The organism is Streptomyces sp. NPDC012888, from assembly GCF_042900645.1.
In the GTDB taxonomy this organism is placed as follows: Bacteria; Actinomycetota; Actinomycetes; order Streptomycetales; family Streptomycetaceae; genus Streptomyces.
Genome location: NZ_JBIBBM010000003.1, coordinates 75,323 through 184,192, shown reverse-complemented (window position 1 = coordinate 184,192; position 108,870 = coordinate 75,323). Strand labels below are relative to the sequence as shown.

The 108,870-nt window shown below is 73.4% G+C and carries 113 protein-coding genes, 6 tRNA genes and 1 riboswitch (1 of these 120 running past the window's edge); of the genes, 48 read left to right on the top strand and 71 right to left on the bottom strand.

The window, feature by feature from the left end:
• From ACFY61_RS05775 to glmS, 3 genes are all read left to right on the top strand, one after another.
• Window positions 1-180: the final stretch of a DUF4429 domain-containing protein gene (locus ACFY61_RS05775; protein WP_389467410.1), read on the top strand. It extends 717 nt beyond the left edge of the window; the window shows 180 of its 897 coding nt (coding positions 718-897); its start codon lies beyond the left edge, outside the window; it ends in the stop codon at window positions 178-180.
• A gap of 201 nt (window positions 181-381) precedes the next feature.
• Window positions 382-657, top strand: a complete 276-nt coding sequence (locus ACFY61_RS05770; RefSeq protein WP_389467407.1) for a hypothetical protein — start codon at window positions 382-384, stop codon at window positions 655-657.
• 47 nt (window positions 658-704) lie between these two features.
• Complete coding sequence (gene glmS / locus ACFY61_RS05765) at window positions 705-2,522, top strand: glutamine--fructose-6-phosphate transaminase (isomerizing) (protein ID WP_389467404.1); 1,818 nt, start codon at window positions 705-707, stop codon at window positions 2,520-2,522.
• A 105-nt stretch (window positions 2,523-2,627) separates the two neighbouring features.
• On the opposite strand, the gene ACFY61_RS05760 is transcribed toward glmS, so the two are convergent.
• Window positions 2,628-3,194 carry a GPR1/FUN34/YaaH family transporter gene (locus ACFY61_RS05760; protein ID WP_389467402.1) on the bottom strand — a complete coding sequence of 189 codons (567 nt, stop codon included), beginning with the start codon at window positions 3,192-3,194 and terminating at the stop codon, window positions 2,628-2,630.
• Window positions 3,195-3,303: 109 nt separating this feature from the next.
• A complete protein-coding gene (locus ACFY61_RS05755; RefSeq protein WP_389467399.1) occupies window positions 3,304-3,837 on the bottom strand; it encodes a universal stress protein in 534 nt (177 codons plus the stop codon).
• A gap of 309 nt (window positions 3,838-4,146) precedes the next feature.
• Here ACFY61_RS05755 and ACFY61_RS05750 point away from each other — a divergent pair, with 309 nt between their 5' ends.
• From ACFY61_RS05750 to ACFY61_RS05735, 4 genes are all read left to right on the top strand, one after another.
• Complete coding sequence (locus ACFY61_RS05750; RefSeq protein ID WP_389467398.1) at window positions 4,147-4,500, top strand: hypothetical protein; 354 nt, start codon at window positions 4,147-4,149, stop codon at window positions 4,498-4,500.
• A 374-nt stretch (window positions 4,501-4,874) separates the two neighbouring features.
• Window positions 4,875-6,044, top strand: a complete 1,170-nt coding sequence (locus tag ACFY61_RS05745; RefSeq protein WP_389467395.1) for a helix-turn-helix domain-containing protein — start codon at window positions 4,875-4,877, stop codon at window positions 6,042-6,044.
• Window positions 6,045-6,174: 130 nt separating this feature from the next.
• The gene (gene orn / locus ACFY61_RS05740; RefSeq protein WP_389467394.1) at window positions 6,175-6,777 is read left to right on the top strand and encodes an oligoribonuclease; all 603 of its coding nucleotides are present in this window, start codon (window positions 6,175-6,177) and stop codon (window positions 6,775-6,777) included.
• 95 nt (window positions 6,778-6,872) lie between these two features.
• Window positions 6,873-6,945: transfer RNA gene (locus ACFY61_RS05735), tRNA-His, on the top strand.
• Window positions 6,946-6,993: 48 nt separating this feature from the next.
• On the opposite strand, the gene ACFY61_RS05730 is transcribed toward ACFY61_RS05735, so the two are convergent.
• On the bottom strand, window positions 6,994-8,004 hold the full coding sequence (locus tag ACFY61_RS05730; protein WP_389467392.1) for a LacI family DNA-binding transcriptional regulator: 1,011 nt from the start codon (window positions 8,002-8,004) through the stop codon (window positions 6,994-6,996).
• A gap of 151 nt (window positions 8,005-8,155) precedes the next feature.
• Here ACFY61_RS05730 and ACFY61_RS05725 point away from each other — a divergent pair, with 151 nt between their 5' ends.
• Entirely contained in the window at window positions 8,156-9,391 is a 1,236-nt protein-coding gene (locus tag ACFY61_RS05725) for an MFS transporter (RefSeq protein WP_389467390.1), read from the top strand.
• Window positions 9,392-9,816: 425 nt separating this feature from the next.
• Complete coding sequence (locus ACFY61_RS05720) at window positions 9,817-10,122, top strand: hypothetical protein (RefSeq protein ID WP_389467388.1); 306 nt, start codon at window positions 9,817-9,819, stop codon at window positions 10,120-10,122.
• Between the two features lie 18 nt (window positions 10,123-10,140).
• Here ACFY61_RS05720 and ACFY61_RS05715 read toward each other — a convergent pair whose 3' ends face one another.
• Both ACFY61_RS05715 and ACFY61_RS05710 read right to left on the bottom strand, forming a co-directional pair.
• Window positions 10,141-11,559 carry a sensor histidine kinase gene (locus ACFY61_RS05715; protein ID WP_389467385.1) on the bottom strand — a complete coding sequence of 473 codons (1,419 nt, stop codon included), beginning with the start codon at window positions 11,557-11,559 and terminating at the stop codon, window positions 10,141-10,143.
• Window positions 11,556-12,245 carry a response regulator transcription factor gene (locus tag ACFY61_RS05710; protein ID WP_389467383.1) on the bottom strand — a complete coding sequence of 230 codons (690 nt, stop codon included), beginning with the start codon at window positions 12,243-12,245 and terminating at the stop codon, window positions 11,556-11,558. Before ACFY61_RS05710 ends, ACFY61_RS05715 begins: the two co-directional genes overlap by 4 nt.
• A 78-nt stretch (window positions 12,246-12,323) precedes the next feature.
• On the opposite strand from ACFY61_RS05710, the gene ACFY61_RS05705 reads away from it, so the two are divergent.
• The 3 genes from ACFY61_RS05705 (at window position 12,324) to ACFY61_RS05695 (ending at window position 13,384) form a co-directional block, all read left to right on the top strand.
• Window positions 12,324-12,866 carry a hypothetical protein gene (locus ACFY61_RS05705; protein ID WP_389467381.1) on the top strand — a complete coding sequence of 181 codons (543 nt, stop codon included), beginning with the start codon at window positions 12,324-12,326 and terminating at the stop codon, window positions 12,864-12,866.
• 96 nt (window positions 12,867-12,962) lie between these two features.
• The gene (locus ACFY61_RS05700; RefSeq protein WP_389468157.1) at window positions 12,963-13,238 is read left to right on the top strand and encodes a type II toxin-antitoxin system Phd/YefM family antitoxin; all 276 of its coding nucleotides are present in this window, start codon (window positions 12,963-12,965) and stop codon (window positions 13,236-13,238) included.
• On the top strand, window positions 13,235-13,384 hold the full coding sequence (locus ACFY61_RS05695) for a type II toxin-antitoxin system YoeB family toxin (protein WP_389467379.1): 150 nt from the start codon (window positions 13,235-13,237) through the stop codon (window positions 13,382-13,384). The genes ACFY61_RS05700 and ACFY61_RS05695 overlap by 4 nt, the downstream gene beginning before the upstream one ends.
• A 43-nt stretch (window positions 13,385-13,427) precedes the next feature.
• Here the strand turns inward: ACFY61_RS05695 and ACFY61_RS05690 are convergent, their stop codons facing one another.
• Both ACFY61_RS05690 and ACFY61_RS05685 read right to left on the bottom strand, forming a co-directional pair.
• Complete coding sequence (locus tag ACFY61_RS05690) at window positions 13,428-14,294, bottom strand: spermidine synthase (RefSeq protein WP_389467376.1); 867 nt, start codon at window positions 14,292-14,294, stop codon at window positions 13,428-13,430.
• Window positions 14,295-14,312: 18 nt separating this feature from the next.
• A complete protein-coding gene (locus tag ACFY61_RS05685) occupies window positions 14,313-14,741 on the bottom strand; it encodes a hypothetical protein (protein ID WP_389467375.1) in 429 nt (142 codons plus the stop codon).
• 249 nt (window positions 14,742-14,990) lie between these two features.
• Between ACFY61_RS05685 and ACFY61_RS05680 the strand changes: the two genes are divergently transcribed.
• The gene (locus tag ACFY61_RS05680) at window positions 14,991-16,268 is read left to right on the top strand and encodes a tetratricopeptide repeat protein (RefSeq protein WP_389467372.1); all 1,278 of its coding nucleotides are present in this window, start codon (window positions 14,991-14,993) and stop codon (window positions 16,266-16,268) included.
• Between the two features lie 413 nt (window positions 16,269-16,681).
• Here ACFY61_RS05680 and ACFY61_RS05675 read toward each other — a convergent pair whose 3' ends face one another.
• Window positions 16,682-17,278 (bottom strand): histidine phosphatase family protein, encoded by a 597-nt coding sequence (locus tag ACFY61_RS05675; RefSeq protein ID WP_389467369.1) that lies wholly within the window; start codon window positions 17,276-17,278, stop codon window positions 16,682-16,684.
• 139 nt (window positions 17,279-17,417) lie between these two features.
• Here ACFY61_RS05675 and ACFY61_RS05670 point away from each other — a divergent pair, with 139 nt between their 5' ends.
• Genes ACFY61_RS05670 through ACFY61_RS05660 form a run of 3 tightly spaced genes read left to right on the top strand, consistent with a single transcriptional unit; the run spans window position 17,418 to window position 21,522 of the window.
• Window positions 17,418-18,581 (top strand): hypothetical protein, encoded by a 1,164-nt coding sequence (locus ACFY61_RS05670; protein ID WP_389468155.1) that lies wholly within the window; start codon window positions 17,418-17,420, stop codon window positions 18,579-18,581.
• Window positions 18,581-20,179 (top strand): hypothetical protein, encoded by a 1,599-nt coding sequence (locus tag ACFY61_RS05665; protein WP_389467367.1) that lies wholly within the window; start codon window positions 18,581-18,583, stop codon window positions 20,177-20,179. Before ACFY61_RS05670 ends, ACFY61_RS05665 begins: the two co-directional genes overlap by 1 nt.
• Window positions 20,176-21,522: an AAA domain-containing protein gene (locus ACFY61_RS05660; protein WP_389467365.1), complete on the top strand. Its 1,347-nt coding sequence runs from the start codon at window positions 20,176-20,178 to the stop codon at window positions 21,520-21,522. The genes ACFY61_RS05665 and ACFY61_RS05660 overlap by 4 nt, the downstream gene beginning before the upstream one ends.
• Window positions 21,523-21,540: 18 nt before the next feature.
• On the opposite strand, the gene ACFY61_RS05655 is transcribed toward ACFY61_RS05660, so the two are convergent.
• Complete coding sequence (locus ACFY61_RS05655; RefSeq protein WP_389467364.1) at window positions 21,541-22,083, bottom strand: MarR family winged helix-turn-helix transcriptional regulator; 543 nt, start codon at window positions 22,081-22,083, stop codon at window positions 21,541-21,543.
• A gap of 133 nt (window positions 22,084-22,216) precedes the next feature.
• On the opposite strand from ACFY61_RS05655, the gene ACFY61_RS05650 reads away from it, so the two are divergent.
• The 4 genes from ACFY61_RS05650 (at window position 22,217) to ACFY61_RS05635 (ending at window position 24,014) form a co-directional block, all read left to right on the top strand.
• Entirely contained in the window at window positions 22,217-22,777 is a 561-nt protein-coding gene (locus ACFY61_RS05650; RefSeq protein WP_389467361.1) for an NADPH-dependent FMN reductase, read from the top strand.
• Window positions 22,778-22,890: 113 nt separating this feature from the next.
• A complete protein-coding gene (locus tag ACFY61_RS05645; protein ID WP_389467358.1) occupies window positions 22,891-23,232 on the top strand; it encodes a hypothetical protein in 342 nt (113 codons plus the stop codon).
• Between the two features lie 112 nt (window positions 23,233-23,344).
• Entirely contained in the window at window positions 23,345-23,950 is a 606-nt protein-coding gene (locus ACFY61_RS05640; RefSeq protein WP_389467356.1) for a bifunctional DNA primase/polymerase, read from the top strand.
• Window positions 23,941-24,014: transfer RNA gene (locus tag ACFY61_RS05635), tRNA-Lys, on the top strand. The genes ACFY61_RS05640 and ACFY61_RS05635 overlap by 10 nt, the downstream gene beginning before the upstream one ends.
• A gap of 70 nt (window positions 24,015-24,084) precedes the next feature.
• Here ACFY61_RS05635 and ACFY61_RS05630 read toward each other — a convergent pair.
• Window positions 24,085-25,278, bottom strand: coding sequence for a M6 family metalloprotease domain-containing protein (locus ACFY61_RS05630; protein WP_389467353.1), 1,194 nt, complete (start codon window positions 25,276-25,278; stop codon window positions 24,085-24,087).
• 375 nt (window positions 25,279-25,653) lie between these two features.
• Between ACFY61_RS05630 and ACFY61_RS05625 the strand changes: the two genes are divergently transcribed.
• Window positions 25,654-27,441, top strand: coding sequence for a putative bifunctional diguanylate cyclase/phosphodiesterase (locus ACFY61_RS05625; protein ID WP_389467350.1), 1,788 nt, complete (start codon window positions 25,654-25,656; stop codon window positions 27,439-27,441).
• 111 nt (window positions 27,442-27,552) lie between these two features.
• On the opposite strand, the gene ACFY61_RS05620 is transcribed toward ACFY61_RS05625, so the two are convergent.
• Window positions 27,553-28,131, bottom strand: a complete 579-nt coding sequence (locus ACFY61_RS05620; protein WP_389467348.1) for an HD family hydrolase — start codon at window positions 28,129-28,131, stop codon at window positions 27,553-27,555.
• 12 nt (window positions 28,132-28,143) lie between these two features.
• Window positions 28,144-29,262, bottom strand: a complete 1,119-nt coding sequence (locus ACFY61_RS05615) for a helix-turn-helix domain-containing protein (protein WP_389467346.1) — start codon at window positions 29,260-29,262, stop codon at window positions 28,144-28,146.
• Window positions 29,263-29,433: 171 nt separating this feature from the next.
• Between ACFY61_RS05615 and ACFY61_RS05610 the strand changes: the two genes are divergently transcribed.
• Window positions 29,434-29,826, top strand: coding sequence for a DUF6415 family natural product biosynthesis protein (locus ACFY61_RS05610; protein WP_389467344.1), 393 nt, complete (start codon window positions 29,434-29,436; stop codon window positions 29,824-29,826).
• Window positions 29,827-29,910: 84 nt separating this feature from the next.
• Here the strand turns inward: ACFY61_RS05610 and ACFY61_RS05605 are convergent, their stop codons facing one another.
• Window positions 29,911-31,602 carry a glycosyl hydrolase family 18 protein gene (locus ACFY61_RS05605; RefSeq protein ID WP_389467342.1) on the bottom strand — a complete coding sequence of 564 codons (1,692 nt, stop codon included), beginning with the start codon at window positions 31,600-31,602 and terminating at the stop codon, window positions 29,911-29,913.
• A 254-nt stretch (window positions 31,603-31,856) separates the two neighbouring features.
• The gene (locus ACFY61_RS05600; protein ID WP_389467340.1) at window positions 31,857-32,945 is read right to left on the bottom strand and encodes an LLM class flavin-dependent oxidoreductase; all 1,089 of its coding nucleotides are present in this window, start codon (window positions 32,943-32,945) and stop codon (window positions 31,857-31,859) included.
• A gap of 229 nt (window positions 32,946-33,174) precedes the next feature.
• Between ACFY61_RS05600 and ACFY61_RS05595 the strand changes: the two genes are divergently transcribed.
• Both ACFY61_RS05595 and ACFY61_RS05590 read left to right on the top strand, forming a co-directional pair.
• Window positions 33,175-33,933 (top strand): IclR family transcriptional regulator, encoded by a 759-nt coding sequence (locus ACFY61_RS05595; protein WP_389467339.1) that lies wholly within the window; start codon window positions 33,175-33,177, stop codon window positions 33,931-33,933.
• A gap of 75 nt (window positions 33,934-34,008) precedes the next feature.
• Window positions 34,009-34,082 (top strand) — tRNA-Lys (locus ACFY61_RS05590).
• A gap of 24 nt (window positions 34,083-34,106) precedes the next feature.
• Here ACFY61_RS05590 and ACFY61_RS05585 read toward each other — a convergent pair.
• Window positions 34,107-35,246 carry an AI-2E family transporter gene (locus ACFY61_RS05585; RefSeq protein ID WP_389467336.1) on the bottom strand — a complete coding sequence of 380 codons (1,140 nt, stop codon included), beginning with the start codon at window positions 35,244-35,246 and terminating at the stop codon, window positions 34,107-34,109.
• A 131-nt stretch (window positions 35,247-35,377) separates the two neighbouring features.
• Between ACFY61_RS05585 and ACFY61_RS05580 the strand changes: the two genes are divergently transcribed.
• Window positions 35,378-36,256, top strand: a complete 879-nt coding sequence (locus ACFY61_RS05580) for a DMT family transporter (RefSeq protein WP_389467333.1) — start codon at window positions 35,378-35,380, stop codon at window positions 36,254-36,256.
• A 24-nt stretch (window positions 36,257-36,280) separates the two neighbouring features.
• On the opposite strand, the gene ACFY61_RS05575 is transcribed toward ACFY61_RS05580, so the two are convergent.
• From ACFY61_RS05575 to ACFY61_RS05560, 4 genes are all read right to left on the bottom strand, one after another.
• The gene (locus ACFY61_RS05575) at window positions 36,281-38,011 is read right to left on the bottom strand and encodes an AMP-binding protein (protein WP_389467331.1); all 1,731 of its coding nucleotides are present in this window, start codon (window positions 38,009-38,011) and stop codon (window positions 36,281-36,283) included.
• Window positions 38,012-38,035: 24 nt separating this feature from the next.
• Window positions 38,036-38,674, bottom strand: coding sequence for a lytic polysaccharide monooxygenase (locus ACFY61_RS05570; protein WP_389467328.1), 639 nt, complete (start codon window positions 38,672-38,674; stop codon window positions 38,036-38,038).
• 226 nt (window positions 38,675-38,900) lie between these two features.
• Window positions 38,901-40,985, bottom strand: coding sequence for an SPFH domain-containing protein (locus tag ACFY61_RS05565; RefSeq protein ID WP_389467326.1), 2,085 nt, complete (start codon window positions 40,983-40,985; stop codon window positions 38,901-38,903).
• Complete coding sequence (locus ACFY61_RS05560; RefSeq protein WP_389467324.1) at window positions 40,982-42,490, bottom strand: peptidoglycan-binding protein; 1,509 nt, start codon at window positions 42,488-42,490, stop codon at window positions 40,982-40,984. The genes ACFY61_RS05565 and ACFY61_RS05560 overlap by 4 nt, the downstream gene beginning before the upstream one ends.
• Window positions 42,491-42,656: 166 nt before the next feature.
• Between ACFY61_RS05560 and ACFY61_RS05555 the strand changes: the two genes are divergently transcribed.
• A tRNA-Lys gene (locus ACFY61_RS05555) sits at window positions 42,657-42,730 on the top strand.
• Between the two features lie 49 nt (window positions 42,731-42,779).
• On the opposite strand, the gene ACFY61_RS05550 is transcribed toward ACFY61_RS05555, so the two are convergent.
• The 13 genes from ACFY61_RS05550 to ACFY61_RS05490 form a co-directional block, all read right to left on the bottom strand.
• Entirely contained in the window at window positions 42,780-43,448 is a 669-nt protein-coding gene (locus ACFY61_RS05550; RefSeq protein ID WP_389467321.1) for a class F sortase, read from the bottom strand.
• A gap of 22 nt (window positions 43,449-43,470) precedes the next feature.
• Window positions 43,471-44,100 (bottom strand): hypothetical protein, encoded by a 630-nt coding sequence (locus tag ACFY61_RS05545; protein WP_389467319.1) that lies wholly within the window; start codon window positions 44,098-44,100, stop codon window positions 43,471-43,473.
• A gap of 86 nt (window positions 44,101-44,186) precedes the next feature.
• On the bottom strand, window positions 44,187-44,966 hold the full coding sequence (locus tag ACFY61_RS05540) for an HAD-IIA family hydrolase (RefSeq protein ID WP_389467317.1): 780 nt from the start codon (window positions 44,964-44,966) through the stop codon (window positions 44,187-44,189).
• Window positions 44,967-45,092: 126 nt separating this feature from the next.
• Entirely contained in the window at window positions 45,093-46,556 is a 1,464-nt protein-coding gene (locus tag ACFY61_RS05535; protein ID WP_389468152.1) for an alkaline phosphatase family protein, read from the bottom strand.
• 193 nt (window positions 46,557-46,749) lie between these two features.
• Complete coding sequence (locus tag ACFY61_RS05530; RefSeq protein WP_389467314.1) at window positions 46,750-47,820, bottom strand: 2-aminoethylphosphonate ABC transporter substrate-binding protein; 1,071 nt, start codon at window positions 47,818-47,820, stop codon at window positions 46,750-46,752.
• A gap of 29 nt (window positions 47,821-47,849) precedes the next feature.
• The gene (locus ACFY61_RS05525) at window positions 47,850-48,647 is read right to left on the bottom strand and encodes an ABC transporter permease (RefSeq protein WP_389467311.1); all 798 of its coding nucleotides are present in this window, start codon (window positions 48,645-48,647) and stop codon (window positions 47,850-47,852) included.
• Complete coding sequence (locus ACFY61_RS05520) at window positions 48,634-49,569, bottom strand: 2-aminoethylphosphonate ABC transporter permease subunit (RefSeq protein WP_389468150.1); 936 nt, start codon at window positions 49,567-49,569, stop codon at window positions 48,634-48,636. The genes ACFY61_RS05525 and ACFY61_RS05520 overlap by 14 nt, the downstream gene beginning before the upstream one ends.
• Before the next feature lie 82 nt (window positions 49,570-49,651).
• Window positions 49,652-50,734 (bottom strand): ABC transporter ATP-binding protein, encoded by a 1,083-nt coding sequence (locus tag ACFY61_RS05515; RefSeq protein ID WP_389467308.1) that lies wholly within the window; start codon window positions 50,732-50,734, stop codon window positions 49,652-49,654.
• Window positions 50,731-51,426, bottom strand: a complete 696-nt coding sequence (locus ACFY61_RS05510) for a phosphonatase-like hydrolase (protein WP_389467306.1) — start codon at window positions 51,424-51,426, stop codon at window positions 50,731-50,733. Before ACFY61_RS05510 ends, ACFY61_RS05515 begins: the two co-directional genes overlap by 4 nt.
• 5 nt (window positions 51,427-51,431) lie before the next feature.
• The gene (locus ACFY61_RS05505; RefSeq protein WP_389467303.1) at window positions 51,432-52,553 is read right to left on the bottom strand and encodes a TIGR03364 family FAD-dependent oxidoreductase; all 1,122 of its coding nucleotides are present in this window, start codon (window positions 52,551-52,553) and stop codon (window positions 51,432-51,434) included.
• 160 nt (window positions 52,554-52,713) lie between these two features.
• Entirely contained in the window at window positions 52,714-53,439 is a 726-nt protein-coding gene (locus ACFY61_RS05500; protein ID WP_389467300.1) for a GntR family transcriptional regulator, read from the bottom strand.
• Between the two features lie 172 nt (window positions 53,440-53,611).
• Complete coding sequence (locus ACFY61_RS05495) at window positions 53,612-54,610, bottom strand: hypothetical protein (protein WP_389467298.1); 999 nt, start codon at window positions 54,608-54,610, stop codon at window positions 53,612-53,614.
• 556 nt (window positions 54,611-55,166) lie between these two features.
• Entirely contained in the window at window positions 55,167-56,282 is a 1,116-nt protein-coding gene (locus tag ACFY61_RS05490; protein WP_389467295.1) for an ROK family protein, read from the bottom strand.
• 56 nt (window positions 56,283-56,338) lie between these two features.
• Between ACFY61_RS05490 and ACFY61_RS05485 the strand changes: the two genes are divergently transcribed.
• Window positions 56,339-57,433 (top strand): Gfo/Idh/MocA family oxidoreductase, encoded by a 1,095-nt coding sequence (locus tag ACFY61_RS05485; protein ID WP_389467293.1) that lies wholly within the window; start codon window positions 56,339-56,341, stop codon window positions 57,431-57,433.
• Between the two features lie 59 nt (window positions 57,434-57,492).
• On the opposite strand, the gene ACFY61_RS05480 is transcribed toward ACFY61_RS05485, so the two are convergent.
• The 4 genes from ACFY61_RS05480 to ACFY61_RS05465 all read right to left on the bottom strand — a co-directional run bounded on the left by ACFY61_RS05480 (window position 57,493) and on the right by ACFY61_RS05465 (window position 60,647).
• Window positions 57,493-58,350: a fumarylacetoacetate hydrolase family protein gene (locus tag ACFY61_RS05480; RefSeq protein ID WP_389467290.1), complete on the bottom strand. Its 858-nt coding sequence runs from the start codon at window positions 58,348-58,350 to the stop codon at window positions 57,493-57,495.
• Window positions 58,351-58,472: 122 nt separating this feature from the next.
• Window positions 58,473-59,231, bottom strand: coding sequence for a YidC/Oxa1 family membrane protein insertase (locus ACFY61_RS05475; RefSeq protein ID WP_389467288.1), 759 nt, complete (start codon window positions 59,229-59,231; stop codon window positions 58,473-58,475).
• Between the two features lie 155 nt (window positions 59,232-59,386).
• Window positions 59,387-59,734, bottom strand: coding sequence for a DUF6412 domain-containing protein (locus ACFY61_RS05470; protein WP_389467285.1), 348 nt, complete (start codon window positions 59,732-59,734; stop codon window positions 59,387-59,389).
• 100 nt (window positions 59,735-59,834) lie between these two features.
• The gene (locus ACFY61_RS05465; protein ID WP_389467283.1) at window positions 59,835-60,647 is read right to left on the bottom strand and encodes a class E sortase; all 813 of its coding nucleotides are present in this window, start codon (window positions 60,645-60,647) and stop codon (window positions 59,835-59,837) included.
• A 56-nt stretch (window positions 60,648-60,703) separates the two neighbouring features.
• Here ACFY61_RS05465 and ACFY61_RS05460 point away from each other — a divergent pair, with 56 nt between their 5' ends.
• Window positions 60,704-61,702: an SEC-C metal-binding domain-containing protein gene (locus ACFY61_RS05460; protein ID WP_389467280.1), complete on the top strand. Its 999-nt coding sequence runs from the start codon at window positions 60,704-60,706 to the stop codon at window positions 61,700-61,702.
• A gap of 62 nt (window positions 61,703-61,764) precedes the next feature.
• On the opposite strand, the gene ACFY61_RS05455 is transcribed toward ACFY61_RS05460, so the two are convergent.
• Both ACFY61_RS05455 and ACFY61_RS05450 read right to left on the bottom strand, forming a co-directional pair.
• Complete coding sequence (locus tag ACFY61_RS05455) at window positions 61,765-62,757, bottom strand: hypothetical protein (protein WP_389467278.1); 993 nt, start codon at window positions 62,755-62,757, stop codon at window positions 61,765-61,767.
• Between the two features lie 34 nt (window positions 62,758-62,791).
• On the bottom strand, window positions 62,792-63,337 hold the full coding sequence (locus tag ACFY61_RS05450) for a GNAT family N-acetyltransferase (RefSeq protein WP_389467276.1): 546 nt from the start codon (window positions 63,335-63,337) through the stop codon (window positions 62,792-62,794).
• A 149-nt stretch (window positions 63,338-63,486) separates the two neighbouring features.
• Between ACFY61_RS05450 and ACFY61_RS05445 the strand changes: the two genes are divergently transcribed.
• The 3 genes from ACFY61_RS05445 (at window position 63,487) to ACFY61_RS05435 (ending at window position 64,299) form a co-directional block, all read left to right on the top strand.
• Window positions 63,487-63,663 (top strand): hypothetical protein, encoded by a 177-nt coding sequence (locus tag ACFY61_RS05445; protein ID WP_389467274.1) that lies wholly within the window; start codon window positions 63,487-63,489, stop codon window positions 63,661-63,663.
• A 24-nt stretch (window positions 63,664-63,687) separates the two neighbouring features.
• Window positions 63,688-63,984 (top strand): hypothetical protein, encoded by a 297-nt coding sequence (locus ACFY61_RS05440; RefSeq protein WP_389468147.1) that lies wholly within the window; start codon window positions 63,688-63,690, stop codon window positions 63,982-63,984.
• 102 nt (window positions 63,985-64,086) lie between these two features.
• Window positions 64,087-64,299 (top strand): hypothetical protein, encoded by a 213-nt coding sequence (locus tag ACFY61_RS05435; protein ID WP_389467272.1) that lies wholly within the window; start codon window positions 64,087-64,089, stop codon window positions 64,297-64,299.
• Between the two features lie 24 nt (window positions 64,300-64,323).
• Here ACFY61_RS05435 and ACFY61_RS05430 read toward each other — a convergent pair whose 3' ends face one another.
• The 5 genes from ACFY61_RS05430 to ACFY61_RS05410 form a co-directional block, all read right to left on the bottom strand.
• Window positions 64,324-65,715, bottom strand: a complete 1,392-nt coding sequence (locus ACFY61_RS05430; RefSeq protein WP_389467270.1) for a DUF445 domain-containing protein — start codon at window positions 65,713-65,715, stop codon at window positions 64,324-64,326.
• Window positions 65,716-65,814: 99 nt separating this feature from the next.
• On the bottom strand, window positions 65,815-66,495 hold the full coding sequence (locus ACFY61_RS05425; protein ID WP_389467268.1) for a DUF1707 domain-containing protein: 681 nt from the start codon (window positions 66,493-66,495) through the stop codon (window positions 65,815-65,817).
• A 27-nt stretch (window positions 66,496-66,522) separates the two neighbouring features.
• The gene (locus ACFY61_RS05420) at window positions 66,523-67,488 is read right to left on the bottom strand and encodes an ATP-binding cassette domain-containing protein (protein WP_389467267.1); all 966 of its coding nucleotides are present in this window, start codon (window positions 67,486-67,488) and stop codon (window positions 66,523-66,525) included.
• A gap of 7 nt (window positions 67,489-67,495) precedes the next feature.
• Window positions 67,496-68,365, bottom strand: coding sequence for an ABC transporter permease (locus tag ACFY61_RS05415; protein WP_389467263.1), 870 nt, complete (start codon window positions 68,363-68,365; stop codon window positions 67,496-67,498).
• Window positions 68,358-69,161, bottom strand: coding sequence for an ABC transporter permease (locus tag ACFY61_RS05410; protein ID WP_389467261.1), 804 nt, complete (start codon window positions 69,159-69,161; stop codon window positions 68,358-68,360). Before ACFY61_RS05410 ends, ACFY61_RS05415 begins: the two co-directional genes overlap by 8 nt.
• A 176-nt stretch (window positions 69,162-69,337) precedes the next feature.
• Between ACFY61_RS05410 and ACFY61_RS05405 the strand changes: the two genes are divergently transcribed.
• Complete coding sequence (locus tag ACFY61_RS05405) at window positions 69,338-71,761, top strand: transglycosylase domain-containing protein (RefSeq protein WP_389467259.1); 2,424 nt, start codon at window positions 69,338-69,340, stop codon at window positions 71,759-71,761.
• Between the two features lie 20 nt (window positions 71,762-71,781).
• On the opposite strand, the gene ACFY61_RS05400 is transcribed toward ACFY61_RS05405, so the two are convergent.
• The 3 genes from ACFY61_RS05400 to ACFY61_RS05390 form a co-directional block, all read right to left on the bottom strand.
• Window positions 71,782-72,102 carry a multidrug efflux SMR transporter gene (locus ACFY61_RS05400; protein ID WP_125652875.1) on the bottom strand — a complete coding sequence of 107 codons (321 nt, stop codon included), beginning with the start codon at window positions 72,100-72,102 and terminating at the stop codon, window positions 71,782-71,784.
• 30 nt (window positions 72,103-72,132) lie between these two features.
• A riboswitch (guanidine-III (ykkC-III) riboswitch) is annotated at window positions 72,133-72,194 on the bottom strand.
• A 61-nt stretch (window positions 72,195-72,255) separates the two neighbouring features.
• The gene (locus ACFY61_RS05395; RefSeq protein ID WP_389467256.1) at window positions 72,256-72,597 is read right to left on the bottom strand and encodes a GroES family chaperonin; all 342 of its coding nucleotides are present in this window, start codon (window positions 72,595-72,597) and stop codon (window positions 72,256-72,258) included.
• Between the two features lie 23 nt (window positions 72,598-72,620).
• A complete protein-coding gene (locus tag ACFY61_RS05390) occupies window positions 72,621-72,971 on the bottom strand; it encodes a DUF3618 domain-containing protein (protein WP_389467253.1) in 351 nt (116 codons plus the stop codon).
• Window positions 72,972-73,042: 71 nt separating this feature from the next.
• On the opposite strand from ACFY61_RS05390, the gene bcp reads away from it, so the two are divergent.
• Window positions 73,043-73,510, top strand: a complete 468-nt coding sequence (bcp, locus tag ACFY61_RS05385; RefSeq protein WP_389467251.1) for a thioredoxin-dependent thiol peroxidase — start codon at window positions 73,043-73,045, stop codon at window positions 73,508-73,510.
• Between the two features lie 148 nt (window positions 73,511-73,658).
• Window positions 73,659-73,743, top strand: a tRNA-Leu gene (locus ACFY61_RS05380).
• 50 nt (window positions 73,744-73,793) lie between these two features.
• Here ACFY61_RS05380 and rdgB read toward each other — a convergent pair.
• The 4 genes from rdgB to ACFY61_RS05360 form a co-directional block, all read right to left on the bottom strand.
• Window positions 73,794-74,396 carry an RdgB/HAM1 family non-canonical purine NTP pyrophosphatase gene (gene rdgB, locus ACFY61_RS05375; protein ID WP_389467249.1) on the bottom strand — a complete coding sequence of 201 codons (603 nt, stop codon included), beginning with the start codon at window positions 74,394-74,396 and terminating at the stop codon, window positions 73,794-73,796.
• A gap of 8 nt (window positions 74,397-74,404) precedes the next feature.
• Entirely contained in the window at window positions 74,405-74,791 is a 387-nt protein-coding gene (locus ACFY61_RS05370; RefSeq protein WP_389467246.1) for a hypothetical protein, read from the bottom strand.
• Window positions 74,792-74,943: 152 nt separating this feature from the next.
• A complete protein-coding gene (gene rph / locus ACFY61_RS05365) occupies window positions 74,944-75,690 on the bottom strand; it encodes a ribonuclease PH (protein ID WP_389467244.1) in 747 nt (248 codons plus the stop codon).
• A gap of 96 nt (window positions 75,691-75,786) precedes the next feature.
• A complete protein-coding gene (locus ACFY61_RS05360; RefSeq protein WP_389468145.1) occupies window positions 75,787-76,056 on the bottom strand; it encodes a glucose PTS transporter subunit EIIB in 270 nt (89 codons plus the stop codon).
• Window positions 76,057-76,239: 183 nt separating this feature from the next.
• Here ACFY61_RS05360 and ACFY61_RS05355 point away from each other — a divergent pair, with 183 nt between their 5' ends.
• Both ACFY61_RS05355 and ACFY61_RS05350 read left to right on the top strand, forming a co-directional pair.
• The gene (locus ACFY61_RS05355) at window positions 76,240-77,541 is read left to right on the top strand and encodes a PTS transporter subunit EIIC (RefSeq protein WP_389467241.1); all 1,302 of its coding nucleotides are present in this window, start codon (window positions 76,240-76,242) and stop codon (window positions 77,539-77,541) included.
• 252 nt (window positions 77,542-77,793) lie between these two features.
• A complete protein-coding gene (locus ACFY61_RS05350) occupies window positions 77,794-79,068 on the top strand; it encodes a PTS transporter subunit EIIC (protein ID WP_389467238.1) in 1,275 nt (424 codons plus the stop codon).
• Between the two features lie 104 nt (window positions 79,069-79,172).
• Here ACFY61_RS05350 and ACFY61_RS05345 read toward each other — a convergent pair whose 3' ends face one another.
• Window positions 79,173-79,925: an MBL fold metallo-hydrolase gene (locus tag ACFY61_RS05345; protein ID WP_389467235.1), complete on the bottom strand. Its 753-nt coding sequence runs from the start codon at window positions 79,923-79,925 to the stop codon at window positions 79,173-79,175.
• Window positions 79,926-80,130: 205 nt separating this feature from the next.
• Between ACFY61_RS05345 and ACFY61_RS05340 the strand changes: the two genes are divergently transcribed.
• Window positions 80,131-80,544: a hypothetical protein gene (locus ACFY61_RS05340; protein WP_389467232.1), complete on the top strand. Its 414-nt coding sequence runs from the start codon at window positions 80,131-80,133 to the stop codon at window positions 80,542-80,544.
• On the top strand, window positions 80,541-80,897 hold the full coding sequence (locus ACFY61_RS05335) for a DUF488 domain-containing protein (RefSeq protein ID WP_389467229.1): 357 nt from the start codon (window positions 80,541-80,543) through the stop codon (window positions 80,895-80,897). The genes ACFY61_RS05340 and ACFY61_RS05335 overlap by 4 nt, the downstream gene beginning before the upstream one ends.
• Window positions 80,898-80,965: 68 nt before the next feature.
• Here ACFY61_RS05335 and ACFY61_RS05330 read toward each other — a convergent pair whose 3' ends face one another.
• The 8 genes from ACFY61_RS05330 to clpS all read right to left on the bottom strand — a co-directional run bounded on the left by ACFY61_RS05330 (window position 80,966) and on the right by clpS (window position 86,368).
• Complete coding sequence (locus tag ACFY61_RS05330; RefSeq protein ID WP_389467227.1) at window positions 80,966-81,409, bottom strand: hypothetical protein; 444 nt, start codon at window positions 81,407-81,409, stop codon at window positions 80,966-80,968.
• 198 nt (window positions 81,410-81,607) lie between these two features.
• A complete protein-coding gene (locus ACFY61_RS05325; RefSeq protein WP_389467224.1) occupies window positions 81,608-82,558 on the bottom strand; it encodes a PLP-dependent cysteine synthase family protein in 951 nt (316 codons plus the stop codon).
• On the bottom strand, window positions 82,558-82,836 hold the full coding sequence (locus ACFY61_RS05320) for a MoaD/ThiS family protein (protein ID WP_389467222.1): 279 nt from the start codon (window positions 82,834-82,836) through the stop codon (window positions 82,558-82,560). Before ACFY61_RS05320 ends, ACFY61_RS05325 begins: the two co-directional genes overlap by 1 nt.
• A gap of 85 nt (window positions 82,837-82,921) precedes the next feature.
• Window positions 82,922-83,032 (bottom strand): putative leader peptide, encoded by a 111-nt coding sequence (locus tag ACFY61_RS05315; RefSeq protein ID WP_389467219.1) that lies wholly within the window; start codon window positions 83,030-83,032, stop codon window positions 82,922-82,924.
• Between the two features lie 88 nt (window positions 83,033-83,120).
• A complete protein-coding gene (locus ACFY61_RS05310) occupies window positions 83,121-83,543 on the bottom strand; it encodes a Mov34/MPN/PAD-1 family protein (protein ID WP_389467216.1) in 423 nt (140 codons plus the stop codon).
• Between the two features lie 81 nt (window positions 83,544-83,624).
• Complete coding sequence (locus tag ACFY61_RS05305; RefSeq protein WP_389467213.1) at window positions 83,625-85,073, bottom strand: amino acid permease; 1,449 nt, start codon at window positions 85,071-85,073, stop codon at window positions 83,625-83,627.
• A gap of 369 nt (window positions 85,074-85,442) precedes the next feature.
• The gene (locus tag ACFY61_RS05300; protein WP_389467210.1) at window positions 85,443-86,054 is read right to left on the bottom strand and encodes a DUF2017 domain-containing protein; all 612 of its coding nucleotides are present in this window, start codon (window positions 86,052-86,054) and stop codon (window positions 85,443-85,445) included.
• Window positions 86,054-86,368, bottom strand: coding sequence for an ATP-dependent Clp protease adapter ClpS (gene clpS / locus ACFY61_RS05295; RefSeq protein ID WP_389467207.1), 315 nt, complete (start codon window positions 86,366-86,368; stop codon window positions 86,054-86,056). The genes ACFY61_RS05300 and clpS overlap by 1 nt, the downstream gene beginning before the upstream one ends.
• A gap of 100 nt (window positions 86,369-86,468) precedes the next feature.
• Between clpS and ACFY61_RS05290 the strand changes: the two genes are divergently transcribed.
• Window positions 86,469-87,797, top strand: coding sequence for a nicotinate phosphoribosyltransferase (locus ACFY61_RS05290; RefSeq protein WP_389467205.1), 1,329 nt, complete (start codon window positions 86,469-86,471; stop codon window positions 87,795-87,797).
• Window positions 87,798-87,978: 181 nt separating this feature from the next.
• Window positions 87,979-88,593 (top strand): isochorismatase family protein, encoded by a 615-nt coding sequence (locus ACFY61_RS05285; RefSeq protein ID WP_389467202.1) that lies wholly within the window; start codon window positions 87,979-87,981, stop codon window positions 88,591-88,593.
• On the opposite strand, the gene ACFY61_RS05280 is transcribed toward ACFY61_RS05285, so the two are convergent.
• On the bottom strand, window positions 88,590-88,895 hold the full coding sequence (locus tag ACFY61_RS05280; protein WP_389467200.1) for a hypothetical protein: 306 nt from the start codon (window positions 88,893-88,895) through the stop codon (window positions 88,590-88,592). The two genes, ACFY61_RS05285 and ACFY61_RS05280, sit on opposite strands and share 4 nt — an antisense overlap.
• Before the next feature lie 122 nt (window positions 88,896-89,017).
• Complete coding sequence (locus ACFY61_RS05275) at window positions 89,018-91,369, bottom strand: immune inhibitor A domain-containing protein (protein ID WP_389468143.1); 2,352 nt, start codon at window positions 91,367-91,369, stop codon at window positions 89,018-89,020.
• Window positions 91,370-91,754: 385 nt separating this feature from the next.
• Between ACFY61_RS05275 and ACFY61_RS05270 the strand changes: the two genes are divergently transcribed.
• Window positions 91,755-92,057, top strand: coding sequence for a hypothetical protein (locus ACFY61_RS05270; RefSeq protein WP_389467198.1), 303 nt, complete (start codon window positions 91,755-91,757; stop codon window positions 92,055-92,057).
• Window positions 92,058-92,064: 7 nt separating this feature from the next.
• On the opposite strand, the gene ACFY61_RS05265 is transcribed toward ACFY61_RS05270, so the two are convergent.
• Together ACFY61_RS05265 and ACFY61_RS05260 are read right to left on the bottom strand one after the other, a co-directional pair.
• Entirely contained in the window at window positions 92,065-92,802 is a 738-nt protein-coding gene (locus ACFY61_RS05265) for an RDD family protein (RefSeq protein WP_389467195.1), read from the bottom strand.
• Between the two features lie 68 nt (window positions 92,803-92,870).
• Entirely contained in the window at window positions 92,871-94,508 is a 1,638-nt protein-coding gene (locus ACFY61_RS05260) for an RDD family protein (protein ID WP_389467192.1), read from the bottom strand.
• Between the two features lie 269 nt (window positions 94,509-94,777).
• On the opposite strand from ACFY61_RS05260, the gene ACFY61_RS05255 reads away from it, so the two are divergent.
• Window positions 94,778-95,257 carry an SsgA family sporulation/cell division regulator gene (locus ACFY61_RS05255; protein ID WP_389467190.1) on the top strand — a complete coding sequence of 160 codons (480 nt, stop codon included), beginning with the start codon at window positions 94,778-94,780 and terminating at the stop codon, window positions 95,255-95,257.
• Window positions 95,258-95,284: 27 nt separating this feature from the next.
• Here the strand turns inward: ACFY61_RS05255 and ACFY61_RS05250 are convergent, their stop codons facing one another.
• Window positions 95,285-96,649: an FAD-binding oxidoreductase gene (locus ACFY61_RS05250; RefSeq protein ID WP_389467188.1), complete on the bottom strand. Its 1,365-nt coding sequence runs from the start codon at window positions 96,647-96,649 to the stop codon at window positions 95,285-95,287.
• A gap of 96 nt (window positions 96,650-96,745) precedes the next feature.
• Between ACFY61_RS05250 and ACFY61_RS05245 the strand changes: the two genes are divergently transcribed.
• The gene (locus ACFY61_RS05245; protein ID WP_389467185.1) at window positions 96,746-98,212 is read left to right on the top strand and encodes a tetratricopeptide repeat protein; all 1,467 of its coding nucleotides are present in this window, start codon (window positions 96,746-96,748) and stop codon (window positions 98,210-98,212) included.
• 385 nt (window positions 98,213-98,597) lie between these two features.
• Here ACFY61_RS05245 and hppD read toward each other — a convergent pair whose 3' ends face one another.
• Window positions 98,598-99,743, bottom strand: coding sequence for a 4-hydroxyphenylpyruvate dioxygenase (gene hppD, locus ACFY61_RS05240; protein ID WP_389467182.1), 1,146 nt, complete (start codon window positions 99,741-99,743; stop codon window positions 98,598-98,600).
• 122 nt (window positions 99,744-99,865) lie between these two features.
• On the opposite strand from hppD, the gene ACFY61_RS05235 reads away from it, so the two are divergent.
• From ACFY61_RS05235 to ACFY61_RS05220, 4 genes are all read left to right on the top strand, one after another.
• Window positions 99,866-100,336, top strand: coding sequence for an Lrp/AsnC family transcriptional regulator (locus ACFY61_RS05235; RefSeq protein WP_389468141.1), 471 nt, complete (start codon window positions 99,866-99,868; stop codon window positions 100,334-100,336).
• A 70-nt stretch (window positions 100,337-100,406) separates the two neighbouring features.
• Complete coding sequence (locus ACFY61_RS05230) at window positions 100,407-101,045, top strand: ArsR/SmtB family transcription factor (RefSeq protein ID WP_389467179.1); 639 nt, start codon at window positions 100,407-100,409, stop codon at window positions 101,043-101,045.
• Window positions 101,046-101,101: 56 nt separating this feature from the next.
• Window positions 101,102-101,299, top strand: coding sequence for a hypothetical protein (locus tag ACFY61_RS05225; protein WP_389467177.1), 198 nt, complete (start codon window positions 101,102-101,104; stop codon window positions 101,297-101,299).
• Window positions 101,296-102,612 (top strand): MFS transporter, encoded by a 1,317-nt coding sequence (locus tag ACFY61_RS05220; RefSeq protein ID WP_389467174.1) that lies wholly within the window; start codon window positions 101,296-101,298, stop codon window positions 102,610-102,612. Before ACFY61_RS05225 ends, ACFY61_RS05220 begins: the two co-directional genes overlap by 4 nt.
• Here ACFY61_RS05220 and ACFY61_RS05215 read toward each other — a convergent pair.
• From ACFY61_RS05215 to ACFY61_RS05190, 6 genes are all read right to left on the bottom strand, one after another.
• Window positions 102,542-103,324 carry a S16 family serine protease gene (locus tag ACFY61_RS05215; protein ID WP_389468140.1) on the bottom strand — a complete coding sequence of 261 codons (783 nt, stop codon included), beginning with the start codon at window positions 103,322-103,324 and terminating at the stop codon, window positions 102,542-102,544. The genes ACFY61_RS05220 and ACFY61_RS05215 overlap by 71 nt on opposite strands.
• Window positions 103,325-103,429: 105 nt before the next feature.
• Entirely contained in the window at window positions 103,430-104,071 is a 642-nt protein-coding gene (locus ACFY61_RS05210) for a helix-turn-helix domain-containing protein (protein WP_352194304.1), read from the bottom strand.
• A 396-nt stretch (window positions 104,072-104,467) separates the two neighbouring features.
• The gene (locus ACFY61_RS05205; RefSeq protein ID WP_389467171.1) at window positions 104,468-106,255 is read right to left on the bottom strand and encodes a DEAD/DEAH box helicase; all 1,788 of its coding nucleotides are present in this window, start codon (window positions 106,253-106,255) and stop codon (window positions 104,468-104,470) included.
• 142 nt (window positions 106,256-106,397) lie between these two features.
• A complete protein-coding gene (locus tag ACFY61_RS05200) occupies window positions 106,398-106,769 on the bottom strand; it encodes a type II toxin-antitoxin system death-on-curing family toxin (protein WP_389467169.1) in 372 nt (123 codons plus the stop codon).
• On the bottom strand, window positions 106,766-106,963 hold the full coding sequence (locus tag ACFY61_RS05195) for an Arc family DNA-binding protein (RefSeq protein ID WP_389467167.1): 198 nt from the start codon (window positions 106,961-106,963) through the stop codon (window positions 106,766-106,768). The genes ACFY61_RS05200 and ACFY61_RS05195 overlap by 4 nt, the downstream gene beginning before the upstream one ends.
• 32 nt (window positions 106,964-106,995) lie before the next feature.
• On the bottom strand, window positions 106,996-108,492 hold the full coding sequence (locus ACFY61_RS05190) for an MFS transporter (RefSeq protein WP_389467165.1): 1,497 nt from the start codon (window positions 108,490-108,492) through the stop codon (window positions 106,996-106,998).
• A 180-nt stretch (window positions 108,493-108,672) separates the two neighbouring features.
• On the opposite strand from ACFY61_RS05190, the gene ACFY61_RS05185 reads away from it, so the two are divergent.
• Window positions 108,673-108,747 (top strand) — tRNA-Cys (locus tag ACFY61_RS05185).
• The last annotated feature ends 123 nt before the right edge of the window (window positions 108,748-108,870 follow it).

The window sequence follows — 108,870 nt, the reverse complement described above, 5'->3', positions numbered from 1 at the left end:
GAGGAGCCCGCCACGCCCGCGCCTGCGCCCGCCCCCGCGCTCCCCGCCGCGGCCGGAACGGCCGAGGACCACGACGCGCTGCTGCGGCGGCTCCGCGAGCTCGGGGAGCTGCACCAGGCCGGGGTGCTCACGGCCGAGGAGTTCACGGCGGCGAAGGCGGCGGTGCTCAGCCGGTTCTGAAGCGGCCGGCGGCTGAAGCCGCCGGTTCCGCGCCCCCGGTTCGCGCCCCGGGTTTCGCGCCGCCGATTCCGGCCACCGGACGGACACTCCGACGGCCGCCCTGGGCCGGAATGCACCATTCCTTGGTCTGGACCATAGAGATCCTGCCCGAAATCGGGCAGGATCTTTGCGTTCCGCGCCTTGAGACGTCAATATCTACGGGTGCTCGACCGCCGCCCGTCACACGACGACCTCGTCGACCACCTGGTGCGCAGCACCGCGCTCCAGCGCGGCGAGGCCGCCCGGGTGGTGCTCGACGTGCTGGCGTACTTCAACGAGACGACCGAGGAATTCGTCCGCCGCCGCCACCGCGAGCTCCAGGCGGCCGGGGCGGTCAACTCGGAGATCTTCGAGCGCATCGCGGCCGAACTGCCGCACCGCGCCGTGGCGCCCCCGGAGCTCTCGCTCCGGCAGCTGCGCCGCATCGTCTACGGCTGAGACCCGGCCGGGCACGACCCACACAACCTCAGGAGGGGCATAACCACATGTGCGGAATCGTCGGATACATCGGCAAGCGTGACGCCACCCCGCTGCTGCTGGAAGGCCTGCAGCGCCTGGAGTACCGGGGTTACGACTCCGCCGGCCTGGTCGTCAACTCGCCGAAGTCCGGCGCGCTGAAGATGGTCAAGGCCAAGGGCCGGGTCCGTGACCTGGAGGCCCGCGTCCCCAAGCGCTTCGCCGGCACCACCGGTATCGCCCACACCCGCTGGGCCACCCACGGCGCCCCGAGCGACGTCAACTCGCACCCGCACCTGGACCCCGAGAACAAGGTCGCCGTCGTCCACAACGGCATCGTCGACAACGCCGCCGAGCTCCGCGCCAAGCTGGAGGCCGACGGGGTCGTCTTCGCCTCCGAGACCGACACGGAGGTCATCACCCACCTGATCGCCCGCTCCCAGGCCGACACCCTGGAGGAGAAGGTCCGCGAGGCGGTCAAGGCGATCGAGGGCACCTACGGCATCGCCGTGATGCACGCCGACTTCTCCGACCGCATCGTCGTCGCCCGCAACGGCTCCCCGGTGATCCTCGGCATCGGCGAGAAGGAGATGCTCGTCGCCTCCGACGTCGCCGCCCTGATCGCGCACACCCGCCAGGTCGTCACCCTCGACGACGGCGAGATGGCCACCCTGAAGGCCGACGACTTCCGCACGTTCACCACCAGCGGCACCTCCACCAACGCCACCCCGGAGACCGTGGAGTGGGAGGCCGCCTCGTTCGACATGGGCGGTCACGACACCTACATGCACAAGGAGATCTCCGAGCAGCCCGACGCGGTCGACCGCGTGCTGCGCGGCCGGATCGACGACCGCTTCTCCACCGTCCACCTCGGCGGCCTGAACCTGGACCCGCGCGAGGCCCGCGCGATCCGCCGGGTCAAGATCCTGGGCTGCGGCACCTCCTACCACGCCGGTCTGATCGGCGCCTCCCTCATCGAGGGCATGGCGCGCATCCCGGCCGACGCCGAGCCGGCGTCGGAGTTCCGCTACCGCAACCCGGTGGTCGACCCGGACACCCTCTACATCGCGGTCTCCCAGTCCGGTGAGACGTACGACGTGCTGGCCGCCGTGCAGGAGCTCAAGCGCAAGGGCGCCCGCGTCCTCGGCGTGGTCAACGTCGTCGGCTCGGCCATCGCCCGCGAGGCGGACGGCGGCGTGTACGTGCACGCCGGCCCGGAGGTCTGCGTCGTCTCCACCAAGTGCTTCACCAACACGGTCGTGGCCTTCGCGCTGCTCGCCGTGCACCTGGGCCGGATCCGCGACCTGTCCGTCACCGACGGCAAGCGGATCATCGAGGGCCTGCGCAAGCTGCCCGCGCAGATCAGCGAGGTCCTGGAGCAGGAGGACGAGATCAAGCGGCTGGCGGCGGAGTACGCCGACGCCAAGTCGATGATGTTCATCGGACGGGTGCGGGGCTACCCGGTGGCCCTGGAGGCCTCCCTCAAGCTCAAGGAGATCTCCTACATCCACGCCGAGGCGTACCCGGCCTCCGAGCTCAAGCACGGCCCGCTCGCCCTGATCGAGCCGGAGCTGCCGACCGTCGCGATCGTCCCGGACGACGACCTTCTGGAGAAGAACCGCGCGGCGCTGGAGGAGATCAAGGCGCGCAGCGGCCGGATCCTCGCGGTCGCCCACCGGGAGCAGGAGAAGGCGGACCACACGATCGTGGTCCCGAAGAACGAGGACGAGCTGGACCCGATCCTGATGGGCATCCCGCTCCAGCTGTTCGCGTACCACACCGCCCTGGCCATGGGCCGGGACATCGACAAGCCGCGCAACCTGGCGAAGTCCGTCACGGTCGAGTAGCCGGACCGGAGCCCCGCACGGCGGACGGCCCCCCGCGCGCACCGCGCGGGGGGCCGTCGCCGTTCCGGACCCGCTTCCGCCTCCGGCCGGCGCCGGAGGCCGCCGTCACCCCGTGGCCACCGCGCCGCGGCGGGCGCGGCCGACCGCCATGGGCCACTTGGCGAGCGCGGCCGTCGCGCCGTACCAGGCCAGGAGACCGGCCACGGCGGCCACCCAGCCGCCGGCCTTGGCCAGGCCCCCGCTGTCGGCGAACGCGCCCACGGCCAGGAGCAGCAGGGACAGGGTGAGCAGGGCGTACACGCCCTGGCCGAACACGCCGCCGGCCGCGGCGACGGTGAGGGTCAGCGCGAGCAGGGCGAAGAGGACCAGAAACGTTCCGGCTGCCTCTGCGGAGGCACTCGCACCGGCTCCCTTGGCCCAGGTGAACCAGAAGACGCCGAGACCCGCGAACGCGGTGCCGTTGAACCCGTTGCCGCCGCGGTACTCCATGAGTCCGAGGAGGAAGAGGGCGGCGCCGCCGACGTACGTGGCGAGGAGGACGGAGTCGGCCGCGGAGACACCGTCGATGATGCCGGTGTGGCCGAGGCCGAAGGCGAGAAGGGTGAGACCCAGGGCCAGGTGCCCCAGGGTCGAAGTGGTGGCCGAGCTTCCCGCGGCGACGTCTTTGTCCACGGCGGGCTCCCTTCTGATCTGCAGTTTTGTGCTGTCACCCAGCGAGTTTTATGTACCCCTCACATCGGTTCACAACCGCACAATAGGCAGACGATGCGTCACTTCCCGATTACGGAATGACAACGACGGGCCGCTGTGCCCGCTTCGCCAGCCGGCCGGCCACCGAGCCGAAGATCCGGCCCACGAACCCCTGGGTGGAGCCGACCACGATGGCGTCGGCCGAGTACTCGCGGCCGACCTCCTCCAGCTCGTGGCAGATGTCCCCGCCCCGCTCGACCAGGATCCACGGCACCTCGGCCAGGTAGTCGGCGCAGGCCAGCTCCAGGCCCAGCACCTCGGTGCGGTGGTCCGGCACGTCGACGAAGACCGGCGGCTCGCAGCCGGCCCAGACGGTCGTCGGCAGCCGGTTGGCGACATGGACGATGATCAGACCGGAGCCGGAGCGGCGGGCCATCCCGATCGCGTACGCGAGCGCGCGCTCGCTGGAGGTCGAGCCGTCGAAGCCCACCACGACTCCGTGCCGGAAGGCCGGATCGCACGGGTGGGGGCGGGGGTCCTCGGCGGGCCGCAGGTCGGGCGACGCCGCATCGGCTACCCGCTTGCGCTTGCGGTCCGATGGATCGGGGAATTCGTGACCGGCCATGGATGTCTCGGCGTTGGGGTCCTCGGAGATCAACGGGCAGAGTGGCGACGCAGGGTGACGGGACTCACGTCCGGGAAGCATCTTCCCAAGCCCTTACCCCCCAGGGTACGGCGACACTCCTGTCCTGCACAGGGCTTGCCGCCCTTGGAGAGCGTCCCAGGGAGCATGCCGGAGCGGGGGCCGCTTGGCAATGGCGAATGCCCCCTACAGCCAGTGACGAGCCACCCGTGCGCGCAGTGACCGAGCCGCCGGGCAGGGCGTTGGACAGGAGTCCGACCCGTCCAGGAAGACCCCGCAGGGAGTACCACCGTGTCAGGCCGCCCGGTTCACCCCGTCCAGTCCGACCGGCCGCACCGGCCCGCGCGCGAGGACCCCGCGGGGGACGTGGTGCGGTGGGCCGCCTTCAGCTGTCTGCTCGTCCCGGTGGTCCTCGTCGTCTACGGGACCTCCTTCGGCGGGGCGGCGGTCGCCACCCTGGGACTGGTCGCGGTGACCACCGCCTGCCGGGTGATGCTCCGGTACGCGGAGAAGACGGAACGGACCGCCGCCCGGGTGCTCGCGGAGTCCCCCGCTCCGTCCGCGCACCGCGGGCGGCACTCCCGTACGGGGTCCGGGGCGCACCGCGGGTGTCACGGCGCGGGCGGCGCCTCCCCCCAGGACTGACCGGTTCGCACACCCGCGCCCGCACGTTTTCAGCCAACTTCGCATCTGCGTGCAACCCTTGCCGGAATGTTCCCCCAACCCGCCCACCATCAGGGACGACTGTGTGCGGGACGGTCGGGGACCCTACCGGTACTGGCCACACGGCGGCGGGCCGCTTCCCCGCCAGGTCGCGGAGTGGAACGCTTCCTGATCGAATGCTTTTCGCCAAGTTGCCAAGTCGACATAGCGCTGCGTGCTGAACTTGTCACGCCGACACCACGCGACGCAGTAGATTCGATCATGTATTTACGGCGGGGGACACGTGCAAGGCCGAGGGGAAACGTGCAGGTGCGACCAGACCAAGGAGTCGCGACACCCAAGGGGGGCTTAGCGCCATGAGCCAGGACTCCACCGCCGTCGTCACGGACGCCGGCCGGAAGCTCGCGGGGCGCCGCCGCAGGGAAATCGTCGCGGTGCTGCTCTTCAGCGGCGGACCGATTTTCGAGAGTTCCATTCCACTCTCCGTGTTCGGCATCGACCGGCAGGACGCGGGAGTGCCACGCTACCGACTGCTCGTGTGCGCCGGGGAGGACGGTCCGCTGCGGACCACCGGCGGACTCGAACTGACCGCCCCGTACGGGCTGGAGGCGATCGCCCGCGCGGGCACCGTCGTCGTCCCGGCATGGCGGTCCATCACATCACCGCCGCCTCCGGAAGCGCTCGACGCCCTGCGTCAGGCGCACGAGGAGGGGGCCCGGATCGTAGGGCTGTGCACGGGGGCGTTCGTCCTCGCCGCCGCGGGCCTGCTGGACGGCCGCCCGGCGACGACGCACTGGATGTACGCGCCGACGCTCGCCAAGCGGTACCCGTCCGTCCACGTCGACCCGCGCGAGCTGTTCGTCGACGACGGCGACGTCCTGACGTCGGCCGGCACCGCGGCCGGAATCGACCTGTGCCTGCACATCGTGCGCACCGACCACGGCAGCGAGGCGGCCGGGGCCCTGGCCCGCAGGCTCGTCGTGCCGCCGCGCCGCACCGGCGGCCAGGAGCGCTACCTCGACCGGTCCCTGCCGGAGGAGATCGGCGCGGACCCGCTGGCCGAGGTCGTCGCCTGGGCACTGGAGCACCTCCACGAGCAGTTCGACGTGGAGACGCTCGCCGCCCGGGCGTACATGAGCCGGCGCACGTTCGACCGCCGGTTCCGGTCGCTGACCGGCAGCGCCCCGCTCCAGTGGCTGATCACCCAACGGGTGCTCCAGGCACAGCGGCTGCTGGAGACCTCCGACTACTCCGTCGACGAGGTCGCCGGCCGCTGCGGGTTCCGGTCCCCGGTGGCACTGCGCGGGCACTTCCGGCGGCAGCTGGGTTCCTCCCCGGCCGCCTACCGCTCCGCCTACCGGGCGCGCCGCCCGCAGGCCGAGGTGCCGGTCGCACAGCTCCAGGACGGTCCGGTGCCGCACCAGCGCACCCCGCAGCCCCAGCGGGCCGCGGCCGCGCTGGCCGCGACCGGGCCGACGGTGACCGAGCTGTACGCCCCGGGCCGGGCGCTGCGCGAGCACGCGTAGCACCGGCGGGGCGACCCCGCGCGAACGGCCCCCCGGGGTCCGGCCCACGGCCGGACCCCGGGGGGCCGCCGCGCGTACCGGCCGTACCGCCCCGGCCGGATCCGGGCACGCAGCGCCTAAGGTGGTACGCATGAACGATCGCATGGTGTGGATCGACTGCGAGATGACCGGGCTCTCGCTGACGGACGACGCACTTATCGAGGTGGCCGCGCTGGTCACCGACTCGGAGCTCAACGTGCTCGGCGAAGGCGTGGACATCGTGATCCGCCCGCCGGACGCCGCCCTGGAGACCATGCCCGACGTGGTGCGCGAGATGCACACCGCCTCCGGCCTGCTCGACGAGCTGGCCGGGGGGACCACCCTCGCCGCCGCCGAGGAACAGATCCTCGCGTACGTGCGGGAGCACGTGAAGGAGCCCGGAAAGGCCCCGCTCTGCGGGAACTCCGTGGGCACCGACCGCGGGTTCCTGCTCCGCGACATGTCGACCCTCGAGGCCTACCTGCACTACCGGATCGTGGACGTGTCCTCGATCAAGGAGCTGGCGCGCCGCTGGTACCCGCGGGCCTACTTCAACAGCCCGCCCAAGAACGGCAACCACCGGGCGCTGGCGGACATCAAGGAGTCCATCGCGGAGCTCCGCTACTACCGCGAGGCGCTGTTCGTGCCGCAGCCCGGCCCGGACTCGGACGCCGCCCGGGCCATCGCCGCGAAGTACGTCCTTCCCGCCGAGTAGGGCCACCGGAGACGGGCCGGGGAAAACGTGGGCGCGAGCACCCCCGAAAACCCTGTACCCTTTTCTTCGGCCGGTCGGAATCCCGACCGGACATGGTGGGTGTAGCTCAGTTGGTAGAGCACCTGGTTGTGGTCCAGGTGGCCGCGGGTTCGAGTCCCGTCACTCACCCTGAACCGAGGGCCCGGTCCGCGAAAGCGGACCGGGCCCTCGGGCGTTTCACGAGGAGCCCCGGACCACCAGCTCGGCCGGCAGCCGCACGTCGACGGGCTCCCGCTCCCCGGCGATCCGGTCCAGCAGCGCCCGCGCCATCTCCCCGCCCAGCGCCCGCAGCGGCGGCCGGACGGTGGTCAGCGGCGGGTCCAGGTGCCGGGCGAACGCCGAGTCGCCGAAACCGACCAGCGCCACGTCCCCGGGGATCCGGCGGCCCCGGGCGAGCAGCTCCCGGCGGGCGCCGGCGGCCATCAGGTCGGACGCCGCGAAGACCGCGTCGAGGCCCGGCCGGCGGTCCAGCAGCTCCGCCACGGCCCGGCGGCCGCCCTCCTCGGTGAACTCCCCGCCGGCCACCAGCCCCTCGTCCGGGATCCGCCCCGCCCCGGCCAGGGCCTGCCGGTAGCCCTCGAGCCGGGACCGGGCGGCGGGCACGTCCAGGGGGCCGGCGACCGCGGCTATCGCCGTACGCCCCCGGGCCAGCAGGTGCCGTACGGCGGCCCGGGCTCCCCCTGCGTGGTCGGCGTCCACACCGGCCGCGGCTCCGCCCGCGGGCCGCGGCCCGCCCACCACCAGCGGCGTGCCGCGCTCCGCCAGCAGCGCGGGCAGCGGATCACCGGGCGGTACGGAGGGCAGCAGCACCCCGTCGACCCGGTACGCGGCGAGCCGGTCGGCGAGCCGGCGGCGGTCCCCGCCGGCCGGGGTCAGCAGCAGCTGCATGTCCGCCTCGGCGAGAACCGCGCCCACGCCCCGGACCAGCTCCGCGAAGCCCGGGTCGTCGCCCTCGGGCCCCGGCAGGACCAGCGCGACGGCGTCGGCCCGGTTCCCGGCCAGCGCCCGGGCGGCCCGGTCCGGCACGTAACCCAGCTCGGCCACGGCCGCCTCCACGGCCGCCCGCGTGTGCTCGCTGACCTTCGCCGACCCGTTCACCACCCGGGAGACGGTGCCCCGCCCGACCCCGGCCCGCCGCGCGACCTCTTCGAGGGTGGGCCGTCCCCCGCCGCGTATCCGCCCGCTCATGGCTGCCTCCCGCTTCCGGGAGGAACATACCCGTCCCCCTGCTCCCCGACAGGGTCCTGACAAGTCGGCCGGGGAGCGGTTAGCGTCCTCCCCACGGGCAATCCAGCGCGCCGGAGAAACGGGAGGGTCGGCGTGCGGATGGAGGCTGTCCGTGTCCTCACCCACCACCCACCCCGGCGGGGCCGCCGGTTTCCGCGGGGTCTTCGCCCTGGGCGGCGCCGCGCTCCCCGTGTACTCCTTCCTCGCCCGGCTGCCCGCCGCGCTGTGCCCCACCGGCACCCTGGTACTGATCAACGCGCGCGAGGGCATCGGCAGGGCCGGGGCGGTCGCCGCCGCGCTGTGGCTGGGCCAGGCCCTGGGCGGGCCGGTCATCGGCCGCCTCGCCGACCGGCGCGGCCACCGGCCCGTTCTGCTCGCCGCGTGCACCGCGAACGCGCTGGTACTGCCGGCCCTGGTCGCGGCCGTCCTGGCCGGGCTGGGCCTGCCGGTCCTGGTGGCGCTCGCCGCGGCCGCCGGGCTGACCGTGCCGCAGATCGGGCCCCTGTCTCGCACCCGCTGGGCCGGACTCGCCCGCGGCAACCCCCGCCTGACGGGCTCCGCGCTGTCGTTCGACACCACCCTCGACGAGGTCGGCTTCGTCGTCGGCCCGGCGCTGGCGGGAATCCTCGCGGCCGCCGTGCACCCCGCCTCGGCCCTGCTGCTCGCGGCCGCGCTGATCCTGCTGGCCGGCACGCTGTTCGCCGTCCACCCCACCGCTCCGGGGCCCGCCGCGGGCCCCGCCACCCCGGCCCGTACCCGGCTGTGGTCGCCCGGCCTGGTCCTGCTCCTCACGATGGCCCTGCTCCAGGGTGCGGCCTGGGGCGCGGCCAACACCGGGGTCAACGCGCTCGCGGCCGCCCTGGGGAGCCCGGGCACGGCCGGGGTGGTGTGGGCCGCGATGGCGGTGACCAGCTCCGCCGCGGGTTTCGTCACCGTCGCCCGGCCCGGCCGCGGCGACCTGACGACCCGGCTCCGGTGGACCGTCGTCGCCCAGGCCCTGCTCACGCTGCCGCTGCTCGCCGTGACGGGTCCGGCCGGGGCGGCGCTGGCCGTGGCCGGGATCGGGCTGGCCGTGGCCCCGCACCTCATCGCACTGTTCGGGCTGGTGGAGCGGGTCGCGCCGGCGCAGCGGCTGGGTGAGGCCATGACGGTACTGGGCAGCGGCCTCATCACCGGCCAGGCCCTCGCGGCGGCCCTCGCCGGCCCGCTGGCCGCCGTGCACGACCACCGGGCGGCGTTCGCCGTCGCCTGCACGGCCATGACCGCCTCGGCGGCCCTTGCGCTGACCCGGGCGAACCGCGCCCGGCCGCCACTCGGGCTGGAGGCGCGACCCGGCTCCGCCACGTGACCCCGGGCCCCGGCCTGGCCCGCTCAAACGCCGCTCGGGCTGGAAGCGCGGGCCGGGACCGGCACAGGGGCTGGAGTGCGGGTCGGCAGTGTGGCACGGCTGGGGGTGGGGGTGGAGGGTCGGGGTGTGCGGGACGTAAAGCGTGATTTGTGGCGCTGCCGCCGACCCGCTGACCAGTCCCTCGCACAGCGCCGTAAATCATGCAGTCCCGCACACCCCTACCCGGAACCCCCGCCCCCAGCCGCACCCCCGCCCCGCCGTACGGATGGCGCTGCCGCCGACCCGCTGACCACTCCCTCGCGCCGCGCCGTGAACGAACCCCTGCTGCGCCGTACGGGTGGCGCGGCCGCCGACCCGGCGTGCGGCGCCTTGCCGGGCCGGGGGACCTCCCGGACGGTGTGTGTGACGCTCGGAAGGAGTCACACATGCGAGTCATGATCCGCGGTCACGTGGACACCTCGGCCGGCAACGAAGCACTCAAGAACGGCCGGCTCCCCGCCGTGATGAACGACCTCATGGAGAAGGTGAAGCCGGAGGCCGCCTACTTCGGCCTCGCCGAAGGGGTCCGGTCCTTCTTCATCGTCTGCGACCTGACCGACAGCTCCGCCCTGCCCGCCCTGCTGGAGCCGCTGTTCTTCGAGCTCCACGCGGAGGTCGAGGTACAGCCGGTGATGAACCCCGAGGACCTCAGGAAGGGTCTCGCAGCCATGGAGCACACCCCGAAGGGCTGATCCTCCGGCCGGACCACCTCACCTGCGGCGCCTCCGCCGCCCGGAACGCCCGCCCCCGCCCTGGCCGCGGGCGCGGCCGTCCAGCCCGATCCACACCCGGACCTCGGTGCCGCCCAGCACCGACCGCCCCAGCCGGACGTCCCCGCCGGTGGATTCCGCGACCCGCCGGACGATGTCCAGGCCCAGGCCGGTGGAGCCGTCCCGGGCGCCGTCGTTGCCGCGCCGCATCGCCGCCTCCGGGTCGGCGATGCCCGGCCCGGCGTCCGACACGAGCACGATCACCGCGTCGCCCGCGTCGTGCACGTCCACCGCGAACGGGGTGCCCTCCGGGGTGTGCCGGAACACGTTGCCCAGCATCGCGTCGAGCGCGGCCGCCAGCTCCGGGCGCGCCACCGGGATCCGTACCGTCCGGTCCACCCCGGCGGTCCGCACCTCGCGGCCCTCGTCCTCGGCCAGCGCCGACCAGAAGGCCATCCGCTCCCGGATCACCTCGGAGGCGTCGCAGCCGGCCACGGCGGCCGCGGCGGCCGCGGGCCGCTGCTCCCGCGCGGTCCGGATGATCGTGTCGACCTCGCGTTCCAGCTGCTCGACCGCCGCCCTGGTCTGCTCGGCGGCCGGGCCGTCGCCGAGGGAGGCGGCGTTGAGCCGGAGCACGGTCAGCGGGGTGCGCAGCCGGTGCGACAGGTCCGCGGCCAGCTCCCGCTCGTTGGTGAGGAGTTCGACGACCTGGTCCGCCATCGAGTTGAACGCGACCGCCGCCGAGTGGAGTTCCCTCGGTCCCTCCTCCGGGACGCGGGCGCCCAGCTTGCCCTCGCCGAGTTGCTGGGCGGCGTGCGCGAGCCGTCTGGCGGGGCCGATCATGCGGGCGCCGAGCCGGTCCGCGACCGCCACCGAGCCGATGACGAGGGCCAGTCCGACGCCCGCCAGGACCAGCCAGGCGGTGGCGACGCCGTTGCTGACCTCGCTCTCCGGTACGAGGACCTCCACCACCGCGATGTCCCCGGAGCCGAGGGCGGTGGGCTGCAGCAGTGCCGAGCCGCCGTCCGCCGCCGGGGCCGTACGGGCGGCCCCTTCCGCGCGGGTGAGCTCCACGGCCCGCTCCCCCGCCCAGCCCCGCCCCCCGCCGGCCGCGCCCCCGGTCGCGCCACCGGCCGCTCCACCGGCAGCCACGGTCTCGGCCGGCGCCCCGCCGACCGCCGGGAGGTGCACCGCCATCCGCCCGGCCGCACCCATGTCGGTGCTCTCCAGTGCCCGGCGCAGCTGCTGGGTGTCGGTGGTGATGGACAGGGTGGGGCCGATGGTCGCGGCCTGCCGCTCGGCGTTGGAGAAGGCCCGGTCGCGGGCCATCTCCTGCACGACCAGCCCCAGCGGTACGGCGAAGGCGACGACGACCATGGTGGTCACCGCGAGGCACACCTTGACCAGGGCGAGTCTCACGCCGGCGGCTCCAGCTTCACCCCTACGCCCCGGATGGTGTGCAGGTAGCGGGGGTTGGCGGCGGTCTCGCCCAGTTTCCGGCGCAGCCAGGACAGGTGGACGTCGATGGTCTGGTCGTCGCCGTACGACTGCTGCCAGACCTCGGCGAGCAGCTCGCGGCGGGCCACCACGACACCGGGGCGGCCGGCGAGGAAGGCCAGCAGGTCGAACTCGCGGCGGGTCAGGTCCAGGGCCGTGCCGTCGAGTTCGGCCTGGCGGCGCAGCGGGTCGATGGACAGTCCGCCGACGCTCAGCACCCGCGAGGGGGGTTCGGCGCCGGCGGCGGACCGGGCGCGCCGGAGTACGGCGGCCATCCGGGCGGAGAGGTGCTCCACGGAGAAGGGCTTCGTGAGGTAGTCGTCGGCGCCGTCGTTGAGCAGCCGGACGATCTCGGCCTCGTCGTCCCGGGCGGTGGCGATGATCACCGGTACGTCGGTGATGCCGCGGAGCATCTTCAGCGCCTCGGAGCCGTCGAGGTCGGGCAGGCCGAGGTCGAGGATCACCAGGTCGAAGCGGAAGTGGGCGACCTCGCGCAGGGCCTCCAGCGCCGTGCCGACGCTGCGCACGGTGTGCGAGGCCTCGGTGAGGTGCCGGATCAGGGCGGAACGCACGAACTGGTCGTCCTCGACCACGAGCACACTTGCCATGGCCCGCACCGTACGCCATTCGGGGGATGCCGCGGGGTGGCGGCCGGGTGGTGGTACGGGTGGTGCAGTATGTGCCCGATGCGAAGAGGACTCGTCCAGGCCCTGGCCTGGACCCTGGCGACCGGGGCCGCGGTGACCCTGTCGTGGTGGGGTGTGCACACGGTCATGTCGGGTACGGCCTACGACCGCCCCCGCGCCGTCCCGCTGGCCGTCCCCCCTGTGTCCTCCTCCACCTCGGGCGCGGAGGTGCCGCCCCCGGCCCCGGCCCCCGCCTCCGAGCCGCCCGCGGCGACCCCTTCCCCGCCCGCGTCCTCGTCCCCCTCCGCCGCTCCGAAGCCGCCGCGGAAGTCCGCGCCGCCGTCGTCCCGTCCGCCGCAGCTCCAGGGGGGCGGGACGACGGGTGAGGTCCGGGGCCGTACGGTCTCCGGCGGCCGGGTGGTCTTCGACCTGGGCACGTCCTCGGCGGAACTGGTCTCGGCGACGCCGGCGCCGGGCTGGCAGATGCAGGTGTGGAAGCAGCCGAAATGGATCCGGGTGACGTTCACCCGCGACGGCCGCGAGTCCTCGGTCTTCTGCGTCTGGAACGACCACCCGCCGATGATCCAGGTGGACGAGAGGTAAGTCACGACGAGAGGTGAAGTCGTACGACTCGTACGACTCGCACGACTCGCACCGTACGGCTACCAGGGCGCTCCAGGGCGAGTGAGAGGTCAGGTCATGGCGATCTCGGCGAACGAAGCACGCCAGCGGTTCTACCCGCTGATCCGCAAGGTCAACGAGGACCATCAGCCCATCGAGGTCACCTCACGCGACCACGGGGACATCGTGATGATGTCTGCCGCCGACTTCAGGTCGTGGCAGGAAACGGTCTACCTGCTCCGCTCGCCGCGCAACGCCCAGACCCTCATGGAGGCGGTCGCGCGCGACAAGGCCGCAGAGCCCGCCGTCACCAAGACCGTGGCGGAATTGGACTCCCTGGCGGGCGACGAGTGAGGAGCGTTCACTTCGGTCCGGCCGCGTGGGAGGACTTCCTGTTCTGGCTGAGCGCGGACCGCAGGGCGGCTCGCCGGATGGCGCGGCTCATCGAAGAGATCCAGCGGACGCCCTTCAAGATCGTCAAGGCCCGCTACCACTACTGAACCCAAGCGGAAACCCCCGACCGGGGGCTTCGCCGCGCACGGGTCAGCGGAAGGCGGACGGCGGCGGGGCCGGGGACGGGGTCGCCGTGGTGTCGGTGACGGGCGTGGCGCCGCCGGCGAAGTCGGCCAGGGCGCGGCCGTGTTCCACACGGCCGGGGTGCGGGTCGCCCGCCACGCGGCGGGTGAACTCGGCGATGGGCAGTTCCCGGTCGGCGGCCACCAGCACCGCGTTGCCGAAACGTTTCCCCCGCCAGACCACCGGGTCCGCGGCCATCGCCAGCTCCCCGAAGCGGGAGGCCGCGGTGGCGATCTGCCCCCGCAGGTGCGCGAGCGGCGGGCCGTCGGCCAGGTTCGCCACGTACCACCCGGTGGGCGACAGCGCCCGCCGTACGTCGTCCAGGAACTCGGCGCTGGTCAGGTGGGCCGGGGTGCGGGCGCCGCCGAAAACGTCCGCGATCACCAGGTCCGCCCAGCCCTCCGGGACCTTGGCCAGCCCGGCCCGCGCGTCCAGCGCCCGGACCCGGATCCGGGCCTGCGGGTCCAGCGGGAGGTGCTCCCGTACGAAGGCCACCAGCCCGGCGTCGATCTCGACGACCTGCTGGGCGGAGCGGGGACGGGTCGCGGCGGTGTACCGGGCGAGGGTGAAGGCGCCGCCGCCCAGGTGCAGCACGTTCAGCGGCTGCCTGGCCGGGGCCGCCAGGTCCAGGAGGTGGCCGATCCGCCGCTGGTAGGAGAAGTCGAGGTGGGTCGGGTCGTCCAGGTCCACATGGGACTGGGGGGCGCCGTCGATCAGCAGGGTCCAGGCGCGGGAACGCTCGCGGTCCGGGGCCAGCTCGGCCGTGCCACCGTCCACCCGTCCGCTGACGGCCTCCTCGGCCTCCCGTCCGCTTCGCCGCCTGCTCTTCGCCACTCCGCCATTATCCCCGGCTCAGCGGCAGTTGTCGGCGGCCTCGATCAGCCGGGCGGCCTCGCCCAGAGCGGCCCGCAGGACGGCGGGGTCGGTCACCGGGCCCACGCCCTCGGGCGGCAGCAGCCAGCCGGTTCCCGCGCCCCCCGTGGTGGGCGCCCCGCCGGTCACCACCCCGGCCGGCCCTCCGGGCACCTCGAACCGCATGCCGCGGCCGCTGGTCTGGGTGCACGCGCTTCCCGGCACGTCCCAGGCATCGGCGGTACCGGGCGGGACGAGGAAGCCGAGGGTGTCCCCGGAGCCGTCGTGGAGCACCGGGCCCATACCACCCGCCGGGGCGGCGGCGCGACGGATGATGTCGACGGCCTCCAGCCCCTGGCGGGCGGGGACGGTCACGAGATCGGGGGCGGAACCCGCCTCGGGCGCGGAGCCCCTCGCACTGCTCTCCATGCCGGCCTCCAACAAGGGAACCCCTCCTCCGCTGGTCCTTGACCACTCCTCAGGGGTCAACGCGCCAGGACGTCAACGGTGGCGGCGGGATACCGCCGCAAAGGATGGCAGTTCATGGCGGATCGCGGGTGAGATATCCGGTTTGTAGCCAAACAGGGGGTACGACCCTCCGGGCTGGCGGTACGTTCATGCGCGCCGGGCGCCCCCGCCGCCCACCGGCAGCGGCACTGCTTGCGAGAGGCCACGTCGATGACGGCGTCCCCCACCTCCCTCACCCCGAACACCTCCTTCCGGCGGCTGCGCGGGCAGCGCTCCGCGGCGGAGTTCGCGGCGCTGGTGCGCCGCGCGGCCCGGGAAATCGGAGAAACGGTTTCCTGCGACGCCCGCTACATCGGCCGCGTCGAGTCCGGGGAGATCCGCTGCCCCAACTACGCGTACGAGCGGGTCTTCCTCCACATGTTCCCCGGGCACACCCTGGCCGACCTGGGGTTCTCCCCCCGCGAGGCGGTACGCGGCCGTGACCGCGACCGGGGCCGGGACCGGCGGGCGTTCATGGCGGGCGGCTCGGCGACGGTGGCCGCCGCCACGCTCAACCTGGGGCTGCTCGGCGACGGTCGCCGCGTGCCGGCCGGGCGGCCCGGCGCGGCGGAGGCCGCCGCCGTCGAGGACGCCGTACGCCGGATCCGGCTGCTGGACGACCGGCACGGCGCCGACGGGCTGTACCGGCGGGCCACCGAACCGCTGCGCACCGCGTACGCCCTGCTCGACGCGGGCGCCACCCGGCAGTCCACCGAGGACCGGCTGCACAAGGGGGCCGGCGAACTGGCCCTCTCGGTGGGCTGGCTGGCCCACGACTCGGCCCGCTTCGACGACGCCCGCTCGCACTACGCGGAGGCACTGGCCACCGCCCGGGTGTCGGGGGACGCCGGGCTGGAGGCCCATGCCTTCGCCAACACCGCGTTCCTGGCCCGGGACGCGGGCCGGCCCCGCGAGGCGGTCCGCGCCGCCCAGGCCGGGCTGCGGGCCGCCCGCTCCACCGGCTCGGCACGGCTGATGTCGCTGCTGCACCTGCGGGAGGCCAACGGCTGGGCGGGGCTGGCCGACCGGAAGGCGTGCGAGGAGGCGCTGGGGCGGGCGCACACCGAGTTCGCGAAGGGGCCTTCGGCCGAGGACCCGGAGTGGATGTCCTTCTTCGGCGAGGCCGAACTGGAATCGCTGGAGTCGCGCTGCTGGTCGGCGCTGGGCGACCACGGCCGGGCGGCCAGGCACGCCCGCCGGGCCGCCGACCTCCAGGACCCGCACTTCGCGCGGAACGTGGCGCTCTACACCGCCGAGCTGGCCGGCGACCTGGCGCGTGCGGGGGCCCCGGACGAGGCCGCGTGGGCGGCCGGGCGGGTCCTGGACCACCTCGGGGAGGTGCGGTCGGCCCGGATCCGGACGATGCTGCAGGGCACGTCGGCGGCACTGGTTCCGCACCAGCGGTCGCCGCGGGTCACCGCGTTCCTCCACCGCCACGCCCGCACCTGACCCCGGGCTCCGCCCCGGGGCGGCCGGAGCCCGGGGGCACCCGCGGCAGCCGCCCGCCCTCCAAGCCCGAGCGGCGATTGAGCGGGCCCGGCCCGGGCTCCGGACAGCCGTCGCAGCCGGGCCACACCATCAGCCCGAGCGGCGATTGAGCGGGCCCCGGCGGAGCCACAGCCGCGCAGCCAACGCTCCGCCCCACCACACGGGGCTCCGCCCCATACCCCGCTCCTCAAACGCCGGAGGGGCTGCATTGCCCCACCGGCACCGGCCCGCAGGGCCAAACCCCGCCGGACGACACCGAGCCCGAGCGGCGATTGAGCGGGCCCCGGCGGAGCCACAGCCGCGCAGCCGGCGATCGTCCGAGCATCGGCGGAGCCGGGCCGCGCGGCCGGCGCATGGGGCGTCGCCGGGCGGGGTCAGGCGTCGAGGTGGCCCGTGTCGTTCCAGCGTTCCAGCGCCGGCGCGCCGTACGCCCAGCCCAGGACCGACAGCGAGGTCGGGTCGAGGCGGATGCGCGCGCCGAAGGAGGCGTCCAGGCCCAGCCAGCGCGCGGCCAGCGTGCGCAGGATGTGGCCGTGCGCGAAGACCAGTACGTCGCGCTCGGCGGAACGCGCCCAGGCCACCACCTCGTCCGCGCGGGCGGAGACGTCGGCGACGGACTCACCGCCCGGGACGCCGTCGCGCCAGATCAGCCAGCCGGGCCGGACCGCCTGGATCTCGGCCGGGGTCATGCCCTCGTAGTCGCCGTAGTCCCACTCCATCAGCGTGTCCCACGGCTCGGCCCGGGCGCCGAAACCGGCCAGGTCGCAGCTCTCGGCGGCCCGCAGAAGCGGGCTGGTGCGCACCTCGACGCCGGGCAGCCCGCCCCAAGCGCCCGCGGCGAGGCGCTCGCCGAGGAGCTTCGCGCCGCGCCGGCCCTCCTCCAGGAGGGGGACGTCCGTGCGGCCCGTGTGCTTTCCGGACAGGGACCAGGACGTCTGCCCGTGACGGGCCAGGAGGATGCGCGGGGCCATGTTCTGTTTCTCCCGGTCGGTTTTTCCGCAGATGCGCTCGTCCGTCCATCATCCATCACCGGAACCGCCCCGATTGTCAGTGCCGGATGGGACACTTCCGCGGGTGAGCTCCTTCCCGACCGGCGGCCCGCCCCAGCCGATGCCCCTGCGGCAGCGGCTCGCCGACCTGCGCGGCCCGGCCGTGCCGCCCCGCCCGCTCGACGCCCGCGCCCTGGCGGCGCTCGCCGCCAACCCCGGTTGCGGCAGACGTGCCCTGCTGGACGGCGCCGGGGTGGACAAGACGGCGCTGGCCGGGGCCCTCGGTTCGCCGGCGGGCTTCGGCCAGTCGCAGTTCGCGATCGCCCGCGGCAACTCCTTCGAGGCGCGGGTCAAGGCGGACGGCGGGGCGGAGCTGCTGCGGCTGGTGCACGAGCGGCTGGGTGCGGGCGGTGAGCCGCCGGGCGGCCGGGCGCGGGTGCCGGACCTGGCCGCGGCGGGCCCCGAGGGCCGGGCCGGGCGTACGGCGCTGGCGTTGCGGGAGGCCACCGCGGCCGCCCGCGAGGAGGGCGCCTGGAGTTTCCTGGACCACCCGATGCTGGTGCTGGAGGTGGCCGGCACCCCGGCCTACCTGGAGCCGGACGCCGTCGTCGTGCATCCGGACGGCCGCTGGACGGTGGTCGAGATCAAGTCCTTCCCGATGATCGACGGTTCGGCGGACGCGCCCAAGGTCGGGGCCGCGGCCCGGCAGGCCGCGGTGTACCTGCTGGCGCTGGAGCGGACCGCGGCGCGGCTGGAAGGGGCCGAGGCCGGGCACACGGCGCTGCTGGTGTGCCCCGAGAACTTCTCGAACCTGCCGACCGCCGCCGTGCTGGACCTGCGCAAGCAGCGGGCGGTGACCCGGCGTCAGCTGGACCGGCTGACCCGGGTCGAGGAGCTCGCGGCGGCGCTGCCGGCGGGGCTGAGCTTCGACGTGTCGCGTCCGGCCGAGGAGCTGGCGGAGGCGGTGGCCTCGGTGGCCGCCTCGTACGCGCCGGACTGCCTGGCCGCCTGCGAGCTGGCGTTCCACTGCCGGGACCGGGCCAGGGAGGCCGGTTCGGTGACGGTGCTGGGCCGCTCGGTGCGCGGGGAGCTGGGCGTGCTGACCACGGTGGAGGAGGCGCTGGACGCGGCCGCGGGCCGGGGTGAGGGCCCGGATGACGGGCCGAGCCCCGAGCGGGCGGCCCTGCGGCTCGCGGCCCGGTTGCGGGCCGAGGCGCTGGACGCCGCGGGAGACGGCGGCCGCCGTCTGGCGGGGCTGCCGTGTCCGCGGCCGGAGGTTCCCTGATGTCCCTGCTGAGCACGCTGGCCCGGCTGGAGGCGGTACGGGCGGGCCGGGCGCGGCCGCTGGCCACCGTGCGGCACCGGCACATCGGCGAAACGCCGATGGTGTTCGTGCCGCTGACCACCGCCGGTGAGGCGGGTGCGCCGTTGGGCGCGATGGTGGGGACCGACCGGGATCGGCCGCGGGTCCTGGTGGTTCCGCAGCCCCGTGACCGTGACCTGCGGTGGGAGTTCCTGGCCGGGCTGGCCGAGTGCGTGATGCCGTACGTGGACGGCTTCGCGGACGTGGTGGAGCCGGCCGAGCGGACCGAGACCGATCCGGAGACGGGCCGGCGGGTCAAGGTGGAGGCCGAGCTGTGCGTGGACGCGCCGCAGATCGTGGTGCCGAGCCGGGCGGGCGTGGAGTACGTCCGCCTGCTGGGGCGTTCGATGCGGTTCCGGCGTACGGCGGAGCAGGATCCGGAGGCGGCGTATCCGGTGCCGGCCCGGGTGCCGCTGCTGGGGCGCTGGTTCACGCACCTGGCCGAGCGGGCGCGGGTGCCCGGGTCATCGATGCTGCTGGCGGCGACGGACCTGCTGGCCGAGCACTGGGCGACGGGGCAGAGCAGCCTGGAGGACCAGCACCTGGGTGCGCTGCTGGGGTGGATCGATCCTCCGGAGGGCCTGTCGGGGGCGGAGTGCGCGCGGCGGGCGGAGCTGGGCCGGGACGAGCGGGGGCTGCTGCTGGTGCCGCCGGCCGGGCCGGCGACCGATCCGGCTTTCGACAACCGGGTGCTGGCGCCGGCGATGGCGCGGTACGACGCGGCCCGGGCGGCCGGCGGGCCGCGCGGCGGGGAGGCCGCCGGTGCGGCCGAGGAGGAGGTTCGGCGGCTGGTCGCGGAGCAGATGTACCCGACGTGGTGGTCGGTGTGGCGGTCGCTGGACCTGCTGCGCGGGCTGGAGCCGGGCGAGCGCACGGTGGAGCGGTGGGCGCGTGACCGCTGGTCGTTCACCGGGCACCGGGACCGGGTGCGGGCGGGTGAGCCGCCGCAGCCGCGCCGGGACGACGCGGTGACGGCCGCTCAGAAGCTGGCGACGCGGGAGACGGAGCAGGCGCGGCTGGACGCGCAGCGGGCTCTGGACGATCCGCTGGTGATGGCGGAGCGGCGGATGGCCGGGGAGGCGTTCGCGGGGGAGGTCACCGAGGTGGTGATGGAGTGGACGGAGTCGAAGCGGCCGAGTCCGCGCCCGCTGGTGACGGTGTGGACGGAGGACCTGCCTCGGCTGCCGGAGGGCGGCGGGCGGGTGTGGCGCTCGCTGGACGGGCGCCCGCAGGCCGCCGAGCTGGTGGGCGGCCCGTCCCCGGTGGCGGGCGGGGGCGCGCCGGGCGGCGCGTACGTGGTGCTGCGGCTGCTGGACAAGATGGGACGGGGCCGTGATCCGGAGCCGGGGTCGGTGCCCGAGAAGGGCGACCGGCTGTGCTGGACCCTGTTCGAGCACGAGGTGCGGGGCGGGCCGAAGCTGCCGGACCCGGAGCAGACCCCGTGGACGCACGGGGGTCCGCCGGGTGCGCGAACGGGCTCCCCGGCGCCCGACGCCGTGACCGACGAGGACGTGCTGTGAACCCGGGGTCGCGGGCCGCCTTCGATCCGGGGGCGGCTGCCGCCCGGGCCACCGGGGCGATCCTGCACGACACGCTGCACGGCCCGGGCCGTGGTGTGGTGGTGGACTCGCCGCCGGGTGCGGGGAAGTCGACGCTGGTGGTGCGGGCGGCCCGGGAGCTGGCAGCGGCCGGGCGCCGGCTGATGATCGTCGCGCAGACCAACGCGCAGGTGGACGACCTGGTGCTGCGGCTGGCGGAGAAGGATCCGGAGCTGCGGGTGGGGCGTCTGCACAGCAGTGACGGGGACGCCTACGACCCGGCGCTGCGCGACCTCGGGTCGGTGGTGCTGTCGGCGAAGCCGGGCGATCTGGCCGAGCTGCCGGTGGTGATCTCGACGGCGGCGAAGTGGGCCTTCGTGCGGGGTGCGGAGCCCTGGGAGCACGCGATCGTGGACGAGGCGTACCAGATGCGTTCGGACGCGCTGCTGGCGGTGGCCGGGCTGTTCGAGCGGGCGCTGTTCGTGGGTGACCCGGGGCAGCTGGACCCGTTCAGCGTGGTGGGGGCGGAGCAGTGGGCGGGGTTGTCGTACGACCCTTCGGCGTCGGCGGTGGCCACGCTGCTGGCGCACAATCCGGAGCTGCCGCAGCACCGGCTGCCGGTGTCCTGGCGGCTGCCCGCGTCGGCGGCGCCGCTGGTGTCCGAGGCGTTCTACCCGTACTCGCCGTTCCGCAGCGGTACCGGGGCGGGTGAGCGGCGGATGGGGTTCGGGGCGGCTTCGGACGGGTCGGGGCCGGACCGGGTGCTGGACGAGGCCGCGGAGTCGGGCTGGGGTCTGCTGGAGCTGCCGGCCCGGCACACGCCGCGGACCGATCCGGAGGCGGTGCGGGCGGTGGCGTTGGTGGTGCGGCGGGCCCTTGACCGGGGGGCGTTCGCCTCGGACGAGCAGTCGCCGGAGCCGCGGCCGCTGACCGCCGACCGGATCGCGGTGGGCACGGCGCACCGGGACCAGGCGGCGGCGGTGCGTTCGGCGCTGGCGGCGCTGGGGGTGGCGGGCGTCACCGTGGACACGGCGAACCGGCTCCAGGGGCGGGAGTACGACCTGACGGTGGTGCTGCATCCGCTGTCGGGCCGGCCGGACGCGACCGCGTTCCACCTGGAGACGGGGCGGCTGTGCGTGCTGGCGTCGCGGCACCGGCACGCGTGCGTGGTGGTGGCGCGGGCCGGTATTCCGGAGCTGCTGGACGACCATCCGTCGACGGAGCCGGTGCAGCTGGGGGTGGCGGTGCGCTTCCCGGACGGGTGGGAGGCCAACCACACGGTGCTCCAGCACCTTTCGGAGCACCGGGTGCCGTGGCGTCCCTGAGTGCCGGGCGGTGACGGCTCAGGTCTTCGCCGGCGGGTCCTGGGAGGTGTGGGACAGCAGGGTGCGGCCGATGCCGGCGAGGGCTTCGAGCTGTTCGGGGCTGAGGACGTCGACGAGGTGGCGGCGGACCGACTCGACGTGCAGCGGGGCGGCCCCGAGGATGGCGGCCGTGCCGGCTTCGGTGAGGACGACCTCGGCGCCGCGGGCGTCCTCCGCGACGTCCTCGCGGCGGACCAGCCCCCGGTGTTCCATGCGGGTGAGCTGGTGGGAGAGGCGGCTGCGGGACCAGAGCATCCGTTCGGCGAGGCCGCTGATCCGGCGGCGGCCGCCGGGGCTCTCGCTGAGCATGGACAGCACGTCGTAGTCGGCTTCGGAGAGGTTGCTGTCCTGGCCGAGGTCGCGGTTGATCCGGGCGTTGACCACGGGGAACATCCACCGCCAGGCGCGCCAGGCGCGCTGTTCGGGCTCGGTGAGCCAGCGCGGCGGCTGCTGCCGGCCCGGTGTCCGGCGGGGGCGTGCTGGCCCCTCGGGGTCCCCGGGGGTGTCGGGGGCGTCGGTCATGGGCCCACTCTAACCAGGTAGGTGATATGTCATCCGGATGGTTGACACGTCATCAGCACACGGGTATTGATGACATGTCAACTATCTGTACGACCTCGATCTTCGACCTCGTCGACGCACCCGAGAGGGCTCCATGCCGCGCCTGCACGTCATCTCCACCAGCACCCGCCCCGTCTCGAACGGCCGCCCGCTCGCCGCCTGGATCGGCGAGGTCGCCGCGCAGCACGGCGGCTTCAGCGTCAACCCGGTGGACCTCGCCGAGATCGCCCTGCCGCTGCTGGACGAGCCGGAGCAGCCGTACGCCCGCCGCTACGCGCACCAGCACACCAAGGACTGGAGCGCGCTGATCGAGGCCTCGGACGCGGTGCTGTTCGTGCTGCCGATGTACAACCACAGCTTCTCGGCGCCGCTGAAGAACGCGATCGACTTCCTCTACCACGAGTGGAAGGACAAGCCGGTCGGCCTGGTCAGCTACAGCGCGGGACCCACCGGCGGCGCCCCGGCCGCCGAGGCGATCAGGGTCGTCCTGGGCCGCCTGGGCACCCGCCTCGCCGCAACCGACGTCGCGGTCCCGGGCATCGCGGACCTGGTGGGCCCCGAGGGCTTCAACGCCCCCGAGGGCCTGGCCGAGCGCATCACCACGGTCCTCGACGAGCTCGCCAAGCTGGCGACGGAGGGTCCCGCCGCGGAGTGACGCCCGCCCGCCCCGGGCCCTCCCGGGGCGGTCTTGCGCTGCGTTGGACAATGGAGGGTGGTCCCGGGAACCCGCTCCGGGGCCCGACGGACGGCGAGCGCAGGAGGACACGCATGGCAGAGCCCGAGCGGACCGAGCGGAGGCTTCGGCCCGCCCCGCTGCTCTTCGAGCCCTCGGAGGCTGCCGCGGACCCGGAGCACTTCTTCGACCTGGAGTCCATCGAGGACCCCCGCGAGCTGCTGGTCCGGGCGACGGAGCTCACGCTGGCGTTCCGCGCCGCGCAGGACCGGGCGATGGAGTTCCAGGCCGTCGCCGCGGCGCAGCTGGCCGATCCGCGCCGCTTCGACCGCCTCTCGCCGGCCGCGATCGCCGCCCAGGCGGAATGGACCGAGGACTACGCGCACCGGATGATCGAGTTCGGTGAGGACCTCCTCCGGGGCACCCGGGAGGCGTAGGCGGACCGCACCGGCGGCATATGCGCGGCGCAAGATACTCCATTCCCGATTCCGACGTGCGGTTTTCGGTAACTCCGTGAAATCGGTCACGTACGGGGGGTAGACCTGGGGCATGACGACGCTCACCCCGGACACCGACTCCCCCGTCCTCGACCGGACGCGGGGCGCCTCCGCCGCCCACGTCACCCCCGAGGGGGCCGCCTGGCTGGTCTCCGCCTCCGCCCACCCGCAGAGCACCCTCGCGGTGTGGCGGGCCCGGCCGGGCTCGCCCGCCGTGCTGCCCTGCGGGACCGCGTTCGACGTCGTCAACGTGCCGGTGGTGTTCGGCCGCCGGGTGCTCGACCTGCTGTGGCACGAGGGGCCCGGCTCCGGCCCGGTGGCCGTGCACCGGGGGCGGATGCTGCTGTTCGCCGCCCCGGGCACCGCCCACCGGCTGCCCTCGCTGCTGCACTGGGAGGAGTGGGCGGACGCCGTGCCGGCCCCGCTGTGCCACGGGCCGGGGGACGCGGTGACCGTGCCCGCGCTGGAGCCGGCGCCCGGGCCGTCCCGCTGGCTGGTGGCCCCGGACAGCCGGTCCCCGTGGCTGCCCGGGCCCGACGCGCTGCTGTGGGCCTGCGTACGGGCCGCCCGGGCCGCCGCCTCCGCCGACCTGCGGCTATCGATTTTTCCTTCGGCGGATCCGGGTGCTAATGTCTACGACGTCAGCAGGCGCCGCTAGCTCAGTTGGTTAGAGCAGCTGACTCTTAATCAGCGGGTCCGGGGTTCGAGTCCCTGGCGGCGCACCGACGGAGCGAGGCCCCCACTCATCGAGTGGGGGCCTCGCTCGTGTCGCCACACTTCCCGCCACCCCGCTCAGGTGGTGATCTTGACGGTGTAGGCGCCGGACGGTGTGCGGTCCGCCACTTCGACCGTGATCCGCTCCCCGGGGACGGTGAAGGTCTCCCCCACCTCCAGCGGCGCGTCCGCCAGCGGCGGGTACACCGACCGGTCCCAGCACGCCTCGGTGTCGGGGTGGGCGTCCAGCACCTCGATCGGGCCGCCGCCCGAGGCCGCCTCGTTGCGGACCCGGTAGACCAGCACCCCCTCGGTGCAGGTGTCCCCGTCGTTGCCGGCCGAGCCGCGCGCCTCGACCGCGATCGCGCTGCCCGGGCCGGTACGGACCACGGCCAGGCGGGTGCCGCCGGTACCGCCGTGCGGGACGGCCTCGGCGAGCGGCTGGAGGGTGTGCAGGGAGGAGCCGCTCCGGACGCAGTCGACCTGGTCGTGGTTCAGCCAGCCGAGCTTCCACTTGTGCCAGGCGAACAGGTCGGGGGCCATGCCGAACTGGCTGCCCATGACGTCCCAGTCGCCGACGTAGGTGTCCCAGTCGCCCTTGCCGTCGGTGGGCCGGTGGTAGAGGTCGGGCAGGTCGAAGACGTGGCCGGTCTCGTGGGCGAGGACGTTGCGGTCCGGCGGGTGCTGCTCGAACACGGTGACGATCCGCCGCAGCTGGGCCCCGTCGGCGTGGATCGGGCGGTCGAAGTTGACCACCTTGGTGGCGTCGGAGTCCACGCCGGGCGCGTCGGGGTCGGCGACGAAGTACACGATGTCGTAGCGGGAGAAGTCCACCGCCCGGTCGGCCGTGGTCACCGCGTCCCGCAGGTAGGCGGCGCGGTCGTCCGGGGCCCAGTCACGCTGTATCCCGTACGCGGTGGACGGCTTGGGCATCCGGAGCCACTGCCGCTGCGGGTGCGGGACCAGCTGGAACTTGCCGTACGAGGCGCGGGCGAAGAAGTCGCTGGTGGCCGGGAAGTAGTCGCCCGTCAGCTCCTCGGGGGTGTTCCGCGGCGTGGCGTCCGGGAAGGACAGGAAGATCATGACCGCGTCCAGGCGGCGCTCCGGCCTGGGGTAGGCCCGGTTCCAGGTGTCCAGGCCCAGCGAGTGGTGTGCGGCCGTACGGGCGAGGGCGCAGGGACCCGCCCCGGTGTCGGCGGCCGCGGGTCCCGCGACGAGAGACATGGCGGCCATGGCCGTCAGAGAGGTGAGGGCCGCCGCGGCGCTGCGCATACGACGGTCCACTCCCCCGGGTGTCTGCTGTCGCGGCACATCGACCTCCGGGTGGGGGGACTCGATCCTTCCCATCCACCTTGCGGCGATTGTCCTACTTATGTCCTGTTCCGGTGCCCCACATGAGTGAGCGACAGCCACGCGGCGTGTCGCACAAGCCCGAACGAAAGATTACGAAGCGTCACGACCGATCACGGGGGTGCCGCTTGCGTTCAGAGCTGCGCAGAAACGATCGACCGCCAGGGAGCGCGCCGGCCGTCAGCACGCTGAAGCGCCCCGCCCGGGATGGCGACGCCGCTGGATAGGCCCTCCCGCCAGCCTCTATGATCGGCACACTTTCCTGCGCGGACCTCACGAGCACTGCGGGAGCGAACGGTGGGCGGAACCTCGGAAGGAACCGGTTCGGCGGCCGACAGCATCCGACCGACGACTACGGAGCGTGAACTGCGCGATTACCGGGCCGCATTCAACGCGGCTCACCTCGCGATGGCGGTCGTCGACCGCGACGGCCTGGTCGTGGCCGCCAACGACGCCCTGGCCGGGCTGCTCGGCGCCGAGCCGGACTCCCTCGTCGAGCGGGCGGCGGCCGACCTGGTGGACCTGGCCGCCGAGGCGCGGACCTGGCAGGCGTACCGGGAGGTGCTGCGCGGCCGGCAGGCCCGGCTGCGCTGCACCCGCCGGCTCAAACACCCCGACGGCCACACCCTGTGGACCGAGGTCACCCTCGGCCCGGTGCCCGGCACCCGCGACGTCCTGCTGTCGGTCGCCGACATCAGCGACCGCCGCGACCTCCAGGCCCGGCTGCGGCACCTCCAGATGCACGACCCGGTCACCCGGCTCCCCAACCGGGCCCTGTTCTTCGAACGGCTCTCCGCCGCGCTGGAGTCCTCGTCCTACGCGCACGGCGGCACCGGCCGGATCGGCCTGTGCTACCTGGACCTCGACGGGTTCAAGGCGGTCAACGACACGCTGGGGCACCGGGTCGGCGACCGGCTGCTCACCGCCGTGGCGGGGCGGCTCACCCAGTGCGCCGACCAGTCCGGGTACGGGCGGACCGGGGGGCACCTGGTGGCCCGGCTCGGCGGCGACGAGTTCGCCCTGCTGGTCGAGGACTCCACCGGCACGGAGGAGCTCGTGGACCTGGCCCGGTCCGTACTGGCCGCCGTGCAGGAGCCGTTCGACCTGGCCGGGCAGCGCCTGTCGGTCTCCGCCTCCATCGGCGTGGTGGAGCGGCCCACCGCCGGGACCACGGCGACCTGCCTGATGCAGGCCGCCGACACCACGCTGTACTGGGCGAAGGCGGACGGCAAGGCCCGCTGGACGGTCTTCGACCCCGAGCGCAACGCGCACCGGATGACCCGCCAGGCCCTGTCCTCGACCCTCCGGCCGGCGGTCGAGCGGGGCGAGTTCGAGCTGGAGTACCAGCCGCTGGTCGATCTGGAGAGCGGTACGGTGCGCGGGGTCGAGGCGCTGGTGCGGTGGAGCCACCCCCAGTTCGGCACGCTGGCGCCGAATCGGTTCATCGGAATTGCGGAAGAGGACGGCTCCATCGTCCAGTTGGGGCAGTGGGTCCTGCGGACCGCCTGCCGGCAGGCCCGGCGGTGGCAGATCGAACACCCCAGTGACTCGCCGGTGTTCGTCTCCGTGAACGTGGCGGTCCGCCAGGTCTGGGACTCCGACCTGGTCGGGGACGTGGCCGAGATCCTCGCGGAGACCGGACTGGCCCCCCAGCTGCTCCAGCTGGAGCTGACGGAGTCCGCGGTCATGGGCTCGGCGGGCCGCCCGCTCCAGGCCCTCCAGGCGCTCAGCGACATGGGCGTGCGGATCGCCATCGACGACTTCGGGACCGGCTACTCCAACCTGGCCTACCTGAGCCGGCTCCCGGTGTCGGTGCTCAAGCTGGACGGCTCCTTCGTGCGCGGCTTCCGCTACGAGGAGGGCACCCACCCCAACCCGGCCGACGAGACCATCGTCGAGGCCCTGGTGCAGCTCGCGCACCGGCTGGGCCTCACGGTCACCGCGGAATGCGTGGAGACCGCCGGCCAGGCGGCCCGCCTCCGCCGCGTCGGCTGCGACACCGGCCAGGGCTGGCTGTACTCCCGCGCGGTCGCCCCGGACCGCATCGCCGAGATGATCACCACCCGCCCCGACCCGACGCCCTGACCCCGCCCCGGGCCCGCCCCGCCGGACCTCGGCCCGGGCCCGGGCCTGGGCCCCCGCGCCGGCCGGGCGGCCGCCCTCCCGCCCGCCCGGGGGGCTCCGCCGCTGGCGGCCTCAGCCCTTCTCGCCTATGGCGGCCCTCAGCCAGTCGAGCGTGCCCTGGCCGAGCAGTTCGTCCGCCAGCCGACGACCCGTCTCCGTCGTGAGGCGGGCCCGGCTGTTGTCGATCCACCGCTGCGCGGCCTCGTACCCCTGGGCCCTGTACTCGATGCCCTGCAGCATGCATTCCAGCTTGTCGGCGTCACGCGCACAGACCGCCTCCCGCGAGTCCTGCGCCTCGTACTCGGCGACCAGGTCCCGGATCGCCGACGCCAGCACCTCGGGCATGCCGGACGTCTGGTCGGCCGTGACTGCCTGTGGGTCGGCGGCGGCCGCGTATTTCTTACCCAGGTGGTTGACGTCCCCGGTGCGGGTCTCCTGGGTGTCGTGCCAGACGGCGAGGAACGCGGCGCGCGCCGGGTCCGCACCCTCCAGCTTGGCGATGACGGAAGCGATGAGCGAGGTCCGCCAGGAGTGCTCGGCCACGCTCTCGGGGTCGTTGACGCCCGCCATCCACCAGCCCGTGCGGCGGGTGTGCTTGAGCGTGCCCGCCTCGTAGAGGAATCGGGCCACCGCGGACAGGTCGTCAGCCACTGGTTCTCCTTCCTATGCCTCGGCGAGGCGGATCGCGTAACGGATGGCCTCCAGCTCTCTGCGTGTACGCGTCGAGAGCGTGGTGTCATCCAACAACACGTCCACCTGGTCACGCAGCGCGCCCACGGTGGTGGATTTCTGGCCGAGCAAGCCGGGACGTGCGGCGAGGAGCGCCCAGAGCGTGTGCACGTTGAGGTCGAAAAACCCATGCCGGGGCCTGAGCCCGCCCAGCAGGTGACGCAGCAGCAGGTGACCGTGCCAGGTCCGCTCGTCAGTGCCGGCGATGAAGTCGTCGGACAACTCAGGATGCGCAGATTCCCCGGTCCAATAGGCCCAGTAGCTGAGGTTGGCCATCTCGCCCGCCTCGTCACCGTCCAGGGCGGTCGAGATGAACCACCGCATTCGGTCCCGGTCACCCTGGCGCGCGGCGACGGCCGCGACGGAGCGCGACGACAACCACCGCGTCAGCCAGTCGGATGGCCGCTCAGCTCGATGCCGTTCCGCAAGCCAGTCCGTGGTGTCCGACGCGTCATCGTATCCGGCGAGGTACAGGGCCTGTCGGCGCGACAGGAACTGGTCGGCAGAGGATTCCTCGGCAATCCGGCGCATGTGGGCGAAGAACCGGCGGCGCTCCTCCCGAGTGAGCTCGGGACGACTCGCCGTGGGACCGCGACGTGGCCTCGTCGGGGGCTGGAGACCACGCAGGGGTTCTGGTGTCACCCCGTTCAGCGGCCACGCGAGCAACTCGACGAGATCGCGCTGCATGACCCACGCCCCGAGCGGACTGCGCTCGGGCGTTGCCGCTTCGTCTACCAGGGCGCTGGCGAGGAGCACGTCGGCTTCCAGGGCCCGCACGAGTGCGAGCAACAAGGCGGGGCTGGCGCCCAGGCGCATAAGCCGGTGCCGGTGCGCGAGCAAGTGCCCCGTGGGGAGTGCGGTCAGGGGCCGACGGCCTGATTCCCAGCCGGCCACGGTGTCCGTGGAAACCGTGAACGCCTCCGCCAGGGTCTGCTGGGTATGGCCGAGCTGCTCACGGATGATCCGGAACACGTGCCCCGAGACCGTCCCGCCGCGGTCGCTTCGTCGGCCTCCCTGACCAGTGGTCGGGGTCGAGGTGGCTGTGTGGCCCATCAGGCTCCCTCTGCCGTGGTGCTCGCGCAAGTAACCCGTACTGGCGGTCACTTCGAGCCGGTCGGCGCCCTGCCTACGCTCATATCCGTGGTCGCCAGGCTGCTCAGAGTAGCGGCCGCTGACAGCGGCCGCCCATGATTCCCACCCCGTGACAACGTGAGGGAGCGCGCCATGCACGCGGACGACGATCGACACGACAGGCCGGCCATCGAGGAACTCGTCGCCTCCGTGGACGTGACCGCCGTACTGACGGCCATCGCCGACGCCGTCGACGAGGCGGTCGAGCGGGACATCGACGCCGCGTTGGCCATGCAGCACGTGCCGCCGCCGTTCGAGCTCGCGGAGATGACCACCCGGCTGATCACCGCGTGCGCGGTGCTGGCGCCGCAGGTCGAGCGGATCCCGCACGGGCCGCACCGCCGGGCCGGCGAGGCGAACGCCGACGCGTGGCGGGTGCTCGCCGACGACGGGCCGGGGGAGGGTCCGCTCGGGAACTGGAGCTACGCCCGGCAGCTGGCCGTCACGGCTCGCGGGATGTTGCGGGCCGTTCAGGCGGCCCGGTGAGCCGGCCCGGGGGGAGGGAGAACACCGCCGCCCCCGGCCCGGTCGGGGCGGGGGCGGCGGGTCGCTCGGCGCGAGGTGGGGGGATCAGCAGGCGCCGAGGTCCTTCCAGACGCCCCACTCACCGGTCGTGCCCGGCTCCTCGTTCTGGGTCCACCACTGGGCCTTGTACTTGCGGCCCTTGTGGGAGACCTCGCTGCCGCCGGTGTAGACGGTGCCCGCGGCGTAGGCCGGGAGCGAGCCGCAGCCGGTGGTCGGCGGGGTCGTGGGCGGAGTCGTGGGCGGGGTGGTCGGCGGGGTCGTCGGGGGCGTGGTCGGCGGGACGGTGGTGCCGCCGAGGGCGTCGTTGATCTGGTTCAGCAGCGTGGTGTTGGCGTCCAGGCCGAGCAGGGAGTACATCATCGCGCCGGCCAGGCCGCGCTGCTTGCCGTAGTCGACCCGGGCCTGGATGGACTTCTGGTTCAGGCCGGTGAAGAACTCGCCGTCCTTGTAGAAGTACGAGGACTTCGACCGGTCGTCCCAGAAGGTGGTCGCCGGGTTGTCGACGATGCCGCCGAGCTCCTTGTAGTGGGCGATGCCGGCCTGCTGGCTGTACTGGCGCGGGGACGAGCCGCCGGTGGCGGTCTGCGCGAGGCCGTTGGTGGTGCCCGCCGGGACGCCCTTCCAGCCGCGGTAGTAGAACTCGTAGCCCAGGGTCAGCTTGTTCGCCGGGAAGCCGCCGGCGATGCCGTAGGCCGGGTTGCCGTCGATCCAGGAGTCGATGGCGTTGTCGATCGAGTACTTCTCGGTGCCCGGCGCGATCGGGTCGGTCGGGTCGGCCGCCGAGGGCAGCAGCGGGGACTGGTGGTACGTGGGCCCGTCGCCGTCCCAGGCGCCGTGCATGTCGTACGTCATGATGTTGGCGTAGTCCAAGTACTGGCCGATCTTGTCGGTCTCGATGTACTTGATCTTGTCCTGGCCGGCCGGCAGGGCGGCGGTCAGCAGGTACTTCTTGCCGCCGTTGGCCGCGCCCTCGGCGTCGAGCTGCTTGCGGAACTCGGCCAGCAGCAGGGTGAAGTTCTGCTTGTCCTCGGGCCCGTAGTGGTTGCCCAGGTGGCCGCCGGACGAGCCCGGGTACTCCCAGTCGATGTCGATGCCGTCGAAGATGCCGGCCGCGGTGCCGGGACCGCCGAAGCCGCCCTCCACCGGGAGGTCGCCCTTGATGTACTGCTTGATGCAGGAGGCGACGAACTTCTTGCGGGAGGCGTCGGTCTTGGCCGCGTCGTGGAAGTACTTGGAGTAGGTCCAGCCGCCCAGCGAGATGTTGATCTTCAGGTGCGGGTACTTCGCCTTCAGTTCCTTGAACTGGTTGAAGACGCCCACGATCGGCTGGTCCCACTTGTCGGCGACGCCGTCCACGCTGTCGGCCGCGCTGAAGGACTTCTGGTAGTCGGCGTAGCTGTCGCCCGCGCCGTCGCCGGCGTTGGGGTTGTTGTCGTCGCCGGCCGCCTTGTTGGCCTCGAAACAGGTGAGTTCGGTGGGGTGGATGTTGCCGAACGAGTAGTTGATGACGTCCAGCTTGCTCGCTATGCCCCGGGTGTCGAGGTGCTTGGGGTAGAACGCGTTGCCGTAGACGCTCCACTGGTCGTAGTACGCGATGCGCACGTTGCCCGCGGCGGCGGTCCCGGCGGCGGTCGTGTCCGCGGCCTGCGCGGTGCCGAGGCCGGCGAAGGTGGCCAGCGCTCCGGCGGCGAGCGCGGCCGTGGCGGTGGCCGCGATGAGGGGTTTACGGATGTGCATGAACAGCCTCCGGAGGTGGGGAGGGAGGAGGTGACAGCCCGGGTGGAGCAAGTGATAGCGATCACGGCGAGGCGGCGTCAATGGTTTGAGCCAAAGAAGGACTAGACCACTCAGCCGACACTTTCCCAAGTCAGAGGCCTGAAGGCGCATCAAAAACCGCCCGCCACCCCCGGTGACGAGCGGTTTAAGACTCCCTTCAGGAAGCCCCGCGCAAGGTTTTGGCAACGAACCAGCCAAACTCCGTTCACAGGCCCTCAGCCAGTCGGAGCGTCCGCCTCCGGCATCCCGTACGCATCTGCTACGAGCTCGTACGACCTCAGCCGGGCCGCACCGCCGTGCGCGTTGGCGGTGAGCATGAGCTCGTCGGCACCGGTCCGCGCCACCAGCGCGTCCAGCCCGGCCCGCACCTCGTCGGCGGTCCCGTGCACCACGTCGGCGAGCCGGCCCTCCACGAACTCCCGCTCCGCCGGGGAGTACGGGTACGCCGCCGCCTCCTCGGGCGTGGGCACCAGCCCCGGCCGCCCGGTGCGCAGCCGCAGCATCGCGAGGGCGCCGGTGAGCACCTGGGCGCGGGCCTCGGCCGGGTCGCCGGCGGCCAGCGCGGCGACGCCGAGCAGGACGTACGGGGCGTCGAGCACCGCCGAGGGGCGGAAGCTCTCCCGGTACAGCCGGAGCGCGGGCAGGGTTCCGGCGGGCGAGAAGTGGTGGGCGTACGCGAAGGGCAGCCCGAGCTCGCCGGCGAGCCGCGCGCTGTACCCGGAGGAGCCGAGCAGCCACACCGGCGGCCGTCCGGTGGGGCCCTGCACCGGGCCCGGTACGGCGTGCACCCCGGCGTAGGGGTGGCCGTCGGGGAAGTCGTCGTCGAGGAAGCGGGTGAGCTCGGCCAGCCGGCGGGGGAACTCGGCGGCCTCGGCGTCCGGGCGGGAGGTGCCGCGCATGGCGGCGGCGGTGCGGCCGTCGGTGCCGGGCGCCCGGCCGAGGCCGAGGTCGATCCGGCCCGGGGCGAGGGCCTCCAGGGTGCCGAACTGCTCGGCGACGGCCAGCGGGGCGTGGTTGGGCAGCATCACCCCGCCGGAGCCGAGGCGGATCCGGGAGGTGTGCGCGGCCAGGTGGGCGAGGATCACGGCCGGGGAGGAGCTGGCCACACCGGGCATGGAGTGGTGCTCGGCGACCCAGTGGCGGTGGTAGCCGCGGGACTCGGCGAGCCGGGCCAGGGCGGCGCTGGTGCGCAGGGACTCGCGGGCGGTCCCGCCGGTGCCCACGGTGACCAGGTCCAGCACCGACAGCGGCACCGGCGCGGTTCCGTGCGCCCTTCCCCGTATCGCGTCCCGTGTGTCGTCCATCGTCGCTCCCGTCGCCGCCGCCGTAGTTCCGAACAGTTTCGAACAGGGGGTGCCGGCCGGGCATTCCCGGCACAGTGGGACACCGGACTTGACCTTGGCATATGCCAGTGAGATAGATCCCGGTCGAGGGGCATGATTGAGCCATCAATCTCCTCAACGGGCGCTCCACGTGGGCCTCTTGGTGGCTATCGTGGTAGGGCAAGCGGTAACAACCTGCTAGGGGGAAACCGTGGCGCTGAAGCCCGAGCCGACCGCGCCGTTCCACTCGGTGCAGTACGCCCTTCGCGTGCTGGAAACGATCGGACGGCACCCCGGTGGCGTGACCGACGTGCAGATCGCCCGCGAGACGGGGCTGCCGGTCGTCCACCTCACCCCGATGCTCCTCATGCTGCGCCGTGAGGGGTACGTCCTGCAGGTCTCCGACGGCGCGTACACCATAGGCGACTCGCTGGTGCTCCTCGGCTCCGGCACCGACCGCCAGCAGGCGCTGCACGACAAGCTCCAGGAGACCCTCGACCGGCTGCGCGACTCGGTCGGCGCCGCCGTCTACATCAGCCGGTACGTGGACGGCGAGGTCAAGATCACCCAGTTCGCGGACAGCCCGCGCACGCCGAAGGTGCACGAGTGGGTCGACTTCCGCTCGGCGGCGCACGCCAGCGCGGTGGGCAAGTGCCTGCTGACCCAGCTCGACGTGAACGGACGCCGCGACCACCTGTCCCGCCACAAGATCGCCCGGCTCACCTCGAAGACGATCACGAACGAGCGGGTGCTGTTCTCGAAGCTGGACAGCCAGCCCGCCACGGTGCCCGTGCTCGACCTCCAGGAGTACGCCGTGGGCACGGTCTGCGCGGCGGTCCCGATCACCGCCGGGGCCGCGGTGGGCTGCCTGGCGCTCTCGATGCCGGTGGAGCACGCCCACCGGCTGCGCGCGGCCGCCGACGCGCTGAACCGGAAGGCCGCGCCGCTGCTGCTCTCGCTGACCCTCTGAACCGTCCCCGGACGGCGTCCGCGGGGGTGGTCACGAGCACCCCGGAGGAGCAGGTAGTATTTTCTCTGTCAGCAGGCGCCGCTAGCTCAGTTGGTTAGAGCAGCTGACTCTTAATCAGCGGGTCCGGGGTTCGAGTCCCTGGCGGCGCACCTGATCTTCGGGCGGTTTCCGGTTCACCGGGAACCGCCCGAAGTGTTTTCCGGCCCCGTGTTCCCGACGGTCCCGGTGCTCCCGCTGGCCCCGGTGCTCCCGCCCGTCATGCCGTTCCCGCTGGTCAGGGCCGTCCGCACGGACCACAGCACCGAGACCAGCGGTACGGCCACCACCGCGCCGATCACCCCGGCGGCGGTCGCCCCCGCCAGCACGGACACCGCCACCACCAGCGGGTGCAGCCGGACCGCCCAGCTCATCACCAGCGGGTGCAGCAGGTGCCCCTCGATCTGCCCGATGACCACGATCAGTGCCACCACGATGCCGGCGACCAGCGGCCCCTTCGCCGCCAGCGCGACCACCGCGGCCACGGCCAGTGCCACCGGCGACCCGACGAGCGGCACGAACGCGGCGAAGAACTCCAGCAACGCCAGCGGCACGGCCAGGGGGACGCCGAGGAGGTAGAGGGCGATCCCCACCAGGACCGCGTTCGTGGCGGCGACCAGCACGATGCCGTGCGTGTACCCGGTGAAGGTGCGCCAGGCCGCCAGGCCCGCGGGCTCCCAGCGGGCCCGGGCCGGCTCCGGCAGCTGCCCGCAGAACCAGGCCCACTGGCGGTGCCCGGAGTGGATGAAGAACACCGCGGAGAACAGCGCCAGGGCCAGCACGGCGAGGACGTGCACCACGTGCCCGGCACCGCTGACGGCCGTGCTGAGCAGGGTGGACCGGTGGCTGGAGAGGAACTGGCCGATCCGGCCCTGGACGCCGGACAGCGCCTCCCGGTCCAGGTGGAACGGCGGCCGCTCCAGCCAGGCCTCGATCCGGTCGATGCCGTCCCGGAACTCCTGGGCGAGCGTCGTGGTCTGGCCGGCGACCGCCTCGGCGACCAGGGCGAGCACACCGAGCACCAGCGCGATCGCGCCGAGCAGGGTGGCGGCCACCGCCAGGCCGCGGGGCAGCCCACCCCGTACGACCAGGTCGGCGACCGGCCGCAGCAGGGCGGTGGCGACCAGGCCGAGGAACAGGCCGACGCCGATCTCGTGGAACCTGCCGAGCACGGCGAACGCCGCGTAGACGGCGGCGCCGACGACGAGCAGCCTCCAGGCGTGGGCCGCGGCCGAACGCAGCAGCGGGGAGACGGGGGCGGGCGGGCCTGGTCGCATGCCGTACCCCGTACCACCACAGGGCCGCCGGGCCACGGCCCGGGCCGGGGATTCCTCCGACCGGGGGCCGGTCCGGCGGGCCGGGTGCCGCGGGAGGTGCACGGGGTCCGCGGCCCGGTGAGGATCGGCTCATGGACGCGCTCCACTGGATCCTGCCGGTCCTCGCCGCGGTGTTCGCGGCGGCCGCCAACGCGCTGGCCACGGTGCTCCAGCGGCGCGCGGCGCTGAGCGTGCCGCAGAGCCAGGGCTTCCGGCCCGGCCTGCTGCTGGACCTGGTCCGGCATCCGGTGTGGCTGCTCGGCATCCTCGCGGTGATCGCGGCCGGGGTGGGGCAGGCCGTGGCCCTGGCGACCGGGCCGCTGGCGCTCGTCCAGCCCCTGTTCGTACTGGAGCTGCCGCTGGCGCTGCTGATCGCCTCGCTGTTCGCGCGGCGGGCGATGCCGGGGGCGCAGTGGTGGGCGGTGGCGGGCGTGGTGGCCGGGCTGGGGCTGACGCTGGTGGCCTTGTCGCCCGCCGGGAACCGGACCGACGTGCCGGCGGACCGGTGGGTTCCGGCGCTGCTGGGGTCCGTCGTGGCGGTGGTGGCGCTGACCGCGGCGGGGTTGCGCCGTCCGCCCGGGCGGACGCGGGCGTGCTGCCTGGGCCTGGCCACCGCCATCTGCTACTCGCTGTCGGCGGCGCTGATGAAGTCGGCGGTGCACGAGCTGGACCTGCACGGGCCGCGGGCGTTCCTGACCAGCTGGGAGACGTACGGGCTGGTGGTGACGGGCCTGGCCGCGCTGATGCTGCTGGAGCACGCCCTCCAGGGCGGCCCGCTGGTCGCCTCGCAGCCCGCGCTGACCCTGGGGGACGCGACGGTGAGCCTGGTGCTGGGCGTGCTGCTGTACGAGGAGGACGTACGGGCGCACGGGTGGTGGCTGGTGCCGGAGCTGCTGGGGGCGGTGCTGATCGCGGTGGGCGTGCTCTCGCTGGCGCGGGCCGAGTCACCGGAGGAGGCGGTCGGCGCGTAGCGGGCGGTCTCCCCGCGCCTCGCCCTACCGCGCACCGGGCCCGGCGGCGGGGGCGAGGAGGTGCTCGCGGCCGTGGCTGCGGTACGCCTCGGCCAGCGCGGCGAGGGCCGGCCCGTCCAGCGGGACGTACCGGTCCGTGCCCGGGGGGCGGTGCCAGACCGGGTCGGGGGCGCAGCGGAACCCGGTCCGCCTGAGGGCGACCCGGTGGACCTTGTTGGTCGCGGTGACCGGCATCGACGCGACCACCCGGACGTAGCGGGGGGCCATCTTCGTGCCCAGGTCGGGCTGGGCGGCGAGGAACGCGGCGAACGCGTCCGGGTCGAAGTCCCGGTCGTCGCGGAGGGCCAGCGCCGCCATCACCTGGTCCCCGGCGGCCTCGTCGGGCACCGCGTACACGGCGACGGCGACGGCGTCGGCCCAGCGGGCGAGGATGTTCTCGATCATCGCCGCGGCCAGGTTCTCGCTGTCCACCCTCAGGCGGTCGTCGGTGCGGCCGGCGAACCAGAGGTGGCCGTCGCCGTCGCGGAAGAACAGGTCGCCGGTCCAGTACCAGCCGCCCCGCCGGCGTTCCGCCTCCGCCTCCGGGTTGCGCCAGTAGCCCTCGAACAGGCTGCGGCCCCGGTTGACGAGTTCGCCGATGGCCTCGTCGCCGTTCAGCAGGCGGCCCCGCGCGTCGAGACGGGCCGGCGGGCATTCCCGGCCGGTGGCGGGGTCGACGACGGCGAGGTCCTCGCCGGGCGCGGCCCGGCCCAGGGCGCCCGGCGGGGTGTCCGGTCCGCGCTGGAGGGAGGCACCGCCCTCGGTGGCGCCGTAGCCCTCGACCAGCCGGACCCCGAACCGGTCCGCGAACCGGGCGGCGTCCACGGCTCCGGCCTCCGTGCCGAAGCCGAGCCGGAGCGGGTTGTCGCGGTCATCCGGGCGGGGCGGGGTGGCGAGGAGGTACTGGACGGCCCGGCCGACGTAGGTGAAGTAGGTCGCGCCGTAGGCCCGTACGTCGTCCAGGAAGGCGGAGGCGGAGAACCGGCGGCGGAGCGCCACCGGGGCGCCGGCGGCCATGGCGGGCAGCCAGTCGGCGATCACCGCGTTGCCGTGGAACATCGGCATGCAGATGTAGTGGACGTCCTCGGGGGTGAGGGAGAACTGCCGGGCGAGGGACGCACCGGCGGCGGCCAGGCGGCCCTGGGTGCAGACGGCGGCCTTGGGGGCGCCGGTCGAGCCGGAGGTGAAGTAGAGCAGCAGCCGGTCCGCGGGGGCGGGGGCGCGTCCGCGCAACGTGGCGTCGCCGGGGGCCGCGCCGGCGTAGGCGGCGAGGAGGGCGGCGTACTCCTCGCCGTCGGTCACCAGGATCCGTACGCCGGGCAGGTCGAGGCCGGTGAGCAGCGGCAGGTGGGCGCGCTCGGTCACCAGCAGCGCGCAGTCGGTGTGGAGGACGTCGCGGGCGAGTTCGGGGCCGCGCCGGGTGGGGTTGATCCCGGCGACGGCGGCCCCGGAGAGGGCCGCCGCGGCCAGCCAGAGCGGGAACTCGGGGGTGTTGTCGAGCAGCACGCCGATGTGGGGTTCGGCGTGCCGCGGCAGCAGGTCGGCGAGGAGGGCGGCGCGCGCCGACGCCTCCTGGGCCGCCCGGTGCCGGCTGAGGACGGTGGTGCCGTACTTCAGGCCGGGCCGGTGGTCGCCCCATTGGCGCACGACGAGCTCCGCGACGGTGGCGGGTGTGGCCGTGGTTCCCGGGTTCCCCGCCGTACCCATGGTCCGCATGCGCGGACCATAGCTGAGAGTGCGTCAGAACTGAACGTCGGAGCAGGCGTAGAAGGCGTTCGCGGTGTCGTGGATGGTCCAGACGGCGAGGATGAGGTGCCTTCCGGACTTGCCCGCGGGCAGGTTGCCCTGGTGGGTGTAGGTCATCGGCGGGCGGGCGCCGTTGTAGGCGACCGTGAGGAAGGGCTGCGACTCCAGGGCGGAGCGGGTGAGCGGCCTGGTGGGGTCCCAGCCGTCCTTGGTGACGTAGTACTTGAAGTCGGTGGTGGCGTGGTTGGCGGTGAACTGCCACCGGAAGGTGTGGGCCGCGCCGCTGGTCAGCCGGGTGGCGGGCCAGCCGCCCCGGCGCGGGTCGTCGAGCTGGGCGAACTGGGGGTTTCCGCCCGCGCATATGGTCCCGTCGGAGGGGCCGAGGGCGGGGAAGCCCTTGGGGCCCTCGACGCTCTGCGGTTCCCACTGGATCTGGCCGCAGTCGGCGACCGTCTTGTTGGCGCAGAGCTTCTGGCGGCTGATCGGGCTGTCGGTGTAGCCGTGTCCGGTGGCCGTGGGGGCGGTCAGGACGGAGGCTCCGGCGAGGACGCCGAGTCCGAGGACTGCGACGGCCAGTCGTCTGGCGGTGGCCACGGCCGTGGCGGCGGCCGTGGCGGTAGGGGTGTGACGCATGATGCTCCTTGAACGTGGGGGGAGTTCCGTGAGCGCGCGCACGCCGGGGATTCGCGTGCAGGTCTAGACCAAGTCGCAAGTCTCAGGTTATGGACGCAAGTTGGCCATGTCCATACCAATGGGAGAACGGGTCCCAGGCCGGGCACGGAACGGCCGCCCGCCGTTCGCCGGGGCCCGGGCGGGGCGGCGAACGGCGGGCGGCCGTCGTGGAGTCGGGGCCGGCCGGCTACTCGGGCCGACCGGTGTAGAAGGCGACGGTCAGGTCCTTGACGAGGGCCTTGCGCTCGTAGTCGTCCAGCTCGACGAGGCCCCTGGAGGTGAGCCGGTTGACGGTGTCGTCGACCGCGTCCACCACGGACGTCAGCACGCTGTCGCGGTGCTTGGCGTCGATCGCGGCGACCCGGCGGCGCTGCATGGCCGCGGCGACCTCGGGGGCGTACTCGATCCGGGTCGGCTGGGCGGAGAACACCTCGATCCCTACGGCCTCGGTCTCCGCCGCCAGCATCCGGGTCAGCGCGTCGCCCACCGCCTCCGCGTCGCGCAGGGTCGGTGCGTCCTCGTGGAACGCGTCGGCGGGGAGCTGGGAGAGCACCCGGGCCATGGCCGCCTCGACCTGCTCGGCGAGGTACTCGGTGTGGTCGGCGACCGCGAGGGTGGCCCGCGCGGTGTCCCGCACCTGCCAGACGACCTGGACCACGACCTGGAGCGCCAGACCGCCGGCGTCGACGGCGGGCAGCGGCTCGCTGCGCCAGTGGCGCAGCCGTACGTCGACCCGGCGGCGCAGCAGGAGCGGGCTGATCCACAGCAGGCCGGTGCGGCGCACCGTACCCCGGTAGCGGCCGAACAGGGTCAGCACCCAGGCGTGGCCCGTCTTGCCGCGGCCCAGGCCGCCGAGGGACAGCAGCGCGACGACGCCGAGGAAGGCGAGCGGGGGCCAGGCCCGCGGGCTCAGCCCGCGGTAGGGGCGCGGGGTCGCGCCGAACCCCTCGACCAGGCGGGCGGGCAGCGCGCCGGCCCGCCACAGCACCGCGGCGCAGCCGGCCAGGGCGAGCGTCCCCAGGGCCACGGCGGCCCAGCCGGGCAGTACGGGCCCGCGCCGCTCGCGGAGCGCCGCGTCGCCGGGCGGCACCCGGCGCCCGGCCCCACCGGGCAGCGCGCCCGACCGGGGCCGGTGCCGCGGCGCGGCGGGGGGCGCGGGGGGAGCGGGGGGCGCGGCGGGCACCGAGGGGGCGGGAAGCCGGACCGGCGGGGGCGCGAGCGCGGCCGGCTCCCCCGGGAACACCAGGTGCTGGGGGATCTCGGTGGCGGTCGCACTCCGGACCGGCCCCGGGCCCGGCACCGGCTGCGCCTCCCCCTCGGCCAGCCCGCGCGCGACGGCCTCGGCGACGACCACCTCGACCCCCGGCCCGGGGATCCGCCCCTGCGCCTGCCCCGTGCCACCGTCCCGCGCGGCGGGCATCAGGGCGGGGCCGGCGGAGCCGGCGGGCATCACGGCGGGGCCGTCGGGGCCGGCGGGGTCGGCGGGGTCGTGGGGTGCGAGCTGCCGGGCCTCGGCTTCCTGCGGTACGGGCGCCTCCGGCGCGGGGACCATGCGTACGGGCACCGACAGCCGCAGCGGGGCGCCGTCGGGTGCCGCACCGCCCGCCCCGCGCACCTCGGGCCGGACGGGGCGCGGCCCGGCCGCGAACGGCCGGGGCCGGTGCGACGCGGTCGCCGGGGACTCCGGGCCGACCGGAGCGGGGCGGCCCGGAGAAGGAGCGAGGGGCTCAGGCGCGGCTCCGTACGCGGCGACCGGGCCCGGGCCCGGCTCCCCCGGGACCCCGACCGGCCGGGCGCGACCTGCGTCCTCCCCGGCCCGCTCACCGGTCAGGGGCAGTGCCTCGGCAGTGGACCGCCCCTCGACCTGGGCCGCGAACCGGCCACCGTGCCCGGAGGCGCCCTCCGCCACGGACGGCCCCCCGGCCCCGGCCCCGGCCCCAGCCCCGGCCCCGGCCTCGGCCACGAACCGGCCCGCGAAGGCGGGCCGCACCTCGGCCGCCGACCGCCCTCCGCTCATGGGCCAACCCCCGCTCACCCAGCGGCCCCCGCGCCCGGAGGCGGCCTCCACCACCACGGACGGGCTTTCGGCCTCGGCCGCTGCCCCGGCCGCGGGCACGGGCACCGCCGCGGGCACGGGCACCGCCGCGACCGCGGGCACGGCCGCGACCGCGGGCGGGTTCGGGGCGGTCGGGGGCTGTGGGGCGGGGGTCAGGGGGGACATCACGCCGGTGGTGGACGTCGTGCGGGTGGGGAACATCGTTGCCTCCGTCATGCGAACAGCCGTCGCCAGGTTTCCGGGCCGGGGTAGCCGCCGGCCGAGGCGCCGCGCCAGCCCATGGCGCGCTGGAAGGCCTCGACGCTGCGGCGGTCGGCCTCGGACCAGCGCGGGCCCGGGCCGGATCGGTAGTGCTTGCCGAAGCCCTTCGCCACCAGCCGGCGGCCCATCGCTTCGATCGCCGGGTGCGAGCTGCCCGGCCGGAACACGGCCGCGCCCGGGTACGGCGGGGCGAGCCGCACCGGCCGGAGCGAGGGCGGGCCCGCCGCGCCGGACGCGGCGGGCGGGATGTCCTCGCCCTCGCCCAGGACCAGCAGCCGCCAGGTGTTCGAGCCGGGGATGCCGTCCGCGTCGGCTCCGCGCCAGCCCTGGGCCCGCTGGAAGGCCTGGGTGGCGCGGAGGTCCGCCTCCGTCCACTTCGTCTTCGGGCCGTTCGGGTAGAACCGCTGCCCGCCCCGCTCGATCAGCATCCGGGCCAGCTGGGCGACGTACTGGTTGTCCTTGCCGGGGCCGAACATCGAGGAGCCGGGGAAGGTGCTGGTGATCGGCGTGATCTGGCCCGGGGCCGGCGCCGTCGTCGGGGCCGTTGTCGGCGCCGGGGTCGGCGCCGGGGTCGGGGCCGGGGTCGCGGGGCCGGCCGGGACCACCGGCGGGGTGACCGGCTTCGCGGGGGCGGGCGCCTCGGCGGCCGGGGGCTCGGCGGGCGGCCGGGCCGGTTCCGGGGTGGTGGGCTCGACGGCGCCGGTGATGCCGTTGTAGCGGTACGGCAGGTACTTGGCCGAGTTGTTCCAGTAGGCGTACGGCGTGGCCTTGCGGCGGGTGTGCGGCCGCGTCTGCTCGTAGGCGACGTAGTGCGTGCGGGTCTCGTCCACCCAGCCGCCGAAGAGCACCACGTGCGAGCCCTTGTTGGGGTCCGCGGGGTTGTGGAAGAGCAGCATGTCCCCCGGGAGCAGCTCCTCCTTGGTGATCTTCGTGGCGAACTTGTCGAGGCTGCCGGTCCACTCGTTCGTGCCGAGGTCCCAGGCCATCGAGACGTAGCCCGAACAGTCCTGCCGGTAGCCGTCCGTCCAGTACGAGGTCATGCTGTAGGGGACCTCGGCGTCCAGCCACAGCTTCGCCCGGTTGATGATCGTCGCCCGGTCGATCCGCTTGGCCCGCGGCCGGGCGGGCGTGCCCTTGGGGCCGTGCAGGGGCCCCCGGCCACCCTGCGGGGTGCCCGGGTCGCCGCCCGCGGGGCCGCCGTCGGCGCGCTCGGCGCCCGCCCCGCCCGGCGGCGGGACGACCGCGGCCGCCGCCTCCGAGGTGCCGCCCAGGACCACCCCGGCGGCCGTCATCAGTACCAGCGCCCGGCGGGCGCCGTGCGCGGCCGGGTGGCCGCCGTCACGCAGCGCTATGGCCCGCGCCCCGGCCAGGGTGCGGCGCCGCCGCACGCAGCCGGGGCACCCGCAGTCCGCCGCAGGCTCGTATTCCTCGAAGGCCGGCATGTGCATCTGCGTCGTCATGGGGTTCAGCGCACTCCCTACATCGGACCTGGCGCAGCGTCAGATGGGACGCGGCCAAGAGATATAGTGCACAGAAACCCACACGAAGGTGAGTTAATCGGACAAGCCGGGCGTGGCTGGTTCACGAGCACCCACGCAGGTGGGGTAGAGTTTTCTCTGTCAGCAGGCGCCGCTAGCTCAGTTGGTTAGAGCAGCTGACTCTTAATCAGCGGGTCCGGGGTTCGAGTCCCTGGCGGCGCACAGACGGAAGAAGCCCCTCGCAGCAGCGAGGGGCTTCTTCGTCGTCCGGCTAGCTCCCGCCGCCGAGGTTCCGCGCCCCCGTCAGGTAGGCGGAGACCACCACGTTCGCCGTGTACGCCTTGGCCGCCTTGTCGTACGTCCCCCCGCACGTGACCAGCCGCAGCTCGGCCCGCCCCGGCACCCGGGGGCCGTACACCTTGTGCGGGTCGAAGGACTTCCGCTCGTGGACCTCGACGGCCTCGACGGTGAACTCGGCGACCGTGCCGTCGTCCCGCACCACCCGCACCTCGTCCCCCGGCTGCACCGAGCTCAGGCCGTAGAAGACGGCGGGCTTCGACCGGGTGTCCACGTGCCCGACCAGCAAGCCCGGACCCCCCGCGCCGGGCCGGGTGCCGTCCACCCACCAGCCGACCGTTCCCGGCTGGTCGTAGGGCGGCGGGTCGACCGCACCCTGGCGGTCCAGACCGCGGGGGATCACCGGTGCCCGGATGCCCAGCGACGGCATCTCGACCCGTACCGGCCGGGCGGCACCGGGCAGCGGGTCGTACGAATCCGGCAGGCCCACGGCGGTCATCGCCCCGGGCCGGCCGGCCCGGGCGGCGCCTTCGGGCACGTCGGTGATCTCCCTGCCCCACAGCCACAGCCCGAGCACCAGCACCGTCCACGCGGCGACGGTCAGCATCCTGCCGCCGGCGCCGGTCTTCGGCTCGTCCGTCATCGGCCGCGCCCCGTTCCGTCCGTCACTCCCCGCTGCGGCGGCGCCGCAGCCTCAGCGCCCGGCCGGCCACCGCCAGGGTCGCCGCGCCGGCCAGTACCGCGCCGATCAGGGTGTGCGGGAGGCCGGGCCCGTCCTGCTCGGGCTCCTTCTTCTCGGCCGCGGTGGGCAGCCGGTCGGCCATGCCGCCGCCGCCCGCGTGGACCGGCCAGCGGGGTGTGTGGTGCGGGTCGGGACGGTGGTGGTCGGGGCGGTGGTGGTCCGGTCGGTGGTGTTCACCCTTGTGGTCGACGATCCGGATGGACCCGGTGGCCTTGCCCTCCTGGCCGTCGCAGTTCACGTGGATGGTGTGCCAGCCGGGCCGGGCGTGCGAGCTGATCACCGCCTCACCGGTCAGGCCGTGGCCGTGCTTGCCGTGCAGCCCGGCGGGCGAGACGAACACGGGCGACTTGGCGACGCCCCGGTCACCGTGGCAGCCGTGGACGCGCAGCTCGACCTCCGCACCGGGTTCGGCGGTGGACGGGGTCGTCCAGACCGTCCCCCGGGGCTCCTCCTTGGCGGAGGCGGCCGGGGCCGACAGCACGGAAAGGGCCGACACGGCCGTCAGGGCGGCGGCCGCCCGGGTGACACGGACAGCAATCAGGGCAGTGCGCATCGTGAACCTCCTCGTGCAAGGAGGTTCACCCGGACCGCGCCGCCCCGCACCCGGAGCGGCGCCGTACGGGTCAGGCGCCGCGCCCGTCAGACCAGGTCGACCAGGTCCGCGATGGAGTCCACGGTCTTGGTCGGGCGGTAGGGGAACCGCTCGGTGTCCGCGGCGGTGGTCAGGCCGGTGAGGACGAGGAAGGTCTGCATGCCGGCCTCCAGGCCGGCCAGCACGTCGGTGTCCATCCGGTCGCCGATCATGGCGCTGGTCTCGGAGTGCGCGCCGATGGCGTTGAGGCCCGTGCGCATCATCAGCGGGTTCGGCTTGCCCGCGAAGTACGGCTTCTTGCCGGTGGCCTTGGTGATCAGGGCCGCGACGGCCCCGGTGGCGGGCAGCGGGCCCTCGGTGGACGGGCCGGTCTCGTCGGGGTTGGTGCAGATGAACCGGGCGCCCGCGTTGATCAGCCGGACGGCCTTGGTCATCGCCTCGAAGGAGTAGGTGCGGGTCTCGCCGAGGACCACGTAGTCGGGCTCGTGGTCGGTGAGGACGTAGCCGATGTCGTGCAGGGCGGTGGTCAGGCCGGCCTCGCCGATGACGTACGCGGTGCCGCCGGGGCGCTGGTCGTCCAGGAACTTGGCGGTGGCGAGGGCCGAGGTCCAGATGTTGTCGACGGGCACGTCCAGGCCCATGCGGCGGAGGCGGGCGTGCAGGTCCCGCGGGGTGTAGATGGAGTTGTTGGTCAGGACGAGGAACGGCTTGCCGGATTCGCGCAGCCGCTTGATGAAGGCATCGGCGCCGGGGATCGGGGTGCCCTCGTGGATGAGGACCCCGTCCATGTCGGTGAGCCAGGATTCGATCGGCTTGCGCTCTGCCACGGACTTCTCTCCGCTCTGATGCCTCTGGATGCCTCTGGGTTCGACCCTGTGGTCTGTACCACCACCCTATCGGGAGCGGGCCGTGGACGCCGGGGGCGTCCACGGCCCGGACGGGACCGCGCGGGATCAGCCGAGGGTCACGTTGTCGACGGCCCAGTACCAGTTGTTGTTCCCGGTGTAGCGGAAGCGGACCTGGACGTCGGTGGCGCCGGCCGGGACCTGGAGGGTGACGGCCTCGGACTTGGCGACGGCGTCGGCGGTGTGGCTCCTGACCACGACCGGCGTGCCGCCGTCGTACGAGACCAGGACCTGTGCGGTCTGGCCGGTCTCGTGGCGGTAGTGGGTCTGGTAGCGCAGCGTCTTCGTGGTGCCGCCGGTGACCGCCCACTTGGGGGTGACCAGGGTGGAGTCGAAGGTGCCGGTGTGGGTCTTGTCGTCCCACTCGTCGGAGTCGGCGACCGCGAACACGTCGCGGGAGCGGACGTTCAGCTCGCGCCACTGGTCGCGCTGGGCCTGGCTCCAGAACTCGTCGGTGGCGAAGGTCCATCCGGCCCACTCGGTGACACCGCCGGTGCCCATCCGCGAGTTGTCCACCGACCAGCCTGCGGGCGGGGTCCGGGTGAAGCCCTTGGTGCCGGCCGGGATGCCGGTCTCGTCCACCCGGGCCTGGAGGGCGGGGCGCAGGGTGTCGAAGGGGTCGCTGTCGGGGGTGTCCAGCGGTACGCCGTCCAGACCGGCGGTGGAGACGCCGACCTGCTGGAGGGCGATGGCGGCGACGTCGACGAGGCGGACGTCCTCGCGGACCGAACCGGCGGGGATCCCGGGGCCCTTGGCGATGACGAAGGTGCCGCGTTCGGCGATGGAGGAGCCGCCGTGGCCGCCGGAGGAGGTGTGGCCGTGGTCGGTGGTGACCAGGATCTTCCAGTTCTCCTGGGCGTACGTCGGGCGCTGCTGGACGGCGGTCAGGAGCTGGCCGACGAGGGCGTCGACGCGGGCGATGGCGTCCAGGTACTGCTGGCTGGAGGCGCCGTGGGAGTGGCCGGCGGCGTCGACCTCGCCGAGGTAGACGAAGGACGCGTCCGGGTTGCCGGTGCGCAGCTCGGTGGCGGCGGCGGAGGCGACCTTCGGGTCCTCGTTGCGGTAGCCGTCGCGGTCGCCCTTGAGGGAGAGCCGCTTGTCGACCTTGGCGGAGAAGATCGGGCCGTTCTGGTCGGTGGAGGTGATGGGCTCCCAGTCGGCGGCCGCGTAGGTGTTGAGCGTGGGGTCGGCGTTCTCGACGCGGGTCAGGAAGTCCGGGTGGGCCGTGTAGTTCTTGCCGGTGAAGGAGTTGTCCTTCACCCCGTGCTTGTCGGGCCACACGCCGGTGGCGATGGTGGACCAGCCGGGGCCGGAGGAGGTGGCGGCCATGGGGTTGGCGTAGAGATTGCTCCTGGCGGTGAGGCCCTGGGCCATCAGGCCGTTGAGGTGCGGGGCGTTGGCGGCCTTCACGCGGTCGAGGACCACGCCGTCCAGACCGATGACGAGGACCTTGTCGGTGTTCGCGAGTTCGCCGGCGCCCGCGGGGTGGGCGGCCAGGGTGGCGGCGATCATCACGGCGGCCGTGGCGGCGACGGCGGCGGTGCGTCGGCCGGGCAGGGCAGGGGACACGTACTCCTCCTGGGAGCAAGTGAGGGGCGGGGGACGGATGCACCTGAGGCGGGTCCGGACCGAGTGTGCGGTCCTCGGTCCAGACCTGTTATGCAAGTGACACTCTGTCCGGGGCGGGTGGCCGCCGGGTTACGCGTCAGCTTCCGGTGGCGGACTTCCACGCGTCGACGTATGCCGTGAGGTTCTTGTCGATGTCGGCCCAGTCCGGCTCGAAGATCTCGACCCCGGACATGATCTTCATGAGTTCCACGGCGTTGGCGTCGGTGGGCCTGACGTCGGTGCGGGCCGGGAAGCCGCCGCCGACCTCGCTGACCAGCTTCTGGGCGTCCTCGCTGAGCAGGTGGTCGAGGAGCTTCTTGCCGTTCTCGGTGTGCGGGGCGTCCTTGACCAGGCCGGCCGCGTACGGCAGGGCGAAGGAGGTGGGCTTGCCGCCGTCCCTGGCGGGGAACCAGATGCCCAGGTTGGGCATGGACTTGGACTGGGCGAAGTTCATCTGCACGTCGCCGTTGGCGACCAGGATCTCGCCCTTGTCGGTCTTCGGCGCGAGCTTGCTGGTGGAGGACGACGGGCCGACGTTGTTGGCCTGGAGCTTCTTCAGGTACTCCATCGCCGGCTCCTTGCCGCCGAAGTCGTGCATCGACTTGATGACCACGGCGGTGCCGTCGCCCGCGACGCCGGGGGTGGAGTACTGGAGCTTGCCCTTGAACTTCGGGTCGAGGAGCTGCTCCCACGTCCTGGGCGCCTCGGGAAGCTCCTTCTTGTTGTAGACGAAGCCGAAGTAGTTGTTGACGACCGAGGTCCACTTGCCGCCGGAGTCCTTGTCGGCGCCGTTGACCCGGTCGGAGCCCTGGGGGCGGTAGGGCTGGAGGAGGCCCTTGCCGTCGGCCTGCTGGATGAACGGCGGCAGGGTGATCAGGACGTCGGCCTGGGTGTTGGTCTTCTCGCGGACGGCGCGCTGCACCATCTCGCCGGAGCCGCCCTCCACGTACTCGACCTCGATGCCGGTCTTCGCGGTGAAGTCGGCGAACACCTTGTCGTACCAGCCGTCGCCCTTCTCGCCCTTGAGGCCGTCGGCGCTGTAGACGGTGACGACCTTCTCGTCGCCCTTGGCGTCGGCGGTGGTGGAGCCGCCGCAGGCGACGAGGACGGGGGCGAGGGCGAGGCCGGCGGTGAGGGCGGTGGCGGTGCGCAGGAGCTTGCGGGACATGGCGCTTCCTTCTGGGGCGGGGCGGGGGTTCAGCGGTAGGAGGCTCTGGTGCGGATGCGGGAGACGGCCAGCAGGACGAGCAGGGTGGTGGCCATCAGGACCACGGCGAGGGCGGAGCCGCCGAACAGCGAGCCGCGGTCGGTCGCGGTGAAGACGCGGACCGGGAGGGGCATCCAGTCCGGGGGGTAGAGCATCATCGTGGCGCTGAGCTCGCCCATGGAGAGGGCGAAGCACAGCCCGGCGGCCGCGTTGAGGGAGGGCAGCAGGAGGGGGAGCCGGACCCGCCACAGCACGTACGCGGGGCGGGCGCCGAGACTGGCCGCCGCCTGCTCGTACGCGGGGTCGAGGCGCACGATGGCGGCCGACACCGACTGGTAGGCGAACGCCGTGACGAGAACGGTGTGCGCGAGGACGACGATGCCGCTGGTGCCGTTGAGGAGCAGCGGCGGCCGGCTGAACGCGACGAGCACGGCGAGGCCGACGACGACGGACGGCACGGCGACCGGCAGCATGAACAGCGCGTCCAGGGTCCGCTTGCCGCGCCGGCGCAGGTTCGCGGCGGCCAGCGCGGCCCAGGTGCCGGTGGCGAGGGCGAGCAGGCTCGCGGTGACGGCGGTGACCAGGCTGGTGGTGAGTGCCTGGAGGGATTCGCCGCGGACGGCGGACGCGTAGTGCTCGGTGGTGGGGCCGGAGGGGAGGGCGCCGGACCAGTTGGTGGCGAAGGAGGCGGCGATCACCACGAGCAGGGGCAGCGCGAACAGCGGCAGGAAGAGGACGAGGAACAGGGCCCAGGCCGCCCAGCGGCCCGTCCGGCTATGCACCAGCACGCTTGCTCACCACCCGGTAGAGGCCGAACAGGCCCACGGAGATCGCGATGTTGACGACGGCGACCACGCAGGCGGCCGGGTAGTCGGATTCGAGGATGGCCTTGCCGTAGACGAGCATCGGGAGGGTGGTGACGCCCTTGGCGCCGGTGAACAGGACGATGCCGAACTCGTTGAGGCACATCACGAGGACGAGGCTGCCGCCGGCGGCGAGCGCGGGCAGCGCCTCGGGGAGGATCACCCGGCGGACGATCCTGAGCGGCCTGGCCCCGAGGCCTGCGGCGACTTCCAGCTGCGCGGTGTCGAGCTGCGAGAACGCCGCCAGCAGGGGGCGCATCACGAAGGGCGTGAAGTAGGTGATCTCCGCGAGGAGGACGCCCCAGGGGGTGGTCAGGAACCGGAAGGGGCCCTCGGCGGCGCCGGTGACGTCGGTCCACAGGCCGTTGGCCATGCCGACGCTGCCGTAGATGAAGAGGAGGGCGAGGGTGATGAGGAAGGAGGGGAAGGAGAGGAAGACGTCGACGAAGCGGGCGACCGCCCTGGCGCCGGGGAACGGGACGAAGGCGATCACCAGGGCGAGGGTGAAACCGAGGACGAGGCAGCCGGCGGTGGCCCCGGCCGCCAGCCACACGGTGGTGCCGAGCGCCTCGCGGAACGCGGTCGAGCCGAAGACCTGGGCGTAGGCGGAGAAGGCGCCGCCGCTGTCCGGGGTCAGGGACTGCTGGACGACCAGGGCGAGCGGGTAGAGGAACACCAGCCCGAGCACGGCCAGGGGCGGCAGGGCCCACACGGCTCCCGGTATCCGCCGCCGCGGTGCCGGTGCTGTTGCCGTTGCCGTTGCCGGTGCCGGTGGTGTTTCCGGTGCTGTTGCCGGTGCTGTTTCCGGCAGGCGGGCCGGGGCCGGGGCGGGTGCGCGGACCGGGATGGCCGCCGGGCCCTGGGCGTCGGTGGGGGATGCGGGGCGGGTCCGCGGCCGGGGCTCGGGGTGGCGGGTGGAGGGCGCGGGCTCAGGCATCGCCGGCCCCCCTCCCCCGGCGGGCGGTGGGGGCGGCGCCGGCCGGGAGGAGGACGGCGTCCCCGGGTTCGAAGTGGAGGCTGACCTCCGCGCCCAGGGCCGGGGTCTCGCGCAGTTCCGGCAGGTCCGCCTTGACCCGGTGCCCGTCGACGTCCACGTACAGGCGGTGCGTGGAGCCGCGCCACTGGACCTCGGCGACGCGGCCGGTCAGCGTGTTGGGGCCGGTGCCCAGTGCGAGCAGGTGCGGGCGTATGCACAGGGTCGCGCCGGAGCCCGGGACCGCGCGGCCGGTGTCGTCCAGGCGCAGGTCACGCCCGGCGAAGACCGCGCCGGACTCCGCGACCGTCACCGGCAGCAGGTTGGCGTTGCCGACGAACGAGGCGGTGAACTCCGTGCGCGGCGACCGGTAGAGCTGCTGCGGAGTGCCGACGTCCTGGAGCCGGGCGCGGTCCATGACGGCGATCCGGTCCGCCAGGGTGAGCGCCTCCACCTGGTCGTGCGTGACGTAGAGGATGGAGACCTCGGGGAGTTCGCGGTGCAGCCGGGCGAGTTCGGCCAGCATTCCGGACCTCAGCTGGGCGTCCAGCGCGGAGAGCGGCTCGTCGAGGAGCAGCACCCCCGGCCGGATCGCCAGGGCGCGGGCGATGGCCACCCGCTGCTGCTGGCCGCCGGACAGCTCGCGGGGGTAGCGGCGGGCGTAGGCGCCCATGCCGGTCATGTCCAGGGCGGCGGTGACGCGGCCGGGGATCTCGGCCTTGGGCACCTTCTGGGCCTTGAGGCCGAAGGCGACGTTGTCGGCGACCCGCATGTGCGGGAAGAGCGCGTACTGCTGGACCACCATGCCGATGCCCCGCCGGTACGGGGGGAGGTGGGTGACGTCCCGTCCGCCGATCAGCACCCGGCCGGAGGCGGGGGTGACGAAGCCGGCGACCGCCCGCAGCGCGGTGGTCTTGCCGGAGCCGGACGGGCCGAGGAGGGCCATGACCTCGCCCGGCTCGACGGTGAGGTCGAGCCGGTCCAGCACGGTCGTGCCCTGGTAGGCGACCGAGACGGACTCGAAGCGGATGCCGCTCACGACGACCGCTCCAGCAGGCCCGGGAGTCCGGCGACCGAACCCAGGACGTGGGTGGCGCCGTGCGCTTCCAGGGCCGCCCGGTCGTGTGCCCCGGTGAGGACGCCGACGACGGTGCCGGCGCCGGCCCGTACGCCGCTGAGCATGTCGTACGCGGTGTCGCCGGCGACGACGACCCGGCGTACGTCGTCCACCGCGCCGGTACGCAGGAACGCGGCCAGCACCATGTCGGGGTAGGGGCGGCCGCGGCCGCCCGCGTCGGCCGGGCAGAGGGTGAGGCCGGCGAGGTCGCGCCAGCCGAGCGCGTCGAGGATGGCGTCCTGGGTGACCCGGGCGAAGCCGGTGGTCAGGACGACGGTGTGGCCGGCGGCGCGGAGGGCCTCGACGGTCGCGCGGGCGGCGGGGATCTCGTGGACGAGGCCGCCGTCGACGAGTGCGCCGTACGCCTCCTCGAAGGCGGCGTTGGCCTGCTGGGCCAGCTCCTCGGTACCGAACAGGTGGCGGAAGACGGAGATCTTCGACTCGCCCATGGTGTCGCGGACGTACTGGAGCCCCGCGGCGTGGTCGGGGGAGCCGGGCTCGACGCCCAGCCGTTCGGCGGCCCGCTCGAAGGCCCGCTCGACCAGGCCGCCGTCGGCGACGGTGGTGCCGGCCATGTCGAGGACGACCAGGGTGCCGCTTCTCGTGGTGCTCATCAGTTTCACCAGCCCAGTTCGTTCGCGGTGGTCTCGGCGATGGCGGGAGAGCAGGTCATGCCGCGGCCGCCGGGCCCGGTCACCAGCCAGACGCCGTCGCCGACCTGCTGGCGGTGCGCGACGCGGCTGGTGTCGGAGCACTGCGCGTACACGCCGGCCCAGCGGCGGCGGACCTTGGGCAGCGGGCGGCCCAGGAAGGACTCGACGACGCCGGTGAGGTGGTCGTAGGGGTCCTCGACGGTGTCGAAGGCGAAGGGGTGGTCGTACTCGTGGGTGTCGCCGATGGTCAGTCCGCCGTCGAGGCGCTGGACCATCAGCAGCTGCATCCTGTGCGCGGCGGCGGTCTCCGCCTGGGGCTGCGCGGCCTGGAGCGCGTCGAGCGCGGCCGAGCGGTAGGCGGGGTAGTAGCGGAAGCTGTCGGCGTCGGCGACCGAGGTGGTCAGCGGTTCCCCGAGCGGGTCGGTCTGCATCATCTGGAGGCGGACCCGGCGGACCGGCAGGTCGGGGGCGAGTTCGCGGACCAGGCCGGAGAGCCAGGCGCCGGTGGCGAGTACCACGGCGTCGCCGGTGTGGACGTCGCCGTGGTCGTCGCGTACGGCGCCGGGGCCGGCCAGGTCGCGTACCTCGCGTCCGGGCAGGAAGGTGTACCGGCCGGAGGCCTCCAGGGCCCGGCGGAGGGCGGGTTGGGCGGTGCGCGGCTCGACGGCGGCGTCGCGTTCGCACCACAGGGCGGCCTCGAAGGTGCCGCGCAGGGCGGGGTTGGCCGCGCGGGCCTCGGCCGCGGTGACCAGTTCGTAGCCGCGGGCGGCGGCGTCCGGGCGCTTGGTCGCGGCTTCGGCGACGGCGTACTCGCGGGCGTCGCGGACCGGGGTGAGCGAACCGTTGGCGCGGAAGCCCAGGGCGGGGACGTCGGCGCCGATTCCCTCCCACAGTTCGCGGGCGCGCAGGGCGGTCTCCAGCTCCTCTCCGCCGGCCCGCCCGCTGACCCATATCTGGCCGAAATTGCGCAGTGACGCGCCGCGGGCCTCGGCCTCGCGCTCGATCTGGACGACCTGGTGGCCGCGCTGGACTGCTTGCCAGGCGTGCATGGTGCCGACCACGCCGCCTCCGACGACTATGACTCTCACGCCGGTCACGGTGGTGCCGGGCCATGACCCGGGGAGGTCGCCGCGGCGACCGGGGGGTGAACAGCCCCCGACGCTTGGCCTAGACCCGTTACCGTTCCGTGATAACCCTCCGCCCGTTTCATCCGGCATACGACTTTTCGGCCCTGTCCGCGCCCGGCGGCTACTGGGAGGTGAGGCGGGTGGTGAAGCTGAACCGGTCGCCGCGGTAGAGCGAACGGACCCGCTCCAGCGGCCGCCCGTCCCGGTCCCGCGAGAAGCGGTGGATGAGCAGCATGGGCAGGGCCGGCGGGGTACCGATCAGCAGGGCCTCGCGGGGCGTGGCGAGGACGGTCTCCAGCTTCTCGTCGGCGTCCCCGAAGGCGATGCCGAGGCGGTCGCGCAGATAGCCGTAGAAGGAGGAGTCCGGCTGGAATTCGCTGTCCAGGCGCGGCACCCGGGCCACCCGGATGTACGTGCTCTCCAGGCCGACCCGCTCGTCGTCGGCGAGCAGCACCCGCTCCATGTGCCAGACCGGCTCCCCCGGTTCGGCGCCGATGCCGGGGGCGAGGGCGGGCGGGCAGGGGAAGGTCTCCAGCCCGATCAGGTTCCGGCCGGGACGGCGGCCCTGGCGCCGCACCCCCTCGGTGTAGCTGGCGAGGGACAGCGGCTGCTCCAGCTTGGGGCCGGCGACGACGGTGCCGCGGCCGGACCGGCGCAGCCGGCCTTCGAGCAGCAGCTCGCGCAGGGCCTGGCGGACGGTCTCCCGGGAGACCTGGTAGCGCTCGGCGAGGTCGCGTTCCGTGGGCAGCAGGCCGCCTTCGCCGAGGTCCTCGACGAGGTCGGCGAGGCGCGCCTTGACGGCGTAGTACTTCGGGATCCGGCCGTGCTCGGGGATCCCGGAACGCACGGGCGCCCCCGGCCGGTGCCCGTGACCCCCGGCCGGACCGCTGGAACCACCGGAACAACCGGAACCACTACCGGAGCTACCGGAACTGGCGGAACTGGCGGAACTGGCGGAGGAACTACCGGAACTACTGGCCCTGGGCTCGATCGATTCCACGCCCGGACTCTACGGGTGATCAGCGCAGCGGGAGCCGCCGGGCCCGGGCACGCAGCGCCAGCCCGCCACCGACCAGGCCCGCGGCGAGCGCGACAGCGGCGAGGGGGGCCGCGGGCCGGTGCCGCGCGCCCGTCTCGGCGAGGGCGCCGGCCTCGCCGTACCGCCACGCCGGGTCGCCGGGCCCTTCGACGTCGAACCGGTAGCCGCCGGCCTCGCCGACCCAGTCGCCGTCGTCACCCTTGCGGTGGACGATGGCGGCGTCGGCGACGACTTCGCCGGTGGGCGCGCCGTCCGCGAAGGCGAGGGCGACCTTGACGGTGATGCTGCCGCCGGGGGCGACCGCGAACCCGGGGAAGCCGCGGCCGCCGTCGAACACGGCGATGATCTCGTCGCGGTCGGTGCGCTCCAGGGAGACGGGCTGGGCGCCGGAGGGGGTCTGGAACTCCATCCGGAAGTGCTCGGGGCGCAGGGCGCGGGTCTTGTCGGTGAACACGACGACGGGGTGCACGGCGGTGCAGGGCGCGGCCGTGGTGTTGGACAGGTCCAGGTACCACGTCTGCGGGTCGCCGCCGGTCCGGTAGACGGCGGGACCACCGCGGATCCGCGCGCCGATGGGGAACGCGGTGCTCTTGCCGTCGCCGCAGTCGGCCCTGGCCAGCGAGGGCAGCGCAGGCGCCGCCTGCGGCCCGACGCCGGGCGCCGGCCGCGACCCGACCCCGGGCCCCACCTGCGGCCCGACCCCGGGCACCGGCCCCCCGACGGCTCCCCCGGCCTGCGCCCCGCCGGCGCCGGGAGGCCCGGCCCCCGAGTCTGCGGCGAGGCCGGGCACGGCCGCGGAGGCCGCGGAGCGGGCGGAAGCGGAAGCCGGGCCAGCCGCCCAGCCGGACGGGGCGTGGCCGGCCGCCAAGGCGGCGGGGGCGGAAGCGGAAGCCGGGCCAGCCGCCCAGCCGACGGTGGCGGGGCTGACCGCTACGCCCAGCATTACGGCGGGGAGGGCCAGGGCTTCGCGCAATCGCATGGGGCCTTCTCCGCTCGCCGGAAGGATGGTCGGACCAGGTGACTATCACGCCGCCTCGTCCCGCACCCTGCCACGCGCGCGCGACCCCCCACCCCCACCACGCCCGGCACCTGCCCCTTTCCCCTCATTCGGCCGACGCAACCCCGGCGCCGAAGCCCGCCACACAGCCGCCCCGCCGGGCCATTCCAGCCCCGCCGGCGATCGAGGCCCGGGGTACGGGCAGAGCCCCGCAAGCTCCACCAGAGCCCCCGCCGCACGACCACGGCTCCGCCCGAACCCGCTCAAACGCCGCTCGGGCTCGAAACGCCCACCCGGAACCCGGGCCCGCAGCCACACCACGCCCCGCCAAAACCAGCCTCGCCGGCGATCGAGGCCCGGGGCCCGGACGGAGCCCCGCAAGGCCCAGCGGAGCACCCGCCGCACAGCCGGCCCCCGCCGGGCCATCTCCAGCCCCGCCGGCGATTGAGGCGCGGGGTCCGGGGCAGAGCCCCGCAAGGCTCGGCGGGGCACCCGCCGCACCGGCACGTTCCGCCCCGGGGAAGGGGCCCGCCGGGGGTCAGCCCGTGCCGAAGAGCGGGCCGAGGACCAGTTCCGCCGCACCCTCCGCCACACCGCCCCGCGCCAACGCGACCCCCGGCGCCCGCGGCCCCAGCGCGCGCGACCGCAGGACCGCCGCCACGCCCGCCAGGTACGCCTCCGGGGCGGCCCGCACCACCCTGCCGCCCAGCAGCACCCGGTCCACGTCCAGCAGGGCGACGAGGTTCGCCGCCGCCTCGCCGAGGACGCGGGCCGCGCCCGCGGTGTCCCCCCGCGCCACCGCGTCCATGCAGAGCACCTCCGCGCAACCGCGCGCCCCGCAACGGCAGCGCGGGCCGTCCAGCAGGAGCACCTGGTGGCCGAACTCCCCCGCGCCCGGGCCGCCGTCGCGGCCGCCGCGGTGGATCCGGCCGTCCAGGCGGAGCCCGGCGCCCAGGCCCGTACCGACGTGCAGGTAGGCGACGTTGCCGGGGGCGGAGCCGGCCGCCGCCACCCCCGCGTTGGTGTCCTTGTCGAGCTCCACCCGGACCCCCAGCCGCGCCGCCAGCGCGTCGCGCAACGCGAAGCCCTCCCACTCGGGGAACCCGGTGACCCGGCCGAACACCCCGGCCCGGCGGTCCAGCGGCCCGGGCGCCGCGACGCCCACGCCCAGCAGGCCGTGCCCGCCGGGGTCACCGGGGCCGCCGGGGCCACCGCCCGGCAGCCCGGTGACCGCCCGTACGACCTCCTCCAGCGCCGCCCCCGGCCCCGCCCCGAAGTCCAGCGGCGAGCGCGCCTCGGCGACCACCGTCCCGGCGAGGTCCACCCGCACCACCCGGAGCTCGTCCCGGTCCAGGTGTACTCCCACCGCGTGCCGGGAGTGCGGCACGAGCCGCAGCAGGGTGCGCGGCTTGCCGCCCGTGGAGGCACCCCGTCCCGCCTCGGCGACCGTGCCCTCCGCCCGCAGCCGCGCCGTGATCTTGCTGACCGCCTGTGGGGTGAGCCCCGTACGCGCGGCCAGCTCGCCGCGGCCCAGCCCTTCCGGCCCGGCCTCGCGGAGCAGCGCCAGGACCAGGGCCGCGTTGTGGTCGCGCAGCCCCGGCAGGTTGACCCCCGCCTTGCCGTCACCGCTCGTGTCAGTCGTCCCAGCGTTCACCTCGCCATTCTCCCCCGTCCTTGCACTTTGGCAACACTGTTGCCAAAGTGGCTGCCATGAGCACGAGCCCCCTCCCCCCACTCCGCGTCGGCCTCGTCGGCTACGGCCTCGCCGGCTCCGTCTTCCACGCCCCGCTGGTCGCCGCGACCCCCGGCCTGGTGCTCGACACGGTCGTCACCGCGAGTCCCGAACGCCGGGCCCAGGCCCGTGCCGAGTTCCCCGGCGTACGGTTCGCCGACTCCCCCGCCGACCTGTGGACACCCGGCTCCGCCGTGGACCTCGTCGTGATCGCCTCCCCCAACAAGACGCACGTTCCGCTGGCCACCGCAGCCCTGACGGCCGGCGTCCCGGTGGTCGTGGACAAGCCGCTGGCCGGCACCGCGGCCGAGGCCCGGGAGCTGGCGACGCTCGCCGAGCGCCGCGGGGTGCTGCTGTCGGTCTTCCAGAACCGCCGCTGGGACAACGACTTCCTCACCCTGCGCCGGCTGATCGAGGGCGGCGAACTGGGTGAGATCCAGCGCTTCGAGTCCCGCTTCGAGCGCTGGCGGCCGCAGCTGAAGGGCGGCTGGCGGGAGTCCGGCGCGCCGGAGGAGATCGGCGGCCTGCTGTACGACCTCGGCAGCCACGTGGTGGACCAGGCCCTGGTGCTGTTCGGACCGGCCGTACGGGTGTACGCCGAGACCGACGTACGCCGCCCCGGCGCCCAGGCGGACGACGACACGTTCATCGCGCTGACCCACGCGAACGGGGTCCGCTCCCACCTGTACATGAGCGCGACCGCCGCCCAGCTGGGCCCGCGCTTCCGGGTGCTGGGCAGCTCGGCGGGTTTCGTGAAGTACGGCCTGGACCCGCAGGAGGGCGCGCTGCGGGAGGGTCGCCGGCCGGGCGTGGGGGACCTGCCGTGGGGCGAGGAGCCGGAGCACTGCTGGGGGCAGGTGGGCTCCGGCGAGTCCCCGCTGACCGGCGGCGGCCGGCCGGTGCGGACGCAGCCGGGCGACTACCCGGCGTACTACGCGGCGGTGGCGGCGGCGCTGCGCGAGGGTGGCCCGGCCCCGGTCCCCGCCGACGAGGCGGCGCGGACGCTCGCCGTGCTGGAGGCGGCCCGCCGCTCCTCCGCCGAGGGCGTCACGATCACCCTCCCGGCGAACTGACGCGACCGGGCCGGACCGGGGCGGGCCCGACCCGGCCGGGCCCGCGGCACCACGTACGGCTAGGCGCTCTTGAACTCCTGCCGCTGCCGGCCGAGCCCGCTGATCTCCACCTCGACGACGTCGCCGGCCCGCAGGAACGGCTTCGGTTCCGGCTGGCCCGCTGCCACGCCGGCCGGAGTGCCGGTGACGATCACGTCACCCGGGTACAGGGTCATGAAGTGGCTCAGGTACCGCACGACCTCGCCCACCGGGAAGATCTGGTCGGCGGTGCTGCCGTCCTGCTTGGCCTCGCCGTTGACCCAGAGCCGCACGTCGAGCGCCTGCGGGTCGGCGACCTCGTCGGCGGTGACCAGCCAGGGGCCGAGCGGGGTGAAGGTCTCGCAGTTCTTGCCCTTGTCCCAGGTGCCGCCGCGCTCGTTCTGGAAGGCGCGCTCGGTGACGTCGTTGGCGAGGACGTAGCCGCCGACGTGGGCCAGGCCCTCCTCGGCGGTGGACAGGTAGCGGGCGGTGGCGCCGATGACGGCGCCGAGCTCGGCCTCCCAGTCGGTCTTCACACTGCCGCGCGGGATCAGCACGGTGTCGTCCGGGCCGACGACGGTGTCCGCGGCCTTCATGAACACGATGGGCTCCGGCGGCGCCTGGGCGCCCACCTCGGCCGCGTGGCAGCTGTAGTTCAGGCCGATGCCCACGATCTTCCCGATCCGGCCGACGGGCGCGCCGACGCGCAGGCCCTCGGCGTCGAGGGCCGGGAGCTCCCCGGAGGCCGCCGCGTCCCGCACCCGGGACAGCACGGACGCGTCGGCGAGCAGCGCACCGTCCACGTCCGCGACGAGGCCGGACAGGTCGCGCAGGATCCCGTCCTGGTCGAGCAGTGCGGGGCGCTCGGCCCCCACCGGACCGACACGCAGCAGCTTCATGGGCATTCTCCCGTGGTCGAGGGTGGTCGGCCCATGGGCATGCCCCGGGCCGGACGATGGGTTGCGGCCATCGGAGGATTGGTCGATCCTCCAAGAAGTCCGTTCAATCCGCAAGACCCTGTTCACGGACTGGACCGCCCGTCCCACCGGTGCTGCAACCAGGCCCGCTCGGCAGCGGTCCACGCGGTGGTCGTCAGCAGGTAGAGACCCGCGGCCAGCGGTACGACGGCCGCCGTGACCAGCGTCCCGAACGCCATCAACGGCATCACCCTGACCATCCGCCCCATCACCGCCGCTCCGGGCTCGTCCCCGGCGGGCGGCACGGGCCCCTGGCCCGCCGCCATCGCCCGGCGCGCCCGCAGCACGGTCCAGCCGGCGACCGCGGCGATCGCCGCGAACAGCCCGAGGAACACCAGGCCGTGCGGCCCGAACACCCCGCCGTTCCCCAGGACCTCGGTCCAGCGGGAGCCGAGCGGCGTACCGAACAGGCCCTGCGTCAGCAGCCCGTTGTCCTCGCCGCCGATCCGGTCCGCGGAGAAGACCTGGTACATCACGAAGAACACCGGCAGTTGCACCAGCAGTGGCAGGCACCCGGCCAGCGGCGACGTGCCGGCCTCCGCGTACATCTCCTGCACGGCCTTCTGCAGCCGGTCCGCGTTCCGCGGGCCGGGGTGGCGGCGCTTCAGCTCGGCGAGCCGGGGCGCGAGCGCCGCCCGGGCCCGCTCACCGCGGAAGGCGGCCCGGGTGAGCGGATGCAGGGCGACCCGCACCAGCACGGTGAACAACACGACGGCGGCGGCGGTCGCCGAAGCCGCGAAGAGGGGCTCCACCGCATCGGCGAGCCGGGAAACGAACACAGCGAGGACAGCGAGAACGGACACGTGAACCCTCCGGGGGTCTCGTCCTGCCGGCGCACGTCGGAACCCGGAGGGACGCGTGCGGCGGCGACACCGAAAGACGACTGACGACTTCTGGTGTGACGAGCCACGAGGGGCGCGCAGAGACGAACGAGGAGCTGGTGGAGCGGAGCGAACCCCTACGCGGCCGTCAGGGACGGCCGACCGGGCGCCCTGGGGCGGGCCCGGCCCGAGGCGTCGGGGTCGCGCTGCGGCAGGAAGGCCGTACGCCGCTCGCGGTCACGTATCGCGGTGCGTATTCGGTTCGGCGGCACGGGAGGGGCGCTGCGCGCCAGCAGCGCCGAACACCCCAGCAGGGCGGTGGCCGCCAGGGCCACGGCGGAGGCGAGCCCGCCCTCACCGAGCGCTGCGGAGCCGGCCACCGCCGACCCGAGCAGGAAGACGAAGAGCACGAGAAGAACGGGACCGACCGTCGCACCGAGCCACGCCGGCACCCCACGCGCACCCGCACGCAAACGCCCGACCATGTCGTCCCCCCTCCCCTTCAGCTTCTTCAGTGACGTGAACGCTCTCACCCCGACAACGGACCCCACCACGCCGGAGTTCCCACCCACCGGACCGATCCCGCTACTTCTTCAACACGCCCCACACCACCAGCCGGTACGCGGAGCTGTACTCGGGCGTGCACGTGGTCAGCGTGATGTACGCACCCGGCTCGCTGTACCCGTACTCCGGCCGCACCGCGCTGCGCGGCACCTCCGCGATCACCCCGGTGTCCCGCGGAGTGGTCTGCGGCAGCGTCTTCCCGACCTCGTACACGTACCGCTTCCCCCGTACGTCGACGACCAGCTCGTCCCCCGCCCGCAGCCGGTCGATGCGGCGGAACGGCTCACCGTGCGTGTTCCGGTGCCCGGCGAGCGCGAAGTTGCCCACCGCCCCCGGCGCCGCCGTCCCCGGGTAGTGCCCGGCGTACCCCTTGTCCAGTACGCCCTTCTTCCCCACCCCCTGCGCGACCGGCACCACCACCCCCAACCGCGGTATGCGCAGCACCGCGTACGCCGCCCCGCGCCCACCACCACCACCGCCACCGCCGCCGCCGGCCGACGGCACGGGTCGCGGCGACTCCACCGAACCGGTGGCAGGTGCCCCGGCCCCGTCCCCCGCCCCGGCCGGCGGCGTCTCCCCGGCATCCCCCGGCCCGGCCTCCGGCACACCGCCCCGGCCGACCCCGGGCGCGGCCGCCGCCCACGCCTCCTCCAACCGCCCCACCTGCTCCCGCGCGCCGGCGACGGCCTGCCGGTTGGTCCACCACACCTGGTGCACCACCAGCAACAGCACCACCGCCCCGACCGTGACGGCCAGCTCGGCCCCGGCCCACAACACCCGCGCCAGCCCCCGTCGGCGCCGCGACTGAACCACCACCGGTATGCGTTCCCTCACGGCGGGCACCCTAGGACCTCCCCCACCAAGTGACCAGCGGCAGTAACGTGTGGACCATGCGCCCCGACACGCCTGCCGAGCACATCGCCGAAGCCGAGCGTCTGATCCGCACGGCGACCCGCTACCCCGAGGACCAGGAGCCGCTGCTCCTCCAGGCCGCGGCCCATCTCGAACTGGCCGACGCACGCGAGCGGGCGAGCACCCTCTACGACCAGCTCCTGTCGTCCTCCCCCGCCAACCCCCACCTGATCAAGGCCCTCCAGGCCGCCAACCTGTGGGAGTACGGCCACGAGGCCGAGGCCCGGGCCCTGATCTCCGGCATCCGCGCGGCCGCACCCGTGGACCCCGCCCCCTGGGAGGTGATCTCCGAAGCGCTGGAGGCCCACGACGAGTTGACCGCGTCGGAGGAGTGCTTCACGGAAGCCGCGACCCTCCTCATCAAGGAGCCGGAGCCCCTCACCCCGGCCACCACCGCCCTGCTGACCGGCCGGCACCGCGTACGCCGGCTCCTCGGGCTCCCGCACGACGACTGGGACATGGTCGCCGACACCCGCCACACCGGCCCGGTCCCGCTGGACGAGCTCCACGACCCCAAGCGCATCTGGGCCCTCGGCTCCGACGACCCCGCCGAACTCCGCGCGGAGATCGCCCGGCTCCGCGCCGAACTCGGCGACCGCCGCGCCGCCCTCTCCCGGCCCTTCCCGGTCGCCCTCCTCCACTGGCCCGTCGAGGAGCTCACCGAGCTCCTCACCGCCTACCCCACCCTCGCCACGGAGTACCCCTCCCACACGGCCCACCTCACGGCCGTGGAGTCCTCGCTCCGCGCCCTCGCCGCCTCCGGCACCCACAACCTGGGCATCGTCACCGGCAGCGTGCCCTCCTACGAGGCCTTCGCCGCCTCCGAGAAGACCTCGCCCGCCTCCCCCTCCCTCCTGGCCGAGTACGCCACGACCCTCGCGGCCCGCGGCAAGGCCACCTCCTGGCCCCCCACGCCCACCTCCCCCTGCTGGTGCACCTCGGGCAAGCCCTACGCCGAATGCCACGGCACGTCCTAGCCCCGCACGAGGCGAACGACCCGACCCGACCCCTCACACGGAGGCCCTCGACCGCCCCCCGTTCAACACGGCTCGAAAGGCAGCAGGAGTTGTTGGTGGCCACGGGCTACCGCGGTGGGTGGGGTGGGTCTTGTCGCGCCCAGGGCCAGGAGGGCGGTGACGGCGGCCGTGACGGTCGCGGGCGTGGTCCGGAGGATGGCCGGGGTGGTGCTGACCACGAGGATGCCGTGGGCTTCGAGGCGGAGGCGGCGGTTGAGGGTGGCCTGCCAGGCGTCGCGGGTGAAGTGGTATTCGACGGAGTCGACTTCCAGGGCCACCCCCTGGTCGGGCCAGTAGGCGTCGGGCGAGGCCAGGAACGCGCCGGTCGGGGTGTGGAGGCGGGCGTTCCAGAGGGGCGTGGGCAGGCCCGCGGCGAAGAGGGCTTCACGGGCGCGCCCCTCGGCCAATGAGCGGGTGCCGGCGAGGAGTTCGGCGGCTGCCGCGCCGGCGGCGGGACGGCGCAGCAGCCGCGCCGCCCGGAGCTCGGCGTGGAGGTCGGAGGGGTTGCACCAGCCCGACTGGACCACGTTGGCCAGGACCGAGCGGACCAGATCCGCGGAGTCGGCGTGGGCGACGAAGTCGGCCGCGGCCCGGAGCGGGCGGGCGGCGGGGACGCCCGAGACCATGACGGTCGGCGGCCAGCGGCGGGTGGGCAGCGGGTGGACGCCCGGGGCGCGGTGGAGCCTGCGTGGGGCGCGGATCAGGACGTGCGCCGGGGTGGCCGGAGCGCCTCGGACGCCGAGCAGCGCCAGGGCCGCTCCGCCGGTGAGGGCCGCGGTCGCGCCGGTGAGCGGGTCTGCCGGGGGCTGGGCGGCGTACAGCACCGCGGACAGGGCGCGTTGACGGGCGCTGGGCGGGCCGGTCTGGAGCAGGTAGACGTGCGGCAGGAGGCGCTGCCAGGGGCCGCCGGGGCGGCTGCGGCGGGTCAGGGTGCTCGGGGCGAGGCCCGTACGCAGGAGTTGGTGGCGGGTGGCGAGTCGGAGCTGGCGGTCCGGCGCGGGGACGGTTCGTGTCATGTGGTCGGTATGCCCGCGGTGGAACCCGTTCGATTCAGCGGTTCGAGTGGTTTGGGTGGTGCGGGGACAGGAACACCACCAGGGCGTTCTGGGTGCCGGGGAGGGGTTCGACCTCGTGCCAGCCGAGGCGGCGGTAGGTGGCCACGGTGTCCGCCGCCGCGCGGGAGGTGAGCAGCCAGGCGCGCCGGTCCGGGGCGTCGGCGGTGATCTCGGCGAGAAGGGCGCGGCCGGTGCCGTGGCCGCGGGCGTGGGGGCGTACGGCGAGTTCGTCTACCTCCAGGGCGCCGACCAGCAGGGACTCCACGCGCTCGGGGCCGAGCTGGGCGGCGACCCGGTCGTATCCGCGGCCGGTGGGGAAGGGGGCCCTGGTCAGCCAGGCGGTGGCGAAGCCGTCGATGCCGGCCTGCGACTGGGCGAGGGCGGCGCGGAACCCGGTGCGGCGGGTGTCGGCGGCCAGCCGGGCGGCGAACTGGCGAATGGTTTCTTCGTCCTCGTTCCACGGCGGGGCGGAGAACACCTCGGCGTAGGTGTCGACCAGTTCGTCGGAGAGGTCGAGGACGGTGGGTCCGTAGCAGATCACGCTTCGCCGCTCCTGGTCCGTTTGGTTCCGTTGAGGGGGAAGAGCGAATTTACGGCGCGATGGTTCCGGAACGGTGGGTTCGACGTATCCGGCGAGTGTGCGACAAATCCACCCGTGTCGGGTGCGGGGCCGCGGCCGTTGATGGGGGCGTGGAGAGACTGTTCGGAGTGCTGGGCGCGTGGGCGCTCGCGTTCCTCCTCGTACTGGGGTTCCTGGCGGTGCTGCCGGCCGGGGTGCAGGACGCCGTCCCCGACGCGGCGGTCGGCGGGGCGGTGCTGGTGCTGGGCCTGCTGGGTGCCCGCCGGGTCGTCCGGCGGCCGCGTTAGCCTCGGAGGATGACGATCACGATGATGACGCAGGTACCGACGTCGGCAGTGGCCGCGGCCGGGCTGGTCGGCGGTTACGCCGTGGCCCGCTGGACGAAGAAGCGGCCACTGGGCGGGTTGGTGCTCGGGGCGGCCGGGGTCGCTGCCGGCCGGGAGTGGCACCGGCGCGCGGGCACGCCGGCCGCGGCCGCGCTGGGCACGCTGTACGTCGCCGCGTTCGCGGGCTCGCACCCGCTGGCCAAGAAGGTCGGCGCCTGGCCGGCGGTGCTCGGCGTGGCCGGCGCGGTGGCGGCGGCGTCCTGGGCCGTCGCCGACCGATAGACGGCGTTCGTCTCCGACTACTGCCTCCTGACGGACACCAGCGGGAACGGCCGGGCGCACTGCAGCGGCAACAAGGGCGCCTTCACCTCCTTCCGCCTCGGCGTGGTCCATTCCCCGGGCGACAGGGCCTGGATCGACGTCAACATCGTGGGCGGCAAGGACCGCAAGGGCATGGACCTGCACGGCAAGCACTACCTGCGGATCTCCGGCAACCTGGCCGCCGTCCAGGTGTGCGGCTGGTCCAGCCTCGCCTCCTACGACAGCGGCCAGGCCGGCGCCTCCCTCCACGGCGGCGGCTTCTGCCCCGGCGGCTGAGCAGGGGCGCGCGACGGGGGCGCGTCAGGCGCCCAGGGCTCGGGAGACGGTGTAGATCAGCAGGCCCGCCAGGGCGCCGACCACCGTGCCGTTGATGCGGATGAACTGCAGGTCGCGGCCGATGTGGGCCTCGATCTTGCGGGAGGTGTGCTCGGCGTCCCAGCTCGCCACCGTCTCGGTGATCAGCGAGGTGATCTCCGCCCGGTAGGTGGTGACCACGTACACCACCGCCCCCTCGGTCCAGCCCTCCACCTTGGCCTGGAGGCGCCCGTCCGAGGCCAGCCGGGCCCCCAGGGAGAGCAGCGAGGAGCGGACGCGGAGCCGGAGCTCGCTGCGCTCGTCCTCCGCCGTGGAGATGATCATCGTACGGATCGCCGCCCAGGCGGAGGCGATGACGTCCTGGACCTCGCCCCGCGCCAGGATCTCCGACTTCAGCCGCTCCACCCGCACCCGGGTGTCGGTGTCGGACTGGAGGTCCGCCGCGAAGTCCGCCAGGAAGCGGTCCACCGCGCCCCGCGCCGGGTGCTCCGGCATGTCCCGCATCTCCGTCACGAACCGCAGCAGCTCCCGGTACACCCGGTCGCCGACCTTGCGGTCCACGAAGCGCGGCGTCCAGCCGGGGGCGCCGCCCTGGACGGCGTCCATCACCGAGTCCCCGTGCGTGACCAGCCAGTCGGCGGCCTTCGCGCAGATCAGGTCCACCACCCTGCGGTGCCCGCCGTCGGCGACGATCCGCTCCAGGGTCTTGCCGACGCCGGGGGCGATCTCGGCCGTCTCGGCCCGCCGGGTGATGGCCTCGCCGACCACCGCCTGCACGTCGGAGTCGCGCAGTACGGTCAGGGCGCCGCGCAGCGCGGTCGCCAGCTCGGCGGTGACCCGGTCGGCGTGCTCGGGCTCGCTCAGCCAGGCGCCGAGCCGGCCGCCGATGCCCAGGGCGTGCAGGCGGGCCCGTACGACCTCGGAGGAGAGGAAGTTCTCGCCTACGAACTCGCCCAGGGTGACGCCGAGCTGGTCCTTCTTGGTCGGGATGATCGCGGTGTGCGGGATGGGCAGGCCGAGGGGCCGCCGGAACAGCGCGGTGACCGCGAACCAGTCCGCGAGCGCGCCCACCATGCCCGCCTCGGCCGCGGCCGCGACGTAGCCGGCCCAGGCGCCGGCGCCCCATGCCTGCTGGGCCGCCTTGGCGAGGACGTAGACCAGGGCGACGAGGAGCAGCAGCCCGGTCGCGGTGGTCTTCATCCGGCGGACGCCGCGCCTGCGCTCCTCGTCCGCCGCGCTGAACACGAACATGCCGGAACCGGGGCCGGCACCGGCGCCGGCGCCCGCGCCCGTAGCGGTTCCTGGTGCGACGGTCTGCCGCGCTGTGCGTTCCACGTGCTCCTGCCTTCCCCCGGGGCGCGCCGGTTTTGTCTGCATAGCATCCGACTACCCACGGGCTCCAGGAGTTCCCGGCACGCCCGGGAAACGCCGACGGAAACGCCCACCGAAACGCCGACCGAAACGCCTGCCGAAGCGCTACAGCTCCTTGCGCGGCGGCGCCGCGGGCAGTCGGGGTGCCTTGACCTTGACCTCCACCCCGCCCCAGAAGGCCAAGCCCGTCACGACCACCCGCGGCGCCCCCGGAGCCGCCGGCCCCGGCGAGTCACGCTGGTCGAAGGCGCCCATGAAGCCGAAGCCCCGTACGTCCACCTCCACGCCCGGGGGCACGACGATCTCGATGCCGCCCATCACCGCGACGCAGTTGATCACGACCTCGCGTTCCGCGAACCGGGCCTCGCGCAGGTCGATCTGCCCGCCGCCCCAGAAAGCCACCGCCGTGAACCGCGCCGGCACCGTCCAGTGCCCCTTGCGCTGGAAGCCCGCCATCACGGCCACGGCCGCCGAGGAGGTCCCCGCGCCGCCGATCCGGGCCGGCCAGGGCTCCGTACCCGGCCAGGACTCCCCGTACGGCCGGGCCGCGCCGGCGTGCGCCGCGGCGCCCGGGCCCGCGGTCCCCGGCGCCGCCGGGAGGTCCCGGGTCAGCGGCTCCAGCTCCCTGTACGTGCGGGACTTGTACGCCGCCTCCAACCGCTCCTCGAACTCGTCCATGTCGAGCCGGCCCTCGGCGACCGCGTCGCGCAGCCGCTCCACCACCCGCTCCCGGTCCGCATCCGAAGCCCTCAGATCGGGCAGCTCCTCCGGCCGCTCATCGCTCATGCGCGACAGCCTAGCCACTCGTACGACTTATCCGCGGCCCGCGTACATACGCGCGATCACGTCCTCGATGTCCGGTTCCCGCACGGACAGGTCCACCAGCGGGTAGTCCGCCGCCACCGCGGCCACCAGCGGCGCCGCCGACTGCCCCGCCGGGAACGCCAGCCACTGCCGCGGCCCCTCCACGCGGACCGTCCGCGCCCCCGCCACCTCGATCGGCGGGAGCTCCCGCTCCAGGTCCACCACCAGGGTCCGCTCCACTTCCCCGGCCGTCCCGGCCGTGTGCAGGCCGCCCAGCGGCCCGTCGTACATCAGCCGCCCGTGGTCGATCACCATCACCCGCTCGCACAGCTGCTCGATGTCCTGGAGGTCGTGCGTGGTCAGCAGGACCGTCGTACCGGCCTCCTCGTTCAGCTGCCGCAGGAACCCGCGCACCTTCGCCTTGCTGACCACGTCCAGCCCGATCGTCGGCTCGTCCAGGTACAGCACGTCCGGGTCGTGCAGCAGCGCCGCCGCGATGTCCCCGCGCATCCGCTGCCCCAGCGACAGCTGCCGCACCGGCACGTCCAGCAGCGCGCCGAGGTCCAGCCGCTCCACGCACCGGTCCAGGTTCCGCCGGAACCTGGCCTCCGGGATCCGGTACATCCGCCGCATCAGCCCGTAGGAGTCCTTCAGCGGCAGGTCCCACCAGAGCGTCGTGCGCTGCCCGAACACCACTCCGATCCGGCGCGCCAGCCGGGTCCGCTCCGCCGCCGGGTCGATACCGGCCACCCGCAGCCTGCCGCCGCTCGGCGTCAGGATCCCCGTCAGCATCTTGATCGTCGTGGACTTCCCGGCACCGTTCGGCCCGATGTAGCCGACCACCTCGCCCGCCGCGACCTCGAAACTGATCCCGTCCACGGCTCTGACCTGGTGCTTCTCCCGCCGGAACCGGCCGGCCCGACGCCGCACGTCGAACACCTTCTCCACGTCCCGCAGCTCGATCAACACGTCCACGAAAGACTCAGCTCCCCGTACTCCGGTAGCAACGCACACCCGCCCGCCACGCCAGCGCGGCCGGCACCGACACCACGAACGCGACCAGCGGACTGAGGGCGGCCGCCCAGCCCGGCAGGCCCAGCGGCTCCGGCCGCCCGAGCAGCGCGAGCGCCGGCACCCAGTTCACGAAGGCCAGCGGCACCACGAACGTCACCCCGCGCAGCAGTTCCCGCGCGAACACCGTCGGCGGGTACTGGAGCATCGTCGCCCCGCCGTACGTGAACGAGTTCTGCACCTCCGCCGCGTCCCCGGCGACGAACTGGAACGCCCCGCCCGCCACGAACACCGCCGCGAAGATCGCCGCCCCGGACAGCACCATCACGGGCACCAGCAGCACCCGCCAGAGCGTCCAGTCCACGTCCAGCACCACCAGCGACCAGCCCAGCACCACCAGCCCCTGCGTCACCCGGCCCAGCCGCCGCAACGCGAACCGGTCCGCGGCCACCTGCGCCAGCACCGGCACCGGCCGCACCAGCATCGTGTCCAGCGAGCCGTCCCGGACCCGCTGCCCCATCCGGTCCATGTTGCCCAGCAGCAGGTCGGCCAGCCCGAACGAAGCCGAGCACGAGCCGTACAGCAACGCGATCTCCGGCAGCGAGAACCCGCCCAGCCGGTCCACGTGCCGGAACATGACGTAGATGCCGGCGAAGTCCAGCAGCGTGATCGCCGCGTTCCCGAACGTGGCCAGCAGGAACGACGCCCGGTACGTCATCGTCGAGCGGACCCACATCGCCACGATCAGCCCGTAACCCCGCAACCCCTCCAGCAGCGGGCCCCGGAGGCGGACGTCCTCCCGCTCCGCCGGCCCCGGCCGGCGCACCAGCGTCTCAACCACCCTGGACCACCACCTTCCGCGTCGCCGCCGACTGCACCAGCCGCCCCACGCCCAGCAGCGCCAGCGCCCAGCCCAGTTGGAAGACCAGTGCCCGGACCGCCGAACCCGACCCGGAGTGCCTGCCCAGCAGCACGTCCAGCGGCACCTGCAGGACCGCCGACCAGGGCAGCGCCCGCAGCAACTCCCCGAACCAGCCCGGGAAGACCGTCAGCGGCAGCAGCACACCCGAGAAAGCGATCATGACGACGGTGGACACCATGTTGATCCCCGACCCGTCCATCAGCCAGAACCCCGCCAGCCCCACCAGGAAACGCAACGCGAAACCGACCACCAGGCCCAGCAGCACCGACACCAGGAACAGCAGCCACCGCCCCGGCGCCGACGGCAGCGCCAGCGGGAAGGCCAGCGCCCCGGCCAGCAGCGGCACCACGCCCCGGCCCAGCAGCTGGAAGGCGGCCCGTCCGAGGTCGGCGGCCAGCCACCACAGCTGGAGGTCCGCCGGCCGGTAGAGGTCGACGGCGATGTCACCCGTACGGATGCGCTCCTGGAGCTCCTCCTGGAACCCGCCGCCGATCAACGCCGCCGCGGCGAGCAGCGACTGGCTGACGAAGACGAAGGCCAGCGCCTCCGCCCGGTCGTAGCCGCCGAGCCCCGGCCGCTCCGTCCACAGGGCGAGGTAGGTGTACGCCACGATGAACCCGAAGACGGTGTTGGTGAACACACCGGCCGCGGTGGCTGTTCCGTACGTGGCGTATCGCCGGAACCCGCCCGCGGCCACCGCGAGATAGAGACGCACCGTTTCTCTTCCACTCCTGCTCTCGTTCCCACGTCGGCCAAAGCGCGCGAGCTTAGTGCGGAGGGGCGATCCACGCGAACGGTTTACGCCCGTCAGAGGCGGATCGGACCGCCGTCGGGTAGACACACATCGGGTACGGAAACGGATATTTCACGCGGCGCCGAGGAGCCCTGGAGATGAGCGACCAGTCACCACCGCCCGCCTGGTCCCCGCGTGACCCCGACACCCCCGCCGCCCGGCACCCCCGACCGCCCGCCACCACGCCCGGGCCACCACCGGGCACTGCGGGACGGAAGCGGACCGGACTGCGCCGGCTGCTGCCCACCTGGCGCATGCTGCTCGGCGCCTTCCTCCTCTGCGCGTTGCTGATCGCCGGCGCCCTCACGGCCGGCTACCTGCTCGTCGACATCCCGCCCGCCAACGCCGCGGCCACCGCCCAGTCCAACGTCTACCTCTACGCGGACGGCTCGCAGCTCGCCCGCGACGGCGAGGTCAACCGGCAGAACGTGGGCCTCGCCCAGGTGCCCCGGACCGTCCAGGAAGCCGTACTCGCCGCAGAGGACCGCGACTTCCACTCCGAACGCGCGGTGGACCCCACCGCGATGCTCCGCGCGGCCTGGAACACCGCCACCGGCAAGGGCGTCCAGTCCGGCTCGACCATCACCCAGCAGTACGTCAAGAACTACTACCTGGGCCAGGAACAGACCCTCACGCGAAAGGCGAAGGAATTCTTCATCGCGATCAAACTCGGCCGCGAGAAGTCGAAGAACTACATCCTCGAAGGCTATCTGAACACCAGTTACTTCGGCCGGAACGCGTACGGGATCCAGGCCGCCGCCCAGGCCTACTACGGCAAGGACGCCGGCGAACTCACCACCACCGAGGGCGCCTACCTCGCCACCCTCCTCAACTCCCCCAGCGCCTTCGACGTCGTCACGCACCCGCAGAGCCGCGGCCGCGCCCTCGCCCGCTGGAACTACGTCCTCGACGGCATGGTCAAGAAGAAGTGGCTGACCCCGGCCGAACGCGCCACCGCCCTCTTCCCCGAACCCCAGAAGGTCCGCCCCGCGGCCGGCCTCTCGGGCCAGCGCGGCTACCTCGTCGAAGCCGTCAAGGACTACCTCGCCACCCACCGCGTCCTGGACGAGAAGACCCTCGCCGAAGGCGGCTACCGCATCACCACCACCATCGACAGGCGCCGCCAGAACGCCTTCACCGACGCCGTCGACGAACGCCTCATGAGCCGGCTCGACCCGCGGACCCACAAGGCCGACCGCCTGGTCCGCGCCGGAGGGGCCTCCATCGACCCCACCACCGGCAAGGTCGTCGCCCTTTACGGCGGCGTCGACTACACCCGGCAGTACGTCAACAACGCCACCCGCCACGACTACCAGGTCGCCTCCACCTTCAAACCCTTCGTCTTCGCCTCCGCCGTCGAGAACGGTTCCCGCACCCAGGACGGCCGCCTCATCACCCCGGGCACCGTCTACAACGGCGACGACAAACGCCCCGTCGCCGGCAGCCGCACCCCGTACGCCCCCGAGAACGAGGGCCGGGAGTCCTACGGCGACATCTCCGTCCGCACCGCCACCGACCTCTCCGTCAACACCGTCTTCGCGCAGATGGTCGTCGACGTCGGCACCACCCGGGTCAAGGACACCGCCATCGCCCTCGGCATCCCCGCCGACACCCCCAACTTCGACCCCGGCCCCGCCATGGCGCTGGGCACCCTGCAGGCCAGCGTCCTCGACATGGCCCAGGCCTACGCCACCCTCGCCGACCACGGCCGGTTCACCCCGTACACCCTCGTCGAGAAGATCACGAAGAGCGGCGAGACCGTCGACCTGCCCCGCCGGGAGTCGCGCCAGGCCATCAGCCGCGAAGCCGCCGACACCACCACCGCCATGCTGGTCAGCGTCGTCGACAACGGCACCGGCACCGCCGCGCTCGCCGCCGGCCGGCCCGCCGCCGGCAAGACCGGCACCGGCGAGCTCGACCGCTCCGCCTGGTTCGCCGGCTACACCCCCGACCTGGTCACCGTCGTCGCGCTGATGGGCCAGGACCCCGACACCGGAACCCTCCAGTCCCTCTACGGCGCCCTCGGCGAACCCCGCATCAGCGGCGGCGGCTACCCCGCCCGGATCTGGGCCGCGTACACCAGGGCCGCCCTCGCCGGCACCGAACCGGCCGACTTCGACCTCGAACCCCAGGCCGGCGCCGACCGGCCCCAACCCCCGCCGCCCGCCGACGAACCCCGCCGGCCCGGCCGCCCCCGGACCCCGCCGGACCGCCCCAGCCCACCCGGCCCGCCCACCCAGGGACAAACCGACGGCGGCACCCCGCCGACCGGCGGCCAGGAAGGCGGCCGGACGGACGGGGGCCGCACGGACGGGGGACGCACGGACGGGGGACGCACGGACGGAGGCAGGGACGGAGGCACGGACGGCGACACGGACGCGGGGCCGGGCGGCGGACCCGGCGGCGGACCGGACGGCGGCACCGACCAGGGGGGCGAGGACCAGGGCGGCACCGATCAAGGCGGCACAGAACAGGGCGGCACGGACCAAGGCGGCCGGACGGGCGGCGACCCCGGTCGGTGACCGCGGGTCAGCGACCCCGGTCAGTGACCCGAAGTCGCCTTGAGCCCCACCACCGCCACCAGCAGCAGACAGATGAAGAAGATCCGGGCCGCCGTCACCGGCTCACCCAGCACCACCATGCCCAGCACCGCGGCACCCGCCGCACCGATCCCGACCCACACCCCGTACGCCGTACCGATCGGCAGCGTCTTCGCGGCGTACGACAGCAACACCATGCTCGCCACGATCCCCGCACCGGTGAACACGCTCGGCCACAGCCGCGTGAACCCCTCGGTGAACTTCATACCGATCGACCAGCCCACTTCGAGCAGACCGGCGAGCAACAACAGGACCCAGGCCATGACAGGCACCTCCGGACGAGAACGGAACGGGGTGCGTCGTCTTTTCGTACCCGGTACGGCGCGTCTCGTCGGGGGCCGAACCCACCGTAGCAAAAAGCACACAAAAGGGGCCGGTGACCCCGGTCACCGACCCCACCGACCGAACGCCGGACGCTACAGGTAGAGCCCCGTGGAGTCCTTCGACCCCTCCAGGCGCTCCGCCGCGACGGCGTGCAGGTCACGCTCCCGCATCAGCACGTACGCCACGCCCCGCACCTCGACCTCGGCCCGGTCCTCCGGGTCGTACAGCACCCGGTCGCCGGGCTCCACGGTCCGCACGTTCTGGCCGACCGCGACCACCTCGGCCCAGGCGAGCCGCTTGCCCACGGCGGCCGTGGCCGGAATCAGGATCCCGCCGCCCGAGCGGCGCTCGCCCTCGGGCGAATCGGACCGCACGAGCACGCGGTCGTGCAGCATGCGGATGGGCAGCTTGTCGTGGGTGGGGTTCTCGCTCACGTCTGTGAACCTACCTGCCCGGATCAGCCGCGCTTGCGGCGGGCCGACAGCGCCAGCAGGCCGACCACGCCGACGGCCAGCATCGCGACCGGAAGGGCGCGCTCCAGGCGCGGCGAACCCGCCCCGTCCCGCAGGCCGCCCGTCACCCTGCCCACCAGGTGGTTCACCGTCGCCACGGCACGCCCGACGGTGTGGTCCACGTGCGAGGCGACCTTGGCCTTGGCGTCCCCGATGATCGTCTTGGGGTGCATCCGCACGCCGATCTCGTCGAGCGTCTCGGCGAGCTGCTCGCGCCGGCGGACGATGTCCGCCTCGATCTGCGCAGGGGTCCTGGCATCCGACACCGCGCTGCCTCCGTGGTCGTCTGTGGGCATGGTCCGTCATGGACAGTCTGTCAGCTTACGCTCGGGGTGGTACCGATCCCCCTCCCAAGGAGACTGTCGAGATGAGCGAGCGACTCCAGCCGGGCGACACCGCCCCCGCCTTCACCCTGCCCGACGCGGACGGCAACGAGGTCTCGCTCGCCGACCACCTGGGGCGGAAGGTGATCGTCTACTTCTACCCGGCGGCCCTCACGCCGGGCTGCACCAAGCAGGCCTGCGACTTCACGGACAACCTGGAGGTCCTGGCCACGGCCGGCTACGACGTCATCGGCGTCTCCCCGGACAAGCCGGAGAAGCTGGCGAAGTTCCGCGAGAAGGAGGACCTGAAGGTCACCCTGGTCGGCGACCCGGACAAGGCGGTCCTGACCGCGTACGGGGCCTTCGGCGAGAAGAAGCTCTACGGCAAGACGGTGACCGGCGTCATCCGCTCCACGGTGATCGTGGACGAGCAGGGCAAGGTCGAGCGCGCCCTGTACAACGTCAAGGCCACCGGCCACGTAGCCAAGATCATCAAGGACCTCGGCATCTGACCCGACCCGCCGGGCAAGCCCCAACTGCCATGTGACGGCGACCACCTGGTGTCGCGGAGCGCTCCGCAAGCCGGTCGCGGGACGGAGCCGGACGGCCGTAGACTGGGCGCGGCCAGAAGGACTGGATGTCCGAATTGGTCAATATGTCGCGGTTGTGGTGGAATTGGCAGTCACGCTGGGTTTAGGTCCCAGTGGGGTAATACCCCGTGGGGGTTCGAGTCCCCCCAACCGCACACGCAGAAGGCCCCGTACGCAGTGCGTACGGGGCCTTTCCCGTCGAGCGTCAGCCCAGTAGTTCGCGCAGGACCGGGACCAGGGCGCGGAAGGCCTGGCCGCGGTGGGAGATGGCGTTCTTCTCGGCCGGGGTGAGCTCCGCGCAGGTGCGGGTGTCGGCCAGCGGCTGGAGGATCGGGTCGTAGCCGAAGCCGCCGGTGCCGGACGGGGTGTGGCGCAGGGTGCCCAGGAGACGGCCTTCGACCACGCGTTCCGTGCCGTCGGGCAGGGCGAGGGCGGCCGCGCAGAAGAAGTGGGCGCCGCGGTGGGCGTCGTCGATGTCGGAGAGCTGGGCGAGGAGCAGGTCGAGGTTGGCCTTGTCGTCGCCGTGGGTGCCGGACCAGCGGGCGGAGAAGATGCCGGGGGCGCCGCCCAGGACGTCCACGCAGAGGCCGGAGTCGTCGGCGATGGCGGGGAGGCCGGTGGCGCGGGCCAGGGCGTGGGCCTTCAGGAGGGCGTTCTCGGCGAAGGTGGTGCCGGTTTCCTTGACGTCGGGGATCTCCGGGTACGCGTCCGCGCCGACCAGCTCGTGTGGCAGGCCGGCGTCGGACAGGATGGCGCGGAGTTCGGTGATCTTGCCCGCGTTGCGGGTGGCGAGGATCAGGCGGCTCATGGCACCGATTATCCAGGCGTGCAGACCTTGGAGATCTCGGTGGCGGCGTCGGCGACGGGCTTGACGTCGGGGGCGGGGTTGCCCTGCTCGATGGCGGTGCGGACGTTCTTGACCGCGGTGTTCATCGAGTCGATGGCCTTGCCGAGGTCGGTGTTGTCGGTCTGGTCGCCGATCTTCTTCAGGTTCTGGTCGATCTCGTCGAGCGCCTTCTTGGCGTCCTCGGGGCTGTTGCCGGCGTTCGCGACGGCCTGGGTGAGCTGGTTCGCCGAGTCCGTGATGGCCACCGCCGTGTTGGCGCAGTCCATTGCCGTGGAGATCGCGTCACAGGCCGACAGGGCGGGGATGGTCAGGACGGCGGTCAGGGCCAGGGCGGCTGCGCGGTGGTGCTTGTGCATCGGGACGGCTCCCCCTCGTGGTGGTGTGTGGTGGTGCGTGGCCGGGCGCACGGTGGTGTGACCGTGCGCCCGTACTGGCTGGGACGCCGGGGGCGTGCGGGTGGTTGCGCGCCCCCGGCCCGCATGCCCCCGCGACGGGCGCGTCAGGCGCGTCAGGCGTCCATGGTCGGGGTGGCGAGGCCGAGGGCGTTGCGCTGGATCGCTTCGAGGTCGGCGCAGCCGCCGGCGGCCAGGTCGAGGAGGGCGTTGAGCTCCTTGCGGTCGAAGGGTTCGCCTTCGGCGGTGCCCTGGACCTCGACGAAGCGGCCGTCGCCGGTGCAGACGACGTTCATGTCGGTCTCGGCGCGCACGTCTTCCTCGTAGCAGAGGTCGAGGAGGGGTACGCCGTCGACGATGCCGACGCTGACGGCGGCGACGGTGCCGGTGAGGGGCTTGCGGCCGGCCTTGATCAGCTTCTTGGACTGGCCCCAGGAGACGGCGTCGGCGAGGGCGACGTAGGCGCCGGTGATGGCGGCGGTGCGGGTGCCGCCGTCGGCCTGGAGGACGTCGCAGTCGAGGACGATGGTGTTCTCGCCGAGGGCCTTGTAGTCGATGACCGCGCGGAGGGAGCGGCCGATGAGGCGGGAGATCTCGTGGGTGCGGCCGCCGATCTTGCCGCGGACGGATTCGCGGTCGCCGCGGGTGTTGGTGGAGCGGGGCAGCATGGAGTATTCGCTGGTGACCCAGCCTTCGCCGGTGCCCTTGCGCCAGCGGGGGACGCCTTCGGTGAAGGAGGCCGTGCAGAAGACCTTGGTGTCGCCGAAGGAGATGAGGACGGAGCCCTCTGCGTGCTTGCTCCATCCCCGTTCGATGGTGACCGGGCGGAGCTGTTCGGGCGTGCGGCCGTCAATGCGAGACATGGCTCCGAGCCTAGCCGGTGGGCGGGACGCGTAGACCCCGTCCGGTGGGGTCCGGGACGGGGTCCGTCGTGGTGTGTGGTGAGCCGGGGGCTCAGGTCACATCATGTCCTCGATCTCGCCGGCGATCGGGTCGGCGTCGGTGCCGATGACGACCTGGACGGCGGTGCCCATCTTGACGACGCCGTGGGCGCCGGCGGCCTTGAGCGCGGCCTCGTCGACGAGGCTGGGGTCGTTCACCTCGGTGCGCAGGCGGGTGATGCAGCCCTCGACCTCTTCGATGTTGTCGATGCCGCCGAGTCCGGCGACGATCTTCTCAGCCTTCGTGGCCATGTGTTCTCCCTGAGTGCCTGAGTGCGGGGTCCGCATGCTGGTCCGCTTCGCCACGGTAACCCACGGTTGGCCCAGCTTCGCGAGCGCGCGTCCGCCTTCTACCGAATGATAACGATCAAGGGCTGCCTGCCCGCCGGGCGGGTGATCCGCGACCGCATCACGACTGGTCTACACCAGTGTGGGGCAACCGCCAAAACGGGCCGGTCAGGAGGACCTGGGATGAGCGCGAGCAGCGCCGCGGCTGTGCCGGAGCAGAAGTGGTGGAACGGACTGTTCCAAGGGCTGCAGAAGATGGGGCGCAGTCTGCAGCTGCCGATCGCCGTGCTGCCGGCCGCGGGGATCCTCAACCGGCTGGGGCAGCCTGACGTCTTCGGCAAGGACGGCCTCGACTGGTCGGCCGTGGCGAGGGTGATGGCGGGGGCGGGCGGAGCGCTGCTGGACCCGGACCTGGGCCTTCCGCTGCTGTTCTGCGTCGGCGTGGCGATCGGCATGGCGAAGAAGTCGGACGGCTCGACGGCGCTGGCGGCGGTCGCGGGGTTCCTGGTGTACCGGGGGGTGCTGCACGCCTTCCCCAAGGAGTGTCCGCCGGGGACGAAGGAGGTGGCGGGTGGCTGCCTGACGCCGACGGACACGTTCCAGGGGTTCTCCTACCAGAATCCCGGGGTCTTCGGCGGCATCGTCATGGGGCTGCTGGCGGCGTGGTTCTGGCAGCGCTACCACCGCGTGAAGCTGGTGGACTGGCTGGGGTTCTTCAACGGCCGCCGGCTGGTGCCGATCATCATGTCGTTCGTGGCGATCGGCTTCGCGGCGCTGTGCCTGTGGATCTGGCCGCCGGTCGGCAGTGCGCTGGAGGGTTTCTCGGACTGGCTGGTGGGGCTGGGTTCCTGGGGTGCGGGGATCTTCGGGGTGGCGAACCGGGCGCTGCTGGTGATCGGTCTGCACCAGTTCCTGAACGTGCCCATCTGGTTCCAGTTCGGCTCGTACACGACGCCCGACGGCAGGACGGTGCACGGCGACATCAACATGTTCCTGAACGGGGACCCGGACGCGGGGATGTTCCTGTCGGGGTTCTTCCCGATCATGATGTTCGCGCTGCCGGCGGCGGCTCTGGCGATCACGCACTGCGCGAAGCCCCAGCGCCGCAAGGAGGTGGGCGGGCTGATGCTGTCGGTGGCCCTGACGTCCTTCGTCACGGGCATCACCGAGCCGCTGGAGTACTCGTTCCTGTTCGTGGCGCCGGCGCTGTACGCGCTCCACGCGCTGCTGACGGGCGTGTCGATGGCGGTGACCTGGGGGCTGGGGGTGCACGACGGCTTCAGCTTCTCGGCGGGCCTGATCGACTACGTCATCAACTGGGGGCTGGCGACGAAACCGTGGCTGATCGTTCCGATCGGCCTTGGTTTCGCGGTCGTCTACTACGTGGTGTTCCGCTTCGCGATCACGAGGTTCGACATCCCGACGCCGGGGCGGGAGTCGGACGAGGAGATCGAGGCGATGCGGGGGGAGACGACGAAGGCGTAGGCGCCGCGGCTCCGGGCCGCCGGCTCCGGGTCGGTGAGGGCCCCCGGACGCGCCGTCCGGGGGCCTTTCGGCGCGTCGGGGAGATGTGGTCCAGACCACAGGAAAACGAAGGTTCCTTATCTAACCCCGACCGTGCTACAACTGGTCTACACCACCAAATGGTGTAGACCATGAGGCCTGCTCAGCAGCCCTGGTCCCCCCTTTTTCGAAGACGCCGCCGTCCCCTTCCTTCCCCTGGCGGCGCCTTGCCCCATGGAGGAAGTTGTGACCACGGCTGCCGCTCCCGCGGCCGAGAAGAAGAAGGGCGCCGGCGCGATGGCTGTCATGCAGCGCATCGGCCGGAGCCTCATGCTCCCCGTCGCGGTGCTGCCCGCCGCCGCGCTGCTCGTGCGCCTCGGCGACAAGGACATGCTGGGCGACCCCTCGCTGCCCACCTTCCTGACCAAGATCGCCGGCTACATGTCGGCGGGCGGCGGAGCGATCCTCGACAACATGGCGCTGCTGTTCGCCGTGGGCATCGCGATCGGCTACGCGAAGAAGTCCGACGGGTCTACCGCGCTCGCCGCGGTGACCGGCTACCTGGTCTTCAAGAACGTGCTCGGCACCTTCACCGACAGCAGCCTGCCGAAGAAGGCGGCCATCGCCGACGGCAAGATCGTGATGGTCGAGCAGGCGGTCGACGCCAAGGTGCTCGGCGGCGTCGTCATGGGTCTCGTGGTCGCTCTCATCTACCAGCGCTTCTACCGGACGAAGCTGCCGGACTGGGCGGGCTTCTTCGGCGGCCGCCGTCTCGTCCCGATCCTCTCCGCCTTCGCGGGTCTGGTCATCGGCATCCTCTTCGGCCTGATCTGGCCGGTCCTCGGCAAGGGTCTGCACGGCTTCGGCGAGTGGCTGGTCGGCTCCGGCGCCGTCGGCGCGGGCATCTTCGGTGTCGCCAACCGTGGTCTGATCCCGGTCGGCATGCACCACCTGCTCAACTCCTTCCCGTGGCTGCAGGCCGGTGAGTACAACGGCAAGAGCGGTGACATCGCCCGCTTCCTGGCCGGTGACCCGACCGCCGGACAGTTCATGACCGGCTTCTTCCCGATCATGATGTTCGCCCTTCCCGCGGCCTGTCTCGCGATCGTGCACTGTGCCCGCCCCGAGCGCCGCAAGGTCGTCGGCGGCATGATGTTCTCCCTCGCGCTGACCTCCTTCGTCACGGGCGTCACCGAGCCGATCGAGTTCACCTTCATGTTCATCGCGCCGGTCCTGTACGCGGTCCACGCGGTGCTGACCGGCGTCTCCATGGCGCTGACCTGGTCCCTGGGAATGAAGGACGGCTTCGGCTTCTCCGCCGGTGCCATCGACTACCTGCTGAACTTCGGCAAGGCCACCAACCCGCTGGGCCTCGCGCTGGTCGGCCTCTGCTTCGCCGCCCTGTACTACGTGGTGTTCCGCTTCGCGATCACCAAGTTCAACCTCCCGACGCCGGGCCGCGAGTCCGACGAGGAGCTGGCCGAGCTGCAGAAGGCCGAGGCCAAGTAAGCCCGGATCGCCTGCGCAGGAAGCCCCGTCCTCCCTTCCGGGAGGGCGGGGCTTCGCCGTTGCCGTTCGTGCGCGGGGCGGGGCTGGGCGGGGCTGGGCTGGGCTCAGACCTCGTAGACCGCGCCGGGGTGGGCCAGCTCCACCGGGCCGGTGTACGCGGCGCGGGCGTCGGCGAGGTTGCGGGCCGCGTCCGTCCACGGCGGGATGTGGGTGAGGACCAGCCGGCCGACCTGGCCGCGCTGCGCGAACTCCCCGGCCTCGCGGCCGTTGAGGTGCAGGTCCGGGATGTCCTCCTTGCCGTGCGTGAAGGAGGCCTCGCAGAGGAACAGGTCGGTGCCCTCGGCCAGCCGGCCGAGCTCGGCGCACACGCCGGTGTCGCCGGAGTAGGTCAGCGACCGGCCGCCGTGCTCGACCCGGATCCCGTACGCCTCCACGGGGTGGCTGACCCGCTCGGTGCGCACCTGGAAGGGGCCGATGTCGAAGCTGCCGGGCTTGAGGGTGCGGAAGTCGAAGACCTCGCTCATCGAGCGCTCGTCGGGCACGTCCTCGTAGGCCGTGGTGAGGCGCTTCTCGGTGCCCTCGGGGCCGAAGACGGGGATGGTGCCGCAGCGGCCGCCCTCGTGGCGGTAGTAGCGGGCCACGAAGTAGGCGCACATGTCGATGCAGTGGTCGGCGTGCAGGTGGCTCAGGAAGATCGCGTCGAGGTCGTAGAGGCCGATGTGGCGCTGCAGCTCGCCGAGGGCGCCGTTGCCCATGTCGAGGAGCAGCCGGAAGCCGTCGGCTTCGACGAGGTAGCTCGAACAGGCCGATTCCGCGGACGGGAACGACCCCGAGCAGCCGACGACGGTGAGCTTCATGGAGCAGGAACCTCCGTGGGGATGCGGCGGAGCCGTGCGTGGGTCGAGCGTAAGGCGCGAAGTGTCAGGTCGCTCCTCCGCGGCGGGCCGTTGTGGGGGAACTCACCTGTGCTGTCACCCGGGGGAGCGACGGCTCGGCCGGGCGGCCGGACGCCGGTCGCGTCGCTGCCGTGACGGGCGGGCCGGGCAGGGCTACGGTCGTCCCATGGACACGTCCTGGTGGCCGGCGGTCGTCGCGGTGGTGGCCGTGGCCCTGGTCGTGCTGGTCGCGGGGCGGCGCCCGGCTCCGCCGCCCCCCGCGAGGGTGCGGCACGGCCCCGGTCCGGAGCCGCGGCCGGTGGCGGGCGAGATCTGGCGGCTGGAGGGCGACCTGCCCTGCCTGGTGCTGTCGGTACGGGCGCACCGGGCACGGATCGCGCGGATCACCACGAAGTACCACGACGACCGGCCGGGGGTGATCCCGCTGCCGCCGGGCGCGGAGGGCGATGTGCACGGGCGGCCGGGGTTCCTGGAGGCGGACCGGCCGATCGAGGTGTCGGTGTGGGAGTTCCGGCGGCGCGTGGGGCAGCTGGATCCGACGTTGTGGGACGAGGTCAAGGGACTGGGAGGCGGAGGGTGATCCGGCTGCGGAGGGTGTACGAGGCGGCGGACCCGGCGGCCGACGGCGTGCGGGTGCTGGTGGACCGGCTGTGGCCGCGGGGCCTGGCGAAGGCGGAGGCGGCGGTGGACGAGTGGCCGAAGGCGGTGACGCCGTCGGCGGAGCTCCGCAAGGAGTACCACGCCGGGGAGCTGCCGGAGGAGGAGTTCCGCCGCCGGTACGAGGCGGAGCTCGGCGGGGAGGAGGCGCAGGCCGAGGTGGCCCGGCTGCGGGCGCTGGCGGCGGCGGGGACGGTGACGTTGCTGACGGCGGTCAAGGAGCCGGAGGCCAGCCACGCGGCGGTGCTGGCGGAGTACCTGGCGGCGGTGGGCTGACGGGCGGGCGCGCGGGCGCCCCGGGCGGGCCGGTGTGCCCACCCGGGACGGGGTCCCGCGGCGGGGGGTCAGAAGGCGGGTTCGCTGCGGTCCGTGCAGAGCGCCCAGATGATGAAGACGCCGATGGCGATGGCGATCAGCGACCAGAAGGGCTGGTAGGGCAGCCACAGGAAGTGGAAGATGATCATCAGGCCGGTCAGGGCGATACCGAGGGCGCGGCCCCATGTGGTGCCCTTGAGGATGGCGATGCCGACGACGAGCACCAGGATGCCCAGGATCAGGTGGATCCAGCCCCAGGTGGTGAGGTCGAACTGGAAGGTGTAGCCGCGGACCCGGAAGACGACGTCGTCCTCGGCGAGGGCGGCGATGCCTTCGAAGATCTGGAAGATGCCGGTGATGATCATCAGGACGGCGGCGAACATCGTGCCGCCCGCCGCCCAGGGCGAGGGGTTGCCTGAGGTGGCCTGACGGCCGGGGCCGCCGGGGGTCGCGGGATTCGGGGCGGTGGTCATGGCGCCGTCTGCCTCTCTGTGGCGGTCGGTCGGGCAGCTTCAGCGTCGACCGTTCCGGCCGTTCCGGCGACCCATGAGGGCCGTTCGGGTGAACCGCGCGGAGGGGGTGCGGGAGGCTTGGGGGAAACGGTGCGGCCCGCCTTCCCGGGCGGCGGGGAAGGCGGGCCGTGTCGGCTGGGTGCTCGGGGTCTACGGGGTCTACGCCCAGAGCTGGCCGTGGAGGACCTCGATGGCCTCTTCGGTGGTGGCGGCGGTGTAGACGCCCGTCGAGAGGTACTTCCAGCCGCCGTCGGCGACGACGAACACGATGTCGGCGGACTCGCCCGCCTTGACCGCCTTCTTGCCGACGCCGATCGCGGCGTGCAGTGCCGCACCGGTGGAGACGCCGGCGAAGATGCCCTCCTGCTGGAGGAGTTCCCGGGTGCGGGTGACCGCGTCGGCGGAGCCCACGGAGAAGCGGGTGGTGAGCACGGAGGCGTCGTACAGCTCGGGGACGAAGCCCTCGTCGAGGTTGCGCAGGCCGTAGACCAGGTCGTCGTAGCGCGGTTCGGCGGCCACGATCTTCACGTCCGGCTTGTGCTCGCGCAGGTAGCGGCCGACGCCCATCAGCGTGCCGGTGGTGCCGAGGCCCGCGACGAAGTGGGTGACGGAGGGGAGGTCGGCGAGGATCTCCGGGCCGGTCGTCGCGTAGTGGGCGCCCGCGTTGTCCGGGTTGCCGTACTGGTAGAGCATCACCCAGGACGGGTTCTGCTCGGCGAGTTCCTTCGCCACGCGGACGGCGGTGTTGGAGCCGCCCGCCGCCGGCGAGGAGATGATCTCGGCTCCCCACATGGCCAGGAGGTCACGGCGCTCCTGCGACGTGTTCTCCGGCATCACGCACACGATGCGGTAGCCCTTGAGCCTGGCCGCCATCGCCAGCGAGATGCCCGTGTTGCCCGAGGTGGGTTCCAGGATGGTGCACCCGGGGTACAGGCGTCCGTCCTTCTCCGCCTGCTCGACCATGTGGAGCGCCGGGCGGTCCTTGATCGAGCCGGTGGGGTTGCGGTCCTCCAGCTTGGCCCAGATGCGGACGTCGTCCGAGGGCGAGAGCCGGGGCAGGCGCACCAGCGGGGTGTTGCCGACCGCGGCCAGCGGGGAGTCGTAGCGCATTACTTCGAGCCGCCGGCCACGGCCGGGAGGATGGTCACGTTGTCGCCGTCGGCGAGCTTGGTGGAGATGCCGTCGAGGAAGCGGACGTCCTCGTCGTTGAGGTAGACGTTGACGAAGCGGCGGAGCTGGCCGCCGTCGACGATGCGCTCCTCGATGCCCTTGTGACGGGTCTCCAGATCGGCGAAGAGCTCCGCCAGCGTGGCGCCCTCGCCGGTCACGGCCTTCTCGCCGTCGGTGTAGGTGCGGAGGATGGTGGGGATGCGGACCTCGATGGCCATGGCAGGCTCCTGAATCACGTAGGGGCGGGCGCGCGGCTGTCGGCCCCCGCGCGGGAGGGGCTGTGGTGCTGGGTGGTGCGGCGGTTCAGGCAGCGGGACAGATCGCGCTGGCGAGGCGGCACAGGTCGACGTGCAGCCGCGCCACGAGCAGCAGCTGCCTGCCGGGCGCCTCGATGCTCACGTCGTGGGAAACCATGCGGGCATCGTAACGATTCCCGGTCACCCGAATGGAGTGTCGTCTTGGATCCTGGACCAAAACCGCTCACATGGTGAGCAGCGTGGGTTCAGTACGCGTCCACGACCTGCACTTCTTCCTCGGTGACGACCCCGTCCACGATCCGGTACGAGCGGAACTGGAACTCGCCGAGGCCGTCGGTGTCCGCCGTGGAGACCAGCACGTAGTGGGCGCCGGGCTCGTTCGCGTACGTCAGGTCGGTGCGGGAGGGGTACGCCTCGGTCGCGGTGTGCGAGTGGTAGACGATCACGGGCTCCTCGTCCCGGTCGTCCATCTCGCGGTAGAGCTTGAGCAGGTCCTTGGAGTCGAACTCGTAGAACGTGGGCGAACGGGCGGCGTTCAGCATCGGGATGAACCGCTCCGGGCGGCCGGTGCCCGCCGGGCCGGCCACGACGCCGCACGCCTCGTCCGGGTGGTCCTTGCGGGCGTGCTCGACGATCTGGTCGTACAGGGCCTGGGTGAGGGTCAGCATGTGCGACAGGATAAGCAGACGGGCCCTCCCGTACCGAGGTGTGGTACGGGAGGGCCCGCATGGTGGACAGGGCCCGTGGGATCAGGCCTCGGCGCCGGTCACGGCCTTCGCCGGGGCACCGTCGGAGTCCTGACCGCGGCGCTTGATCCCCAGGTAGGCCAGGCCCAGCAGCAGGCCCCACAGCGGGGCGCAGTACAGCGAGACCCGGGCGTCGGCGTCGGCGCCCATCATCACGATGACCATGCCGATGAAGGCGAGGGCGAACCAGCTGGTCCACGGGGCGCCGGGGGCGCGGAAGGCGGAGGCGGGCAGCTCGCCGCGGTCGGCCCTGGCGCGGTAGCGGATCTGGCAGACCAGGATCATGATCCAGGCCCACATGCCGGAGATGGTGGCGAAGGAGACGACGTAGTCGAAGGCCTTGCCGGGGGCCACGTAGTTGATCCAGACGCCCACCAGCATCAGCGAGGCCGAGAAGGTGGTGCCGACGAGCGGGGTGCCGTTCTTCGTCAGGCGGGTGAAGAGCTTCGGGCCCTGGCCGTTGAGCGCGAGGTCGCGCAGCATGCGGCCGGTGGAGTACATGCCGGAGTTGCAGGAGGACAGCGCGGCGGTCAGGACGACGAAGTTGACGATGGCCGCGCCGACGCCGAGGCCCATCCGCTCGAAGGCGGCGACGAACGGCGAGACGCCGGGCTGGAAGTGGGTCCACGGCACGACCGACAGGATCATGATGAGCGCGCCGACGTAGAAGACGGCGATCCGCCACGGCACGGTGTTGATGGCCTTGGGCAGGGTCCTGGCCGGGTCCTTGGACTCGCCGGCGGTGACGCCGACCAGCTCGACGGCGAGGAACGCGAACATCACGATCTGCAGGGTCATCAGCGTGCCGCCGATGCCCTTGGGGAAGAAGCCGCCGTCGTTCCACAGGTTGGCGACGGAGGCGGTCTCCGCCGCGTCCGAGAAGCCGATGGTGAGGATGCCGGCGCAGATGAGGATCATGCCGATGATGGCGGTGACCTTCACCATGGAGAACCAGAACTCCAGCTCGCCGAAGAGCTTCACGGAGATCAGGTTGGCGCCGTACAGGATGACGGTGAAGATCAGCGCGTAGGCCCACTGGGGGAAGCTGCTCCCCGTCCAGTACGTCATGTACTGCGCGGCCGCGGTCACTTCGGTGATGCCGGTGACCACCCAGAAGAGCCAGTACGTCCAGCCGGTGACGAATCCGGCGAACGGGCCGACGAACTCCCGCGCGTAGTCCGAGAAGGACCCGGCGACGGGGCGGTACATGAGCAGCTCGCCCAGGGCCCGCATGATGAAGAAGATGACCAGGCCCGCGAGGGCGTAGGCCAGGATCAGGCTCGGGCCGGCCTTGGAGATGGCCTTGCCCGCGCCCAGGAAGAGGCCGGTGCCGATGGCTCCGCCGATCGCGATCATCTGGATCTGGCGGGCGCCGAGCGTGCGGTGGTATCCCTCGCCCGCCGCGTTCTCGCCGGCGGGGCTGTCGTTCGTCTCGACCTGCACGGAGGTCATGTCTTTGGTGCGCCTTTCTCCACGCCGACCCGCGCCAGTGGAACTGGCCGCGGATCGGGTCCTCGATCCCCCCGGATACGGATGGAGTCGCACACCGGCGGTCAGCCGGATCAAGCGGTGCCGCCGCGGACAGGGGTGGCGTCCTTGGGCGGTCGAGAAGATCTATCACGGGCCGGCGGGCGGCCGCCGGGGCGGAGTGTGACGCGGGACACGGGAAAGAGGGGGCATACCTCCGGAAACGGGTCGGATCACCGCCAGCGGGTCGCAATGCGGTGATCCGATCGTTATGCGGATTTGAGCGTCCGCTGAGCGAACACGTCGGGGCGGCGGGACCGCCAGGGCGCCCCCACGGCGGCCCGTGAGCCGCCGTCAGAGGGTGTCGATGAGCGTCTCCTGGAGCCCGCCGAGCCACAGGTAGGCCATCACCATCGGCTTGCGCGGGTCGTCGTCGGGCAGCCGGAACAGCTGCGCGCCGTCGTCGTCCTCGGTGATCTCCAGCCGGGCCGCTATGGTCAGCCGCAGGTCGTTGAGGGCCCCCAGCCAGCGCAGCGGCAGCTCCCCGGTGAGCTCCAGCACGGCCCCGCCGTCGCCGGCCGGGGTGAGCGAGTCCAGGCTGCGGACCACGGCCAGCGCGTCCTCACGCTTGCGGGCCCGCAGGTCGTTCTCGGTGAACCGGCGGAACTCCGCCGACCGCGCCTTCAGCTCGGCCGGGTCGCCCTGCGGCTCGCCCTCGGCGGCCGGGCCGCCGTACGCGTCCGGGAACAGCCGGGCCAGCGCCGGGTCGGACGGCGGCTCGGTGGGTCCCTCCGCGAAGAGGGCGGCCAGCGGGTCGGCGTCCTCGTCCGGCTCGGGCGCGCCGGGGCCGATCAGTTCCAGCAGCTGCACGGCCAGGGAGCGCAGGATCGAGATCTCGATCTCGTCCAGCGCGACGGCCGCGCCGCCGCCCTTGAGCGGTACGAACGTACCGGGAGGGCGGCCCATCAGTTGCGGTCCTGCGACAGGGTTGCCCACAGGCCGTAGCCGTGCATGGCCTGCACGTCGCGCTCCATTTCCTCGCGGGTACCGCTGGAGACCACGGCCCGCCCCTTGTGGTGGACGTCGAGCATCAGCTTGTGAGCCACGTCCTTGGAATAACCGAAGTACGCCTGGAAGACGTAGGTGACGTAGCTCATGAGGTTGACCGGGTCGTTGTGCACCAGGGTCACCCACGGGACGTCGGGCTCGGGGACCGCCTCGGTCTCCTCCGCCGATTCGGTGCGTTCGATCTCAATGGGAGCAACACTCACCCGTCCCATGCTGCCACTTCGGGAGCGCCACCGCTTGGACGGGTCCGCCGCGTGACGCATCCGCGGCACATCTCGTCAGTTTGACGAAATGTGCGCTAGCATTCCCGGCATGAACCCTGCGGACCTGGGCCTGCCGGTGGACGTGCCGTCGACAGCGCTCTTCACGGACCATTACGAGCTCACGATGCTGCAGGCCGCCCTGGCGAACGGCACCGCCGACCGCCGCTCGGTCTTCGAGGTGTTCACCCGGCGGCTGCCCGAGGGGCGGCGGTACGGCGTGGTGGCGGGCACCGGGCGGGTGCTGGACGCGGTGGAGAACTTCCGCTTCGACAGCGCCGTGCTCGAGTTCCTGCGGGAACGCGCCGTCGTGGACATGCGCACCCTGGACTGGCTGGCCGGCTACCGCTTCTCCGGCGACATCTGGGGGTACCCGGAGGGCGAGGTCTACTTCCCCGGCTCTCCCGTCCTGCGGGTCGAGGGCAGCTTCGCGGAGTGCGTGCTGCTGGAGACCGTGATCCTGTCGATCCTCAACCACGACTCGGCGATCGCCGCGGCGGCCTCCCGGATGGCCTCGGCCGCCGGGGACCGGCCGCTGATCGAGATGGGCGCGCGGCGCACGCACGAGCTGGCGGCGGTGGCCGCCGCGCGGGCGGCGTACGTCGGCGGCTTCACCTCCACGTCGGACCTGGCGGCCGGCTTCCGGTACGGCATCCCGACGGTGGGCACGTCGGCGCACGCCTTCACCCTGCTGCACGACAGCGAGCGGGACGCCTTCCAGGCGCAGGTCGCGTCGCTGGGCGGCGGCACCACGCTCCTGGTCGACACCTACGACGTGGCCGAGGCCGTCCGTACGGCGGTGGAGGTCGCCGGGACCGGCCTGGGCGCGGTCCGCATCGACTCGGGGGACCTGCTGCTGGTCGCGCACCGGGTGCGGCAGCAGCTGGACGAGCTGGGCGCGACCGGGACGCGGATCGTGGTCACCTCCGACCTGGACGAGTACGCGATCGCCTCGCTGGCGGCGGCGCCGGTGGACGCCTACGGGGTGGGCACGCAGCTGGTGACCGGCAGCGGTCACCCGACCTGCTCGATGGTCTACAAGCTGGTGGCGCGGGCCGAGTCGGCCGACCCGAAGGCGCCGCTGGTACCGGTGGCGAAGAAGTCCTCGGGCGGGAAGACCTCGATCGGCGGCCGCAAGTGGGCGGCGCGGCGGCGGGACGCGGACGGCGTCGCGGAGGCGGAGGTCGTCGGCACCGGGCCGGTGCCGCAGGCGCTGGCGGGCGCGCAGCTGCTGGTGCAGCTGGTGAAGGGGGGCGAGGTGGTGGCCCGGGAGCCGCTGGAGGCGCCGCGTGAGCGGCATCTCGCGGCGCGGGCGGGGTTGCCGCTGTCCGCGACGCAGCTCAGTCGCGGCGAGCCGGTCATCCCCACCGAGTACGCCTGACCCCGCCCCGCGCCCCGAACGCCGGCGGGGCTGGAGTTCCGGGCCGGCCCGCCGGGCCGCGCCCCCGGCGGGCCCCACCGAGCCCGGCGGCTCGCCGGGGCTTCGGCCGGGGTACGGGCCTCGGGGTGGGGGGAATGAGCCCCGCAGCACATCCGTCACTTCGACCCCTAAGGACCGCGTCATGCACCGCGCACTGATCGTCGTCGACGTACAGAACGACTTCTGCGAGGGCGGCAGCCTCGCGGTCGCCGGTGGCGCCGACGTCGCCGCCGCCATCACCGAGCTGATCGGCCAGGCCGGCGGCAGCCCCGGCTACCGGCACGTCGTGGCCACCCGGGACCACCACGTCGACCCGGGTGCGCACTTCGCCCGGCCGCCGGCCGAGCCGGACTACGAGACGTCCTGGCCGGTGCACTGCGTGGCCGGCACCGAGGGCGTCGGGTTCCACCCGAACTTCGCTCCCGCCGTCGCCTCCGGCTCCGTCGCCGCCGTCTTCGACAAGGGCGCCCACGCCGCCGCGTACAGCGGCTTCGAGGGCGCCGACGAGAACGGCACCGCCCTCGCCGACTGGCTGCGGGAACGGCACGTCACCGAGGTCGACGTGGTCGGCATCGCCACCGACCACTGCGTGCGGGCCACCGCCCTGGACGCCGCCCGCGCCGGCTTCCGCACCCACGTGCTGCTCGACCTGACCGCCGGGGTGGCCGCGCACACCACCCGCAGGGCCCTGGAGGAGCTGCGGGAGGCCGGTGTGGCGCTCTCGGGCGCCCCCGTGGTGCGGGGGGCCGGCGACTAGGCGCCCCGCAGGAGGGCGCGTATGGGGTGCCACAGCTCCTCAGCGTCCTGCGGCGCGCCCCGCCAGAGCAGGCCGTCGGGGTGGTGCAGCACGGCCGTGACCTCGTCCGGGGTCGGCGGGTGGGAGTTCCCCCGCAGGTATACGGCGCGCAGGCCGAGGTTCCGCAGCCTGGTCAGGGCGCGGGCCCGGTTCGCGGCGTGGACCAGGACGCGGACGGGGCCGCCCGCGCCGCCCGGTCGCGGCAGGACCAGGGCGACCACCACGCTCCCGTTCGGTAGCTTGACGAAGCCTCCACCCGGCATGTGCGTCTCCCCCGTGAGATGGAAGTGTCAATAAGGACGGTCATCAGACGCATCTAAACGCGATCGGCCGCCGCCCGCTAGAGGGCGACGGCCGATCATGCTCTGACCTGCGGTTCTATCGGCTACTGCACCGAGGGACCGACCTCGATCGTCATCTGGAGGCCGTCGTAGGTCTCCTTCTTGATCTTGATCTTGGTGTTGGTGTCAGTGACCTTGACGGAACCGGTCGGGTTCTCGTCGTAGTAGTACTTGCCCTTGTGGTCGTCGAAGACCATGTTGGCGGCCTTCGGTTTGATGAAGAGCGGCACGCCGTTCTTGTGCAGGGTGAACGCGTCCGTCGAGTACGCGCTGAAGGTGGCGTCGTACGGCTGGATCTTGTTCCGCAGCAGGGTGCCGTCCGACCACTTCATCGGCTTGGCGTTGGCGTCGACCGGCAGGATCAGGCCCTGGCCGGGGTGGACGCTGGTGTTGTTGTCCTTCTGGGAGGTGTCCCACAGCCAGATCAGCAGGCCGTCCTGGTACGGGTAGTGCTCGACCCAGTCGGGACGGGTGCCGGCGAAGCCGAAGTTGTACGGGCCCACCTTGAGGGTGGAGTCGTACGAGACGTAGCGGCGGTTCTCCGCGAGGTAGTACTGCGCGTACTCCTTGGTGAAGCCCGCGCCGATCCGGGAGAAGCCCTTGCCGGTCCAGCCGTTGTCGCCGTTCTCCGCACCGTCGGTGAAGAGCGCGGCGCCGTCGGCGGTCAGGGTGATGGCGTCGGCGGTGAAGCCCTTGCCGCCCGCGCCGCCGTCCGTCTGGTAGCGGAAGCGGAGGTCGAACTTCTTGCCGGCGTAGGCGTCCAGCGGGAAGTTCAGGTCCTGCCAGCCGCCGGAGACGTCGGTGAGGGACGGGGACCCCGCGGCGTCGACCGGGATGGCCTTGCCGTTCGCGGTGCCGGCCAGGGCGGTCCAGGTGGCGCCGCCGTCGGTGGACACCTCGGTGTAGAGGTAGTCGTAGTCCTTCTCGATGTCCCACCAGCCCTTGAGGGACAGGGCCGCGGACTTCTTGCCGGTCAGGTCGACCGAGCGGGTCAGGGTGTTCTTGAGGTCGTCACCCATGTTGCTCCACCACTGCGAGGAGCCCTGGGCGGGAGCGACGACGTCGGTGCGGACCTGCTTCTTCGGCAGCTCGACGACGAGCGCCTGCTTGTCCTTGGTGTTGTACGCGGAGACGCCCAGCTTGTGGGTGGACTTCGTCGCGGCCTTGGCCGTGTCGTAGTTCAGCCAGCCCAGCTGCAGCTTGTCCCAGGCGGTCATGTCGCCCGGGAGGTCGCCTATGGACTCCTTGCCCTCGCCGAGCCAGGAGCCGGCCGACATCAGGGACCAGAAGCCGACGCTGTTCTCGCCGCCGCCGGTGGTGTCGTACAGGTCCGGCAGGCCCAGGTCGTGGCCGTACTCGTGGGCGAAGACGCCGAGGCCGCCGTTCTCGGGCTGCACGGTGTAGTCGCCGACCCAGATGCCGGTGGTGCCGATCTGGGTGCCGCCGGCCTTGTTGTTCTCCGGGCCGGTCTTGCCGACGCTGGTGCCGTAGGCGTACCAGCGGTGCGCCCACAGCGCGTTCGGGCCCTCGGCGCCGCCACCGGCCGACTCGTCCTCGCCCGCGTGGACGATCTGGAAGTGGTCGATGTAGCCGTCGGACTCGTTGAAGTTGCCGTCGCCGTCGAAGTCGTAGCGGTCCCAGAGGTCGTACTGGGCGAGCTTCGCCTTGATCTCGGCGTCGGTCTTGCCGGCCTTCTTCTGCTGCTCGACCCAGGCGGTCACGCCGTCACGGACGGTGTCCCAGACGTTGGAGCAGTTGGACTGGCCGCAGAAGTTCGAGCCGTAACGGGCCTCGTTGTACGGGACCTTCACCCAGTCGGTGACCTCGCCCTCGACCGAGTAGCGGCCGGAGGAGGCCTTCTCGTAGTAGGTCTTGAGCGAGTGCTTGCCGGTGGCGAAGTACAGGTCCTGGAAGTACTTCTGGTTGAAGTCCTTGCGCCAGGCGGTGCTGTTGTCCTTCGCGCGGTCCGGCTGCGGGATCTTGTTGTGCAGCGGGCCGGGCGTGCCGCCGTACTTGACGACCGGGGGCTTGGGACCCTCCGGGCCGTCCGGGTCGAACATGGTCTCGTTGTCGACCTTGTCGCCGAACTCGACCAGGATGGTGAAGATCTTGTCCGTCTTCTCGCGGGCGAGTTCGACGTACTTGGCCTTGTCGAGCTTGACGACCTTGGAGGCGCCGCGCTGCTCGGCCTTCTTCTTGCCGGACAGCACCTGCTCCAGGGCGGCCTTGCGGGCCTGCTCCTGCTGCTTGCTGAACGGGCCCTGGAGGTCGTGGTCGACGTGGGCCTTCGACGGGGCGGCCGGGTCCTGGTGGTCCACGGCCGGCGCGGCACCGTGGCCGGGGTCCGCCTGCGCGGAGGCGGACAGGACGATGCCGGAGGCCGCCGTGGCGGCCAGGGTGACGGCTACAGCTGTCGCACGCAGCGTTCGCCTTCTCGCGGAAATGCTGGTCACTTGATGCGTTCCCCTCCCGCGGCCGCGACTGAACGGTCGGAACTTCGCCATAGGAGTGGGGGGTTCCGCGCGGCGCGCGTCTCAAGTGACGCTATTTGACCGGAGTCACGCGAGAAAAGACAGACCTTGACTTGCTCCGGTCAATTGCACTATGCGGTCAGTCAGTCCCGGTATTCGGACACGAAGGGGTCGTTACCGGTCATCGGGGGCGTACCGTGCCACCCGTGCGCCCCCCGTGCTCCGGCACCGTACGTCAGGTCGTGCTTACCGGAGGTTCCGCTCGGGCATCGGTGTCGTAGAGCCCTCCGCCTTGAGGACGGATACCGCCATGCCGCGTCCGACTGCCGCACAGCTCGCCTACGGGTCCGCCACCGTGATCGTGTCCACGGTCGCCATGCTGCTGCTCTCGCAGACCAGTTCGGGGCCCGGGGTGGCCGTCATCGCCGCCGCCGCGCTCGCCCTCGGTCTGCTGGTGGCGCTCACCGTACCCATGCCGAAGCGCCGCCGGAAGTCCGCCGCCCGGTCCGCAGCGCGGGGCACGGCCGCCGCGCAGGCGCCGGCGGACACGACCGCGGCCGCCCGGGTGCCTGAACCCCGGGCGGCCGCTGCCGAATCCGCCGTGCGCCGCTGAGCGGCCTTCAGGTCGCGGTCACGACCACCGTCTTCGCCACCTTGTCGTGCAGGCCCTGACGGTAGGGCTTGTCGACGAGCATGGAGATGGCGAGCGCGATCGGCCACAGGCAGAAGCAGCACAGCAGGGTGGGGATCCACAGCACGGCGGCCCGGCCCAGCGCAGGCCCGGACGGCGGCACGCTGCCGTCGTTGAGCATGGCCACCCGCAGGCCCAGGGCCTTCTTCCCCGGGGTCCGGCCGTTCCGCTGGGTGAAGAACCAGTCGTAGCCCACGTACGCGATGATCCCGATCAGGGTCCAGATCAGCCCGCTGCCGTTGTAGGAGCGGGTGATGATCTGGGTGACGTCCTCGCCCTCGTTGGTCTCCACCACGTACCGGTTGCTGTTGAAGGGCAGCTGGATGAGGAAGAGCGGGACGGTGACGATGAGCGCGTCGATGACGCGTGCGGCCAGCCGCTTGCCGAAGTCGGCGAGCGGCGGCATGCCGGCGAGCGGGTCGGGCGTGCCGTAGCCGCCGCCGTAGGGATCACCGCCGTACGGCGGAGGCGGGTATCCGCCCCCGCCCGGCGGAGGGGGCGGGGGCGGGAAGCCGCCACCGCCGCCCGGGGGCGGGGGCGGCGGAGTCCCGCCGGGGGGCGGCGTCCCGCCGTACGGGGAGCCGCCCGACGGAGGCGTCGGTTCCTGCGGTCTCTTGACGAACGGGTCCTCCGGCGGCTCGCCCGGCGGCGGCTGATCGGTACTCATGGCCCGAGTCGAACGCGCACCCGCGGGCCCCGCAACGGAACCGCGTCCGTCCGGGCGACCCGCTCGTACTACCGGATGACGAACGTGCCGGCCGCCTTGTCGTGCCAGGCCTGCCGGCGCTTCCGGTCGACCAGGCACCACAGGGAACCGGGCAGCCCGAGGAGGGCGTACACCAGCCAGCGGCGCAGCGCCGCCCCGGAGCCGGGCGGGCGGCCGGTGGCCACGGCCACGACCCGCACCCCGAACAGCTTCTTGCCCGGGGTCCGGCCCCAGCGTGCCGTGGGCAGCACCTCGTAGAACAGGCCGAAGACGAACACCGCGCCCAGTACGAGGGCCAGGTGGCCGGCGGTGGTGCCGTCGAGCAGCCACACCGTCACCGTCTCGCCCCGCCCGGCCAGGGCGGCCGCGTCCACCTTCGCCCGCAGGTGCTCGGACACCGCCGGTACGGAGGACCAGGCGACGGCCGCCCCGGCCGCGGCCGGCGGTACCGCGTCGACGAGCCGGGCGAACAGCCGCCGCCACAGCCCGGCGGGCCGCTGGGCGCGCTCCGCCATCCGCTCGAAGACGGCCCGGTCGGTGGCGGGGGCGGGGGCCGGGGCCGGGGCGGGCGCCTCGCTCCGGGTGCCGGGCCGGGCCCCGGACTCCGCCGGGGCGGCGGGCGCGCGGTCCTCCTGGCGGCGGGGCGCGGGCGCGGAGGCGACGGGAGTGGGGGCCGGGGCGGGGGCCGGGGCCGGCGCGGGGGTCGGGGTGGCCTGCCGGACGGCCGCGGGCTCGGCGGCCGGGGCCGGGGCCGGCGCGGGGGCCGCCGCCGGGGACCGGGCCGACAGGATCCCCGGGGTACCGCCGGGACGCGGCTCCGTCCGCGGGGTGGCGCTGCCGCCCTGGCGCGGGGCGGCGGGCGCGGAGGCGGCGGGCGCGGTGCCGCCGCCGGAGGGCTCGGCCCCGGCCGCAGGGCGGCCGAGCCTGACCCCGGCGGGGGCCGGGACGGCGGCCCCGCCCGCGGAGTCCTCCGTACGGCGCTCCCCCGGCACCGTCCCGGACACCGGCTCGGAGCGCTCGGCCGGGGCGGGGGCGGTGCTCGCCGGGCGGCCGAGCCTCACCCCGGAAGCGGGCCGAACGGCAGCCCCACCCGCGGAGTCCTCCGTACGACGCTCCCCCGGCACCGCCCCGGACACCGGCCGAGGGCGCTCCGCAGGGTCGGGCGCCTCGGCCGGGGCCCTGTCGGCGCCCCAGGAGACGCGGCGGTCGCGGGGGCCGCCGAAGCCCGCCTGGTGGGCCGGGTCGGCCTGCCAGGCCGGTGCGGGGACCGGGGCCGGCGTACCGGCGGCCGCGCCGGCCCGGGACTCGGGGAGGGCTCCGGTCTCGTCCAGGAACACCGGCCCCGTCTCGTCCGCCCGGACCGCCGCCGGGCGGGCTCCCCCGGCCGGGGCGGGCACGGGCGCGGGGGCGGGCACGCGAACCGGCGCCGGGGCGGGCACGGGCGCCGGGGCGGCCTGCGCGGCGGCGGCCCCGGCTTGGGCGGCCCTGGCTTCGGCGGCCCTGGCCGCGGCCGCGGCGAACGCCCGCTCGTCCTCCTCCGTGGCGCGCCGGCTGGTGCCCGGGACCCAGGCCGCCCCGTTCCAGTACCGGACGAACCCGGGCACGGACGGATCGGGGTAGTAGCCCTCGCGGGCCGCGTGCTCGCCGTCACCTGGGGAGGCCGTCATGTCCCCAACTCCGATCGTGGCTTGAGGCTTGTGCAGGGGAGGACCATAGCCAAGAACCCCCGTCCGGCAGGTCCGGTAACGGGAGAATGCAAGCCATCGGGGGAACCCGCAGCCGTACGCCCCGGACGGACGAATTCCGGCCAATGGGAGGTTTCAGGCCAACTTGTGGTCCGTTCCGCGAACCCGCGTCATAGCGGCCCGCCCGCCCGCTCTCATCCCGTAGCAGGGCCGGACGTCCGGCCCGCCGCGAGAAGAGAGGCAGTACCGCCATGCACTACCCCGTCGTCGAGCGCGAGCTGGACATGAAGCTGGTCCTGTCCCCCGAGCGCAGCGTCGCCGTGCCCGCCCGGCTCGTGTACCGCTCGGTCGACCCCTTCGCCGTGCACATCACCTTCCACGCGGGCACCAGCGCCCCGGTGAACTGGACCTTCGCCCGGGAGCTGCTGGTGGAGGGGGTGTTCCGGCCCTGCGGGCACGGCGACGTCCGGGTCTGGCCCACCCAGGTCGACGGCCGGTCGGTGCTGTGCATGGCGCTCAGTTCCCCGGACGGCGACGCCCTGCTGGAGGCGCCCGCGGTCCCGGTGTCGGCCTGGCTGGAGCGCACCCTGCGGGTGGTGCCGCCGGGCGGCGAGGCGGAGCGGCTCGGCCTGGACGAGGCCCTGGCCGAGCTGCTCGCGCCGACCCCGGCGGACGACGCGTGGCTGCGCGACCCGTGGCCGTCGGACGAGTCCGGGGACTCCGACCTGTGAACGCCGTCCTGTGAACTCCGGGCGGGCTCAGAACACCTTGCCGGGGTTGAGCAGACCGAGCGGGTCGAAGGCGCGTTTGACCGCCTGCTGCATCTCCAGGGCCACCGGGCCGAGTTCGCGGGCCAGCCACTCCTTCTTCAGCACGCCGACCCCGTGTTCGCCGGTGATGGTGCCGCCGAGTTCCAGCCCCAGCGCCATGATCGCGTCGAAGGACTCGCGGGCCCGCCGGGTCTCGTCCTCGTCGGCCGGGTCGAAGCAGACCACGGGGTGGGTGTTCCCGTCGCCGGCGTGGGCGCAGACGCCGACGGTCAGCCCGTACCGCTCGGCGATCGCCGCGGTTCCGTCCAGCATCTCCGCCAGCCTGGACCGGGGCACGCACACGTCGTCGATCATCGTGGCCGGCCGCAGCGCGTCGAGGGCGGTGAGGGCGGTCCGGCGGGCCTGGAGCAGGAGTTCGGACTCCGTCTCGTCCTCGGCGGGCACCACCGCGCTCGCCCCGGCGGCCGTGCACAGTTTCCCGACGAGCTCCAGCTCTGGGGCGGGGTCGGGGCTGTCGAAGGCGGCCAGCAGCAGGGCCTCGGTGGTCTCCGGAAGCCCCATCCTCCCCAAGGCGTTGACCGCGCGTACGGTCGTACGGTCCATCAGCTCCAGCAGCGACGGGGTGAGCCCGGCCTCCATGACCGCGCAGACGGCGGCGCAGGCGGCCGCGGTGGAGGGGAACTCGGCGGCCAGGGCCAGCTGCCGGGGCGGGGCGGGCCGCAGGGCGAGGACCGCGCGGACGACCACGCCGAGGCTGCCCTCGGAGCCGACGAACAGCCGGGTGAGGTCGTACCCGGCGACGCCCTTGGCGGTGCGGCGGCCGGTGCGGAGCAGGCGGCCGTCGGCGAGCACCACGTCCAGTCCGAGCACGTACTCGGCGGTGACCCCGTACTTGACGCAGCACAGACCGCCGGAGGCGGTGCCGATGTTGCCGCCGATGGTGCACTGCTCCCAGCTGGACGGGTCGGGCGGGTAGTACAGGCCGTGACGGGCGACGGCGCGGGAGAGCACCGCGTTGACGACGCCGGGTTCCACGACGGCGATCCGGTCGACGGTGTCGATCTCCAGGATGCGGTCCATCTTCAGCAGGGAGAGGACGATGCAGCCGTCGGAGGCGTTGGCGGCACCGGACAGGCCGGTGCGGGCGCCCTGCGGGACGACGGGCACCCGGAGCTCGGTGGCCGTGCGCATGACGTGCTGGACCTGTTCGACCGTGCGGGGCAGGACCACGGCGGCGGGGCGGCCGGCCGCGCAGAAGCCCGCCATGTCGGTGGCGTAGGAGGCGGTGACGTCGGGATCGGTGAGCAGGGCTTCGGGCGGGAGGCCTGCGGCGAGCCGTGCGATGAGGTCCATGGGTTCAGCGTGGCACTGGGGGCCATCGGTGTGAACCCGGCTGCGATCCTCTTCGGACACCGCCGCATGCTCTTCATATTGACGCACAGTGAGCGGGTGGAACACGAAGAGAGCGTGACCTTCACCGGCCGCAGGACCCTCGTGCCGGCGGCGATCGCCGTGGTCCTGATCGCGGCCGCGCTGCTGATCCGCCCCGCGTCGGTGGACGACGACCCCCGCCCGCCCCGGCCCAGCGAGCGGGCCCTGTCGGCGGTCGGCAACGGGGCGCCGGCGGCCTCCGTGGACCTGGCGGCGCTGATCACCGACCGGGAGGCCTGGCTGCGCGGGCACGCCGACGACCACGGGTCGTGGGCGGTGCTCGGGTCGGCGTACCTGGAGCAGGCGCGGCGGGGCGCCGATCCGGCCCTCTACCCGAAGGCGGAGCGGGCGCTGAAACGGTCGCTGGAGCTGAAGTCCGCGGAGAAGGGCAACTTCGACGCGATGACGGGCATGGGCGCGCTGGCCAACGCCCGGGGGGACTTCGGGACCGGGAAGAAGTGGGGGGAGCTGGTCCGGGCGCAGTCGGCGCGGCGCTGGACGGCGTACCCGGTGCTGGTGGACGCGTACACCGGCCTGGGCGAGTACAAGTCGGCCGAGGGGGCGCTGGAGAAGCTGCTGGAGCTGCGGCCGGGCCTGGCGGCGTACGTCCGGGCCTCGCAGGTGTACCGGGACCGCGGCTGGCGGGAGGACGCGGTCGTGGCGCTGGAGAACGCGGCGGGGGCGGCCAAGGGGCCGGCGGAGAAGGCGTACGTGCTGTACCTGCTGGGCGAGCTGGCGTGGGAACGGGGCGAGGCGGCGGAGGCGCTGCGGCTGTACGAGGGGGCGTTGCGGACGGACCCGGCGCAGGGGCAGGCGCTGGGCGGCCGGGCGCGGGCGCTGGCGGCGCTGGGCCGGGAGGGCGAGGCGGTGCGGGACTACCGGCTGGCGCTGGGCCGGGCGCCGGCGCCGCGGCTGGCGCTGGAGCTCGGGGAGCTGCTGGAGTCGCTGGGCCGCGAGGACGAGGCCCGGGCGGCGGACGGGCCGTACGCGCTGCTGGCGGCGCTCGCGGCGCGGGGTACCGGGCAGGGGGTGAACGAGGCGGTGGTGCTGGGCCTGTACGAGGCGGACCACGGCGACCCGGCGGCGGCGGTGCGGCGGCTGTCGGCGGAATGGGAGCGGCACCCGAGCATGCCGGTGGCGGACGCCCTGGGGTGGGCGCTGCACCGGGCGGGGGACGACGAGGAGGCGCTGGAGTACGCGCTGAAGGCGACGGAACCGGGGCGGCGGAGCGCGGACTTCGCGTACCACCGGGCGCAGATCGAGCGGGCGCTGGGCGACACGGCGTCGGCCCGGCGGCACCTCCAGGAGGCGCTGCGGACGAACCCGGCGTTCTCGCCGGTACGGGCGCCGCTGGCGCGGGAGGGGCTGGAGTCGATCGGCCAGCCGGCGGGGGGCGGGCCGCGGAACGTACGGCCGAAGGGGCGGTGGGTGGCGCCGGACATGAGCCAGTACATCGTGCCGTCGCAGCCCAAGCCGAAGCGGTAGCCCCCTCACGGCACCCGAAGCCCCTGCCCGACCGCACCCGGCCCGGGGCCGCCGGGCGGAGCCCCCGCCGGGCCATCCGGCCCGGCCGGCACGTCCAGCCCCGCCGGCGCTTGAGGCACGGGGTGTGGGGCGGCGCCCCACGTGGCCGGGCGGAGCCCCCGCCGGGCCCGCTCAAACGCCGCTCGGGCTTGATAGGACCCGCCGGGACCGGGCTGCGCGGCCAAGGCCTGGGTCAGGCCATTCCAGCCCCGCCGGCGATTGAGGCGCGGGGTGTGGGGCGGCGCCCCACGAGCCCGGGCGGGGCCCCCGCCGGGCCCGCTCGAGCGCCGCTCGGGCTGGAAGGCCGCCCGGGCCCGGTCGCGGGGCCCGGGCGGCCCCGGGGCGGTCAGAGGTTGCCGCGCTTCTCCTGCTCCCGCTCGATCGCCTCGAACAGCGCCTTGAAGTTCCCCTTGCCGAAGCCCATCGACCCGTGCCGCTCGATGATCTCGAAGAACACCGTCGGCCGGTCCTGCACCGGCTTGGTGAAGATCTGCAGCAGGTAGCCGTCCTCGTCCCGGTCCGCGAGGATCTTCAGCTCGCGCAGCTCGTCGATCGGCACCCGGGTGTCGCCCACCCACTCGCCGAGCGTGTCGTAGTACGTGTCCGGGACGGACAGGAACTGCACACCCGCGGCGCGCATGGTCCGCACTGTGGCGACGATGTCGTTCGTGGCGAGGGCGATGTGCTGGACGCCCGGCCCGTTGTAGAACTCCAGGTACTCGTCGATCTGCGACTTCTTCTTCGCGATCGCCGGCTCGTTGATCGGGAACTTCACCTTCTTGGTGCCGTCCGCGACCACCTTCGACATCAGCGCCGAGTACTCGGTCGCGATGTCGTCGCCCACGAACTCCTTCATGTTCGTGAAGCCCATGACCTTGTTGTAGAAGCCGACCCACTCGTTCATGCGGCCGAGCTCGACGTTGCCGACGCAGTGGTCGATCGCCTGGAAGGTCCGCTTGGCCGGCGGCGCCACCAGGGGGTCCACGGCGACGAAGCCCGGCAGGTAGGGGCCGGAGTAGCGGGAGCGGTCGACCAGCGTGTGGCGGGTCTGGCCGTACGTGGCGATGGCCGCCAGCACCACCGTGCCGTGCTCGTCGCTGACCTCGTACGGCTCGTCCAGGCCGCGGGCGCCCTGCTCGACCGCGTACTTGTACGCGGCGCGTGCGTCCGGGACCTCGATGGCGAGGTCGACGACGCCGTCGCCGTGCTCGGCCACGTGCTCGGCGATGAAGCGGCCGTGGTCGGTGGTCGCCTTGATGACGGAGGTCAGGACGAATCGGGCCGAGCCGTTGGTCAGGACGTAGCTGGCCGTCTCGCGGCTGCCGTTCTCCGGTCCGGAGTACGCCACGAGCTTCATGCCGAAGGCGGTGGAGTAGTAGTGGGCGGCCTGCTTGGCGTTGCCCACCGCGAAGACCACCGCGTCCATGCCCTTCACCGGGAAGGGGTCTGCCTCGCGCGCGGTCTCGGGCGTGTGATCCAGGGTCTCAGTCATGTCCGCAGATTCCCGCCGATCCACAAGCTGCGCAATAGTTTGTTGGTCTGCTGTACAGACTGCTCAGCCCAGCGCGAGTATGGCTGGGGAATCTGTGCATGATGACCAACGAAGGGGAGCCCATGGGCATCGACGCCCTCGACGGCAGGCTCATCGTCCTGCTGGCCCGCGAACCCCGGATCGGGATCCTCGAGGCGTCACGCCGGCTCGGCGTGGCGCGCGGCACGGTGCAGGCGCGGCTGGACCGGCTCCAGGCGAACGGGGTGATCCGCGGGTTCGGCCCGCAGGTGGACCCGGCGGCCCTGGGCTACCCGGTGACCGCCTTCGCCACGCTGGAGATCAAGCAGGGCCAGGGGGACGACGTACGGGCCCACCTGGCGACCGTCCCGGAGGTGCTGGAACTGCACACCACCACGGGTCACGGGGACATGCTCTGCCGGCTGGTGGCCCGCTCCAACGCCGATCTCCAGCGGGTGATCGACCTCGTCGTCCGCTTCGACGGGATCGTCCGGGCCTCGACGGCGATCGTGATGGAGAACCCCGTGCCGCTGCGGATCATCCCGCTCGTGCAGCAGGCGGCCGAGGACCACTGAGAGCGAGTTGCAAAGAAGTCTCTGCAAAAAACCCCTTGCATAGGTTTCTTTGCAACTCTACGGTTGGGTCATGCCTGAGAACGTGGACGAGAACGAGCACGAGCACGACGACGGGGTCGGCGAACCGGGCGGCGGCGCGGCCGAGCGGTCCGTCCGCGTCCTCGACGCCCGCTCCCTGCGCGGCCTGGCCCACCCGCTGCGCGTGCGCCTGCTGTCCGAGCTGCGCCGCAACGGCCCCGCGACCGCCTCCAAGCTGGCCGCGAAGCTCGGCGAGTCCAGCGGCGCCACCAGCTACCACCTGCGCCAGCTGGCTGCCCACGGGTTCGTCGAGGACGCCCCGCAGCACGGCAAGGGCCGCGAACGCTGGTGGCGCTCCTGTCACGACGGGACGGCCCTCGACGACTCGCTGATCAACAGCCCCGACCCGGAGGTCCGCGGCGCGGCCGGCTTCTTCCTCCACGAGGTCGCCACCATCCACACCCAGGAGCTGAACACCTTCCTGGGCACCTCCCACGAGTGGAGCGAGGAGTGGCGCCGCAGCTCGGACGTCAGCGACTTCACCCTGCGGCTGACCCCCGAGGACACCCGCGAGCTGGTCGAGAAGCTGCACGCCCTCATCGACGGCTACGCCGACCGGCCGCGGACCGACCGGACCGAGACCGTGCGCTTCCACGTCCACGGCTTCCCGCGCCTGGACGACGCCGGCTGATCGTGCCGGTCCGTCCGCTCATACCGACACCCTTACCGCACGAAGGAGTTCCTGCCATGTACGCCTTCACGCACGCCCGCCTCCACGCCGCCCGCACGGCCGAACTCGCCGCCGAAGCCGCCGCCTGGCGGCTCGCCGAGCAGGGCCGGCCCACCACCGTCGCCGCCCCCGCGCCCGCCGCGGCCGGCGGCCTCCGCGTCCGGCTCGGCCTCGTCCTGATCCATGCCGGCACCCGCCTGGCCCACCCCGCGTGAGCGGCGGACACGGCCCCCGCCGCCTCCCCTTCGCCGCCGTTCTGGCCGCCAACACCGTGTCCATAGCCGGTAGTTCACTGACCCTGATCGGCGTGCCGTGGTTCGTGCTGGAGACCACCGGCAGCGCCGGCCGGGCCGGTGTCGTCGCCTTCTGCGCCACGCTCCCCGTGGTGGTGGCCGCGCTCGTCGGCGGACCCGTCATCGACCGGATCGGCCGCCGCCGGGTCTCCGTCGCCTCCGACCTGGTCTGCGGCCTGGCGGTCGCCGCGATCCCGTTGCTGCACTGGGCCGGGCTGCTGGAGTTCTGGATGCTGTGCGCGCTGATGGCCGTCGGCGGGCTCGTCCACACACCGGGGCTGACCGCCCGTTACGTCCTGCTGCCCAGCCTCGCCGAACACGCCGGGACCAGCCTGTCCCGGGCGGCCAGCCTGTACGACGCGGTGTCGCGCGGCGCCCGGATGCTGGGCGCGGCGCTGGCCGGTCTGCTGATCGCGGTGGCCGGGGCGGAGACCGTACTGCTCCTGGACGCGGCCACCTTCGGGGTGTCGGCGCTGCTGGTCGCCCTGCTGCTGCGCGGGGTGCGGGCGGCCGAGCCGCGGCCCTCCGCCACCGCCCCGGCGGTGTCCTTCGCCTCGTACCGGGCCGAACTGCGCGAGGGCTGGGCCTTCCTGCTGCGTTCCCGGCTGCTGCTGGGCATCACGATGATGGTGATGCTCACCAACGGGATGGACCAGGCCTGGAGTTCGGTGCTGCTGCCGGTGCACGGCCGCGACGAGCTGGGCGGTGCGGCCTCGGTGGGCCTGCTGGTCGCCCTGTTCGGCGGGTTCGCCCTGCTCGGCGCGCTGCTCTACGGGGCCTGGGGGGAACGCTTCCCGCGCCGGGCGGTGTTCGCCGCGGCCTTCCTGGTCTCCGGCGCTCCCCGGTACGTCATGGCGGCGCTGACCGGCACCACCCTGCCGATGGCGGTGACGATGGCGCTGGCCGGCCTGGGTGCGGGCGCGCTGAACCCGATCCTCACCACCGCGATGTACGAGCAGGTGCCGGAGGAGCTGCGCAGCCGTGTGGCCGGCGTGACCACCGCGGGCTGCGAGCTCACCATGCCGCTGGGCGGGCTGGCCGGCGGGCTGCTGGTCGAGGCCTACGGGCTCGGCCGGACGCTGCTGCTGTTCGGCGGCTGCTACCTGCTGACCACGCTGTCCCCGGTGGTGTTCCCCGCCTGGCGCGGGCTGGACGCCGCCCCGGTCAGCAGGACGGAACCGGTCCGCCCCGGTTCAGCGCCCGGAGGGAGGACACCGCATCGGTCAGCGAGGTGACGGGGATCAGCCGCATCCCCTCGGGCAGCTCGGCCTGGGCGTCCCCGCACTCGGCCTTCGGGACGAGGAAGACGGAGGCGCCGTCGCGCTTGGCAGCCTGGGTCTTCAGTGACACCCCGCCGACGGCGCCGACCTCGCCGTCGGCGTCGATGGTGCCGGTGCCGGCGACGGAGCGGCCGCCCGTGAGGTCACCGCCGCTGCCGTCGCCCCGCAGCTTGTCGACGATGCCGAGGGAGAACAGCAGCCCGGCGCTCGGGCCGCCGACGTCGGCCAGGTTCAGCGCCACCTTCACCTTGGCCGGGTCCTCGTGGAGATATCCGAGGGCGGCCTGGGTGGCGGTCGACTGCGACTTGGCCATTTCCTCCAGGTTGTGGCGTTCGATCTCCTTGTCGCTGCCGCCGGTCGGGTAGACCAGCTCGCGGGGCATGACGGCGCGGTCGGAGCGGAACCAGTTGTCGACCAGGGTGGGCAGGCCCACGCTCTCGGAGGGGCCGGTGGCGACGATCGTGGTCATCCGCAGCTGGCCGCTGGTCGGGCGGGTCGGGGCGCCGGTGATGCTGATCACGCTCTTGCCGTCGCGGCTGCCGAGCACGTCGGCCGTCAGGCCCGGCTGGGCCAGTACGAACGGCAGCGGCGCGAGGACGGCGGTGAGCAGCAGCGCCAGGACGGGCGCGGCGCAGACGGCCAGGGCGGCGGGGCGCGGCAGACGCATGAGACGTGTGAGCACCCGGCCAATCTAGCGGCCCGCCACGGGGTGACCGGGCCCGGCGGACGGGCCCGGTCCCCCGGCGGAGCGGGGTACGGCCGGAGCGGCGGCTCAGCGCAGGGCGTCGGCGACCTCGCGGGCCGCGTCGACCACGCGCGGGCCGACCCGCTCGGGCACGGCGTCGGCGAGCATGACGACGCCGACACTGCCCTCCAGGCCGGTGACGCCGACCAGTGGTGCGGCGGCCCCGCTGGCCCCCGCTTCGAGCTCTCCGTGGGTGAGGGTGTAACCGGGCTCGGTGAGCGCACCCTGCCTGGCGGCCAGGATGGCTCGGCCCGCGGCTCCGCGGTCGAGGGGATGGCGGAACCCGGCCCGGTAGGCGACGTGGTAGTCGGTCCAGGTGGGTTCCACCACGGCCACGGCGAGTGCCTCGGTTCCGTCGACGAGGGTCAGGTGCGCGGTGGCCCCGATGTCCTCGGCGAGGGAGCGCAGCACGGGCAGGGCCGCTTCGCGTACGAGCGGGTGCACCTGCCGGCCCAGCCGCAGCACGCCGAGGCCCACGCGGGCCCGGCCGCCGAGGTCGCGCCTGACCAGGGCGTGCTGTTCCAGGGTGGCGAGCAGTCGGTAGACGACGGTCCGGTTGACCCCGAGCCGGTTGGAGAGCTCGGTGACGGTCAGACCGTGATCGGTATCGGCGAGCAGTTTGAGAACTCTCAGTCCTCTGTCGAGAGTCTGGGAGGTTTCCGCGGTCACGACGCCTCTCCCTCTTGGTGAGCGGCGGTGAACTCTCATGGCAAAGGCGACGCCGGTCCCATCGGCGACGCATGGAGAGGCCGCCGGATAGGCCATGGCACCGGCTGCGCTCCCGTGGCGGCGCTGCCACGGGGCGTTTCGATGCGGGGACAGTAGCGAGCGGGTCCGCTCAGCGGAAGGGCTCGTCCAGAATCCGGGCGGCGAATCCCCGTATGTGCGGTTTGGGAGGGCGCGGAAGTGGGGGTTCCGGGGCTCACCCGCCCCAGAACCTCCACACCGTCACTCCCGTGACGGCTGGTGGGAAAGGACGACGGAGGGGGGCCGGGGAGGGGTCGTGGAAACGGCGGTGGGCCGTGCGAAGCTCCGCCCGGCCCACCGCTGACGTGTCGGAGGAACTCACCGCATGCGGGTGGCCCACTCCTGCACCTTCTTGATGCGCTCGCGGAGCTGCCCGGCCGTCGCCTCGGCGCTCGGCGGGCCGCCGCAGACCCGGCGGAGCTCGGTGTGGATCACCCCGTGCGGCTTGCCGCTCTGGTGGACGTACGCGCCGACCATGGTGTTCAGGGACTTCCGCAGCTCCAGCAGCTCCTTGTGGGAGACCACGGGGCGGCGCTCAGCGGGCAGCTCCAGCAGGTCGGCCTCGGCGTCGGGCTTCCTGCGGCTGTGCGCGATCTGGCGGGCCTGCCGCTTCTGCAGCAGCAGCTGGACCTGGTCGGGTTCGAGCAGGCCGGGGATGCCCAGGTAGTCCTGCTCCTCCTCGCTGCCGGGGTGGGCCTGCATGCCGAACTCGGCGCCGTCGAAGAGCACCCGGTCGAAGACGGCGTCGGACTCCAGCGCCTCGAAGGGCAGCATGTCCTGTTCGCCGGTGTCCTCGTCCTGCTGCTTGTTCGCCTCGTCCATCTCCTTCTCGGACTCGGCGTAGGGGTCCTCGTCCTCGCCGCCCTTCTTGGGCCGGTCGAGGACGTGGTCGCGTTCGACCTCCATCTCGTTCGCGAAGCCGAGGAGGTAGGGGATGGTCGGAAGGAACACGGAGGCGGTCTCGCCGCGTCGGCGGGAACGCACGAAACGGCCGACGGCCTGGGCGAAGAACAGCGGGGTGGAGATGGTCGTCGCGTACACGCCGACGGCGAGCCGGGGGACGTCGACGCCCTCGGACACCATGCGGACGGCGACCATCCACCGCTCGTCGTTCCCGCTGAACTCGTCGATCTTCTTGGAGGCGCCGGCGTCGTCGGAGAGCACGACGGTCGCCCTGGAGCCGGTGATCTCGCGGATCAGCTTGGCGTAGGCGCGGGCCGAGTCCTGGTCGGAGGCGATGACCAGGCCGCCCGCGTCGGGGATGCCCTTGCGTACTTCGGTGAGCCGCTGGTCGGCCGCGCGCAGCACGTTCGGCATCCAGTCGCCGCGCGGGTCGAGGGCGGTGCGCCAGGCCTGGGAGATGGCGTCCTTGGTCATCGGCTCGCCCAGCTTGGCGGCGATCTCGTCGCCGGCCTTGGTGCGCCAGCGCATGTTGCCGCTGTAGGAGAGGAAGATGACCGGGCGGACGACGCCGTCGCCGAGGGCGTTGCCGTAGCCGTAGGTGTAGTCGGCGGAGGACCGCCGGATGCCGTCGTTCCCCTCCTCGTAGGTGACGAAGGGGATGGGGTTGGTGTCGGACCGGAACGGGGTTCCGGTCAGGGCCAGGCGCCGGGTCGCCGGGTCGAAGGCCTCCAGGCAGGCCTCGCCCCAGGACTTGCTGTCGCCGGCGTGGTGGATCTCGTCGAGGATGACCAGGGTCTTGCGCTGCTCGCACCGGTTGCGGTGCAGCATCGGGCGGACGCCGACGCCGGCGTAGGTGACGGCGACCCCGTGGTACTCCTTGCTCAGCGGGCCCGCCGAGTACTCGGGGTCCAGCCGGATGCCTATGCGGCCGGCGGCCTCGGCCCACTGCTTCTTCAGGTGCTCGGTCGGTGCGACCACGGTCACCTGCTGCACGACGTGGTGGTGCAGCAGCCACGAGGCGAGGGTCAGCGCGAAGGTGGTCTTGCCGGCGCCGGGCGTCGCCACCGCGAGGAAGTCGCGCGGCTGGGTCTGGATGTACTTGTCCAGCGCCCCCTGCTGCCAGGCACGCAGCTTGCTGGCCGTGCCCCAGGGGGCGCGGCCGGGAAACGCGGGTGAGAGGTGGTGGGAGGCGGTAGTAGTCACGGTCTCCGGTTCGGGGCTCTCGGGGAAGTCGTACGTAGGACAACCGGGCCACCCTACCGGGGCGTGCCCGCCCCTCGCGGAGGGACAGGCCCGTGACCTCGGGACGTGCGGCGAGCGTCACACCACCCTGGCCGCAACCCCGTTACCGCGCGAAGCGCGGCAGTTGCGTCGCGATCTTGGGCACGTCGAGGGCGCCCTGGCAGACGTCCAGCACGAAGCGTTCCGCTTCGTCCACGTCGAAGTCCGCCGCCAGCGGATGCCCGTTCATGTGCAGGAACACCCAGGTCGCATACCAGGCGATGCGCTTGTTGCCGTCGACGAGCGCACGGTTGCGGGCGAGCGACTCCATCAGAGCCGCGGCCTTCTGCCACACGTCGGGGTAAGCGTCCTGCCCGAACACGCTCGACTGGGGACGCGCCAGCGCCGAGTCGAGCAGACCGTAGTCACGCACGTCACTGGTACCGAGCCGCTCTGCGAGGTTCAGCAGCTCGGGCAGCGTGAGGTACTGCGTCACGCGAGCCTCCGGTTCAGCTCCTCACTGACCTTCAGCACGTGCTCGGCCGCCTCGTTGAAGAGGCGCGAGTGTTCGTTTATGGCCCGGATCACCGCGTCATGCGCGAACGACTGCATGCTCCGCCCCTCAGCCTCGGCACGCTCGCGCAGGGAATCCAGCTCTTCTTCGGTGAACCGCACGTTGAGACCAGCCATGCCATCACGGTACCGCGCGGTACCAGCCGGTGTCAGCCGGTTTCACCCACCGGGCGGACCGGTTTCGTGTGCAGACGGGTGGCCACCCACGCGCCGACCATGGCCACGCAGGCCATGGGGAGGAAGACCACCACGAAGGCACCGGGGTGGGAGGCCGCACCCGCGGCGGCCCCGGAGGCGTGGTGGGCCGCGCCGACCGTGCCGCCGCCGAGCGCGGCGAAGGCCGCGCCGCCCGCCGCGAGGAGGACCACGTTCGCCAGGGCGTCCGAGATCTGCAGGGCGGCGGAGTTGGCGCCCGCCTCCGAGGGGGCGGACAGCTTCAGCAGCAGCACGCTGGTGGAGCCGATCACCAGGCCCATGCCCAGGCACCCCACCGCCCAGGCCAGCGCCAGGCTCCACACCGGCACCCAGGTGACCAGCACCGCCGGGGCGGCGGCGATGGCGAAGGCCACCATGACCATGCCCGCGACCATCAGCCGCTCCCGGTACGGCTCCGCCCGACCCTGGGACTGGATCCACGAGCCGCCCGCCCAGGTCAGACCGCCCAGCGCCAGGGAGAACCCGGCCAGGGTGGGGCTGAGCCCGCGCTGGGTGACCAGCATCAGCGGGACGAAACTCTCCGCGGCGATGAACGAGCCCGCCGCGAGCCCGCGCAGCAGCACCACCGACGGCAGCCCCCGCCGGGCCCGGTAGGTGCCGCGCGGCAGCAGCCCGAGCACGGCGGGCACCAGCAGCACCGCACCCAGCACGCCCGGCAGCAGCGACAGCCACCGGAGGTCCTGGGCGGCGTACTGGAGCAGCCCGGCGCCCAGCGAGATCCCGAGGGCGAGCCGGATCCGGCGCCGGTCGAAGGGGGCGGGCGGCCCGTCCCGGTCCACCGGGCCGGAGGCCGCCCGGCGGATGGCGGGCAGCGCGACCAGCAGGGGCACCACGACGAGGGCCGGGATGCCGAGGAAGACCCAGCGCCAGCCGAGGTGCTCGGTGACGGTGCCGGAGACCAGCGGCCCCACGATGGACGGCACCACCCAGGCCGCCGCGAAGGCCGCCATGATCGCGGGCCGCAGCCGCTCGTCGTAGGCGCGGCTGACGACCACGTACAGCGCGACGATGACCAGCCCGCCGCCCAGGCCCTGCACGGCCCGGCCGATCACGAACAGCCACATGGCGGTGGCGGAACCGGACAGCACCAGCCCGCCGGCGAAGGCGGCGATACCGGCGCCCAGTGGGAACAGCGGCCCCGCCCGGTCGGACCACTGCCCGGAGGCCACCATGCCGAACAGGCTGGTGGTGAAGTACGCCGAGAACCCGAAGGCGTAGAGGCCGATGCCGTCCAGCTCGCGGGCGGCGACCGGCATGGCGGTGCCGACGGCGATCGCCTCGAACGCGATCAGGAACACCACGGAGACGATGCCGATGCTGAGCGTCCGGTGCGCCGGGCCGAGGATCCCGCCGCCCGCGCCCGGGTGGGCTCCGGCGGCGGGCGGTGCGGGGTCGGCCGACTCTTCGGCTCTGGGTTCGAGGGCGCTCATCGCACCAGCGTAAGGGCCGTTCCCGTATTTCGTCCCTGTCCTTTCGGCGGATCGGGGCTCCTCCGGCAGCCCTGGGACCGGCGTGTGTGAACGGGGTGTGGCAGTCCCGTTGCGGGGCCCGGGTTCCCCTTCCTCCCGCCGCCACGGCCGCCGTACGGTCTTGTCCAGCAGCAAGCACACGGCCGTGTGCCCGAGTGGCCCAGGGACTCGCCTGCAAAGCGGGGTACACCGGTTCGAATCCGGTCACGGCCTCCATGACGGACATGGCGGAGGGGCCCCCCGGCGAGGCTGGCCCGGGGGGGGCGCCCCTGGGGGGCCCGTGGCCGCCCCGGGCCCGGAACCCCCACAACGACCCAGACGACCGCGGCCCCCCCGCCC

What these genes read in the sequence shown, in the direction of transcription:
- ACFY61_RS05720 (WP_389467388.1), top strand. Translation starts at nt 9,817, where the DNA reads ATGCGAGTCATGATCCGCGGTCACGTGGACACCTCGGCCGGCAACGAA.
- ACFY61_RS05530 (WP_389467314.1), bottom strand. Translation starts at nt 47,820, where the DNA reads ATGTCCCGCAAGCTCCTGCGCACCGCCACCGCCCTCACCGCCGGCCTC.
- ACFY61_RS05680 (WP_389467372.1), top strand. Translation starts at nt 14,991, where the DNA reads ATGACGGCGTCCCCCACCTCCCTCACCCCGAACACCTCCTTCCGGCGG.
- ACFY61_RS05560 (WP_389467324.1), bottom strand. Translation starts at nt 42,490, where the DNA reads ATGACGACGCAGATGCACATGCCGGCCTTCGAGGAATACGAGCCTGCG.
- ACFY61_RS05390 (WP_389467253.1), bottom strand. Translation starts at nt 72,971, where the DNA reads ATGCCCACAGACGACCACGGAGGCAGCGCGGTGTCGGATGCCAGGACC.
- ACFY61_RS05215 (WP_389468140.1), bottom strand. Translation starts at nt 103,324, where the DNA reads ATGCGTCTGCCGCGCCCCGCCGCCCTGGCCGTCTGCGCCGCGCCCGTC.
- ACFY61_RS05340 (WP_389467232.1), top strand. Translation starts at nt 80,131, where the DNA reads ATGGACACGTCCTGGTGGCCGGCGGTCGTCGCGGTGGTGGCCGTGGCC.
- ACFY61_RS05730 (WP_389467392.1), bottom strand. Translation starts at nt 8,004, where the DNA reads ATGAGCGGGCGGATACGCGGCGGGGGACGGCCCACCCTCGAAGAGGTC.
- ACFY61_RS05345 (WP_389467235.1), bottom strand. Translation starts at nt 79,925, where the DNA reads ATGAAGCTCACCGTCGTCGGCTGCTCGGGGTCGTTCCCGTCCGCGGAA.
- ACFY61_RS05250 (WP_389467188.1), bottom strand. Translation starts at nt 96,649, where the DNA reads ATGGACCTCATCGCACGGCTCGCCGCAGGCCTCCCGCCCGAAGCCCTG.
- bcp (WP_389467251.1), top strand. Translation starts at nt 73,043, where the DNA reads ATGAGCGAGCGACTCCAGCCGGGCGACACCGCCCCCGCCTTCACCCTG.
- ACFY61_RS05305 (WP_389467213.1), bottom strand. Translation starts at nt 85,073, where the DNA reads ATGACCTCCGTGCAGGTCGAGACGAACGACAGCCCCGCCGGCGAGAAC.
- ACFY61_RS05535 (WP_389468152.1), bottom strand. Translation starts at nt 46,556, where the DNA reads ATGATCGCCGCCACCCTGGCCGCCCACCCCGCGGGCGCCGGCGAACTC.
- ACFY61_RS05575 (WP_389467331.1), bottom strand. Translation starts at nt 38,011, where the DNA reads ATGCGGACCATGGGTACGGCGGGGAACCCGGGAACCACGGCCACACCC.
- clpS (WP_389467207.1), bottom strand. Translation starts at nt 86,368, where the DNA reads ATGGGACGGGTGAGTGTTGCTCCCATTGAGATCGAACGCACCGAATCG.
- ACFY61_RS05655 (WP_389467364.1), bottom strand. Translation starts at nt 22,083, where the DNA reads ATGACCGACGCCCCCGACACCCCCGGGGACCCCGAGGGGCCAGCACGC.
- ACFY61_RS05510 (WP_389467306.1), bottom strand. Translation starts at nt 51,426, where the DNA reads ATGAGCACCACGAGAAGCGGCACCCTGGTCGTCCTCGACATGGCCGGC.
- ACFY61_RS05370 (WP_389467246.1), bottom strand. Translation starts at nt 74,791, where the DNA reads ATGCACAAGCACCACCGCGCAGCCGCCCTGGCCCTGACCGCCGTCCTG.
- ACFY61_RS05225 (WP_389467177.1), top strand. Translation starts at nt 101,102, where the DNA reads ATGTACGCCTTCACGCACGCCCGCCTCCACGCCGCCCGCACGGCCGAA.
- ACFY61_RS05330 (WP_389467227.1), bottom strand. Translation starts at nt 81,409, where the DNA reads ATGACCACCGCCCCGAATCCCGCGACCCCCGGCGGCCCCGGCCGTCAG.
- ACFY61_RS05480 (WP_389467290.1), bottom strand. Translation starts at nt 58,350, where the DNA reads ATGAAGCTGCTGCGTGTCGGTCCGGTGGGGGCCGAGCGCCCCGCACTG.
- hppD (WP_389467182.1), bottom strand. Translation starts at nt 99,743, where the DNA reads ATGACTGAGACCCTGGATCACACGCCCGAGACCGCGCGCGAGGCAGAC.
- ACFY61_RS05495 (WP_389467298.1), bottom strand. Translation starts at nt 54,610, where the DNA reads ATGCGATTGCGCGAAGCCCTGGCCCTCCCCGCCGTAATGCTGGGCGTA.
- ACFY61_RS05685 (WP_389467375.1), bottom strand. Translation starts at nt 14,741, where the DNA reads ATGGAGAGCAGTGCGAGGGGCTCCGCGCCCGAGGCGGGTTCCGCCCCC.
- ACFY61_RS05195 (WP_389467167.1), bottom strand. Translation starts at nt 106,963, where the DNA reads ATGGCTGGTCTCAACGTGCGGTTCACCGAAGAAGAGCTGGATTCCCTG.
- ACFY61_RS05400 (WP_125652875.1), bottom strand. Translation starts at nt 72,102, where the DNA reads ATGGCCTGGGTCCTGTTGTTGCTCGCCGGTCTGCTCGAAGTGGGCTGG.
- rph (WP_389467244.1), bottom strand. Translation starts at nt 75,690, where the DNA reads ATGTCTCGCATTGACGGCCGCACGCCCGAACAGCTCCGCCCGGTCACC.
- ACFY61_RS05485 (WP_389467293.1), top strand. Translation starts at nt 56,339, where the DNA reads ATGAGCACGAGCCCCCTCCCCCCACTCCGCGTCGGCCTCGTCGGCTAC.
- ACFY61_RS05255 (WP_389467190.1), top strand. Translation starts at nt 94,778, where the DNA reads ATGCACTACCCCGTCGTCGAGCGCGAGCTGGACATGAAGCTGGTCCTG.
- ACFY61_RS05265 (WP_389467195.1), bottom strand. Translation starts at nt 92,802, where the DNA reads ATGAGTACCGATCAGCCGCCGCCGGGCGAGCCGCCGGAGGACCCGTTC.
- ACFY61_RS05405 (WP_389467259.1), top strand. Translation starts at nt 69,338, where the DNA reads ATGAGCGACCAGTCACCACCGCCCGCCTGGTCCCCGCGTGACCCCGAC.
- ACFY61_RS05745 (WP_389467395.1), top strand. Translation starts at nt 4,875, where the DNA reads ATGAGCCAGGACTCCACCGCCGTCGTCACGGACGCCGGCCGGAAGCTC.
- ACFY61_RS05675 (WP_389467369.1), bottom strand. Translation starts at nt 17,278, where the DNA reads ATGGCCCCGCGCATCCTCCTGGCCCGTCACGGGCAGACGTCCTGGTCC.
- ACFY61_RS05570 (WP_389467328.1), bottom strand. Translation starts at nt 38,674, where the DNA reads ATGCGTCACACCCCTACCGCCACGGCCGCCGCCACGGCCGTGGCCACC.
- orn (WP_389467394.1), top strand. Translation starts at nt 6,175, where the DNA reads ATGAACGATCGCATGGTGTGGATCGACTGCGAGATGACCGGGCTCTCG.
- ACFY61_RS05710 (WP_389467383.1), bottom strand. Translation starts at nt 12,245, where the DNA reads ATGGCAAGTGTGCTCGTGGTCGAGGACGACCAGTTCGTGCGTTCCGCC.
- ACFY61_RS05615 (WP_389467346.1), bottom strand. Translation starts at nt 29,262, where the DNA reads ATGGGCCACACAGCCACCTCGACCCCGACCACTGGTCAGGGAGGCCGA.
- ACFY61_RS05230 (WP_389467179.1), top strand. Translation starts at nt 100,407, where the DNA reads ATGCCTGAGAACGTGGACGAGAACGAGCACGAGCACGACGACGGGGTC.
- ACFY61_RS05580 (WP_389467333.1), top strand. Translation starts at nt 35,378, where the DNA reads ATGGACGCGCTCCACTGGATCCTGCCGGTCCTCGCCGCGGTGTTCGCG.
- ACFY61_RS05325 (WP_389467224.1), bottom strand. Translation starts at nt 82,558, where the DNA reads ATGCGCTACGACTCCCCGCTGGCCGCGGTCGGCAACACCCCGCTGGTG.
- ACFY61_RS05645 (WP_389467358.1), top strand. Translation starts at nt 22,891, where the DNA reads ATGGCAGAGCCCGAGCGGACCGAGCGGAGGCTTCGGCCCGCCCCGCTG.
- ACFY61_RS05670 (WP_389468155.1), top strand. Translation starts at nt 17,418, where the DNA reads ATGCCCCTGCGGCAGCGGCTCGCCGACCTGCGCGGCCCGGCCGTGCCG.
- ACFY61_RS05350 (WP_389467238.1), top strand. Translation starts at nt 77,794, where the DNA reads ATGGAGGAAGTTGTGACCACGGCTGCCGCTCCCGCGGCCGAGAAGAAG.
- ACFY61_RS05355 (WP_389467241.1), top strand. Translation starts at nt 76,240, where the DNA reads ATGAGCGCGAGCAGCGCCGCGGCTGTGCCGGAGCAGAAGTGGTGGAAC.
- ACFY61_RS05430 (WP_389467270.1), bottom strand. Translation starts at nt 65,715, where the DNA reads ATGCAGACAAAACCGGCGCGCCCCGGGGGAAGGCAGGAGCACGTGGAA.
- ACFY61_RS05425 (WP_389467268.1), bottom strand. Translation starts at nt 66,495, where the DNA reads ATGAGCGATGAGCGGCCGGAGGAGCTGCCCGATCTGAGGGCTTCGGAT.
- ACFY61_RS05280 (WP_389467200.1), bottom strand. Translation starts at nt 88,895, where the DNA reads ATGCCGGGTGGAGGCTTCGTCAAGCTACCGAACGGGAGCGTGGTGGTC.
- rdgB (WP_389467249.1), bottom strand. Translation starts at nt 74,396, where the DNA reads ATGAGCCGCCTGATCCTCGCCACCCGCAACGCGGGCAAGATCACCGAA.
- ACFY61_RS05650 (WP_389467361.1), top strand. Translation starts at nt 22,217, where the DNA reads ATGCCGCGCCTGCACGTCATCTCCACCAGCACCCGCCCCGTCTCGAAC.
- ACFY61_RS05285 (WP_389467202.1), top strand. Translation starts at nt 87,979, where the DNA reads ATGCACCGCGCACTGATCGTCGTCGACGTACAGAACGACTTCTGCGAG.
- ACFY61_RS05300 (WP_389467210.1), bottom strand. Translation starts at nt 86,054, where the DNA reads ATGGGCCGCCCTCCCGGTACGTTCGTACCGCTCAAGGGCGGCGGCGCG.
- ACFY61_RS05315 (WP_389467219.1), bottom strand. Translation starts at nt 83,032, where the DNA reads ATGGTTTCCCACGACGTGAGCATCGAGGCGCCCGGCAGGCAGCTGCTG.
- ACFY61_RS05600 (WP_389467340.1), bottom strand. Translation starts at nt 32,945, where the DNA reads ATGGACGACACACGGGACGCGATACGGGGAAGGGCGCACGGAACCGCG.
- ACFY61_RS05585 (WP_389467336.1), bottom strand. Translation starts at nt 35,246, where the DNA reads ATGCGACCAGGCCCGCCCGCCCCCGTCTCCCCGCTGCTGCGTTCGGCC.
- ACFY61_RS05360 (WP_389468145.1), bottom strand. Translation starts at nt 76,056, where the DNA reads ATGCGGACCCCGCACTCAGGCACTCAGGGAGAACACATGGCCACGAAG.
- ACFY61_RS05550 (WP_389467321.1), bottom strand. Translation starts at nt 43,448, where the DNA reads ATGACGGACGAGCCGAAGACCGGCGCCGGCGGCAGGATGCTGACCGTC.
- ACFY61_RS05605 (WP_389467342.1), bottom strand. Translation starts at nt 31,602, where the DNA reads ATGCACATCCGTAAACCCCTCATCGCGGCCACCGCCACGGCCGCGCTC.
- ACFY61_RS05260 (WP_389467192.1), bottom strand. Translation starts at nt 94,508, where the DNA reads ATGACGGCCTCCCCAGGTGACGGCGAGCACGCGGCCCGCGAGGGCTAC.
- ACFY61_RS05190 (WP_389467165.1), bottom strand. Translation starts at nt 108,492, where the DNA reads ATGAGCGCCCTCGAACCCAGAGCCGAAGAGTCGGCCGACCCCGCACCG.
- ACFY61_RS05320 (WP_389467222.1), bottom strand. Translation starts at nt 82,836, where the DNA reads ATGGCCATCGAGGTCCGCATCCCCACCATCCTCCGCACCTACACCGAC.
- ACFY61_RS05460 (WP_389467280.1), top strand. Translation starts at nt 60,704, where the DNA reads ATGCGCCCCGACACGCCTGCCGAGCACATCGCCGAAGCCGAGCGTCTG.
- ACFY61_RS05470 (WP_389467285.1), bottom strand. Translation starts at nt 59,734, where the DNA reads ATGGTCGGGCGTTTGCGTGCGGGTGCGCGTGGGGTGCCGGCGTGGCTC.
- ACFY61_RS05630 (WP_389467353.1), bottom strand. Translation starts at nt 25,278, where the DNA reads ATGCGCAGCGCCGCGGCGGCCCTCACCTCTCTGACGGCCATGGCCGCC.
- ACFY61_RS05640 (WP_389467356.1), top strand. Translation starts at nt 23,345, where the DNA reads ATGACGACGCTCACCCCGGACACCGACTCCCCCGTCCTCGACCGGACG.
- ACFY61_RS05310 (WP_389467216.1), bottom strand. Translation starts at nt 83,543, where the DNA reads ATGCTGACCCTCACCCAGGCCCTGTACGACCAGATCGTCGAGCACGCC.
- ACFY61_RS05565 (WP_389467326.1), bottom strand. Translation starts at nt 40,985, where the DNA reads ATGACGGAGGCAACGATGTTCCCCACCCGCACGACGTCCACCACCGGC.
- ACFY61_RS05610 (WP_389467344.1), top strand. Translation starts at nt 29,434, where the DNA reads ATGCACGCGGACGACGATCGACACGACAGGCCGGCCATCGAGGAACTC.
- ACFY61_RS05270 (WP_389467198.1), top strand. Translation starts at nt 91,755, where the DNA reads ATGCCGCGTCCGACTGCCGCACAGCTCGCCTACGGGTCCGCCACCGTG.
- ACFY61_RS05235 (WP_389468141.1), top strand. Translation starts at nt 99,866, where the DNA reads ATGGGCATCGACGCCCTCGACGGCAGGCTCATCGTCCTGCTGGCCCGC.
- ACFY61_RS05700 (WP_389468157.1), top strand. Translation starts at nt 12,963, where the DNA reads ATGGCGATCTCGGCGAACGAAGCACGCCAGCGGTTCTACCCGCTGATC.
- ACFY61_RS05545 (WP_389467319.1), bottom strand. Translation starts at nt 44,100, where the DNA reads ATGCGCACTGCCCTGATTGCTGTCCGTGTCACCCGGGCGGCCGCCGCC.
- ACFY61_RS05440 (WP_389468147.1), top strand. Translation starts at nt 63,688, where the DNA reads ATGACGCAGGTACCGACGTCGGCAGTGGCCGCGGCCGGGCTGGTCGGC.
- ACFY61_RS05290 (WP_389467205.1), top strand. Translation starts at nt 86,469, where the DNA reads ATGAACCCTGCGGACCTGGGCCTGCCGGTGGACGTGCCGTCGACAGCG.
- glmS (WP_389467404.1), top strand. Translation starts at nt 705, where the DNA reads ATGTGCGGAATCGTCGGATACATCGGCAAGCGTGACGCCACCCCGCTG.
- ACFY61_RS05755 (WP_389467399.1), bottom strand. Translation starts at nt 3,837, where the DNA reads ATGGCCGGTCACGAATTCCCCGATCCATCGGACCGCAAGCGCAAGCGG.
- ACFY61_RS05665 (WP_389467367.1), top strand. Translation starts at nt 18,581, where the DNA reads ATGTCCCTGCTGAGCACGCTGGCCCGGCTGGAGGCGGTACGGGCGGGC.
- ACFY61_RS05705 (WP_389467381.1), top strand. Translation starts at nt 12,324, where the DNA reads ATGCGAAGAGGACTCGTCCAGGCCCTGGCCTGGACCCTGGCGACCGGG.
- ACFY61_RS05455 (WP_389467278.1), bottom strand. Translation starts at nt 62,757, where the DNA reads ATGACACGAACCGTCCCCGCGCCGGACCGCCAGCTCCGACTCGCCACC.